The sequence below is a fragment of the Rhodoferax sp. RT5P35 genome, assembly GCF_056521385.1.
The window spans coordinates 1-114,723 of record NZ_JBWMAX010000010.1 but is presented as its reverse complement, the minus strand read 5'-3'; the positions used below and the strand labels follow the sequence as shown (position 1 = coordinate 114,723).

The 114,723-nt window shown below is 63.0% G+C and carries 102 protein-coding genes (1 of these 102 only partly in view); 58 read left to right on the top strand and 44 right to left on the bottom strand.

The window, feature by feature from the left end:
- The 8 genes from AC097L_RS16735 to mnmG form a co-directional block, all read right to left on the bottom strand.
- On the bottom strand, window positions 1–1,136 hold the 5' portion of the coding sequence (locus AC097L_RS16735; RefSeq protein WP_479587665.1) for a COG3014 family protein. Its footprint begins 352 nt before the window's first position; 1,136 of the gene's 1,488 nt are visible here — the first part of the coding sequence; it begins with the start codon at window positions 1,134–1,136; the stop codon falls past the left edge of the window.
- A gap of 174 nt (window positions 1,137–1,310) precedes the next feature.
- Complete coding sequence (locus AC097L_RS16730; protein ID WP_479587664.1) at window positions 1,311–2,027, bottom strand: class I SAM-dependent methyltransferase; 717 nt, start codon at window positions 2,025–2,027, stop codon at window positions 1,311–1,313.
- 4 nt (window positions 2,028–2,031) lie between these two features.
- A complete protein-coding gene (locus AC097L_RS16725; RefSeq protein ID WP_479587663.1) occupies window positions 2,032–2,952 on the bottom strand; it encodes a ParB/RepB/Spo0J family partition protein in 921 nt (306 codons plus the stop codon).
- 13 nt (window positions 2,953–2,965) lie between these two features.
- Complete coding sequence (locus tag AC097L_RS16720) at window positions 2,966–3,499, bottom strand: RBBP9/YdeN family alpha/beta hydrolase (RefSeq protein ID WP_479587662.1); 534 nt, start codon at window positions 3,497–3,499, stop codon at window positions 2,966–2,968.
- Window positions 3,500–3,563: 64 nt separating this feature from the next.
- Window positions 3,564–4,331, bottom strand: coding sequence for a ParA family protein (locus AC097L_RS16715; protein ID WP_479587661.1), 768 nt, complete (start codon window positions 4,329–4,331; stop codon window positions 3,564–3,566).
- Window positions 4,332–4,345: 14 nt separating this feature from the next.
- Window positions 4,346–4,960: a LysE family transporter gene (locus AC097L_RS16710; protein ID WP_479587660.1), complete on the bottom strand. Its 615-nt coding sequence runs from the start codon at window positions 4,958–4,960 to the stop codon at window positions 4,346–4,348.
- Between the two features lie 181 nt (window positions 4,961–5,141).
- A complete protein-coding gene (gene rsmG, locus AC097L_RS16705; RefSeq protein ID WP_479587659.1) occupies window positions 5,142–5,780 on the bottom strand; it encodes a 16S rRNA (guanine(527)-N(7))-methyltransferase RsmG in 639 nt (212 codons plus the stop codon).
- Window positions 5,777–7,762: a tRNA uridine-5-carboxymethylaminomethyl(34) synthesis enzyme MnmG gene (mnmG, locus tag AC097L_RS16700; protein WP_479587658.1), complete on the bottom strand. Its 1,986-nt coding sequence runs from the start codon at window positions 7,760–7,762 to the stop codon at window positions 5,777–5,779. The genes rsmG and mnmG overlap by 4 nt, the downstream gene beginning before the upstream one ends.
- Window positions 7,763–7,923: 161 nt before the next feature.
- Here mnmG and AC097L_RS16695 point away from each other — a divergent pair, with 161 nt between their 5' ends.
- From AC097L_RS16695 to AC097L_RS16670, 6 genes are all read left to right on the top strand, one after another.
- Window positions 7,924–8,262, top strand: coding sequence for a DUF7709 family protein (locus AC097L_RS16695; protein WP_479587657.1), 339 nt, complete (start codon window positions 7,924–7,926; stop codon window positions 8,260–8,262).
- Between the two features lie 51 nt (window positions 8,263–8,313).
- Window positions 8,314–9,066 carry a hypothetical protein gene (locus AC097L_RS16690; RefSeq protein ID WP_479587745.1) on the top strand — a complete coding sequence of 251 codons (753 nt, stop codon included), beginning with the start codon at window positions 8,314–8,316 and terminating at the stop codon, window positions 9,064–9,066.
- Between the two features lie 8 nt (window positions 9,067–9,074).
- Window positions 9,075–9,341: a DUF2164 domain-containing protein gene (locus tag AC097L_RS16685; protein WP_479587656.1), complete on the top strand. Its 267-nt coding sequence runs from the start codon at window positions 9,075–9,077 to the stop codon at window positions 9,339–9,341.
- A 136-nt stretch (window positions 9,342–9,477) separates the two neighbouring features.
- Complete coding sequence (locus AC097L_RS16680) at window positions 9,478–10,410, top strand: DUF808 domain-containing protein (RefSeq protein ID WP_479587655.1); 933 nt, start codon at window positions 9,478–9,480, stop codon at window positions 10,408–10,410.
- A 150-nt stretch (window positions 10,411–10,560) separates the two neighbouring features.
- Window positions 10,561–12,213 (top strand): inorganic phosphate transporter, encoded by a 1,653-nt coding sequence (locus AC097L_RS16675; protein WP_479587654.1) that lies wholly within the window; start codon window positions 10,561–10,563, stop codon window positions 12,211–12,213.
- Between the two features lie 147 nt (window positions 12,214–12,360).
- The gene (locus AC097L_RS16670; RefSeq protein WP_479587653.1) at window positions 12,361–13,362 is read left to right on the top strand and encodes a transporter; all 1,002 of its coding nucleotides are present in this window, start codon (window positions 12,361–12,363) and stop codon (window positions 13,360–13,362) included.
- A gap of 182 nt (window positions 13,363–13,544) precedes the next feature.
- Here the strand turns inward: AC097L_RS16670 and AC097L_RS16665 are convergent, their stop codons facing one another.
- The 3 genes from AC097L_RS16665 to AC097L_RS16655 all read right to left on the bottom strand — a co-directional run bounded on the left by AC097L_RS16665 (window position 13,545) and on the right by AC097L_RS16655 (window position 16,529).
- Entirely contained in the window at window positions 13,545–14,594 is a 1,050-nt protein-coding gene (locus AC097L_RS16665) for an NAD(P)-dependent alcohol dehydrogenase (RefSeq protein ID WP_479587652.1), read from the bottom strand.
- 76 nt (window positions 14,595–14,670) lie between these two features.
- Window positions 14,671–15,729, bottom strand: coding sequence for a Gfo/Idh/MocA family protein (locus AC097L_RS16660; protein WP_479587651.1), 1,059 nt, complete (start codon window positions 15,727–15,729; stop codon window positions 14,671–14,673).
- Entirely contained in the window at window positions 15,726–16,529 is an 804-nt protein-coding gene (locus AC097L_RS16655) for a ThuA domain-containing protein (protein WP_479587650.1), read from the bottom strand. Before AC097L_RS16655 ends, AC097L_RS16660 begins: the two co-directional genes overlap by 4 nt.
- A gap of 98 nt (window positions 16,530–16,627) precedes the next feature.
- On the opposite strand from AC097L_RS16655, the gene AC097L_RS16650 reads away from it, so the two are divergent.
- The 3 genes from AC097L_RS16650 to AC097L_RS16640 all read left to right on the top strand — a co-directional run bounded on the left by AC097L_RS16650 (window position 16,628) and on the right by AC097L_RS16640 (window position 18,597).
- Complete coding sequence (locus AC097L_RS16650; protein WP_479587649.1) at window positions 16,628–17,572, top strand: helix-turn-helix domain-containing protein; 945 nt, start codon at window positions 16,628–16,630, stop codon at window positions 17,570–17,572.
- Window positions 17,569–18,147 (top strand): NADPH-dependent FMN reductase, encoded by a 579-nt coding sequence (locus tag AC097L_RS16645; RefSeq protein WP_479587648.1) that lies wholly within the window; start codon window positions 17,569–17,571, stop codon window positions 18,145–18,147. The genes AC097L_RS16650 and AC097L_RS16645 overlap by 4 nt, the downstream gene beginning before the upstream one ends.
- Before the next feature lie 156 nt (window positions 18,148–18,303).
- Window positions 18,304–18,597, top strand: a complete 294-nt coding sequence (locus tag AC097L_RS16640) for a YkgJ family cysteine cluster protein (protein ID WP_479587647.1) — start codon at window positions 18,304–18,306, stop codon at window positions 18,595–18,597.
- Window positions 18,598–18,662: 65 nt separating this feature from the next.
- Here AC097L_RS16640 and AC097L_RS16635 read toward each other — a convergent pair whose 3' ends face one another.
- Together AC097L_RS16635 and AC097L_RS16630 are read right to left on the bottom strand one after the other, a co-directional pair.
- Window positions 18,663–19,496, bottom strand: a complete 834-nt coding sequence (locus tag AC097L_RS16635) for an SHOCT domain-containing protein (protein ID WP_479587646.1) — start codon at window positions 19,494–19,496, stop codon at window positions 18,663–18,665.
- Window positions 19,497–19,616: 120 nt separating this feature from the next.
- Window positions 19,617–20,882 (bottom strand): carbohydrate porin, encoded by a 1,266-nt coding sequence (locus AC097L_RS16630; RefSeq protein WP_479587645.1) that lies wholly within the window; start codon window positions 20,880–20,882, stop codon window positions 19,617–19,619.
- An 867-nt stretch (window positions 20,883–21,749) separates the two neighbouring features.
- Between AC097L_RS16630 and AC097L_RS16625 the strand changes: the two genes are divergently transcribed.
- From AC097L_RS16625 to AC097L_RS16580, 10 genes are all read left to right on the top strand, one after another.
- The gene (locus AC097L_RS16625) at window positions 21,750–22,394 is read left to right on the top strand and encodes a DsbA family oxidoreductase (RefSeq protein WP_479587644.1); all 645 of its coding nucleotides are present in this window, start codon (window positions 21,750–21,752) and stop codon (window positions 22,392–22,394) included.
- Window positions 22,395–22,610: 216 nt separating this feature from the next.
- On the top strand, window positions 22,611–23,495 hold the full coding sequence (locus tag AC097L_RS16620) for a polysaccharide deacetylase family protein (protein ID WP_479587643.1): 885 nt from the start codon (window positions 22,611–22,613) through the stop codon (window positions 23,493–23,495).
- A gap of 21 nt (window positions 23,496–23,516) precedes the next feature.
- Window positions 23,517–23,822: a hypothetical protein gene (locus AC097L_RS16615; RefSeq protein ID WP_479587642.1), complete on the top strand. Its 306-nt coding sequence runs from the start codon at window positions 23,517–23,519 to the stop codon at window positions 23,820–23,822.
- Window positions 23,819–24,859, top strand: a complete 1,041-nt coding sequence (locus tag AC097L_RS16610; protein ID WP_479587641.1) for a CobW family GTP-binding protein — start codon at window positions 23,819–23,821, stop codon at window positions 24,857–24,859. The genes AC097L_RS16615 and AC097L_RS16610 overlap by 4 nt, the downstream gene beginning before the upstream one ends.
- Before the next feature lie 162 nt (window positions 24,860–25,021).
- Window positions 25,022–26,089, top strand: coding sequence for an ABC transporter ATP-binding protein (locus tag AC097L_RS16605; protein ID WP_479587640.1), 1,068 nt, complete (start codon window positions 25,022–25,024; stop codon window positions 26,087–26,089).
- Window positions 26,090–26,144: 55 nt separating this feature from the next.
- A complete protein-coding gene (locus AC097L_RS16600) occupies window positions 26,145–27,428 on the top strand; it encodes an ABC transporter substrate-binding protein (RefSeq protein ID WP_479587639.1) in 1,284 nt (427 codons plus the stop codon).
- A gap of 242 nt (window positions 27,429–27,670) precedes the next feature.
- The gene (locus AC097L_RS16595; RefSeq protein WP_479587638.1) at window positions 27,671–28,582 is read left to right on the top strand and encodes an ABC transporter permease; all 912 of its coding nucleotides are present in this window, start codon (window positions 27,671–27,673) and stop codon (window positions 28,580–28,582) included.
- Between the two features lies 1 nt (window position 28,583).
- The gene (locus tag AC097L_RS16590; protein WP_479587637.1) at window positions 28,584–29,456 is read left to right on the top strand and encodes an ABC transporter permease; all 873 of its coding nucleotides are present in this window, start codon (window positions 28,584–28,586) and stop codon (window positions 29,454–29,456) included.
- The gene (locus tag AC097L_RS16585) at window positions 29,453–30,169 is read left to right on the top strand and encodes a GntR family transcriptional regulator (RefSeq protein ID WP_479587744.1); all 717 of its coding nucleotides are present in this window, start codon (window positions 29,453–29,455) and stop codon (window positions 30,167–30,169) included. The genes AC097L_RS16590 and AC097L_RS16585 overlap by 4 nt, the downstream gene beginning before the upstream one ends.
- A 170-nt stretch (window positions 30,170–30,339) precedes the next feature.
- Entirely contained in the window at window positions 30,340–31,071 is a 732-nt protein-coding gene (locus AC097L_RS16580; RefSeq protein ID WP_479587636.1) for an aspartate/glutamate racemase family protein, read from the top strand.
- Window positions 31,072–31,136: 65 nt separating this feature from the next.
- On the opposite strand, the gene AC097L_RS16575 is transcribed toward AC097L_RS16580, so the two are convergent.
- On the bottom strand, window positions 31,137–32,096 hold the full coding sequence (locus AC097L_RS16575; RefSeq protein ID WP_479587635.1) for a recombination-associated protein RdgC: 960 nt from the start codon (window positions 32,094–32,096) through the stop codon (window positions 31,137–31,139).
- A 322-nt stretch (window positions 32,097–32,418) separates the two neighbouring features.
- On the opposite strand from AC097L_RS16575, the gene AC097L_RS16570 reads away from it, so the two are divergent.
- Complete coding sequence (locus AC097L_RS16570; protein ID WP_479587634.1) at window positions 32,419–32,901, top strand: Spy/CpxP family protein refolding chaperone; 483 nt, start codon at window positions 32,419–32,421, stop codon at window positions 32,899–32,901.
- A 13-nt stretch (window positions 32,902–32,914) separates the two neighbouring features.
- Here AC097L_RS16570 and AC097L_RS16565 read toward each other — a convergent pair whose 3' ends face one another.
- The 9 genes from AC097L_RS16565 to AC097L_RS16525 all read right to left on the bottom strand — a co-directional run bounded on the left by AC097L_RS16565 (window position 32,915) and on the right by AC097L_RS16525 (window position 45,517).
- A complete protein-coding gene (locus AC097L_RS16565; RefSeq protein ID WP_479587633.1) occupies window positions 32,915–33,280 on the bottom strand; it encodes a glutaredoxin in 366 nt (121 codons plus the stop codon).
- Between the two features lie 378 nt (window positions 33,281–33,658).
- Window positions 33,659–36,337, bottom strand: a complete 2,679-nt coding sequence (locus AC097L_RS16560) for a sensor domain-containing protein (protein ID WP_479587632.1) — start codon at window positions 36,335–36,337, stop codon at window positions 33,659–33,661.
- 73 nt (window positions 36,338–36,410) lie between these two features.
- Entirely contained in the window at window positions 36,411–39,050 is a 2,640-nt protein-coding gene (locus AC097L_RS16555) for a bifunctional diguanylate cyclase/phosphodiesterase (protein ID WP_479587631.1), read from the bottom strand.
- A 168-nt stretch (window positions 39,051–39,218) separates the two neighbouring features.
- Window positions 39,219–40,031, bottom strand: a complete 813-nt coding sequence (locus AC097L_RS16550) for a siderophore-interacting protein (RefSeq protein WP_479587630.1) — start codon at window positions 40,029–40,031, stop codon at window positions 39,219–39,221.
- Window positions 40,032–40,658, bottom strand: a complete 627-nt coding sequence (locus AC097L_RS16545; protein WP_479587629.1) for a PadR family transcriptional regulator — start codon at window positions 40,656–40,658, stop codon at window positions 40,032–40,034.
- Between the two features lie 158 nt (window positions 40,659–40,816).
- The gene (locus AC097L_RS16540; RefSeq protein ID WP_479587628.1) at window positions 40,817–42,193 is read right to left on the bottom strand and encodes an aldehyde dehydrogenase family protein; all 1,377 of its coding nucleotides are present in this window, start codon (window positions 42,191–42,193) and stop codon (window positions 40,817–40,819) included.
- A complete protein-coding gene (locus tag AC097L_RS16535; protein ID WP_479587627.1) occupies window positions 42,190–42,990 on the bottom strand; it encodes a gamma-glutamyl-gamma-aminobutyrate hydrolase family protein in 801 nt (266 codons plus the stop codon). Before AC097L_RS16535 ends, AC097L_RS16540 begins: the two co-directional genes overlap by 4 nt.
- Complete coding sequence (locus AC097L_RS16530) at window positions 42,987–44,120, bottom strand: iron-containing alcohol dehydrogenase (protein WP_479587626.1); 1,134 nt, start codon at window positions 44,118–44,120, stop codon at window positions 42,987–42,989. The genes AC097L_RS16535 and AC097L_RS16530 overlap by 4 nt, the downstream gene beginning before the upstream one ends.
- Window positions 44,121–44,128: 8 nt before the next feature.
- Window positions 44,129–45,517 carry a glutamine synthetase family protein gene (locus AC097L_RS16525; protein ID WP_479587625.1) on the bottom strand — a complete coding sequence of 463 codons (1,389 nt, stop codon included), beginning with the start codon at window positions 45,515–45,517 and terminating at the stop codon, window positions 44,129–44,131.
- Window positions 45,518–45,744: 227 nt separating this feature from the next.
- Here AC097L_RS16525 and AC097L_RS16520 point away from each other — a divergent pair, with 227 nt between their 5' ends.
- The gene (locus AC097L_RS16520) at window positions 45,745–47,214 is read left to right on the top strand and encodes an amino acid permease (RefSeq protein ID WP_479587624.1); all 1,470 of its coding nucleotides are present in this window, start codon (window positions 45,745–45,747) and stop codon (window positions 47,212–47,214) included.
- A 163-nt stretch (window positions 47,215–47,377) separates the two neighbouring features.
- The gene (locus AC097L_RS16515) at window positions 47,378–48,112 is read left to right on the top strand and encodes a phosphonate utilization associated transcriptional regulator (RefSeq protein WP_479587623.1); all 735 of its coding nucleotides are present in this window, start codon (window positions 47,378–47,380) and stop codon (window positions 48,110–48,112) included.
- Here the strand turns inward: AC097L_RS16515 and AC097L_RS16510 are convergent.
- The gene (locus AC097L_RS16510; RefSeq protein WP_479587622.1) at window positions 48,077–49,462 is read right to left on the bottom strand and encodes a tetratricopeptide repeat protein; all 1,386 of its coding nucleotides are present in this window, start codon (window positions 49,460–49,462) and stop codon (window positions 48,077–48,079) included. The genes AC097L_RS16515 and AC097L_RS16510 overlap by 36 nt on opposite strands.
- A 235-nt stretch (window positions 49,463–49,697) precedes the next feature.
- On the opposite strand from AC097L_RS16510, the gene acuI reads away from it, so the two are divergent.
- Complete coding sequence (acuI, locus tag AC097L_RS16505) at window positions 49,698–50,687, top strand: acrylyl-CoA reductase (NADPH) (protein ID WP_479587621.1); 990 nt, start codon at window positions 49,698–49,700, stop codon at window positions 50,685–50,687.
- Window positions 50,688–50,908: 221 nt separating this feature from the next.
- Here acuI and AC097L_RS16500 read toward each other — a convergent pair whose 3' ends face one another.
- From AC097L_RS16500 to AC097L_RS16485, 4 genes are all read right to left on the bottom strand, one after another.
- Window positions 50,909–52,693: an IlvD/Edd family dehydratase gene (locus AC097L_RS16500; RefSeq protein WP_479587620.1), complete on the bottom strand. Its 1,785-nt coding sequence runs from the start codon at window positions 52,691–52,693 to the stop codon at window positions 50,909–50,911.
- A gap of 24 nt (window positions 52,694–52,717) precedes the next feature.
- Window positions 52,718–53,440, bottom strand: coding sequence for an SDR family NAD(P)-dependent oxidoreductase (locus AC097L_RS16495; RefSeq protein WP_479587619.1), 723 nt, complete (start codon window positions 53,438–53,440; stop codon window positions 52,718–52,720).
- 4 nt (window positions 53,441–53,444) lie between these two features.
- The gene (locus tag AC097L_RS16490; RefSeq protein WP_479587618.1) at window positions 53,445–54,602 is read right to left on the bottom strand and encodes a fumarylacetoacetate hydrolase family protein; all 1,158 of its coding nucleotides are present in this window, start codon (window positions 54,600–54,602) and stop codon (window positions 53,445–53,447) included.
- A gap of 158 nt (window positions 54,603–54,760) precedes the next feature.
- A complete protein-coding gene (locus AC097L_RS16485) occupies window positions 54,761–57,154 on the bottom strand; it encodes a glycoside hydrolase family 3 N-terminal domain-containing protein (RefSeq protein ID WP_479587617.1) in 2,394 nt (797 codons plus the stop codon).
- Between the two features lie 105 nt (window positions 57,155–57,259).
- Here AC097L_RS16485 and AC097L_RS16480 point away from each other — a divergent pair, with 105 nt between their 5' ends.
- Window positions 57,260–58,294 (top strand): LacI family DNA-binding transcriptional regulator, encoded by a 1,035-nt coding sequence (locus AC097L_RS16480; RefSeq protein WP_479587616.1) that lies wholly within the window; start codon window positions 57,260–57,262, stop codon window positions 58,292–58,294.
- Window positions 58,295–58,320: 26 nt separating this feature from the next.
- Entirely contained in the window at window positions 58,321–59,277 is a 957-nt protein-coding gene (locus AC097L_RS16475; protein ID WP_479587615.1) for an SRPBCC domain-containing protein, read from the top strand.
- A 24-nt stretch (window positions 59,278–59,301) separates the two neighbouring features.
- Here AC097L_RS16475 and yjjJ read toward each other — a convergent pair whose 3' ends face one another.
- The 3 genes from yjjJ to AC097L_RS16460 form a co-directional block, all read right to left on the bottom strand.
- Window positions 59,302–60,606 (bottom strand): type II toxin-antitoxin system HipA family toxin YjjJ, encoded by a 1,305-nt coding sequence (gene yjjJ, locus AC097L_RS16470; protein ID WP_479587614.1) that lies wholly within the window; start codon window positions 60,604–60,606, stop codon window positions 59,302–59,304.
- A gap of 87 nt (window positions 60,607–60,693) precedes the next feature.
- Entirely contained in the window at window positions 60,694–61,263 is a 570-nt protein-coding gene (locus tag AC097L_RS16465) for a DUF2062 domain-containing protein (RefSeq protein WP_479587613.1), read from the bottom strand.
- Window positions 61,263–62,234, bottom strand: a complete 972-nt coding sequence (locus tag AC097L_RS16460) for a TerC family protein (protein WP_479587612.1) — start codon at window positions 62,232–62,234, stop codon at window positions 61,263–61,265. Before AC097L_RS16460 ends, AC097L_RS16465 begins: the two co-directional genes overlap by 1 nt.
- 355 nt (window positions 62,235–62,589) lie before the next feature.
- Here AC097L_RS16460 and AC097L_RS16455 point away from each other — a divergent pair, with 355 nt between their 5' ends.
- From AC097L_RS16455 to AC097L_RS16435, 5 genes are all read left to right on the top strand, one after another.
- Complete coding sequence (locus tag AC097L_RS16455; protein WP_479587611.1) at window positions 62,590–63,612, top strand: LacI family DNA-binding transcriptional regulator; 1,023 nt, start codon at window positions 62,590–62,592, stop codon at window positions 63,610–63,612.
- A gap of 16 nt (window positions 63,613–63,628) precedes the next feature.
- Window positions 63,629–64,702 carry a Gfo/Idh/MocA family protein gene (locus tag AC097L_RS16450; RefSeq protein WP_479587610.1) on the top strand — a complete coding sequence of 358 codons (1,074 nt, stop codon included), beginning with the start codon at window positions 63,629–63,631 and terminating at the stop codon, window positions 64,700–64,702.
- A 106-nt stretch (window positions 64,703–64,808) separates the two neighbouring features.
- Window positions 64,809–65,564, top strand: a complete 756-nt coding sequence (locus AC097L_RS16445; protein WP_479587609.1) for a sugar phosphate isomerase/epimerase family protein — start codon at window positions 64,809–64,811, stop codon at window positions 65,562–65,564.
- A gap of 6 nt (window positions 65,565–65,570) precedes the next feature.
- Complete coding sequence (locus AC097L_RS16440) at window positions 65,571–66,632, top strand: sugar phosphate isomerase/epimerase family protein (RefSeq protein ID WP_479587608.1); 1,062 nt, start codon at window positions 65,571–65,573, stop codon at window positions 66,630–66,632.
- A 17-nt stretch (window positions 66,633–66,649) separates the two neighbouring features.
- Window positions 66,650–69,103 (top strand): glycoside hydrolase family 3 C-terminal domain-containing protein, encoded by a 2,454-nt coding sequence (locus tag AC097L_RS16435; RefSeq protein ID WP_479587607.1) that lies wholly within the window; start codon window positions 66,650–66,652, stop codon window positions 69,101–69,103.
- Between the two features lie 128 nt (window positions 69,104–69,231).
- Here the strand turns inward: AC097L_RS16435 and rarD are convergent, their stop codons facing one another.
- Both rarD and AC097L_RS16425 read right to left on the bottom strand, forming a co-directional pair.
- Window positions 69,232–70,098 (bottom strand): EamA family transporter RarD, encoded by an 867-nt coding sequence (rarD, locus tag AC097L_RS16430; protein ID WP_479587743.1) that lies wholly within the window; start codon window positions 70,096–70,098, stop codon window positions 69,232–69,234.
- 216 nt (window positions 70,099–70,314) lie between these two features.
- Complete coding sequence (locus tag AC097L_RS16425; protein ID WP_479587606.1) at window positions 70,315–71,343, bottom strand: helix-turn-helix domain-containing protein; 1,029 nt, start codon at window positions 71,341–71,343, stop codon at window positions 70,315–70,317.
- 229 nt (window positions 71,344–71,572) lie between these two features.
- On the opposite strand from AC097L_RS16425, the gene AC097L_RS16420 reads away from it, so the two are divergent.
- Window positions 71,573–72,340, top strand: coding sequence for an SDR family NAD(P)-dependent oxidoreductase (locus AC097L_RS16420; protein ID WP_479587605.1), 768 nt, complete (start codon window positions 71,573–71,575; stop codon window positions 72,338–72,340).
- Window positions 72,341–72,397: 57 nt separating this feature from the next.
- Window positions 72,398–73,930 (top strand): amino acid permease, encoded by a 1,533-nt coding sequence (locus AC097L_RS16415; protein ID WP_479587604.1) that lies wholly within the window; start codon window positions 72,398–72,400, stop codon window positions 73,928–73,930.
- A 93-nt stretch (window positions 73,931–74,023) separates the two neighbouring features.
- Here the strand turns inward: AC097L_RS16415 and AC097L_RS16410 are convergent, their stop codons facing one another.
- The 4 genes from AC097L_RS16410 to tkt form a co-directional block, all read right to left on the bottom strand.
- Entirely contained in the window at window positions 74,024–74,485 is a 462-nt protein-coding gene (locus tag AC097L_RS16410) for a nuclear transport factor 2 family protein (RefSeq protein ID WP_479587603.1), read from the bottom strand.
- Between the two features lie 96 nt (window positions 74,486–74,581).
- Window positions 74,582–75,031: an Rrf2 family transcriptional regulator gene (locus AC097L_RS16405; protein ID WP_479587602.1), complete on the bottom strand. Its 450-nt coding sequence runs from the start codon at window positions 75,029–75,031 to the stop codon at window positions 74,582–74,584.
- A 188-nt stretch (window positions 75,032–75,219) separates the two neighbouring features.
- Window positions 75,220–76,218, bottom strand: coding sequence for a type I glyceraldehyde-3-phosphate dehydrogenase (gap, locus tag AC097L_RS16400; RefSeq protein ID WP_479587601.1), 999 nt, complete (start codon window positions 76,216–76,218; stop codon window positions 75,220–75,222).
- An 81-nt stretch (window positions 76,219–76,299) separates the two neighbouring features.
- Window positions 76,300–78,312 (bottom strand): transketolase, encoded by a 2,013-nt coding sequence (tkt, locus tag AC097L_RS16395; protein ID WP_479587742.1) that lies wholly within the window; start codon window positions 78,310–78,312, stop codon window positions 76,300–76,302.
- 244 nt (window positions 78,313–78,556) lie between these two features.
- Here tkt and AC097L_RS16390 point away from each other — a divergent pair, with 244 nt between their 5' ends.
- From AC097L_RS16390 to AC097L_RS16355, 8 genes are all read left to right on the top strand, one after another.
- Window positions 78,557–78,943, top strand: coding sequence for a tautomerase family protein (locus AC097L_RS16390; protein ID WP_479587600.1), 387 nt, complete (start codon window positions 78,557–78,559; stop codon window positions 78,941–78,943).
- Between the two features lie 97 nt (window positions 78,944–79,040).
- A complete protein-coding gene (murU, locus tag AC097L_RS16385; RefSeq protein ID WP_479587599.1) occupies window positions 79,041–79,751 on the top strand; it encodes an N-acetylmuramate alpha-1-phosphate uridylyltransferase MurU in 711 nt (236 codons plus the stop codon).
- Window positions 79,752–79,758: 7 nt separating this feature from the next.
- Window positions 79,759–81,144, top strand: coding sequence for an aminopeptidase P N-terminal domain-containing protein (locus AC097L_RS16380; protein ID WP_479587598.1), 1,386 nt, complete (start codon window positions 79,759–79,761; stop codon window positions 81,142–81,144).
- Window positions 81,145–81,443: 299 nt separating this feature from the next.
- The gene (locus AC097L_RS16375; RefSeq protein ID WP_295952514.1) at window positions 81,444–81,680 is read left to right on the top strand and encodes a hypothetical protein; all 237 of its coding nucleotides are present in this window, start codon (window positions 81,444–81,446) and stop codon (window positions 81,678–81,680) included.
- A 39-nt stretch (window positions 81,681–81,719) separates the two neighbouring features.
- Window positions 81,720–81,971: a translation initiation factor IF-1 gene (gene infA, locus AC097L_RS16370; RefSeq protein ID WP_092757223.1), complete on the top strand. Its 252-nt coding sequence runs from the start codon at window positions 81,720–81,722 to the stop codon at window positions 81,969–81,971.
- A gap of 175 nt (window positions 81,972–82,146) precedes the next feature.
- Window positions 82,147–84,480, top strand: a complete 2,334-nt coding sequence (locus AC097L_RS16365; RefSeq protein ID WP_479587597.1) for an NADP-dependent malic enzyme — start codon at window positions 82,147–82,149, stop codon at window positions 84,478–84,480.
- Window positions 84,481–84,636: 156 nt separating this feature from the next.
- Window positions 84,637–85,041 (top strand): guanyl-specific ribonuclease, encoded by a 405-nt coding sequence (locus tag AC097L_RS16360; RefSeq protein ID WP_479587596.1) that lies wholly within the window; start codon window positions 84,637–84,639, stop codon window positions 85,039–85,041.
- Window positions 85,042–85,099: 58 nt separating this feature from the next.
- The gene (locus AC097L_RS16355; protein WP_479587595.1) at window positions 85,100–85,522 is read left to right on the top strand and encodes a barstar family protein; all 423 of its coding nucleotides are present in this window, start codon (window positions 85,100–85,102) and stop codon (window positions 85,520–85,522) included.
- 226 nt (window positions 85,523–85,748) lie between these two features.
- On the opposite strand, the gene rsmA is transcribed toward AC097L_RS16355, so the two are convergent.
- Genes rsmA through AC097L_RS16340 form a run of 3 tightly spaced genes read right to left on the bottom strand, consistent with a single transcriptional unit; the run spans window position 85,749 to window position 90,368 of the window.
- On the bottom strand, window positions 85,749–86,543 hold the full coding sequence (gene rsmA, locus AC097L_RS16350) for a 16S rRNA (adenine(1518)-N(6)/adenine(1519)-N(6))-dimethyltransferase RsmA (protein WP_479587594.1): 795 nt from the start codon (window positions 86,541–86,543) through the stop codon (window positions 85,749–85,751).
- 7 nt (window positions 86,544–86,550) lie between these two features.
- Complete coding sequence (locus tag AC097L_RS16345) at window positions 86,551–87,936, bottom strand: peptidylprolyl isomerase (RefSeq protein ID WP_479587593.1); 1,386 nt, start codon at window positions 87,934–87,936, stop codon at window positions 86,551–86,553.
- A 35-nt stretch (window positions 87,937–87,971) separates the two neighbouring features.
- A complete protein-coding gene (locus tag AC097L_RS16340; RefSeq protein ID WP_479587592.1) occupies window positions 87,972–90,368 on the bottom strand; it encodes an LPS-assembly protein LptD in 2,397 nt (798 codons plus the stop codon).
- 77 nt (window positions 90,369–90,445) lie between these two features.
- Between AC097L_RS16340 and AC097L_RS16335 the strand changes: the two genes are divergently transcribed.
- From AC097L_RS16335 to AC097L_RS16295, 9 genes are all read left to right on the top strand, one after another.
- On the top strand, window positions 90,446–91,537 hold the full coding sequence (locus AC097L_RS16335; RefSeq protein WP_479587591.1) for an aminoglycoside phosphotransferase family protein: 1,092 nt from the start codon (window positions 90,446–90,448) through the stop codon (window positions 91,535–91,537).
- Window positions 91,538–91,612: 75 nt separating this feature from the next.
- A complete protein-coding gene (locus tag AC097L_RS16330) occupies window positions 91,613–92,314 on the top strand; it encodes a 16S rRNA (uracil(1498)-N(3))-methyltransferase (protein ID WP_479587590.1) in 702 nt (233 codons plus the stop codon).
- Window positions 92,315–92,453: 139 nt separating this feature from the next.
- On the top strand, window positions 92,454–93,773 hold the full coding sequence (locus AC097L_RS16325; protein ID WP_479587589.1) for an efflux RND transporter periplasmic adaptor subunit: 1,320 nt from the start codon (window positions 92,454–92,456) through the stop codon (window positions 93,771–93,773).
- A gap of 3 nt (window positions 93,774–93,776) precedes the next feature.
- On the top strand, window positions 93,777–94,433 hold the full coding sequence (locus AC097L_RS16320) for a hypothetical protein (RefSeq protein ID WP_479587588.1): 657 nt from the start codon (window positions 93,777–93,779) through the stop codon (window positions 94,431–94,433).
- 69 nt (window positions 94,434–94,502) lie between these two features.
- Window positions 94,503–97,337 (top strand): ATP-binding protein, encoded by a 2,835-nt coding sequence (locus AC097L_RS16315; RefSeq protein WP_479587587.1) that lies wholly within the window; start codon window positions 94,503–94,505, stop codon window positions 97,335–97,337.
- 149 nt (window positions 97,338–97,486) lie between these two features.
- Window positions 97,487–98,878, top strand: a complete 1,392-nt coding sequence (locus AC097L_RS16310; RefSeq protein WP_479587586.1) for an ethanolamine ammonia-lyase subunit EutB — start codon at window positions 97,487–97,489, stop codon at window positions 98,876–98,878.
- A 10-nt stretch (window positions 98,879–98,888) separates the two neighbouring features.
- Entirely contained in the window at window positions 98,889–99,686 is a 798-nt protein-coding gene (gene eutC, locus AC097L_RS16305; protein WP_479587585.1) for an ethanolamine ammonia-lyase subunit EutC, read from the top strand.
- Between the two features lie 253 nt (window positions 99,687–99,939).
- Window positions 99,940–100,575, top strand: coding sequence for a glutathione S-transferase family protein (locus tag AC097L_RS16300; RefSeq protein ID WP_479587584.1), 636 nt, complete (start codon window positions 99,940–99,942; stop codon window positions 100,573–100,575).
- Window positions 100,576–100,881: 306 nt separating this feature from the next.
- Window positions 100,882–103,707, top strand: coding sequence for a bifunctional diguanylate cyclase/phosphodiesterase (locus AC097L_RS16295; RefSeq protein WP_479587741.1), 2,826 nt, complete (start codon window positions 100,882–100,884; stop codon window positions 103,705–103,707).
- Window positions 103,708–103,723: 16 nt separating this feature from the next.
- Here AC097L_RS16295 and AC097L_RS16290 read toward each other — a convergent pair whose 3' ends face one another.
- From AC097L_RS16290 to AC097L_RS16275, 4 genes are all read right to left on the bottom strand, one after another.
- Window positions 103,724–104,812, bottom strand: a complete 1,089-nt coding sequence (locus AC097L_RS16290; protein WP_479587583.1) for a magnesium transporter CorA family protein — start codon at window positions 104,810–104,812, stop codon at window positions 103,724–103,726.
- Window positions 104,813–105,019: 207 nt separating this feature from the next.
- Window positions 105,020–106,021, bottom strand: coding sequence for a porphobilinogen synthase (hemB, locus tag AC097L_RS16285; RefSeq protein WP_479587582.1), 1,002 nt, complete (start codon window positions 106,019–106,021; stop codon window positions 105,020–105,022).
- A gap of 220 nt (window positions 106,022–106,241) precedes the next feature.
- Complete coding sequence (locus tag AC097L_RS16280) at window positions 106,242–106,673, bottom strand: TA system VapC family ribonuclease toxin (RefSeq protein ID WP_479587581.1); 432 nt, start codon at window positions 106,671–106,673, stop codon at window positions 106,242–106,244.
- Complete coding sequence (locus AC097L_RS16275) at window positions 106,670–106,900, bottom strand: CopG family transcriptional regulator (protein ID WP_479587580.1); 231 nt, start codon at window positions 106,898–106,900, stop codon at window positions 106,670–106,672. Before AC097L_RS16275 ends, AC097L_RS16280 begins: the two co-directional genes overlap by 4 nt.
- Before the next feature lie 106 nt (window positions 106,901–107,006).
- Between AC097L_RS16275 and AC097L_RS16270 the strand changes: the two genes are divergently transcribed.
- From AC097L_RS16270 to AC097L_RS16230, 9 genes are all read left to right on the top strand, one after another.
- Window positions 107,007–107,435 (top strand): CopD family protein, encoded by a 429-nt coding sequence (locus AC097L_RS16270; RefSeq protein ID WP_479587579.1) that lies wholly within the window; start codon window positions 107,007–107,009, stop codon window positions 107,433–107,435.
- Between the two features lie 14 nt (window positions 107,436–107,449).
- Window positions 107,450–108,544, top strand: coding sequence for a VanZ family protein (locus tag AC097L_RS16265; protein WP_479587578.1), 1,095 nt, complete (start codon window positions 107,450–107,452; stop codon window positions 108,542–108,544).
- 78 nt (window positions 108,545–108,622) lie between these two features.
- Window positions 108,623–108,982, top strand: coding sequence for a (2Fe-2S) ferredoxin domain-containing protein (locus AC097L_RS16260; RefSeq protein ID WP_479587577.1), 360 nt, complete (start codon window positions 108,623–108,625; stop codon window positions 108,980–108,982).
- A 185-nt stretch (window positions 108,983–109,167) separates the two neighbouring features.
- Entirely contained in the window at window positions 109,168–109,794 is a 627-nt protein-coding gene (locus AC097L_RS16255; RefSeq protein ID WP_479587576.1) for an alpha/beta hydrolase, read from the top strand.
- 105 nt (window positions 109,795–109,899) lie between these two features.
- On the top strand, window positions 109,900–111,057 hold the full coding sequence (locus AC097L_RS16250) for a D-alanyl-D-alanine carboxypeptidase family protein (protein ID WP_479587575.1): 1,158 nt from the start codon (window positions 109,900–109,902) through the stop codon (window positions 111,055–111,057).
- A 162-nt stretch (window positions 111,058–111,219) separates the two neighbouring features.
- The gene (gene rpsL, locus AC097L_RS16245; protein ID WP_011466063.1) at window positions 111,220–111,597 is read left to right on the top strand and encodes a 30S ribosomal protein S12; all 378 of its coding nucleotides are present in this window, start codon (window positions 111,220–111,222) and stop codon (window positions 111,595–111,597) included.
- A 150-nt stretch (window positions 111,598–111,747) separates the two neighbouring features.
- Window positions 111,748–112,221, top strand: coding sequence for a 30S ribosomal protein S7 (gene rpsG / locus AC097L_RS16240; RefSeq protein WP_076196149.1), 474 nt, complete (start codon window positions 111,748–111,750; stop codon window positions 112,219–112,221).
- Window positions 112,222–112,310: 89 nt separating this feature from the next.
- Window positions 112,311–114,413 (top strand): elongation factor G, encoded by a 2,103-nt coding sequence (gene fusA / locus AC097L_RS16235; RefSeq protein ID WP_479587574.1) that lies wholly within the window; start codon window positions 112,311–112,313, stop codon window positions 114,411–114,413.
- Window positions 114,414–114,570: 157 nt separating this feature from the next.
- The coding region (locus AC097L_RS16230; RefSeq protein WP_479587740.1) for a GTP-binding protein at window positions 114,571–114,723 on the top strand (153 nt) is incomplete at its 3' end.

Below are 114,723 nucleotides of genomic sequence, written 5' to 3'. Positions count from 1 at the left end.
ACCGCACCAAAAATGCCGCCCACCTTTTGCAACTGGTCTTGCGCCACGCCTTTGACGACGGCACGGGTCACCCCGCGAAACACCATGCCCGGCATTTCGTCCTTCAGCGCACGCCGGGCCATCACATTCACGTCCACCACTTTTTCCAGCGGGAAGGCGGTGCCCCCCACGGTCATGGTGCCCAGCAAGGGCTCGTTGGACGGCGCAATCACCGGGTAAGAAATGCTGACGGTACGGATTGAGCCTCCGACCGGCACCGGAATGGTGAACGCCGTGGGCTTGCGCGCCGGGGCATTGCCAGCTTCGACGATAAACAGCACGTCGGTCATTTTTTGGCGGCGGCGCTGGGTGAAACCGGTGCGGTTGTCCAGTCCGCGCAGGCCCTCTTCCAGCACGGCGGTGTTGGGTTTGAGCTCGATGGCCTTGCGGTAGCCAGGCGCGGCCAGGCCGGATTCGTTCATGGCTTCGTACAAAAAGCCCGCCAGGTAATGGCTGAGGGCGTTTTGGTAACCGTTTTTCAGGGCCAGCACTTCGGGGTCGTTCAGGGTTTCGACGGGGTAGCCATTGAGCTCTTTGCCCTGGCTGCTAATCCCTTTGGACTTGGCTTCGTCCTCCGCGGCCACGGTTTCTTTGGCACGGAACTCGGCAATCACGGCTTCGCGCTCGTGGGTGCGTTTGATGTCCACCCGGGCATTTTCGAAGTCACCTGCGGCCACCCGGTTCAGTGCCAGCCGGGTGGTCAGCCAGACCTTTTCATAGTCCTGGCCTTCGTACACCTTGAGCCGCTCGCTGATCAGCGCGGCACCCGCCGTGCCCAACAGTTTTTGGGGGTTGGTTTTGGCCGATTCTTCCCAGTTTTTGACCTGGATGTCGGCCAGTAAAAAAGCGTTGGTGCTGTCTTCGTACTGGCGGTTCATGCGCAGCAGCTCGCCGCGCTCCAGGTTGTAGAGCAGCGCGGTTTTTTCTTCTTCGGATTTTGCAGTGGACTCCAGCTGGGCAATCGCCGCAGGCAGTCCACCAGAGCGGGATGCGGTAGCCATTTCGCCCATTTTTTTGTCATGGCTTTGCATATTGGCGCAGCCAGTGAGCGTTAAGGCCAACGCCAGCGCCGTTGATCCACGGGAGAGGGTGAACATGGTGTTTCCTTGAGAACGGGGCACAGCCGCTGGCTGGCGAAAGAAAAAGAAACCCGGAAGGGTCAAAGTAAAGAATTCGTATGCAAACGATTCTTTTTGTAAAGAAATCGCCCACGATTCTAGCCACCCCACCCCCCTGTCGCATCCCCCTTTTAGAGGGCAAAAACCAAGGCGTTATGGCACCCGGTACAACCACACCGCCCGTCCGTCCGGGGCCTGCAGCCGCCCGGTGGGCACCACCCCCGCCACGTCAAACTCCAAACTCACCAACCAGCTTCCAGGCTGCATTTGCGCCTGGGCCTTGGCCAGGGCGCGGGCCATGCTTTCCGGTCGCTGGAACAAATACACCAACGCATAAGGAGCCCAGTTGGCGCGCCAGATGTCGCCTTGCCGCACGCGGGCCCAGGGGCAGCGCAAGGCACACACGGCGCGCAGCGGCCAGCTCCACTCCAGGCCGTGCAGGCGGGCCTGCGGGTAGGCCAGTCGCAATGCCTGCAGGCCGTGGCCCAGTCCGCACCCGGCATCCAGTACCAGCGCACCTTCGGGCAAAGGAATCGGCGCCGCCAGGCCCTGCAAGGCGCGGGTAGGCGTGGGAAACAGCGGGGCATCGCGCCAGGCATTCAGCGGGTAGACCAGCAGCAGCAAGGCTAGTGGCAGCAACCAGGTCCAGGCGGGTAGGGCCACCGTGCCGGACAGCGCCAACGACAGCGGAAACCCCGCCGCAATCAGCCCGCGCCGCCACCAGGTGTTGCCCAACAGACTGCAGGCCGCCCCGGCAGCGGTGGCCAGCAGCAAAGCGGCGATGCCGGGCAGGCCCAGTTGCAGCAGCGTGGTGAACAGCGCCCAGGCACCGCCCCAGGCGAGCAATGCGGGCAGGGGCCAGCGCAACACCGGTTCAGTGCGCCGCGCTGCGCGTGAGTTTCTCGACCAGGCCGTTGAGCTCGTCCAGCGAGCCAAACTGCAGCACCACTTCGCCCATTTCCTCGAACTTGCCGTGGCGTTTGACGCGCTTTTTGATGCGGATGTCCACCTCGGCCATCAGCAGGTCCGACAGCTCTTCTTCCACCCGTTTCAGGTCGCGCGACTTCTCTTTGGCGGCCTTGGGCGAAGGGGTGAGCGAGAACTCGGCACTGAGCTTTTTGACCAGGCCCTCAGCCTCGCGCACCGACATTTTCTTGGCGGCGATCTGGCTGCCCGCGCTGATCTGCGTGGCCCGGTCCAGGGCCAACAGGGCGCGGGCGTGGCCCATGTCCAGGTCGCCCGCCATCAGCATGGTCTGCACCGGGTCGGCCAGGTTCAGCAAGCGCAGCAGGTTGCTGGCGGCACTGCGCGAACGGCCCACCGCCTGCGCGGCCTGCTCGTGCGTCAGGCCAAATTCTTTCACCAGGCGCTGCAAACCTTGGGCTTCTTCCAGCGGGTTCAGGTCTTCGCGCTGGATGTTTTCGATCAGGGCCATGGCGGCGGCAGATTCGTCCGGCACGTCGCGTACCAGCACCGGCACGCGGTCCAGCCCGGCGATGCGGGCAGCGCGGAAACGGCGCTCCCCGGCGATGATCTCGTACTTGCCTGCGTTATCGCCGCGGCTAAGTTGGCGCACCAAAATCGGCTGCATGATGCCCTGGGCCTTGATGCTCTCGGCCAGCTCGTACAGCGCGCCCTCGTCCATCCGGGTGCGCGGCTGGTACTGGCCGGGCACCAGGTCGCCCAGCAGCAAGACCGTGGGCAAGCCGGTTTCCAGCGGTGTGGGATCGACGACCTTGGGGCCGAGCAGGGCATCCAGGCCCATGCCCAGGCCTTTGCGTTTGGGGGTTGCCATAGTCTTGTGCTTTCTAAATGTTTACGAGCAATAGCGCCCTGCCATGTGGCCAGTCGCCCAGGCCGGAATCGGCACTGATATGGTCGCGCGGGCCGATGTTGTGTAGCGCCGCACCCCAGTGGCGGGCCAGCTTTTGGGCGGCTTCCAGGCTGCAGTACGGGTCATCGGTAGAGGCCACCAGCGTGGATGCAAACGGCAGCTGGCCCAGCACCGGCACAGCCCAACGGTGGAGCTGTGGCGGATAGTCCGACTGCGCCGTATCGGGCGGTGCCACCAACAGCGCCCCCTGCACCTTGGCCGTGCTGCGGGACACCGCCGCCCACGCGGCCACCAAATGGCAGCCCAGGCTATGCGCGGCCAGCCACACGGGGCCATCCTGTTCCTGCACCACGTCTTCCAGGCGGGTGATCCAGTCGCCGCGCAGCGGCGTTAACCAGTCGTGTTGCTCTACCCGCAGGTCGCCAAACTGGGCTTCCCACAAGGTTTGCCAATGGCCGGGGCCGGAGTTGTACCAGCCTGGAAGGAGCAGAACGCGAGGGTGTGTCATTGCTATTGAATTAAGAGCTGCTTACGCTGATGGGATCAGCACGGACGGCCTATTTTTTATAAATTCAGGTTTTAATGCGATCGACCATTTCCTGTGCGAATTCGATGTAGGCCACGCTGCCCTTGGCTGCGGGGTCAAACACCACGCCGGGCAGGCCGTAGCTGGGCGCTTCGGCCAGGCGCACATTGCGCGGGATCACGGTGTTGAACACCTTGTCGGCAAAGTGGGCCTTGAGCTGGTCGCTCACCTGCTGCTGCAGGGTAATGCGCGGGTCGAACATCACGCGCAGCAGGCCGATGATCTGCAGGTCTTTGTTCAGGTTGGCGTGCACCTGCTTGATGGTGTTGACCAGGTCCGTCAGGCCTTCCAGCGCAAAGTACTCGCACTGCATGGGCACGATCACACCATTGGCGGCGCACAGGCCGTTCAGCGTCAGCATCGATAAGGACGGCGGGCAGTCGATCAGCACAAAGTCATATTCGGCAGACACCGCAGCGATGGCGGCCTGCAGGCGTTTTTCGCGGCGCTCCATGGTCACCAGCTCCACCTCGGCCCCGCTGAGTTCGCGGCTGGAGCCGAGCACGTCATAGCCGCATTTTTCGGCCTGCACGCGGGCTTCGGCAATGCTACTGGATTCAAGCAGCACGTCGTACACCGTGAGTTCCAGCGTGCGCTTGTCCACGCCCGAGCCCATGGTGGCGTTGCCCTGCGGGTCCAGGTCGATCATCAGCACGCGCTGCCCCACCTTGGCCAGACCGGCGGCCAGGTTCACGGTGGTGGTGGTTTTGCCGACCCCACCCTTTTGGTTGGCAACACAAAAAACTTTAGCCATGCGGCACTTTCAAATTATTTAGACAGCGCCAGCTTCACGCCAAAGCCAATGAGGAATACGCCCGCCAGCTTGTTCAGCACGCGGGACACGACCGGGTTCGCACGCATGCGCTCGGCCAGAAAATGGGTCAACAGCGTGGCGACCAGACCGTAGACAAAGGTCAGCGCGGCAATGGTCAACGCCATCACCGCAAAAGTCAGCAGGCCCTGGTGGTGGGCCGGGTCCACAAACAGCGGGAAGAACGCCATGTAGAACACGATGGCCTTGGGGTTCAGCAGGGTGATGACCAGGGCCTGGCGCAGAAAGTGGGACGGCTTGATGTTCAAAATGGGCGCATCGCCCGCCTTGGCCAGCAGCATCTTGCCACCCAGGTAGGCCAGGTAGGCCGCGCCCAGCCACTGCACCGCCGCAAACGCCGCGGGGTAGCTGGCTAGCAATGCTGCCACTCCGGCCACTGCCGTCCACATCAGCACCTGGTCACCCAGGATCACGCCCAACGTGGCGGCTAGGCCGCCACGGATGCCACCTTTGCTGGTGGAGGTGATCAGCGCCAAATTACCCGGGCCGGGAATCATCAGAAAAACGATGATGGCCACGACGAACGCGCCGTAATTTGCAATGCCGAACATGGAGAACTCCTCGCGTGTGAGGAGGGGAGTTTACGCGACAGGGTTTTAACGTCCATCATCCATATCTCGGCCAGAACGCACGCCTTCCAGAAACACCGCAGAACTGGCTTTGCCAGGCTGCTGGTGTTGCCCCCTGCAAGGGGGTTGGCGAAAACACGAAGTGTGTAGCCTGGGGGTGTGCCTAGTTACGCATCCAGATAATGCAACGCTCTGCGTCCAGGCCCGGCACCATCAGTTGTTCCACGTGAAACACCTCTACCGAAGCGGGCAGCGCAGCGATTTCTGCGTCCGGGTGCTTGGCCTTCATGGCTAGCCACACGCCCTGCCCGGCCAGCGCGCCGACCGACCAGGTGGTGAAGTCGACCAGCGAAGCAAACGCCCGGGCGCTGACCACGTCAAACTTTTCGGTCAGGCTTTCCACCCGCGCATGCACGCCGCGCAGATTGGGCAGCTTCAGTTCCAGCGCGGCCTGCTGCACAAATGCGGCCTTCTTGCCGACAGTATCGACACAGCGCACCTGCAACTGCGGGCAGCAGATGGCGAACACCACGCCGGGCAGGCCTGCGCCGGAGCCTACATCCAGCAGCTTGGCATCCGCACGCCCAGCCAAATGGCGCAGCAGCGGCGGCACGGCGGCCAGGCTGTCGATCAGGTGGTGGGTCAGCGCTTCGGCCGGGTCACGCAGGGAGGTCAGGTTGTAAACCTTGTTCCACTTCAGGATCAGGTCCAGGTAACGCAGCAGGGTCTGGTGCTGTGCGTCCGACAAAGCCAGGCCAAGCTGCGCGGTGCTGCGGGTCAGTATCTCCAGGCGATCGCTCATGCAACCGCCTCCTCCACCGTCGGCCGGTCCTTCCAGCCCAGTTTCTTCAAATGCACCAGCAACAGTGAGATGGCCGCGGGGGTTACGCCGGACATGCGCGAGGCCAGGCCCAGGGTTTCGGGCCGGTGTTTGCTCAAGGTATGGCGCACCTCGTAGCTCAGGGCGCTGACCTGTAGGTAGTCCAGGTCGGCGGGGATCTTCAGGTGTTCATAGTGGGCGGCGCGGTCGATCTCGGACTTTTGGCGCTCGATGTAGCCAGAGTACTTGGCGTTGATGTCCACCTGCTCCAGCACCGCGGCCACAAAGTCGGCCTCGGCTGTTTCACGTGGAACACCGGGGGCGAACTCGGGCACGGCAAACTTGGCCCCGGCCAGCGACATGAGGCCGTCGTAGTGCACGTCCGGGCGGCGCAGCAATTCGGCCAGGCTGTATTCGTGTTCGATGGCTTTGCCCAGCACGCGCTCGGCTTCGGCCACCGCCAGGTTCTTGGGGCTGATCCACAGGCTGCGCAGGCGCTCTGTTTCACGTGAAACAGCTTCACGCTTGCGGTTGAACGACTCCCAGCGGGCGTCGTCCACCAGGCCCATGTTGCGGCCCATTTCGGTGAGGCGCATGTCGGCGTTGTCTTCGCGCAGTTGCAGGCGGAACTCGGCGCGGCTGGTGAACATGCGGTAGGGCTCGGTCACGCCCTTGGTGATCAGGTCGTCTACCAGCACGCCCAGATAAGCCTGGTCGCGGCCTGGCAGCCAGGACGATTCGCCCCGGCACTGCAGTGCGGCGTTGATCCCGGCGAACAGGCCCTGGGCAGCGGCTTCTTCGTAGCCAGTGGTGCCGTTGATCTGCCCGGCGAAAAACAGGCCGCTAATCTGGCGGGTTTCAAAGCTGCTCTTGAGGCTGCGCGGGTCGAAGTAGTCATATTCGATGGCGTAGCCGGGGCGCAGGATGTGGGCGTTTTCCATGCCCCTCATGGAGCGCACCAGGTCGTACTGCACGTCAAACGGCAGGCTGGTGGAGATGCCGTTGGGGTAGATCTCGTGGGTGTTCAGACCCTCGGGCTCCAGAAAAATCTGGTGGCTGTCTTTGTCCGCAAAGCGGTTTACCTTGTCTTCCACGCTGGGACAGTAGCGCGGTCCCACGCCCTCGATCTTGCCGGTGAACATGGGGCTACGGTCAAAGCCCGCGCGGATGATCTCGTGCGTGCGCGCATTGGTGTGGGTGATCCAGCACGGCATCTGCTGCGGGTGCATCGCCCGGTTGCCCATGAAGCTGAACACCGGAATCTGCGCGCCCATGCCGCCGGGCATGCCGTCGCCGGGCTGCTCTTCGAGTTGGCTGTAGTCGATGCTGCGGCCATCGATGCGCGGCGGCGTGCCAGTTTTCAGGCGGGCCTGGGGCAGCTTGAGTTCTTTAAGCCGGGCGCTCAGCGATACGGCCGGTGGGTCGCCCGCGCGGCCTGCGGCGTAGTTGTTCAGGCCGACGTGGATCTTGCCGTCCAAAAACGTGCCCGCCGTCAGCACCACGGTGCGGCTGCGGAACTGCACGCCCACCTGCGTCACCGCGCCCACCACCCGGTCGCCAGTCCCGTCCGATTCCACCATCAAATCGTCCACCGCCTGCTGGAACAGCCACAGGTTGGGCTGGTTCTCCAGCATGCGGCGGATGGCGGCCTTGTACAGCACCCGGTCGGCCTGGGCCCGCGTGGCGCGCACGGCCGGGCCTTTGCTGGAATTGAGGATGCGGAACTGGATGCCGCCCTCGTCGGTGGCCAAGGCCATGGCCCCGCCCAGCGCATCCACCTCTTTGACCAAATGCCCCTTGCCGATGCCGCCGATGGACGGGTTGCAGCTCATCTGGCCCAGCGTCTCGATGTTGTGCGTCAGCAGCAGGGTCTTAAGGCCCATGCGCGCAGCGGCCAGCGCGGCCTCGGTGCCGGCATGGCCACCGCCAACCACGATCACATCAAATTCTTGGGGGTACAACATACGCTCTTCCTCTGTCAGTGCCAGCCCCAGCACTGGCAGACCGCGCCAAAATAGCGGGTCCACGGGCAGGTGGGGAATCCAGCATTTTAATAAACCCCCTGGTTTCCTGCGGCAACACCGGCTCTTATCATTGGCGTACCGCCATCGCTGAAAGGAAACCCATGCCCTCCTCTACCGAAGCCATCATCCTGGCCCGCGTCAACCAGAAGATTCTGGCGGCTGGCGAAACCCTGCACCGCGTCACTTTGCACGACGGCAGCCAGGTACAGACCGGCACCGTCGCCGCCATGCTGCACAACGTGGCGCTGTACAACGCGGCCAGCGCAGACGCACGCGGCGAGATCGCAAGCGAGCTGGAACAGGCCATTCCCACCCTGGCCCAGATTGGCCTGTTTACCTTGTTCAGCCCCGAAGAATGGTGCAGCGGCAGCAACCCGGGGCGGCAGTTTGTGGGGTTGAAGGCTAAGGCCTATTTGGCGGCACAGTCGAAACCCCGCTAAACCCGGCCTTCCCCATGGGGTGGCCTCTCCCTTCTTTTGAAACACCACCCCGTGCTGGCTTTAAAGCTCTTCCTCGTCCCTTCGTTTTTGCTCTTGGTGTCACTGGCAGGCAAACGTTGGGGGCCGTCGGTCGCCGGGTGGTTGGCGGGTCTGCCGGTAGTCGCGGGCCCCATTCTGTTTTTTCTGGCCACAGACCATGGTGCGTTGTTCGCGGCCCATGCGGCAGTGGCATCGCTGTCGGCGGTGTTTGCTTCGGTCGCTTTCAGCCTGGCCTACGCCCACGCGGCGCAACGCCTGCCCTGGTGGATATGCGCGGTTGTGGGTCTGCTGGCCTGGGGCGTGGCTGCGCTATGTCTGTCGGTTCGCCCGCTGGAACCCACCATGGCGCTGGTGCTTGCGCTGCTCACTCTGGCTGCGGCACCCCGTTACTTTCCACGCCACCTCGGGAAAGTGAGTACCCGTTCCATCGGTTCGGTTGAACTGGGTGGACGCATGCTGGCGGGGGCATTGCTGACGCTGGTGGTCACCCTCAGTGCAGGCTACGTGGGTTCTCAGTGGAGCGGCTTGCTGGCCGTTTTTCCTATCCTGGGCCTGGTACTGGCCGTCTTCTCGCACCGTAGCCAGGGCCCGGCATTTGCCGCGGCCCTGCTCCGGGCGATGGTCACGGGCTTGTACGCCTTTGTGGCGTTTTGCTTTACCCTGGCCATCGCCTTGCCGCAAGCGGCACCACTGTGGCCATTCGCCATGGCCACCCTGGCCGCCATCGCCGTCCAGATCGCGTCCAAACGGCTACTCAAACACTGAAAAACCCCATGCCCATCACCATCCACCCCGACACCCGCCAGCAGGCCATCGCCTCCATCGAGCGCTACTTTTTGACCCACATGGACGAGAAAATTGGCAACGTGGCGGCCGGGGGGTTGCTGGGCTTTTTCCTCGAAGAAATCGGCCCGCTGGTCTACAACCAGGCGGTGGCCGATGTGCAAGCCCAGCTACAGGCGCGGGTGATGGAGGTGGACATTGAAGTGCACGAGGACGCGTTTACCTACTGGCACAAGGCCGACAAACAGCGCAAATAGCCAATACTCCTATTTTGATAGCTGCTTGCGTAGGCAGAATATGCACTAGAAGCCTATTTTGCATATGGTTTTAAGCCCAGCGACAATCAGCGCATAGCGTCCGCACGGTGCGGCGCACCTGCTTGGAAAACTCCCCATGGCCTCTAGCCTGCTTGCGCTGATCGACGATATTGCCTCCATCCTGGACGATGTGACCCTGCTGACCAAGGTGGCTGCCAAAAAAACCACGGGCGTGCTGGGCGACGACCTGGCGCTGAACGCACAGCAGGTCAGCGGCGTGCGGGCCGAGCGCGAGCTGCCGGTGGTGTGGGCCGTGTGCAAGGGCTCGTTTCGCAACAAGCTGATCCTGGTGCCCGCCGCGCTGGCTATCAGCGCCGTGGCCCCCTGGGCGGTAACCCCGCTGCTGATGGTGGGTGGCGCCTACCTGTGTTTTGAAGGCTTCGAGAAGCTGGCCCACCCTTTCATGCACAGCGCCGATGCCGTGGCCGCGGAGCACAGCGCGCGGGTGGCCGCAGTGGCCAACCCGGCGGTGGACCTGGTGGCGCTGGAGCAGGACAAGATCAAAGGCGCGGTGCGCACCGACTTCATTCTGTCGGCCGAGATCATCGCCATCACCCTGGGCACGGTGCAGGGCAGCGGCTTCAGCACCCAGCTCACCGTACTTTCGACCATTGCGGTGGTGATGACGGTGGGCGTATACGGCCTGGTGGCGGGCATCGTCAAGCTCGACGATGGCGGTCTGTACCTTACGCAGCAAGCCAGCGCTTGGCAGCGTGGCCTGGGCCGTGGCATTCTGGCATTTGCGCCCTGGATGATGAAGACGCTGTCGGTGGTGGGCACGGCCGCCATGTTTTTGGTGGGCGGCGGCATTTTGACGCACGGCTGGACCGCCCTGCACCATGGCATTGAGTCCGTCACCCAGTGGGCTGCGGCGCTGCCCGGCGTGGGCCGCCTGTTGCAAACCGTGGCCCCGACGCTGCTGGACGGCATTGCCGGGGTGGTGGCCGGTGCGGTGGTGCTGACCGGGGTGACGCTGGTGCAGCGCTTGCGGGGTCAAAAAGCGCACTGATTTTGCTATTTAATTTGTAGCTATCAGCGCATGCAGAACATGCGCTAGCGGTCTATTTTTTATAAATTCTTCCCTGGCGCAGACTGTCACACAGCTGTCATTTAGCGGTAAGACACTTGGTGATTTATCCACCCCAGGAGACTTTGCCACATGGCCACTGCGACCACGCCTTTCCGACCGCAGCCCGCTGCGGAGCAGCCCTCCTCCCCCACCTCCACCCCGTCTTCGCGGCCCAAGCTGGACCAGAAAACCGGGCCCATCACGGTCATCGTGTTTGTGGCTTTGCTGGCCATCGGCCTGCTGTTCAGCAGCTACAGCCTGGTCAGCGATGTGCAGGAAGCCGGGGCCTACGCCACCAACTGGGTGCCCTACCTGCTGCTGGGCGTGGCGCTTCTGATTGCGCTGGGGTTTGAGTTTGTGAACGGCTTCCACGACACCGCCAACGCCGTGGCCACGGTCATCTACACCCATTCGATGCCGCCGAACGTGGCAGTGATCTGGTCGGGCTTTTTCAACTTTTTGGGTGTGTTGGTGTCCAGTGGCGCGGTGGCGTTTGGCATCATCTCGCTGCTGCCGGTAGAGCTGATCCTGCACGTGGGCTCGGGCGCAGGCTTTGCCATGGTGTTTGCGCTGCTGATTGCGGCCATCATCTGGAACCTGGGGACCTGGCTGCTGGGCCTGCCTTCTTCTTCGTCACACACCCTCATCGGCTCCATCCTCGGCGTGGGCATTGCCAACGCGCTGATGCACGGCCGGGACGGCACCAGCGGCGTGGACTGGGCCCAGGCCACCAAGATTGGCTATTCGCTGCTGCTGTCGCCCCTGGTGGGCTTTGGTGCCGCTGCCCTGCTGCTGCTGGCCCTGCGCGCCTTTGTGAAAAACAAGGCCTTGTACGAAGAACCCAAGGGCAACAAGCCGCCGCCCCTGTGGATCCGCGCCCTGCTGGTGCTGACCTGCACCGGCGTGTCGTTTGCCCACGGCTCCAACGATGGCCAAAAAGGCATGGGCCTGATCATGCTGATCCTGGTGGGCACCGTGCCCATGGCCTACGCCCTGAACCGCGCCATGCCGGTGGACCAGGTGGTGCAGTTCAGCGCCTTGGCGCAGGTCACGCAGCAGTCCTTGCGTAATTCTGGCAACACCAGCAGCATCGCGGCACCGAATGATCCACGTGAAACATTGACCACCTACCTGCGTACCAAAGAGCTGACACCCACCGTGGTACCCGCGCTGACCGTGCTGGTGGACGACATCGGCACCCAGGTGAAACAGTACGGCTCACTGGCCAAGGTGCCCGCCACGTCAGTCACCAATATGCGCAACGACATGTACCTCACGTCTGAAGCCATCCGCATCCTCGACAAGAACCCCGATGCCCCGCTGGATGCCGACAGCAAGGCCAACCTGAAGGCCTTCAAGGGCAAGATCGACGATGCCACCAAGTTCATTCCGCTGTGGGTCAAGGTGGCCGTAGCGATTGCACTGGGCCTGGGCACCATGGTGGGCTGGAAGCGCATCGTGGTCACTGTGGGCGAGAAGATCGGCAAAACCCATCTGACCTACGCCCAGGGCGCGTCCGCCGAGCTGGTGGCCATGGTCACCATTGGCGCGGCCGACATGTACGGCCTGCCGGTATCGACCACGCACGTGCTGTCGTCCGGTGTGGCGGGCACCATGGCGGCCAACAAATCCGGCCTGCAGATGTCCACCATCCGCAACCTGCTGATGGCCTGGGTGCTGACGTTGCCGGTGTCGATCCTGCTCTCAGGCTCGCTGTACTGGCTGTTCTCGCACATTTTCTAATGGTCACTTTTATCAATCCATTTTTCGGGCGAATTGCGTTGTTGCGCGGTGCTCGGAATCCTCATGCACTGAAGTGCATTCCGGTGTCCTGCGCTCCGAGCGCCTAGCACTTCATCCCGAAAATCTGAATTTTTAGAAGCGACCAAAGTGCAAATCACCTACGGTGCAGACAAAACCGGCCTGCTCTGCGGCTACCGGTTTGAAAATGGTGCGCCCGGCGTGCCAGTGGACCTGGCCGAAGCGGCAGCCTGGCTGCTCAGCGATGCGCCCAAGGGCCCGGCGGATTTCGTGTGGCTGCACTTCAACCTGAGCGACGCGGCGGCCGAGGCCTGCATCCGCAAGCACCTGGATGCCGTGCCCGAGTTCTTCGAGGCGCTGCACGCCGGCTCGCGCTCCACCCGCATCGAGGACGCGCACGACACGCTGATCGCGGTGGTTAACGACGTGGCGTTTGAATTCGCCTTCGACCCGGCCGAGATCGCCAGCCTGTGGCTCAATGTGGGCCCGCACATGGCCCTCAGCGCCCGCTCGCACCCGCTGCGCTCCATCGACCGCATGCGCGATGCCGTCAAGCACGGCAAGCCGCTGGCCTCGTCAGTAGCATTTTTGAACCAGTTGCTGATGGAGCAAGGCGACGTGCTGGTGCGCATCGTGCGCGAAACCACGGTGCAGGTGGATGCCATTGAAGACAAATTTCTGGTCGGCCGCCTGCACAACCGCCGCGCCGACCTGGGCAAGCTGCGTCGCTTGCTGGTGCGCCTGCAGCGCCTGCTGGCGCCCGAGCCGGGGGCGTTGTTTCGGCTGCTGCGCCTGCCGCCGCCGTGGATCAGCGAGCACGACCTGGAAGCGCTGCGCCAGGCCACCGAAGAGTTCTCGCTGACTATCCGCGACATGTCGGAGCTGAAAGAACGCATCAAGCTGCTGCAGGAAGAAATTGCCGCCCAGGTGAGTGAGCAGACCAACCAGAGCGTCTTCACCCTGACCGTGGTCACCGTGCTGGCCCTGCCGATCAACATCGTGGCCGGGCTGCTGGGCATGAATGTCGGCGGCATCCCCCTGGCAGACCACCAGCACGGCTTCTTCGTGGTGGTGGCGGTCATCGTGGTATTTACCGCGCTGGCCGGGCTGTACGTTTACAGAAGAAAGTAGTCCGTACTATATTTTTGATAGCTGTCAGCACAGGTTTTATAAGGGCTGGCAGCCCAAAAAGGTATGAACCAACCAAAAGCACAGCTTCCAGAGATGCCGTGGAACCGGCTTTGCCGGGCCACTGGCATCGCCCCCTGCAAGGGGGTTGGCGAAAAGCGCTTGCGCTGTAGCCTGGGGGTACGCTACAGACTTGCCATGTCGATCACGAAGCGGTACTTCACATCGCTTTTCAGCATGCGGGTGTAGGCGGTTTCGATCTGGTCCATGGGGATGGTTTCGATGTCCGATACGATGCCGTGCTGGGCGCAGAAGTCCAGCATCTCCTGGGTCTCTGCAATGCCGCCAATCAGCGAACCCGCCAGGCGGCGGCGCTTGAAGATCAGGCCAAACACATTGGGAGACGGATGCGGGGTTTCTGGCGCACCGACCAGGGTCATGGTGCCGTCCAGCTTGAGCAGGCCCAGGAAGGCATCCAGATTGTGCGCAGCGGCCACGGTGTTGAGGATGAAGTCAAAGCTGTTGGCGTGGGCGGCCATCTCGTCGGCGTTCTTGGACACCACAACTTCCTTGGCACCCAGGCGCAGCGCGTCTGCCCGCTTGCTCTCGGAGGTGGTGAACAACACCACATGCGCGCCCATGGCGGCAGCGATCTTCACGCCCATGTGGCCAAGTCCGCCCAGACCAACAATGCCGACCTTCTGGCCGGGGCCGACTTTCCACTGGCGCAACGGCGAATAGGTGGTGATGCCCGCGCACAGCAGCGGGGCTACGGCGGCCAGGTCGTCCAGTCCGTGGGAGATGCGCAGCACGAAGGATTCGCGTACCACCATGTGGTTGGAATAGCCGCCATAGGTGTTGGTGCCGTTGGGGAACACCGGGCCGTTGTAGGTGCCGGTAAAGCCGTTGTCGCAGTACTGCTCCAGGCCTTCGGCACAGGGTGCGCAGTGCTGGCAGCTATCGACCATGCAGCCGATGCCGACCAGGTCGCCCACCTTGAATTTGCTGACCAGATCGCCCACTGCCGTGACGCGGCCCACGATTTCATGGCCGGGTACGCTGGGGTACACGGTGTTCTGCCACTCATTGCGGGCCGTGTGCAGGTCGGAATGGCAAACCCCGCAGTACAAAACGTCCAGCGCCACGTCCTGCGCGCCAGGCGCGCGGCGTTCAAAGCTGAAGGGGGCCAGGGGGGAGGTTGGGGAGGTAGCGGCGTAGCCGTGGGCGGTGGTCATGGAAGGTGCTCCTGTGGGGAATGTGGCGAGTTAGGGGCGGATGTTAAGCCGATCCCATGACCAACGTGTAACAAGGCTATTGGGCAGCGCCAGGGTGGATCTGCACCGGCTTGCCCGTGCGCGCACTCTCGTACAGCGCGTCCAGAATCTGCATCACCACCAGGCCCTCGTCGCCACCCGCCGGGTGCGGCGTGCCGGTGAGGATGGCTTCGGCGTAGTCAAACATAGCGGATTTGGCCTGTACCGTGGGGGGGCACAAATGCATGTCTACCGGCGCGCCGTTGACTTCGGTGAACACCTGCGCGTCGAAGGTGTAGCCGCCGCCCAGGTTCTTTTGCAACAGCCCGGCCTTGGTGCCCAGCAGCCGGGTTTCCATGAGCTCGGCTTCCTGGATGTTGGCAGCCCAGGAGGCCTCCAGCGCCAGCGTAGCGCCGTTGTCGAAGCGGATGAACCCAGCAGCCAGGTCTTCCACATCAAAGGTCTTGCCGGCCTTCTGGGCCAGGTCGCTGGCGATGGGGTTGTAGGTGCTGCCCATCACCCAGGTGGGTTGCGGGTAGCCCATCAGCCACAGAGCCAGGTCCAAGCGGTGCACACCCAGGTCGATAAGCGGGCCGCCCCCCGCCAGCGCCTTGGTGCCAAACCAGCCGCCAAAACCGGGCATGCCGCGGCGGCGGTGCCAGACGCTGCGGCCAAAGTAGAAGTCGCCAAACAGGCCTGCATCGACCTGGGCTTTCAAGGCCCGCGATGCGGCGCTGAAGCGGTACGAGAAGTTGATCATCAGCCGCTTGCCCGCATCCTTGGCGGCTTCCAGCATCTGGCGGCCTTCTTGCGCGTTCATGGCCATGGGCTTTTCGCACAGCACGTGGCAGCCTGCGGCCAGCGCGGCCAGGGTCAGTTCCACGTGAAACTTATTCGGCGTGCAAACGCTGACCACGTCCAGCCGCTCGGTCGCCAGCATTTCTTCGGCAGAGGCGTAGCGGCCTGCCACGCTGAACTCATCGCCCACCTGGGTCAGCCGCGCCGCATCGGGGTCGGCCAGGGCCACTACTTCCACGTTCGGGTGCTCTTGCCAGCCTTTGATGTGGGCGCGGCCCATGCCCAGGCCGATCACGCCCACGCGCAGCTTGGTGCTCATGCCAGGTCCTTGTTGCTTTGGACGATGCCTACATTGGTGAAACCAAGCTTGGGGCTGATGGTTTCCAGCGGCGCAGCGTTCGGGCATACGTCCACGATATTGACGCGCGGTGTGGCCCATTGCACGGCATTGGCGATCACGCGCTGCACATTTTTGTCGTGGTAGGTGGGGTAGGCCTCGTGGCCAGGGCGGAAGTAGAAGATGCGGCCGTGGCCACGCTCCCAGCAGCAGCCAGAGCGGAACACCTCGCCACCCTCGAACCACGAGATGAACACCGTGCTGTCGGGCTGCGGAATGTCAAAACGCTCGCCGTACATCTCTTCGTTGGGCAGTTCGAAATACTCGCCCAGACCGGCCGCGATGGGGTGCGAGGGCTCCACCACCCACAGGCGCTCTTTCTCATGCGCCTCGCGCCATTTCAGTGAGCAGTTGGTGCCCATCATACGGCGGAAGATTTTGCTGAAATGGCCGGAATGCAGCACGATCAAACCCATGCCTTCCAGCACGCGCTTTTGCACCCGGTCGACCACCGCGTCGTCCACCAGGTTGTGCACCTTGTGGCCCCACCAAATCAAGACATCGCAGGCGGCCAAGCGGGCCTCGCTCAGGCCGTGCTCGGCCTCGTCCAGCGTGGCAGTGCTGATGTCCAGCGGCAGGGCACCGGGGTTCAGACCGGGGGTGGCGGCCAGGGCGTTGGCAATGGTGGTGTGCAGACCTTCGGGGTAGATGGCGCCCACAGCGGCATTTTCGCGTTCGTGGCGGAATTCGTTCCAAACAATAACAGAAATACGGGTTTTCACTAGGGTGCTCCTGGCGTGGGGTAGTAATAGGCTGTGCGGCCTAAACTCTAAGCCCGCCCAACCTCTTGCACCCGTCCAATTGCTGTCAATAATCCGCAATGAATAGCAAAAATCCTGGATCGGCTGAATCCACCTTCTGCAGCGCCCCACAGGCTCCATCCGCCAGCCAGGACGCAGTGGTCATGCGCCAGCACCTGGGCGATTTTTTAAAGCGTGCCATGGCAGGCAGCCTGGTTGTGCATCTGCCCGGCGGCGCCCCGGTAGAGCGCGGCGAGGGACACTTCCACGTCGGCCCCGAATTGTTCCTACAAACCGGCGGCTGGACCGACTTTCGCCTGCCGCATGGCACGCTGACCCTGGGCCCCGGCGAGGCGCTGCTGATGCCGCCGCAGTTGCTGCATGCCGAGCAGGTGCGCGCCGCGCCCGCACAGCCATTTGCCAACCTGGTGGTCTACGCCGAGGCCCACGCCCTCACCTGCCATATTGCCCATGAGATCCACACTGGCAAGCCCGGCATCCGCCACCTGGAAATGCGCCAGCACCCGCAGGCCCGCCACATCCACGACTGGCTGGCCGATGCGGCCCGGCTGGGCCAAAGCGTGCAACCCGAATGGGCCACGCTGCAAATCCGCGCCCTGGTGGCCGCCGCCACCGCCGGGGTGCTGCGCGCGCTGGCCGATGTCGACCCGCACACCGCCCCCGAATCCGCCTGGGTCACCAAGGTGCGGGTGCTGGTGCAAAACCAGCTGGGCGATGCCGACCTGAGCGTGCGCGGCCTGGCCCAACAGTGCGGCTGCACCGCAGACTATTTGTCGCACCTGTTCCGCCAACAGACGCAGGAAGCCCTGGTGGCCTACATCAACCGCATGCGCATGGCCCGTGCCGCCCGCCTGTTGGCCGAGAGCGCGCTGGCGGTGAAAGAGGTGGCCTGGGCCTGCGGCTACGCCCATCCCAGTTACTTCATCCACAGCTTTCGGGCGCAGTATGGGCAAACGCCCAAGGGCTACCGGCAAGGGCGGGCTGTGGTGAAATCTGCGCCATGAAAACACTCATCTTCGCGGGCAGCACCCGCAAACAGTCGGTCAATCGCCAACTGGCCCAGGCCACCGCACGCATCGCCACCGCGGCCGGTGCCGAGGTCACGCACATCGAGCTTGCCGACTTCAACATCCCCATGTACAACGCCGACCTGGAGGCCGAGGGCACGCCCGCCGACGTGCTGCGCCTGAAGGAAATCATGTTCGCACACCCGGCCTGGATCATCTGCGCGCCTGAGTACAACGGCAGCTACCCCGCGCTGCTGAAAAACACCATCGACTGGGCCTCCAGCCCCATCAAGGCTGACCCGGTATGGAAAGACGGTTTCCGCTCCTTCACGGGCAAGGTGGTAGGCCTGTTGAGTGCGTCGCCGGGTGGGCTGGGCGGTTTGCGCTCGCTAACCCACCTGTCGCCGCTGATGGCCAATCTGCAATGCTGGGTGGCCCCCAAGCAGTTCGCGCTGGCCCGGGCTTTTGACGCGTTTGCTGAAGACGGTAGTTTGAAACAAGAAGCGCACCGCGCCAGTGTGCAAGCCGTCATCGACCAAGTGCTGTGGGCAGCCCGTAAATTTGAAGCCTAATCAGGCTCTAGCGCACATATTAACTTCACTGGTAGCTACGTAATTAATAGCAAACTCAAGTGAATGAATAGAACACTCCCATCCAAAGAACCCAGGGAACCGGCTTTGCCGGGCTCTAGGGTTCACCCCCTGCAAGGGGATTGGCGGCCACACGCAGTGGACAAGCCTGGGCGTGAGTGCCGTCTCGGCTGCGGTGCCTGCTGCATTGCCCCCAGCATCAGTTCCCCCATCCCCGGCATGCCGGTGGTGAATGGCATCAGCAAACCCGCTGGGGTGCGTTGCGTGCAACTGGACGCAGCCAACCTGTGCCGCATTTTTGGCCTGCCAGAACGGCCAGCGGTGTGCGGCCAGCTGCAGCCCGCGCAAGACATGTGCGGCAGTAACAACCTGCACGCCATGCACTACCTGACGCAGCTGGAAATCGCTACCCAGCCCAGTTCCATTTCATGAGAACTTTAGGCCTCTAGCGCATGTTCCACCTGCACTAGCAGCTATATAAAAAATAGCAATCAGGTTCACATGTCTTTCAGTATTTCCTGGCGCTTTTGCTGGTATTCCGGGTCGGTAATCAGGTCTTTTTCGCGCAGGCTTTTCAGTTTCTGCAGACGCAATTCTTGTGCATCAAAGAAAGCCGCGTTGCGCTCAACGGGTGCCGGGGCCGCAGCAGCGGCAGGCGCGGCAGCTTTCACCAAGGTGGGGGCCATGGCAGATGCCATGCCAGCGGTGAGCGGGAACGTTAGCCAGTCTGCACGCTGGCTGGTCGCCAGCACGCTTTGCAGCTGCGTAGACCCTGCGCCGTTGCGCGAACCGTAGCGGAAAGTCGGCGTCACGCCGGTACCGCGCCAGTGGTCATAAAAATTGAAACGTGCGTCGCGCACCACCAGTTGCAAACCCTCGGCATTGACAAAAATGCGGGCAGTGACCGCCGTAGGGGGTTCGATCGAGTTACGGACGCGGCGCTCGCTGCTGACCAGCAACACGTCCTGGCCCGGCGTGGCGCTGGCCAGGGCCTGCGACAGGGGTTCGGCCAGTTGCTCGGCCTCGGAGCCCGTCACCAGCTCTACAGGACCCCTGGCACCCGGAATGCGGACCGACTCCAGCAATTGCTGCAGGGTTCTGCTGTCCATCACTGCCGGATGCCGGTTGTCGGGGGCACCGGGTTCGCGTGCCACCAGCTGGATGCTGGAGAAGTCGTGGATGTTCCAGACAGTCCGCTGGTCTGGCGGACTGGCATCACCGGCCTTACTACCGCCAAACAGCCCATCGAACAGACCCGCATGGGCACCGGGCGCAGCCACCAGGCTGGCGGCGCAGACCGCCGTAGCCATCCATTGCTTGGCTTTTCTCATAGATTCCATTTCACTCGGGACTTACACACGTCCCAGCACACACACAAAGCCCAGGTGCACACCGTTGATTCCAACAGCATGCACCTGGGCCCGACTCAGCTTCTCGCGAAAACTAAGGGCTTACCACCAGGCTTCCACTTGCACGCCAACGGTAGTGGCCTTGGTACGGCCAAAGAGCGCACCGCCGGTGGGTGCCGCCGCGGCAGCAGCATCGTTCCAGTTGGCACGGGTGGCGTAGATGCGGAACTCAGGACGCGTCCAGAAGTCGGTATTGGGCGAGAAGGCCACGGCAAACGTACCCTTGGTCAGGTTCTGTTTGTCTTGTCCGTCAATCTTGCGCTGGGTCAGACCCAGTTCACCCAAGAGCTTGACGTTCTTGGCCACACCGTAGGACACCCGTCCACCCAGGGAGACATCTTTGGTGGTTACGCCGTTATCGGGCTTGATGGTTTGGTAACTCACCAAAGCCTGGCCACCGAAGACACCGCTTTGCCAGTTAATGGATTCAATGATGCGGCTTTGTTTGGCACCCAGGGCAGGCACACCGGCAGTGTCCAGGTTGTAGAACTTGCCATCGATATCCGCATGGCCAGTCGATCCTTGCAAGAAGAAGGAATTGGTCAGACCCGGAACAATGAAGTCGGCTTGGTTATGCAACAGGCCCAATGCACCACCGTTGGAGCCCTGGGCAAACGTACCGTTGACCACGCCACCGGTCAGGGTCAGCTTGCCACCGGGGTTGACCGGCAGATCGCGCCACTGAAAGTTGGCACGGCGGGCATTGTTGGTGGTGGTGTTTTTGTTGTCAGAGTTGCCATCGCTGTACACCGCGAGGTTCAGCTTGCCAAAACCCACATCAATACCGTCGGCGCCCGCACCGTAGTTGTCACCATCCTGCATCAGCCATTGGTCAATGATGTGGATGTCCTGCACACGGTGGAAACGCTGACCCGCCCAAAAGCTGACGTTCGGCGCAAAGCTCAGGCCGGTGATGTCGGAGTAGATCTGCGGCGTACCGGTGGTGCCGTTGTAGTAGTTGGGCATCCAATGGACACCCCACTTCACGCCACCGCCCAGATCCCAGTTTTTGCCGATCAAGACTTCAAAGTAGTTGTCGCCTTCATTGCCCAGCCGGTAGTGGCTCAAGCTGCCACCCAGTTGGTACTGGCCTTTGGCCTGGCCATTGCCGGATGAATAAAAACCGCTGCGCAGGTAGCCGGTGAATTCCAGACCGGTGGCGTCCGTGACCTTCTTGACCACCTGGGTGATCTGCTTTTCCAGTGTGGGGTCCACGGGCACATCGTTGGCCGCCTGGGCAAACGCATGGCCACCTGCCGCCAACAACGACGCGGCAGCGACGGTGGCACGTAATGTAAAGAACTTCATCTTTGTTATCTCCGTTGGTCTTTTAAGGTAATGACTTTGAACACCCGGATGGGTGTGGCTAAAGTTGACCGGGACAAATCCCGGTCACGAAATCTTGGAAATCCTGGCTTGGCGGTATCCATCCCACCGTTTTTGACCTTTGCGGCACACAAACAGGCGCAGCTTTCCCCCGCTTTTTCGTAAAAAAGTCTTTCAGAATGAATCTGTAAAACTTCTGTAAATTTCTTTGTAGAATTTGTAAATTAGTTACATAAATTTTATAAAAAATACATTTTTTACATTTTCATCAAAACCTGGCTTGAGTGTGCAGCCACAGAAATCCCTGCCACTTTCACTCACAAGACTCGCTTTGTATGCGGCTTGTAGAACGCTTTAGGACAAAACAACTGTAGTAACTAAGTTACTTAGTTGAACTAAGTATTTGTACCAATTTGTTGTTTTTTTGGTAAAAATTTACAAAAACAACATGGCAAAGACGAAATAAAGGCCGTGCAAAAGCCTGTGTTGGCAAGAACACGGAGGCATGCGAAATGGAATGGATGCCGCGGCTTTCTTGCTGCCGCAAGAAAGGGGCTTAAAACTGCGCTGGCCAAACCACAAATCCGTTAAATCCTGACGGACTTTGTGTTTGACTATTCTTCTAATGGTTCTATTAATACATAGTAGTAGTAGTAAGCACACGGCTCTTTTGTGGGTAAGCCTGTTTTATCCTTTCTAATCAACAGCTTATCCCGTGTTGCCAGGTGTGCGTGACCCTGCTTTTCTGGTGTCACGCCAAAATGAACAACTTTCAAATTATCGTGTTGCCTGTGGATAACTGCCTGGTTATGCCAGCTCTATCCACAGCTTTTCAAGACAAGGAAAAATATGGCTACCCCACTCAAAATTGATTTCGTCTCCGATGTGTCCTGCCCTTGGTGTGTGGTGGGTTTGAAGTCGCTGGAGCAGGCACTGGCGCGTGTGGGCGACAGCATTACGGCCGAATTGCACTTTCAGCCGTTTGAACTCAACCCCCAGATGGCCCCTGAAGGCGAAGACACCACCGAGCACCTGGCGCGCAAATACGGCTCCACCCCGGCCCAGGCGGCCGCGACCAAAGAAAACATCCGCGCCCGCGGGGCCGAGTTGGGCTTTACGTTCAACTTGGGCCAGCGCAACCGTATTTACAACACCTTCGATGCGCACCGCCTGCTGCACTGGGCCGAGCTGGAGGGCTGCCAGCACGCTTTGAAGCAGGCGTTATTCGATGCCTACTTCACCCTGGGCCAAAACCCCAGCGACCATGCCTTGCTGGTGCAGGTGGCCGAACAAGTGGGGCTGGACCCGGTGCGGGCACAGGCAATTTTGGAATCAGATGCATTTGCCGATGCCGTGCGGGAGCGCGAGCAGTTCTACACCAGTCAAGGGATCCACTCGGTGCCCGCCATCATCATCAACGACCGGCACTTGATCTCCGGCGGCCAGCCGCCTGAAGTGTTTGAGCAGGCATTGCGGCAAATCGCGGCAGCTTGACCCGCACATTTGCACCAAACCTGAGCCGAATCCACTTGCTGGCCAACTTTGTGCACATTACAGGTGCATTTTTGTACGCAATGTAGCAAGGCCTAGCGTCTAGCCTGGCACAGGCTATGCCTAGGAGCCTGGACGGCAGCATTCTTTGCCGGCCCGTTTTTCGTCCGGCCCCACCCAGGGGCCGTTGTTTAGAGCAAACGCAAGGAGATAGGCGCAATGGCAAAAGACATTTTGTGTGGTTTTGGCGTGGATGTAGACGCGGTAGCGGGCTGGCTAGGTTCTTACGGCGGTGAGGATTCACCCGATGACATTTCGCGCGGGCTGTTTGCGGGCGAAGTGGGGTCACCCCGGCTGCTGAAGCTGTTTGAGCGCATGGGCATCAAGACCACCTGGTTCATTCCAGGCCATTCGATCGAGACTTTTCCGGCGCAAATGCAGGCGGTGGCCGATGCCGGGCACGAGATCGGTATCCACGGCTATTCCCACGAAAACCCGATTGCCATGACCCCCGCGCAAGAAGAAGCCGTGTTGGACAAATGCATAGACCTGGTGGAAAAACTGTCTGGCCGCCGCCCCACGGGCTATGTGGCGCCCTGGTGGGAGTTTTCCAAAGTGACCAACGAATTGCTGGTCAAGAAAGGCATCAAATACGACCACTCGCTGATGCACAACGACTTCCACCCCTACTATGTGCGGGTGGGTGACAGTTGGACCCCGATTGACTACGGCAAAAAGCCGCATGAATGGATGGTGCCGCTGCAGCGTGGGCTCGAGACCGACCTGATCGAGATCCCGGCCAACTGGTATCTGGACGATTTGCCGCCCATGATGTTCATCAAAAAATCGCCCAACAGCCATGGCTTTGTGAACCCGCGCGACATCGAGCAAATGTGGCGCGACCAGTTTGACTGGGTTTACCGCGAATGCGACTACGCCGTGTTCCCCATCACCATCCACCCCGATGTGGCGGGCCGGCCGCAGGTGCTGCTGATGCTGGAGCGGCTGTTTGCGTACATCCAATCGCATCCTGGCGTGCGTTTTGTCACCATGGACACCATGGCCGACGACTTTGCGGCGCGCTTCCCCCGCAGCAAAGCCTGATGCAGGCCAGGTAGCTGCCACATGTGCGGCATCTGCGGGTCTTTGGGCGGTGAAGAGCATTGGAGCAGCGGCACGGGCCGCATCCATACCGCTTCTGCACCCACCCGGCGCGCCGAACGGGCGCAGCGCATCCGGGTGATCAACCAGGTGCTGCGCCCTACCCGGGTGACCGTCAGCGACTGGCAAGGGCGCTTCTTTCTGGTGCTGGGCCCCACAGGCAAGCAGCAGGTGGTGGACAGCCTGCCGCACATTTGGCAAGCCGTGAAGGACATGACCGGGCGCGGCATCGACCCCTTGGTTTTGCCGGTGCCTGGTGCTACCGGGTGACAAATCCCATCCCGGTCAACATCCTCACCGGCTTTCTAGGCTCGGGCAAAACCAGCCTGCTCAACCGTTTGCTGCGCGACCCCTTGTTCAGCCAGTGTGCGGTGCTGATCAATGAGTTCGGCGCCATTGGCATCGACCACCATCTGGTGGACCGCATTGACGGCGACATGGTGCTGCTGGCATCCGGCTGCATTTGCTGCACCATCCGGGGCGACCTGGCCAGCGCACTTCGCGGCTTGTATGAACGGCGTGAAAGCGGCCTGGTGCCGCCGTTCATGCGCGTGGTGATCGAAACCACGGGCCTGGCCGACCCGGTACCGGTGGTAGCTACCATCCTGTACGACCGAGTTTTGCAGCACCACTTTCGCATGGGCAACGTGCTCACCACCGTGGATGCGCTCAACGGCCGCCGTAACCTGGCGCAGTACCCGGAATGCCTTAAACAAGCTGCCGTGGCTGACAGGCTGGTACTGACCAAACTGGACCTGGCCGCCCCGGAAATGGTGGACGCACTGGTACAGCAGCTGCACGCCGTCAACCCCACCGCAGACACCGTCAGAGCCGACAGCGTGGACCTGGGCGCTGCACAGTTGCTGGGAGACGATGTGTTTGACACTGCCAGCCAGAGCCAGGAAGTCTGCCGCTGGTTGCAGTTTGCACACCAGCGCCAGTATTTGGCCGTAGGAAGTGCAGGGCGCACGGCGTCTCAAGACCCGTCCGAACCCGTTATGCACCGCGGCATCCAGTCGTTTGTGCTGAGCCTGCCCGAGGCCATTAACTGGACGGTCTTTGGCGTCTGGCTATCGCTGTTGCTCCATGCCCACGGCGACAAAGTCCTGCGGGTTAAAGGCCTGCTGAATGTGGCAGGTGCGGACACTCCGGTGGTCTTGCACGGGGTGCAGCAAATGGTGTATCCGCCCACCCATTTGGACCGTTGGCCTGACGACGACCGGCAATCGCGCCTGGTTTTTATCGTTCACGGGCTGGAGCCCTCGGCCATCGAGGCATCGCTGTTGGCGTATCTGGCGCAGTTTTAAACAACACGGTGTTGCACGGGGTCGAAACCGGTCTGTCCCGGGCCGCCACGCACCAAAATAAACCGGCTTTTGCAGCCGTCTTGCAGCGCATGCGCCATTTTGTATACGGAAATGGAGCAAATTGCCCACAAAGCTGGCACGGCCTATGCATATGGCAGCGGCATGTCCGCAAACACCCCCACCCCCGCCCCTTCGGCCATCGAAATCATCGCGCTGACCAAGCGCTATGGGTCGTCCAAGCCGGCAGTAGACACCATCAACCTGCGTATCGCCAGCGGTAGCTACTGCTGTTTGCTGGGGCCTTCGGGTTGCGGCAAAAGCACCACGCTGCGCATGGTGGCCGGACACGAGTCGGTCAGCAGCGGCGACATCCTGCTGGAAAACCGCAATATCACCGACCTGCCCGCCGCCGCGCGTGGTACAGCCATGATGTTCCAGAGTTTTGCGCTGTTTCCGCACCTGAGCGCGCTGGACAACGTGGCCTTCAGCCTGAAGATGAAGGGCATGGACAAGGCCGAGCGCCATGCCAAGGCCAAAGACCTGCTGGAGCGCGTGGCCATGGGCCACCTGGCCGACCGCACGCCCAGCGAACTGTCGGGTGGCCAGCAACAGCGCGTGGCCCTGGCCCGGGCGCTGATCACCCAGCCCAAGGTACTGCTGCTGGACGAACCCCTGTCGGCCCTCGACCCGTTCTTGCGCATCCAGATGCGTGCCGAGCTGCGCCGCTGGCAAAAGGAGTTGGGCCTGACCTTCATCCACGTCACCCACTCGCAAGAAGAAGCCATGGCCCTGGCCGACACCATGGTGGTGATGAACCACGGGCTGATCGAGCAAGTGGGTAGCCCGCACGAGATTTACAACCGCCCGGCCAGCGAATTTGTGGCGCGCTTCATGGGCGGCCACAACGTGCTGGACACGCCGCGCGGCAAGATCGGTGTGCGCACGGACCACATGCAAATCATTCCCGCCGAAGCCTCCCTGCCCGATGGCCCCGACAACATCCGCGCCGTGGTCAGCGATGTGGAGTACCAGGGCACCTATGTGCTGCTGGGCCTGCAAAAACCCGGCGTGGCGCAAACCGCCAGCTCCACCGCCGAGTTTTCGGTGATGGTGTCCGAAGCCCAGTTTGCTGCCCGTCCCTACCGTGTCGCCGAGCCCGTGCAACTGGCCTGGGCTGCCGAAGCTGCCCACCCGTTGGGCGAGCGTATTCCTGTTCTCACCGCTGCCTGACGGTTTCAGGCGCTCCCTTTTTCCTTTTCAACCGCTGTCCTTAGGAGTTTTGACCATGTCCGACGTACTTCCAGAAACGACCCATGCCTTGGCTGCCACGATGCAGCGCCGCTCGCTGCTCAAAGGCACGGCCGGCATTTTGGCCACCGGCATCTTCCCCGCCGTGCACTCTGCCGAACCCCTGGTTTTGCGCTACCTGGGCACCGCGGTGAACCAGGACAAAGCGATTGCCGAAAAATTCAAGGCCGATACCGGCATCACCATCCAGTACGTGGCCGTGACCACCGACGACGTCACCAAACGCGCCGTCACCGCGCCCAACAGCTTCGATTTGATCGACACCGAATACTTCTCGCTCAAGAAGATCGTGCCCACCGGCAACCTCAAGGGTATTGACGTCAAGCGCATCAAGAACGCCGACAAGATCACCACCCTGTTCACCACCGGCATGGTTAATGGCAAGGAAGTGGGCGACCAGGGCACGGCTCCCAAAAAGGTCATCTTCCTGGAGGGCGAAAAGTCCAAAGTGTTCTCCAAGACCCCCACCCAGTTCATGTCGCTGATCCCCACCGTGTACAACGCCGACACGCTGGGCATCCGCCCCGACCTGATCAAGCGCCCCATCACCTCCTGGGCCGAGCTGCTGAACCCCGAATTCAAGGGCAAGGCCGCGATCTTGAACATTCCAAGCATCGGCATCATGGACGCGGCGATGGTGGTCGAAGCCATGGGTATCTACAAATATCCCGACAAAGGCAACATGACCAAGAAGGAAATTGACCTGACCATCAAGACCCTGATCGAAGCCAAAAAGCAAGGCCAATTCCGCGCGCTGTGGAAGGATTTCAACGAGTCCGTCAATCTGATGTCGTCCGGCGAAGTGGTGATCCAGTCGATGTGGAGCCCCGCCGTCACCGCCGTGCGCACCAAAGGCATCGCCTGCACCTTCCAGCCTTTGAAGGAAGGGTACCGCGCCTGGGCTGCCGGTTTCGGCCTGCCCGCCACCCTGAAGGGCAAGACCCTGGACGGCGCCTACGAGTTCATCAACTGGTTCCTCGACGGCTGGGCCGGTGCCTACCTGAACCGCCAGGGCTACTACAGCGCCGTGCTGGACACCGCCAAGTCCAAGATGGAAGCCTACGAGTGGGCCTACTGGATGGAAGGCAAGCCTGCCACCCAGGACATCAAGAGCCCGAACGGCGATGTATTGGCCAAGACTGGCTCGGTCCGCGACGGCGGCAGCTATGAGACCCGCATGGGCGGCATCGCCTGCTGGAACGCGCTGATGGACGAGAACAACTACATGGTGCAAAAGTGGAACGAATTTGTCGCAGCCTGAAGGCTGTAGACAAATTCGACTCCCAGGCTGCGCTGCGCTTCGCCCACCCCCTGTAAGGGGGCACAACCAGCGGCCCGGCAAAGCCGGTTCCGCGGTTGTTCGCGAAGGGGCATCGCTGCGCTTGCCTTAGGAAAACCGGGGGGTTTATTCGCCCCGGTACGATTTATAAGAAATCGGCCTCTAGCGCAGGTTCCACGTGCGCTAGTAGCTACGATTTTGATAGTTAACGCGGACCACCATCCATGAGCACACCTAGCGCCCCATCACCGAAACCGACCCCTGCGCCGGGCCGCAGCCTGTCCGCCTGGTGGCAGGCCACGCCCTTGACGGCGGTGTTTGCGGTGTTCTTTTTGGTGCCGCTGGCGCTGATCATCATGGTCAGCTTTTGGGACTTCAACGAATATGAGTTGCTGCCCGGCTTTACCTTCAAAAACTACATCTCGATTTTTGACGGCTGTGGCAATACCAGTGAGATGTGCGTCACCTTGAAGACGTATTTATCCACCTTCAAATTTTGCTTCATGGTCTGGCTGATCACCCTGGTGCTGGGCTTTGCCGTGTCGTACTTTCTGGCCTTCCACATCCAGTCCTCGGGCACGCAGACGCTGCTGTTTGTGCTGTGCACCATTCCGTTCTGGACCAGCAACGTGATCCGCATGATCTCCTGGGTGCCGCTGCTGGGGCGCAATGGCTTGGTGAACCAGGGGCTGGTGGGGGCCGGGCTGATCGACCAGCCGGTCGAGTGGCTGCTGTTCTCTGACTTTTCGGTCACGCTGGCCTTTGTGCACCTCTACACCATGTTCATGATCGTGCCCATTTTCAACAGCATGATGCGCATCGACCGCAGCCTGCTGGAGGCTGCCAACGACAGCGGCGCTACCGGCTGGCAAACCCTGTGGAACGTGATCGTGCCGTTGTGCCGTACCGGCATCATCATTGGCTCCATCTTCGTCATCACCATCGTGATGGGCGACTTCGTCACCGTGGGCGTGATGGGCGGCCAACAAATCGCGTCAATTGGCAAGATCATCCAGGTACAAACTTCGTACCTGCAATTCCCCCTGGCCGCCGCCAACGCGGTGATCCTGCTGGCCATCGTGCTGATGATCATCTGGGCGTTGACCCGGCTGGTCGATATCCGTAAGGAGCTATGACATGAAGCGTGCACCTGGTTTTGTCCCTTTGGCGTTTGTTTTCGCGTTCTTTGTGCTGTTCATGTACGGCCCGATGTTCGTCATTTTCATCCTCAGCTTCCAGGGCCCCGAAGGCGGGTTGACCTTTCCGCTGCAAGGCTTGTCGCTGCACTGGTTCCACAAACTGGCCGAGGGCCTGGGCGTGGTGGACATTGGTGCGGCCCTGCGCCGCTCTCTGGGCCTGGGACTGGCGGTGATGGCCTGCACGGTGGTGTTCTCGGTGCTGGCCGGCTTGGCTTTCCGCAAAAAGCTGGCCGGGGGCAATACCCTGTTTTTCATCGTGATTGCCAGCCTGATCATGCCGTCCATCATCGTGTCGCTGGGCATCGGGCTGGAGTTCCGCCTGCTCGATGGCGGCATCAAGCATGCGCTGGAATATTTGGGCATGCAGGACACGCTGGACAACTACGGCACCGCCCTGGGTCTGTTCACCTCGGCGCTGGGCGCACACCTCACCTGGACCCTGCCCTTTGGCCTGCTGATCATGTTTGCCATCTTCAACCGCTTCAACCCGGCCTACGAGGAAGCCGCCCGCGACCTGGGTGCCACGCCGTGGCAGAGCTTCAAGCACGTGGTGCTGCCGCTGATTGCGCCCTCGGTGGTGGGCATTGGCATGTTCGGCTTCACCCTAAGCTGGGACGAAATTGCCCGCACCTCGCAGGCGATTGGCGATGTCAACACCCTGCCGCTGGAGCTGCAAGGCCTGACCACCACCGTCACCACGCCGTCGATCTACGCCATCGGCACCGTGACCACCGTGGTGTCGTTCATCGTGATGGGCATTACCTTGCTACTGGTAAAGTTCTTGGGACACAAACAAAAAGGCCGTTCATAGTGTCCACAGCCCCCGTTCCCGCGCTCAGCGACAGTGAGATTTACGAGCGCATCGTCTCCGCCATCCTGGACCACCGGCTCCATCCTGGCACCAAGCTGGTGGAAGACAAATTGGGCATTGCCTTTGGCGTGTCGCGCACCCGCATCCGGCCGGTGCTGGTGCGGCTGGCCAACGAGCAGATCGTGACCCTCACCCCCAACCGCGGGGCCTGCGTGGCACAGCCCACCGAGCAGGAAGCCCGCGAAGTCTTTGAAGCCCGCCGCCTGGTCGAGCCGCCGCTGCTGGAACGCTTCATGGCCATTGCCACCGCGGCCGACATCGCCGTGCTGGCCCATTTCATCGCCGAAGAAGAGGCCGCCCGCGCCAAGGGCGACATGCGCCATGCCATTCGCATGTCGGGCGATTTCCACCTGACGATTGCCGAGCGCGCCGGACAGCAGACGCTGGGTCGCATCCTGCGCGAACTGGTGTCGCGCACCTCGCTGATTTTGATGACCTGGGGCCCGGTCAGCGCAAGCGACCCGAACAGCTGGGCCGGTGGCTGTGGCTGCCGCGAACACCGCTCGGTGCTGGATGCCATCCGCCTGCGCGACGTGGAAGCCGCCACCCGCCTGATGCGCGAACACCTGGCGCACCTGGAGGCGCAAGTGCACTTTGGTGCGGTAGCCACCACCTCCCCCGACCTGATCGCGTTGTTTGGAAAGGCCGCTTGAAATGTTGCATACCCCCAGGCTTGCCAACTGTGTGTGGCAGCGCCAACCCCCTTGCAGGGGGCCATACCAGCAGCCCGGCGAAGCCGGTTCTGCAGTATGTTGCGCACAAACCGCCATGTCTATTTGCACCGTGCAACACTTAACATCCTTTGATTTTTAACCGTTGATTTATGCGCCACCTGCTGGTCATCAATCCCAATACCAGCGACAGCGTGACGGCGCTGCTGCGTACCCACATCTTGCAGGCCAGCGGCCCGGATGTGGCGGTGCACATGGCTACGGCACGTTTTGGTGCCCGCTACATCTCCAGCGAAGCCAGCTACGCCATCGCCGCACACGCTACGCTGGATGCCTGGGCGGCGTGGCTGGCAGACGGCGGCCCTGCGCCCGACGCGGTGCTGATCGGCTGCTTTGGCGACCCCGGTTTGCTGGCGCTGCGTGAATGCAGCGCCGCACCCATTACCGGCCTGGCCGAAGCGGCATTTTTCGAGGCCGCACAGCATGGCCGCTTCGCCGTGGTCACCGGCGGTGTGGCCTGGAAGCCCATGCTGCAGCGCCTGGCGCACAGCCTGGGCTATGGCGACAAATTGGTCCATATCCACACGGTGGAAGCCACCGGTGCCGAGCTGGCAGCCGACCCGGTTGCGGCCCGCGCCCTGCTGGCCACCGCCTGCCGCGAGGTGGCCGAGCAGCACAGTGTGCAAGCTGTCATCCTGGGCGGTGCAGGCCTGGCGGGTATGGCCGCGCAGATCCAAAGCGAAGTCCGCGTACCGGTGATCGACAGCGTGCTCGCCGGTGCCCGCCAGACGCAGATGTGGGGTGATGGCGTACCCGCCAACGCCGAGCTGCCAGGCGCGTGGGTCGGCCTATCGCCTGCGCTGACAGCGCTATCGGGACGGTAAACCGGTTTGCTATTTTTTATATAGCTACTAGCGTAGGTAGTACATGCGTTAGAGCCCTATTTTTCTTAAAAAGGCGATTCGGCTAGGTTTACCGGCTGCAAGGGTGCAGCATCGGGTTTGGTACCGGCCTCACCCAGAGCCATCTCACCGCCCAGGGCTATCAGCAGGTCGGGGATCATCTGGCGCATTTCACCGGTGGCGATGGCCGCGTCGGCATCGAAGCCGTCTTCTTTTTCCGTCGAAGTGCCGTCGAACACACCGTCCAGAAAGGTCACTTTTTTGACCTGCAGGCTCTCCGTCAGCACAAAGGACACCCGGCCCTCCCAGGTCATGGCCAGCTTGGTGGGCAGCTTGCCGTCGGCCACGTGCTGGCGCACTTCGTCGATGTCCAGCGCGTGGCGGGCGTATTTGACGACCGACTTGGATTCGTCTGCCGCCTTGAGTTCGCACTCGCGGTCGATGCTGAAACCGGCGGGTGGCTCCTGCGTAGTCAGCCAATTGGCCATGGCTGTGGCGGGCGAAAGGCTGGTGTTGATCTGCAGCACGGCAAAGCCGTCAATCGCCTTGACCAGGGCGGTGATCACCTCGTCGGCACGGCCCTGGCTACCGGCATCCACCACCAGCACCAGGGCGGCCGGGTCGATCCACACCAGCACGGCACCACGCTTGGTGAAGGCCATGGGCAGCAGCGACAGCTTCACGTCTTCGCTTATCTCTTTGCGCTCTTTTTTGCCCGGCTTGCGGCCGGTGGTGGCCTCGATCTGGGCCAGACGCTCTTCAGATTTGCGTTTGATCACCGAGCTGGGCACGGCTTTGCTTTCGAACATCAGCTTCAAAATCAGCTGGCCGCCGATTGATTCCAACAACGGGCCGTTGGCCGCTCCACGCGGCTCGGTCCAGCCGACCGACATTTCCTGGCTCGCGCCACATTCCACAAAACGGTCTTTGTCCAGCGCATTTTCAATCGCCAAAAGGTCAGCGGCCCAGCCAGGGCCAATGCGGTACACCATCACATTTTTAAACACGGGAATTCTTTCTGCGTTGATTCACAAGAGCCCGTGATTGTCGCCGTTACAGGGGTGAGGTTCTTTTCATGCCTGAAGCCAACGGGCAGAACGCACGTCTTCCAGACACACCGCAGAACTGGCTTTGCCAGGCTGCTGGTGTTGCCCCCTGCAAGGGGGTTGGCGCTGCTACACGCAGTGGGCAAGCCTGGGGGTGTTCATCTTTACAAAGGCCTATTGCGGAGCAATGGCGACTTTACAAAGCCACTCCACACTCATCTTCAACCTGTCGCCAATCCCGGCAGCAGGCGAATATTCCAACTGTTTACCCAGGAGTTCGCACATGCCATCCCCCCGTACATCCTTCAAAGGTCTCGTTTTAGCCGGTCTGTTGGCCTCCATGGGCGGCATGGCTTTTGCCGCCGCCACCGAACCCCCTCCTCCACCGCCTGCCGGCATGGCCCAGCACGACCCGGCCAAGATGCAGGAGCACATGCTTAAGCGCCAGGCAGCGTTGAAGGCGCAGCTGAAAATCACCGCCGCCCAAGAGGGCGCATGGACCACCTTCACCACCAGCATGCAGCCGCCCGCCAAAGGCCCACGGCCCGACAAAGCGGACTTCGAGAAGCTGACCACGCCCGAACGCATCGACAAAATGCGCGCCATGCGGGCCGAGCGCGATGCCGCAATGGACAAGCGCGCCGATGCCACCAAGGCCTTCTACGCGGTACTCAGCCCAGAGCAGCAAAAAGTGTTTGACGCGCACGCCATGCCCCATATGCGCGGCGGCTCTGGCGAGCATGAAGACCCTGCCCGCAAGGGCTGATACACAGGAAAAGCTATCGCAACATTTCGGCTAGCCCTCCGGTCTGGATCAACTTTTCCAGATCGGTGAAGCCGCCCACTAGCGTGCCCCGCACGAACACCATGGGCAAGGTGGGCCAGCCGGTCCACATCTTTAGGGCACCACGCTCACGCCACATGCTCAGGTAGCTGCCGTACTCCAGGTAATGGTGCGGCACCTGCGCCGCATCCAGCGCCTTGCGGGCCTTGCGCGGAAACGGGTTGGTACGCATGCCTACCACCACTACCGCATGGGCGGCCACGGCTGCCTGTACCTCTTGCACGATGCTGCGTTGCGATGTCGTGACCTTGTCACGGATGGCAGGATGGATATGGGCTTCTTCCAGGATCGAACGGGGCATCAGGCCACCTCCAAATAAAAATCGCAGCATAGCGCAGCCCGGGATGCGTGCAGCCTGCAAAGCCTGTGGATAGTTTTGGCATAAGCCACCAGTTATCCACAGCATGAGGCAGATTTCGAAAGTTGTTCATTTGGGCGGTACACCCCAGAAGCGCAGTCACGCACACCCGTCAAAACAGGCTAAGTACTTGGCCTGTAAGGCTTAAAAGTACTTATCCACAGTGAGGGAGCACCCTTACTACTACTACTATGGAGTAATAGAAGTATTAGAAGAAGAGATAACAAAACCGGCGCCTAAGGACACACCTCGGTTTCGCCCGTGATTTACTATTAAAAGAGAAGCGCCTCACGCAAAGGGAATCTACGCTAACCCCGTTTTTTATATAAATTTGCCAATGTGCACCGCAGCGGGCTTGCCGGGGAGCACCATCGCATATGACAGCTTGTCTGCGGGCAAGGGCCGCCCAAACAGATAACCCTGGTAGGCCAGGCAACCGTGCCGGACCAAGAAATTGCGCTGCTCAGCGGTTTCCACGCCTTCGGCAATCACATTCAGGCCCAGGCTTTGGCCTAGGCCGATGATGGTGCGCACGATGGCCGCATCGTTGGGGTCGGTCATCACGTCGCGAACAAACGACTGGTCGATCTTCAGCAGATCCAGTGGCAGGCGTTTCAGGTAAGCCAGCGACGAATAACCGGTGCCGAAGTCGTCCAGTGAAAAGCCTACGCCCTGGGCCTGCAAGGCTTCCATCTTGGCGATGACCTGCTCGATATCGTCAACCAGCAGGCTTTCAGTCAGCTCCAGCTTGAGCTGTTGAGGGTTGGCACCTGTGCCGTGCAGGATTTCCAGCACCTGCTGCACAAATCCAGGGTGTTTGAACTGGCGGGAGCTGACATTCACCGCCATGGTCAGGTTATGGGTGCTGTGGTGGCCTTGCCAGCTGGCAAGCAGGGTGCAGGCTTGCCGCAGCACCTGGCGGCCCAGCTCCAGAATCAGGCCGGTTTCTTCGGCTAGTGGAATGAATGCGGCGGGAGATACCAGGCCGCGCACAGGGTGCTGCCAGCGCGCCAGGGCCTCCACACCGGTCAGCTGGCCCTGGGCATTGTGCTGGGTCTGGTAGTGCAGAAACAGCGCTCCCTGTGCCAGGGCCAGACGCAAATCGGCTTCCAGCGCGGCTTTGTCTGTCACGGCCGCCTGTAGTTGCGGGTCAAAAAAACGCAGGGTGTTGCGCCCTGCGGCTTTGGCCTGGTACATGGCGATGTCGGCCTGCTTCAGCAGTTCACCCACGGTATTCGGGCTGCTGCTGAAAGGCGCGATGCCGATGCTGGAGGTGCTCAGGTGTTCGTGCTGGTCCAACTGGTAGGGTTCGCCCAGGGTGGACAGGATTTTTTCGCCCACCCGTTTGGCTTGTTCGGCTGCCGCGATCGGGTCGTGCCCCAGCTCTTCGAGCATGACCACAAATTCGTCGCCGCCCAGGCGGGCCACGGTGTCCATGCTGCGCACACAGTGGCCCAGGCGCAGGGCCACTTGCTGCAGCAGCAGGTCGCCTTTGTCGTGGCCCAAGGTGTCGTTCAGGGTTTTGAAGTTGTCCAGGTCGATGAACAGCAGTGCCCCACCCTGGCCGTGGCGGGCGCTGGTGGCCAGCGCGTGGCCCAGGCGGTCCAGCAGCAGCTGGCGGTTGGGAAGCAGGGTCAGTGTGTCGTAAAAAGCCAGTTTTTCGATTTCACGTTCGGTGGCCTTGCGCTGGGTGATGTCGCTGCTGATGGACAGAATGGAATGGGGTTGGTTGTCGGCATCGGTGATCAGAGTCCAACGGACTTCGGCTTCGATACGTTGGTCGTCCTTGCGGTGGATGGCCAGCTCGCCCCGCCATTCACCTTTTTCCATGACGGTACGGTGCGCTTCGGCCACGGCGGTTGGGTCTCGGTACACCTCGTGTAGAAAAGCGACCCCCACTGCCTCTAGGGCGGTCCATCCGTACAGCTGTTCTGCCCGTTTATTCAGGTACAGCACGCGCTGGTCCATACCGCGGACGACGATGGCATCCTGGGCTTGGTCGAGCACGGTGGCTTGCTGCCGGATACGGGCATCCGACAGGCGCTTGTTTTCCTGGGCGCGCAAATGCTGGATGCCAAATGCAATGTCTCCCGCCAATTGCTGCAGCAGGGGGATTTCTTCGGAGGCGATGTCCACCGTGGTGTTGGCATACAGGTAGAACAGGCCCAGCGTGCGTTCTGCGCCGTTCTCTGCACCGTTGTCGGTGCTGCGCAGGGGCAAGCTGGCCACCCCGCGCAAACCGTCCACCCAGGGCTCTTTCAGCCAGTTCTGGAAGATGGCTTCACGCCGAATATCGGGCACCACTACCATCTCCCCCGAGCGGATCGCCCGGCCTGCCGGGCCCTGCCCGTAGGGAGAGTTCGAACACCAGGACATGGGCCAGACGGTGAAATGCTCGGCAATGCTGCCCGCGTGGGCCGCAATCAAAATGGTTTTGTCGGCATCGTCCTGCGCAAACCCGACCCAGGCCATGCGGTAGCCGCCGATGTCCACCGCGATTCGACATATCTCATGCAAGAGGGTGGATTCCGAGCTGGCCCGCACCAGGGCTTCGTTGCAAGCGGTCACCATGGAATGCGCACGGCTCAGGCGGGCCAGGTCTTTTTCGGTGCGCAGATGCTGGGTCACGTCGTGCGCCAGCACCAGGCGGGCCGCTTGGCCGTTGAATTGCAGGCGGTCGGTGGATATCTCTACATCAATGGCACTGCCGTCTTTTTTGACGTGGCTTCGAGGCAGTGCATGCAGGGGATCCTCGGGCGGCAGGGCTTCTCCCTGTATTGCATCCAGGCCCATACTGAGAAATTCGGCCCGTGAATATCCGTAGCGGGCGATGGCGGCCTGGTTGACCGCCAGGATGGCATGGCCCTGCGGGTCGGTGACCCATATTGGCAAAGGGTTGCTGTTGAAGAGCGCGCGGTACTGCTGTTCAGATGCCTGTAACTGGGCGTGGATGGAAGCCTGGGTGTCTGCGGGAAGCGCGTTCCGGGGTATCTCTGCCATATGCTTTTTCTACTTCTAAAGGGGAGTAGGCGTGGCGGCTTACACCGTGGTGCCACGCAGTAACACCATGTTCTCACGGAATGCTTGGTGTACCCATGGATTGCGCCAACTGGCCCGCAGGTAAAGGCCGGGCAAAGAAATAGCCCTGGAAAGCCTGGCAGCCGTGCTGGGCCAGAAAGTCGCGCTGCTCGGCGGTTTCCACGCCTTCGGCAATCACGTTCAACCCCAGGCTTTGGCCCAGGCCGATGATGGTGCGGGCAATCACCGCATCGTTGGGGTCGGTCATCACGTCGCGCACAAACGACTGGTCGATCTTGAGCTGGTCCAGCGGCAGGCGCTTCAGGTAGGACAGCGATGAATAGCCGGTGCCAAAGTCGTCCAGTGAAAAGCCCACGCCCTGGGTCTGCAAGGCCTCCATCTTGGCGATGACCTGCTCGATATCGTCCACCAGCAGACTTTCGGTCAGCTCCAGTTTGAGCTTCTGTGGGTTGGCGCCGGTGGCGGTGATGGTATCCATCACCTGCTGCACGAAATCGGTGTGTTTGAATTGGCGCGAGCTGACGTTGACGGCCATGGTCAGATGCTGGGTATCGGGCCGTTGGCCCCAGCAGGCCAGCAGCGTGCAAGCCTGGACCAGCACCTGGCGGCCCAGCTCCAAAATCAGACCGGTTTCTTCGGCCAGTGGAATAAAGGCGGCAGGCGACACCCAGCCACGTTGCGGGTGCCGCCAGCGCACCAAGGCCTCGACACCCGTCATGCCGCCCTGGGCATTGTGCTGAGACTGGTAGTGCAGAAAGAACTCGCCTTGCGCTACAGCCTGGCGCAAATCGGCCTTCAGGGCCGCGCGGGCGGTCACCTCGGCCTGCAGCTGGGGGTCAAAAAAGCCCAGCGTGTTGCGCCCTGCCCCTTTGGCTTGGTACATGGCGATATCGGCCTGCTTGAGCAGCTCGCCCACCGTGTTGGGCTGGTGGCTGAACGGTGCAATGCCGATGCTGGAGGTGCTTTGGTACTCGTGTCCGGCCAGATCGTACGGGGCGCTCAGCGCGGCCAGTATTTTCTCGCCAATATGCTTGGCTTTGATCCCGGCGGCGCGCGGGTCGGGGTCCAGGTCTTCCAGCATCACCACAAACTCGTCGCCGCCCAGGCGGGCCACGGTGTCGGCGGTGCGCACGCAGGCCACCAGGCGCAGGGCGACCTGTTGCAGCAACAGGTCGCCTTTGTCGTGGCCCAGGGTGTCGTTCAGGGTTTTGAAATTATCCAAGTCGATGAACAGCAGCGCCCCACCCTGGCCGTTGCGGGCGCTGGTGGCCAGCGCGTGGCCCAGGCGGTCCAGCAGCAGCTGGCGGTTGGGCAGGTGGGTCAAGGGGTCGTAGAAAGCCAGCTTCTGCACTTCGCGTTCGGTGGCTTTGCGCTGGGTGATGTCGGTGTTGACGGCCATGATGGAGTGCGGCTGGTCGTGCGCGTCGCGCACCAGCGTCCAGCGGGCCTCGATCACCATCTGGCTGCCATCTTTGCGGTTTTGGGCAATCTCGCCATGCCATTCGCCTTGCTCCATCACGGCCAGGGATGCGGCTGAAAAGGCCGCCGTGCTTTGGCTGTAGATGTGCTGCACCATAGGCATGCCCTGTACTTCGGAGGAGGTCCAGCCGTACAGGCGTTCAGCGCTTTTATTCCAGAACAAAATCCGGTGGTCGATGCTGCGCACCACGATGGCATCCTGCGCCTTGTCTAGCAGCGAGGCTTGGTGGTGGATCTGCGCATCGGCTACGCGCTGGGTTTCCTGTGCACGCAGGTGGTCGATGCCAAAAGCAATGTCGCTGGCCAGTTGCTGTAGCAAAGGCAGTTCGTCGGCTCCTGCGTCCAGCAAGACGGTGGCCGTGAGGTAGAACACACCGTAGGTGCCTTGGGCGTTGCGAAGCGGCAAGCAGGCGATGCTGAGCTGTTCCGTGGGGGGGTACTTGGCGAGCCAGAGCTTGAAACTGGGTTCGGCGCGGATGTCGGGCACGAGCACGACGTCACCGCTGCGTATGCACCGCGCGGAAGGTCCTTGCCCGTAGGGCGAATCGACCGACCACGAGAACGGCCATGTTTTCATGTCTGGATCAATTTCGCCCGCATCGGCGGCCAGCACGATGGATTGGGCGGCATCGTTCTGGGCAAAGCCTACCCAGGCGTTTTTGTAGTTTCCAATCTCCACCGTGATGCGGCAGATGGCGTGTAGCAGCGCCGATTCACTACTTGCCCGCACGAGCGCTTCGTTGCAAGCGCTCAGCATGCGTTGGGCCCGGCCCATACGTGCGAACAAGGCGCGGTACTGCTGCTCGGATGCTTGCAATTGCAGCAGCACCTGGACCTGGCCTGCCAGGCTGGTCAGCGCGGTTTGCTGGGCGGTACTCAACGTGCGTGGCTGCCGGTCCATCACCCACAGCACGGCGACGCAGCCTTGGTCTGGGGTCCAGATGGGCGTGGCAACGCACAGGCAAATGGTGTCGCTGTGGAATGGCAAAATTTGCGGTTCGGGCGAGGGGGATAACTGCCCGGCCAGCAGTTCCAGCTGCCCCAGTAGCAATCCGGTCGGACCGGTGTGGGCCGCCAGGGTGTGCACGCCCTGGTGGATGCACGTCAGGCTGGCGCTGGGCACGGCACAGAGTTGGGCCGCCAGTTGGGTCAGCTGCTGGAATTGCGTGGCGGCCAGGGTCTCGGTGGTGTGCATCAGTGTCACGCCATGCCAAAGAGCCAGGCGCAGCCTATGCTGGTATCGACAGTTGCTGAAAGACCCAGGAGTGCAGTCATGGTGGCATGGGGAGTTGTTAGCAAATGTAGCTGCAATCCTCACAGCGCACCTCTTGACCGTCAACTCCAGAGAGCTTTACGCAACTTTCTAGTCTTCTATCTTGTCGTGCGTGGCCGCGCTGCCTTGGCGCCAGTAGCCTGCGGCCTTGGTCCATTGAGGTTGTACGCCGCGTTCTTCCACCAGATGGACCCGCAAGGCTTTGGCGGTGTGGGTTTCGCAAGCGACCCAGGCGTGCATGTCGCCAGGCGGCAGAGCCAGGGTTTTTAAACGCTCCAACAGCAACGGCTGTTGGCCATGTGGCTGGCCCCGGCGGTGGACCCACACCACGGTGGTGTGGGCGGCGCTGGTCAGGTTTTGCTCATCGGCTGGACTGTCCACCTCGATCAGCACCAGCGCCGGGGCTTTGGCGGGTAGTTCGGCCAAGCGCCGGGTGATGGCTGGAATGGCGGTGTCGTCCCCCACCAGCAGGTGGCCATCAAAGTCGGTTGGCAAGATGAAGGAGCCGCGCGGGCCGCCCACACCCAGCGTCTGTCCCACCTGCGCCTGTGCCGCCCAGGTGGTGGCCGGGCCAGCGTCGTGCAGTGCGAAGTCGATGACCAGTGTCAGCGCTTGCGGGTCGAAATGCCGGGGGGTGTAGTCGCGCATGGTGGGCCGCGGACCGTCTTGGGCTGCGCCCGAGCCGGGCGGACCGCTGGGCAGTACCAGCGCACCCGTGGCTGGGTCGGGAAAAAATACCTTTACGTGGTCGTCAAAGCCGGGGCTACTGAAACCCGCTAGATCGGGCCCGCCCAATGTGATGCGGACCATATGGGGTGTGAGTTGCTCGGTGCGGACGACACTGAGCTGGCGAAACTTCAGTTCATGGCGGACGCGGGTGGCGGTGCGGTTGGGGGTGTTCATTCAGATTCTTTCCATTTGTTGGGCCGCGTTGTCCAAAATCTGGGCAAAAGCATGGGCTTGTTCGTCGGTCAACGGGGCTCCACCCAGGCGCATGCGGGCTGCCAGCTTGAAGTTTTCCAGTGCGCGCACCACCTGCGGCGGGCGACCGGGGTGGGGTGCGTCGGCGTTGGCCATGCGGGACAGCAAGGCATTGGCTTCGGTGCGGTTTTCGGCCAGAAAGGCTTGGCCTGCGTCGGTGATGCTGTAGAGCTTGCGGCCGCCACCGCTCTCGGCCATGGTGGTGTAGCCCAGCTCTTCCAGCAGGGTCAGCGTGGGGTAGATCACGCCAGGGCTGGGGCTGTAGCTGCCGCCCAGACGGTCGCCGATTTCCTTGATCAGCTCGTAACCGTGGCGGGGCTTGTCGGCGATCAGTTGCAGCAGCACCAGGCGCAGGCCGCCATGGCCAAACACCCGGCCCGGCCCGCCGCCGTGGCGACCACCGCGTCCGACGTGCTCACCGCCGGGATGCGGATGTTCGCCACGCACGTGGTGGCCATGGTGGTGACCGTGCGGGTGGTGGTGGTTCGCGTGCCCATGGCGGGGGCCGCCGTGTTCAGGGTGTTCGGTGCGTTCTTCAAAATGGGGCATAGGTTCTTTCGATGCGGTTTAGATAATTTTAAGATATATCTAAATCACATCGAAAGATACAGATGAAGGTAATACCCCTGTAATGAAAACGGGATATTTGCTACTTTATTTGTAGCAAATAGCGCAATCAATATATAGGCTAGAGGCCTATTTGATGCTTAAACTTGCCGCAGATGCCAGGCTTTGGGCCGGGTAAACGTCTGGATGCCATAGGTCGAAAGCGTCAGGCCCACGCCCGAATCGCCGTGGCCGCTCCAGGGTAGGCGGGGGCTGACGCGGTCGCAGCAGTTCCAGTAGACGCTACCGGCGTTTACCTGGGCCAGCACGGCGCGGGCGCGGGCCTCGTCGGGGGTGAATACACCCGCCGTCAGGCCGTAGCGCGTGTCGTTCATCAGAGCTACGGCCTCGGCATCGCTGGCTACTTTTTGGATGCCAATGACGGGGCCGAAGCTTTCCTCGCGCATCAAATCCATGCTGTGGTTGACGTTGACCAGCACGGTGGGGGCGAAGCTGTTGCCCGCCAGGCGCGTGCCGCCGGTGAGCAGCTTGGCACCCTTGGCCACGGCATCGGCCACCTGTGCGTCCAGCACGTCAAGCTGGGCGGCGCGGGTGATGGCGCCGATGTAGGTGTCGTCTGCCATCGGGTCGCCCACCTTGAAGCCGCGCACCGTGTCCACAAACGCGGCCACAAAGGCATCAAACACTTTTTCGTGCACGTAGATGCGCTCCACCGCGCAGCAGCTTTGGCCGGTGTTGTACATCGCGCCGTCGGCCAGGGAGGCGGCGGCGGTGGCGGGGTTCGCGTCGTCGCAGACGTAGGTCGGGTCCTTGCCGCCCAACTCGAGCTGCAGCTTGACCATGCGCGGGCCCAGTGCGGTGGCGATCTTGGCCCCGGTGGCGTAGGAGCCGGTGAAGAACAGGCCGTCGATGGGCTGCGCCTGCAGGGCCGCACCGACATCGCCACCGCCCACGCACAGGGCCAGCACGTCGGCTGGCACACCCGCAGCGTGCAGCAGCCGGGCGATGGCCATGCCGGTCAGCGTGGCGAATTCAGACGGCTTGTAGAGCACCGCATTGCCGGTCAGCAGCGCAGGCAGGATGACGTTGCAGCCGACGAACCAGGGGTAGTTCCAGGCCGAGATATTGGCCACCACGCCCAGCGGGATGTGCTGGATCTGCTCGGTCATACCACCCTCATGGAACACGGTTTGGGTGGCGGTGCTGGTCTCGGCCTCAGCCAGGAAGAAGTCGATGCGGCCCAGCAGGCCATTGAGCTCATTGCGTGACATGGCAATGGGCTTGCCGGTCTCGGCCGTCATGGTGGCGGCCAGGGTCTCCAACCCGGCCACCACAGCGCTGCGGAAACGGGCCACGCAAGCCAGGCGCTGCGGCATCGGCGTGGCCGCCCAGGCGGGTTGGGCGGCGCGGGCGGCCTGGTATTTGGCGGCGACGCTGGCGGCATCGTCGGCGGGCACCTCGGTAATCTGGGTGCCGGTGGCGGGGTTGTGGATAGTCAATGTCGTTGGGGTGGTCATGCGGTGTCCTTGGCGGCCTGGGCTGTTCTTGCAGCTTCCAGAAAGTCGGTGAGCAAAGGGGTGTCGTCCAGCGTGCCCAGGCCGGGCTGGTGGAATTCGGGGTGCCATTGCACGGCGGCAACAAAACCCGGGCCGGTGCTGCGGATGGCTTCGACCATGCCGTCTTCGGGGCTGCGGGCTTCGACCACAAAACCGGGGGCCAGGTCTTTGATGCCTTGGTGGTGAATGCTATTAATTTTGTAGCTATTAGCGTAAGGAATGAGTGCGCTAAGCCGTGTTTCAGGCATTATTTCTAGGTCGTGGAAGTGGTGGTCGTAGGCATCGGCATCGCGGTGCAATACGGCCTCGGGGCGCTGCGTGGCAATGTCCTGGTACAGCGTGCCGCCAAACGCCACGTTGATCAGCTGCAGGCCCCGGCATACGCCAAACACCGGCTTGCCTGCGGCTACGAAGGCGCGCACCAGGGCCTGCTCGTAGCCGTCGCGGATGCGGTCGCCGCTCCAGCGCTCCTGCAGCGGGGTCTCGCCGTAGCTGCCGGGCCACACGTCGGCCCCGCCGTGCAGTACCAGACCGTCCAGCCAGTGGGCGTAGTCGTCAAAGCCAATCTCGCCGCGCGCAGTGTCGCCCACCGGCGACGGCACCATCACCGGCAGTGCGCCGCCGGACATGATCCAGTGCGCCATAGACTGCTCTACGTACTGCAACGTCTTTTTGGCAAATGCAGCACGCGCCAGGTCGGGGTGCAAAAAGCAAGCGCTGATGCCGATCTTCAAACGGTCCTTTGGCTGAAAAGTCACATCGCCTCCCGAAACAGCGCCTCGAAATCCGCTGCCGTGCAGGGGCGCGGATTGGTCTGGTGGCACATGTCGGCGGTGGCGATTTCCACCAAGCGCGGCAGGTGCTCGGGTTTCACGCCAAAGTCGGCCAGCCGGGTGGTGATGCCTACGTCTGCCTTGAGTTGGCGCAGCCAGGCGACAAAGGCCGGGCCGCCGCCAAGCACTTTGCACACATGGGCCAGCTCGTCGAACTTGTGCGGCACAGCGGCGTAGTTCCAGGCCATCACGGTGTCGATCATCAGCGCGTTGGCCAGTCCGTGGTGCAGGTCGCACACGGCACCCAGGGCGTGGGCACAGGAATGCACCGCGCCCAGGTCTTTCTGGAACGCAATCGCGCCCATCATCGAGGCCATCATCATGTCGCCGCGGGCCTGCAGGTTGCCGGGCTCACGCACTGCCGTGCGCAGGGCGGCAGCGGCGATGCGTGTGCCTTCCAGCGCAATGCCGTCGCACAGTGGGTGGTAGGCGGGCGACAGGTAGCTCTCAATGTTGTGGGTGAGCGCGTCCATGCCGGTGGCGGCCGTCACGTGGGCGGGTAAGGCCAGAGTGAGCTCGGGGTCGGCAAACACGGTCTTGGCCAAAATGTGGGCACTGAACACCACGCGTTTGAGGTGGGTGTCGTTCTCGCTTACCACGCTGGAGCGGCCCACTTCCGAGCCGGTGCCCGAGGTGGTGGGCAGGGCCACAAAGTAGGGCAGTGGCTGGGTGATGGGGCGCACCTGCGGGTGGTCCCACACGTATTCCAGGATGTCGCCGGGGTGCGTGGCCGGAATGCCCACCACCTTGGCCACGTCCAGCGCCGCGCCGCCGCCAAAGCCGATCACGCAGTCGGCTTGGTGGGCTTTGAACGCCGTCGCGCCATCCATCACTTGGCGGCAGGTCGGGTTGCCGAACACGCCGCTGAACACGGCCACGTCCAGCTCCTGCAGGTGGGTCAAAAATTCGGCCATCACCGGCAGCGCGGCCAGCGCCTTGTCCGTAACGATGAGCGGGCGTTGCAGGCCCAGGTCAATGAGATGCTGGGCCACGAGTTTGCGGGCACCGGGGCCGAATTTGATCGGCGTGGGGAAGGCGAAGGAGGAGATGGTCATGGTGTGTTTCAGATGATTTCAAAATAACGTTTCATTTCCCAGTCGGTCACCGCATCCAGCCACTGACGCCACTCCCATTCGCGGGTGGCGGCGAAGTGGTCCACGAATGCGTCGCCCAACCAGTCGCGGGCGATGCTGGACTGCTGGAAGTTGCGGGTGGTTTCGATCAGCGTGCGGGGGGCGCGGGCGATGTGCTCCGCGCCGCCGTTGGTGCCGGTGATAGGTGGCGTGGTGAGCTTGAGGCCCTTCTCCACGCCGTCCAGCCCGGCGGCGATCACCGCGGCCATGGCCAGGTAGGGGTTCACATCGGCCCCGGGGCAGCGGGTTTCCAACCGGGTAGCTTTGGGGCTGCCTGCAATCACGCGGAAGCTGGCGGTACGGTTGTCGATGCCCCAGGTGGGTTTGACCGGCGCCCAGAAGCCATCGACCAGGCGCTTGTAGCTGTTGATGGTGGGCCAGATCATCGGGCCGAATTCCATCAGGCAGGCCACCTGCCCGGCCAGGTAGCTCTCGAACAGCGGGCTCATTTTGCGCGGGCTGGCCGCATCGAAAAACAGGTTGTTTTTACCCTCATCACCTAATTTCATGAGGCTTTGGTGGATGTGCCCGCTGCAGCCCGGCATATTCTGGTGCGGCTTGGCCATGAAGCTGGGCATGATGCCGAAGCGGGCACCGATTTCCTTGGCCCCGGTTTTGAACAGAATCGCCCGGTCGGCCTGTGCCAGCGCTTCGCTGAAACCAATCGCCACCTCGAACACGCCAGGCCCGGTTTCGGTGTGCAGGCCTTCGATGGGCACGCCAAAGGCCAGCATCTCGTCCATCAGCGCGTTGAAGAAGGGCCGGTTCTGGTTCATGCGCAAGAGCGAATAGCCAAACATGCCGGGCGTGAGCGGCGTGGCCCCCACACCTTTTTTGTCGGCCCAGGTTTGCGGCGTTTCCAGGAAGTTGAACCACTCGAACTCCATGCCCGTCATCACCTGGAAACCCATTTTCTCGGCGCGCTTGAGCACTTTTTTCAGGGTTTGGCGCGGGCACAGCGGGTGCGGCGACCCATCGGCCAGCACAAATTCGCCCAGAAAAAATGGCACCTTGTCGTCCCAGGGCACGTTGCGGGCGGTGTCCAGGTCGAGCCGGGCCAGCGCGTCGGGGAAGCCATGCTGCCAGCCGGTGACGGTGGTGTTGTCGTAGCAGGTGTCTGCCATGTCCCAGCCTAGCACCACGTCGCAAAAGCCGAAGCCACCCGCTGGGTAGGCCTCAGCTGCGCCCATGAACTTGTCGATGTGCAGGTACTTGCCGCGCAGCACGCCGTCAATGTCGGCCACCGCGACCTTGACCTTGGCAGCACCGGCGGTTTGCAGCGCGGCCAGGGCCGGGTGCAGGGGGAAAGTTGTAGCCATCTTGTCTCTCGCTGTATTTTTAGTCCTTGTATTCAAGCGCGTCGCCCGGTGCTTGTCAATTGCAATTCTGTAGATTGTTAACAATCTGCATTTTTATCTTGCCTTGGTGGCCTATCGCGGTTACACCGCCAGGGCAGCTTCCATCGTCTCGCGCTCTGGCGCTCTCAAGATCAGGCATGGGATGTGCGTGTGTTCATTTTCCATTCATCTTTTTTGAGAGGTACCCGATGCCACTATCGCCCCAACAGGTTGCCGACGATGCCAGCGTGCTGCAAAGCATGGGCTACAAGCAAGAGCTGTCGCGCACGATGAATCCGTTTTCCAACTTCGCGATTTCCTTTTCCATCATTTGTATTTTGTCGGGTGGCATTAACTCGCTGTCGCAAGGCATTTCGGGGGTGGGCGGCGCGGCCATTGGCATCGGCTGGCTGGTGGGCAGCGCCATCAGCCTGGTGTTTGCGCTGGGCATGGCGCAGATAGGCTCTGCCTTTCCCACTGCGGGCGGCCTGTACCACTGGAGCTCGATTCTGGGCGGGCGCGGCTGGGGCTGGCTGACCGCCTGGCTGAACCTGCTGGGCCTGGTCACGGTGCTGGGGGCCATCAACGTCGGCACGTTTTATTTCTTTATGGGTGCGTTTGGCACCAGCTTGGGGTGGGAACCCAACTTTGCCACCCAGGCCGCATTCGTGGTGGGCATCACCGCTGTGCAAGCCCTGGCCAACCACGTGGGTATCAAGCTGACAGCGTTTCTGACCGACATCAGCGGCTACCTGATCTTCGCCACCGCCATCGCCCTGACCGTGGCCTTGCTGGCCTATGCGCCCAGTTGGGATGTGTCGCGCCTGTTCAGCTTTAAGAATTACAGCGGCCCCACGGGTGGCGATGTCTGGCCCGCCACGCAAAGCATGTGGCTGCTGTTCGGCCTGGGCCTGTTGCTGCCGATCTACACCATCACCGGCTTTGATGCATCGGCCCACACCGCCGAAGAAACCGTGGGAGCGTCCAGCGCCGTGCCCAAAGGCATCGTGACTTCGGTGCTGTATTCGTCGCTGTTTGGTTACCTGATGCTGTGCGCGTTTGTGATTGCCATCCCCGACATGGACAAGGCCGCGGCCTCGGGCGGCAACGTGTTTTTTGGCACCATGGACGCGGTGCTGCCGGTGGGCCTGAAAAATGTTTTGTACTGGGCCATCACTGCCTCGCAATTCTTGTGCGGCCTGGCCACGGTGACTTCGGCCTCGCGCATGATCTTTGCGTTTGCCCGTGACGGCGGTCTGCCCGCTTCCAACGCGTTGAAGACCGTTCACGCCACGCTCAAATCCCCTGTGGCCGCCATCTGGACGGCCTGCACCATCGCCGTGCTGTTCACCCTGTACACCCCCGCCTACACCACCATCGTGTCGGTCACGGTGATCTTCATCTTTATCTCTTACGGCCTGCCGATCGCTCTGGGTGGCCTGGCCTACGGCAAGACCTGGACCAAGATGGGCCCGTGGAACATGGGGCCGGTGTTCCGCCTGGTGGCTTTGCTGGTGAGCTTGAGTGCCGTACTCATCCTGTTCCTGGGCGTGCAGCCACCCAACGACGCGGCCTTGCAGATCACGCTGGCCTTTCTGGTGCTGACGGCGGTGGTCTGGTTCGGCTTTGAACGCCGCCGTTTCAAGGGCCCTCCGGTCGCGTCGATGACCGCAAAGTAACTGGGCACACCCCCAGGCTACAGTGCTGCGCATCTTTCGCCAACCCCCTTGCAGGGGGCAACACCAGCAGCCTGGCAAAGCCAGTTCTGCGGTGTTTCTGGAAGGGATGCGTTCTCGCTGTTGCACGGGTTGTCAGTAACATAAAGTAGATTAAATTCAGGGTATGTCTGCCGTGCCCCATCCCACCCATTCCGCTATCGCCCTGCTCCAGACCAGCTCCCTCACCAGCGTGGTGCAGCAGGAGCTGGAGAGGGCGATTTTGGTGGGCGAATACGCCCCTGGCACCAAGCTGATCGAGGCCGCACTGGCCCTGAAACTGGGCGTATCCCGCGGTCCGGTGCGCGAAGCCTTTCGCATGCTCGAAGAAGGCGGCCTGCTGCGCGTGGAGAAGAACCGGGGCGTGTTTGTGCGCGACATCCCCACCGCAGAAGCCATCGAGATTTTTGATCTGCGCGCCACGTTGGACGAGCTGGTGGGCCGCCAGCTGGCGGTGCACATCACAGCGGTGCAGCTCAAGGAAATCAAGGCCCTGGTGGCCGATATGGAGCGCCAGGTGAAGGCCCAGGATGCCTACACCTACCATCTGCTGAACCTGAAGTTCCACGACCGCCTGGTCGAGCTGGCGGGCAACCGCAAGCTCACCGAGATCTACCGCAAGCTGATCAAGGAACTGTCGCTGTTTCGCCGCCTGAACCTGGCCGACAGCTGGCTCATGCCCATCACCGCCAACGAGCACCGTCCTATCGTCGCTGCCATCGCTTCGGGCGACCCGGATGCAGCGGGCCGTGCCATGTTCGAGCACGCCATGGACAGCAAAAACCGCACCATTGCGAACGAGCTGGAGCGCGCCACCAGCGTGTCACTACCGGTCAAAACCCCGCGCCGCAAACGCCTGTAATTCTGCGGCCACGTCCGCCACCACCGGCCCCCAGCCACCGCCCGCCGGTTGGCGAAACAAGCGCGTGACCTCGGGATACCAGGGTGAATCGGTACGATCGGTCAACCAGCGCCAGTCGGGCAGGTAGTCGGGCAGCAGAACCCAGCAGGGCTTGCCTAAAGCGCCCGCCAGATGCGCCACGGCGGTGTCCACGCTGATGAGCAAATCCAGTTGCGCCACGATGGCTGCGGTGTCGGCAAAGTCCTGGATCTGCGCGCCCAGCGATGTGGCCACCCAGGGCGCACATTCATCCTCCCCCGCGCCTTTTTGCAGGCCGATGAAGGCCACGCCCGCCACCGCCGCCAGGGGGGCCAGCGTGGCCAGATGGGGCAGCGAGCGTTCGACATCGTTTTCAAAACGCGGATTGCCCTTCCACACCAGGCCCACCCGGAGCCCGGTGGTCGGCATGTGCGGTGCCCACGCAGCCATCAGCGAGGGTTCTGCATGCAGGTAGGGCAGGGTGGCGGGCACCGTGTCCAATCGCGTCTGGCACAGCGCTGGCAGGCTCAGCAATGGCGTCCAGCACTCGAAGGAATCGGGGGGCGGCAGGTCTTCGTCAAAGCCCACCAATGCATCCACACCGGGCAGCGTGGCCAGCAGGCGCTTGAGCGGCGGGTGGCACAGCAGGGTCACGCGCCCGGCCCCACGCGCCTTCAGTTCTGCGCAGTAGCGGCCAAACTGCAGCATATCGCCATGCCCGGCCTCAAAACCCACCAGCACCGACCGGCCCGCCAGCGGCTCGCCCTGCCAGCGAGGGCAGGCCAAACGCCGCGCCAGGGCGGCGTACCAGTCGCGCGATTCAAACTGCGCCCAGCCTCCTTCGTCACCCTCCCAGCGGCCCTGTCGCAGCAGCAGATAGGCCAGGTTGAAGCGGGCCTTGGCGTGGCCTGGCGCAAGAAAGATGGCCTCGCGGCAGGCTTCTTCGGATTCCAGCTCCAGGCCCATGCGGGCATAGACCGCGCCCAGGTTGCACCAGGCATCGGGGTCGTCGCGTCGCAGTCGCAGCGCCTGGGCACAGGCGATTTCGGCTTCATTGAGCTGGCGCAACAGCAGCAGCACCCCGGCCAGGTTCACCCAGGTTTGCGGCAGCGTGGGGTTGTGGGCGATGGCGGTGCGGTAGCTGTCTGCGGCTTCGGCCAGTGCGCCGCGCGCTTCCAGCGCCAGCCCCAGGTTGGCATGCGCCTCGGCCAGGGTCGGTGCCAGTACCAGCGCTGCCCGCAGGCAGGTTTCGGCACCCAAGGCATCGCCTGCGGTGAGCCGCTGGGTGCCGTCGAAAAAGAGCGCTTCGGCATCGGGTAAGGGATTTGCCATCGGGGTATTCTCGAGCGTAACTGCGCACTCCCAGGCTTCAGTGCTGCGCATCTTTCGCCAACCCCCTTGCAGGGGGCAACACCAGCAGCCTGGCAAAGCCAGTTCTGCGGTGTTTCTGGAAGGTGTGCGTTCTGGCTGAATGCTGGGTGTAGTCCTAAAAAGATAGCTGCTGGCGCAGGTGGAATCTGCGCTAGAGGCCGATTTGGCTTAAAAATAACCATCAGGAGACAACCCTATGTTCACAGGCATTCTGGTCACCAAGGACGATAGCGGCTACCGCGCTGCGCTGCAGGACATTGACGACAGCCACCTTGGCGACGGCGATGTCACCGTGCGGGTCGAGTGGTCCACCCTCAACTACAAAGACGGCCTGGCCCTCACTGGCGCGTCACCCGTGGTGCGGCGCTTCCCGCTGGTGCCGGGCATCGACTTTGCGGGCACGGTCACGCACAGCGCGCACTCGGCCTGGAAGCCCGGCGATAAAGTGATTTTGAACGGCTGGGGCGTGGGCGAAACCCACAGCGGCGGCCTGGCCCAGCAGGCCCGCGTGCCCGGCGACTGGCTGGTGGCCTTGCCCCCGGCATTCAGCACCCGCCAGGCCATGGCTATCGGCACGGCGGGATACACCGCCATGCTGTGCGTGCTGGCCCTGGAAAAACACGGCATCCGCCCGGCAGACGGCGAGATTTTGGTCACCGGGGCCAATGGCGGCGTGGGCAGCGTGGCCATCGCCCTGCTGGCCCAACTGGGCTACACCGTGGTGGCCAGTACCGGCCGCCTGGCCGAGGCCGATTACCTGCACGCACTGGGTGCCACACGCATCATCGACCGGGCCGAGCTCAGCGCGCCCGGCAAGCCGCTGGGTAAGGAGCGCTGGACCGGTGTGGTCGATACCGTGGGCAGCCACACTCTCGCCAACGCCTGCGCCACCACCCGCCGCGCCGGGGCCGTGGCGGCCTGCGGGCTGGCGGGCGGCATGGATTTCCCGGCCAGCGTGGCCCCGTTCATCCTGCGCGGCATCAGCCTGTACGGCATCGACAGCGTGATGTGCCCCCTGCCCCTGCGCCAGCAAGCCTGGCAGCGCCTGGCGCAAGACCTGGACATTGCCAAACTGGAGGCCATGACCCGCGAGATCGGCCTGGATGCCGCCGTGGCCACAGGGGCCGAGCTGCTCCAGGGCAGTGTGCGCGGGCGGGTGGTGGTGGACGTGCAGCGAACGCTATAAAAAACAGAGCTGCTAGCGCAGGCGAAATATACGCTAGCAGCATATTTGACTCTTAGGAATCCAACGTCCAGCCAGAACGCGCGCTTTCCAGGGATGCCGCAGAACTGGCTTTGCCAGGCTGCTGGCATCGCCCCCTGCATGTCTTATCTGTTTTTCAAACAGATAAGAGGGGGGTTGGCGAAAGATGCGAAGCACTGCAGCCTGGGGGTGTGCCACAAGCCCTAGTGGTTGTGGCGTGGGGTGGTCGTGGCGATACCGCGGTACTGCAATGCAAACTCCAATACACCGCCGCCGTCCAGCTGGCCGGTTTTCTCGCGGTACAGCTGCTGCCACGGGGTGGCGCTGGCAGGAATAGGCGGCGGCGGCAGCAGCTTGCGGCGGGCAATCTCGGCAGCGTCGACCAGCGCGTTGCACTGGCCCCGGCGCAAATCCACCCGCACCATGTCGCCGTCCTGTAGCCAGGCCAGGCCGCCGCCTGCGGCGCTTTCGGGGGCGGCGTTGAGGATGGACGGGCTGTCGGCCGTGCCCGACTGGCGGCCATCGCCCAGGGTCGGCAGGCTGGTAATGCCGCGTTTCAGCAGGTGGTCGGGCGGCTGCATGTTGACGACCTCGGCCGAGCCCGGCCAGCCCAGCGGCCCGGCCCCCCGGATGACCAGGATGGAATGCTCGTCGATGCCCAGCGCCGGGTCGTTGATGCGGGCGTGGTAGTCGTCCGAACCGTCAAACACCACGGCGCGGCATTCGAACACGTCTTCTGCGCCCGGCGTGCTGAGGTAGCGCTGGCGGAAGTCGTCCGAGATGACGCTGGTTTTCATGATCGCAAAGTCAAACAGGTTGCCCGACAGCACCAGGAACCCGGCCTGCGCGCGCAACGGCTCGGCATAGGCGTGGATGACCTCGCGGTCGGGGCTGGCGCGGCCTTGCAGGTTGTCGGCCATGCTGCGGCCGGTGACGGTAGGCCGCTCGGCGTGCAGGCGGCCGGCCTGCAGCAGCTCCCACATGATGGCGGGCACGCCGCCCGCGCGGTGGAAGCGTTCGCCCAGAAACTGGCCTGCGGGCTGCACGTTGGCCAGCAGCGGCACGTCGTAGCCCTGGCTCCAGTCGTCGGCGGTCAGCGTTACCCCGGCGTGGCGGGCCATGGCCATCAGATGCGGCTGGGCGTTGGTGGAGCCGCCAATGGCGGCGGTGACGGTGATCGCGTCCAGAAATGCCTCGCGGGTCAGGATGTGGCTGGGCCGCACGTCGGCATAAGCCAGCTCGACGATGCGCCTACCGGTGGCGTAGGCGATCTGGCCGCGTTCGCGGTAGGCGGCGGGAATGGCTGCGCAGCCGGTGAGCGACAGGCCCAGTGCCTCGGCAATGGCGTTCATGGTGGATGCCGTGCCCATGGTGTTGCAGTGGCCTACGGACGGGGCCGAGGCGCAGGCGGCCTCCAAAAATTCTTCTTCGGTGATTTCGCCCGCGGCCAGGCGGCGGCGGCTTTGCCAGATCACCGTGCCCGAGCCGACCAAAGCGCCGTTGTGCCAGCCGTCCAGCATCGGCCCGCCCGAGAACACCATGGCCGGGATATCCACCGTGGAGGCGGCCATGATGCCCGCCGGGGTGGTTTTGTCGCAGCCGGTGGTCAGCACCACCGCGTCGATCGGGTAGCCGTGCAGGATTTCGACCAGCCCCAGGTAGGCCAGGTTGCGGTCCAGCGCGGCGGTAGGGCGGCGGCAGTTCTCGAAGATGGGGTGCATCGGGAACTCCATCGGGATGCCGCCCGCGTCGCGGATGCCATCGCGGATGCGGCTGGCCAGCTGGATGTGGACCCGGTTGCAGGGGCTCAGGTCCGAGCCGGTCTGGGCGATGCCGATGATGGGGCGGCCCGAGCGCAATTCGGCCGGGGTGATGCCGTAGTTCATGAAGCGCTCCAGGTACAGCGCGGCCAGGTCGATGTGGCCGGGCGCGTCAAACCAGTCCTGGGAGCGGAAGCGGCGGGTGGTAGCGGGTGGGGTGGTGGTCATGGTGGGCTTTGCTTCGGTTCGGGTTCAGCGCCAGCCGGCATCGACCCAGTAGTTGTGGCCGGTGCACATGCGGGCATCGGCGGAGGCCAGAAACAAGGCCATGGCGGCGATGTCAGCGGGCTGGATGCGTTCTTTCAGGCACTGGGCGGCAATGATGGCGGCCTCGCCCTCGGGCGTGTACCACTGGGCCTGGCGCGGGGTTTCGACGTTGCCGGGCAGGATGCAGTTGACCCGGATGTGGTGGCTGCCCAGCTCGCGGGCCAGCGCCCGGGTCATGCCTTCGATGCCCGCCTTGGCCGTTTCGTACAGCACCAGGTTCTCTAGCCCCAGGTGCCAGGCGATAGAGCCAAAGTTGATGATGGCGCCGCCGCCGCGGGCCTGCATGCCGCCCACCACCGCCTGGGAGCAAAACAGCAGGTGGCGCAGGTTGACCCCGATGCGGTCGTCAAAGTAGGCGGGGGTCACCTGCGCCAGCGTGTGGCGGTCGTCGTTGCCTGCGTTGTTGACCAGCACGTCCAGTGGGCCGATGGCCGCAAAGGTACGGGCGATGGCCTCGGTGTCTTGCAGGTCGCACAGGTGGAATTGGGCCGATTCGGGGGCCACGGCAGGTGCCATGCGGTCCAGAAAATGCACCTCGCAGCCCTGGCGTACAAAGGCCGTGACCAGTGCCGCGCCAATGCCGCTGGCACCACCGGTAATGGCGACGCGCTGTCCCGCCAGGCTGGGGTAGAGGGTGTGGTTGTGCATGGTGTCAGCGCAACAGATTGCGGCGGGCCAGGTTCAGCATCAGCGCGGTGATGCCGTCCGTCCAGGGCGGTGCCTCTTCGCAGGTGCGGACCCGGTTGACCAAGGTGCCTAGCCGTTCGCTGGCCACCCGCACTACGTCGCCGACCTGGTGGGTAAAGCCCTGGCCCACCGCCCCCCGGTCCTGGATGGGCGCGAACATGGTGCCCAAAAACAGCGCAAAGCCGTCGGGGTACTGGTGGCTCTTGCCCACCACCTGGCGTACCAGCTCCAGCGGGTCGCGGCTGATGAGCGACATCGAGCTGCCCCCGGTGAGGCGAAAGCCGTCGTCCCCGGTGATCTCCAGCTGCACCTCGGCGCGGCGTACATCGTCGATGCCAAAGCCGCCATCAAACAGGCGGATGAACGGGCCCAGCGCGCACGAGGCGTTGTTGTCTTTGGCCTTGCCCAGCAGCAAGGCGCTGCGGCCTTCGATATCGCGCAGGTTAACATCGTTGCCCAGCGTGGCCCCGAGCACGCGGCCCGTGGCGTCGGCCACCAGCACGACTTCGGGTTCGGGGTTGTTCCAGGCGCTGTCCGAGCGCACGCCCACGTAGTCGCCCCAACCCACCGACGACAGCACCGGTGCCTTGGTGAAAATCTCGGCATCCGGCCCAATCGCCACCTCCAGGTACTGCGACCACAGGCCGTCGGCAATCAGCACCTCTTTCAGGTGCGCCGCGGTCGCCGAGCCGGGCTGCACGGCGCGGATGTCGCCGCCGATGCGCGCACTCAGCGAAGCCCGCAGGGCCTGCGCGGCTTGGGCATCGCCCCGGGCCCGTTCCTCGATCACCCGCTCTACGGCAGACACCGCAAAGGTCACCCCGCTGGCCTTGACCACCTGCAGATCCACCGGCGCCAGCAGGCGGATGCCCGTGGCTTCGCCTTGCCCGTCTTTCCCGGTTTCCCAGGTGGGTTGCAGTGCCAGGTCGGCAATATCCCCCAGGTCCACTCCGGCAGAGATGTCGCAGGGCCACAGGGCCAGCAGCTGCGATACGGTGGCTGCAATGGCCGACACGTCGATCACGCGGCCGGCTTGCAGCACCACCGGGGTAGGGCCCGCAGGCAACTGCAGGCGCCCCACGAACAGCCCGGTACGAAAATCTAGGGGTAGATGGTCTTGCATGGTGAGGTTTCTGGGTAAAAAGTGGATAAGAGGGGTGGATGTGACGAAGTCTAGTGCGGTATCGCGCGGCTACAGGCTGTTGTTTGCATCCAGGGGTTTACTACTGTTTTGATAGCGTATGGCGTAGGTAATTATTGCGCTAGAGGCCGATTTGGCACTTAAATTTCCAAGTGGACGCTGCAGCTGCTTTCCATGCGCCAGTCGCGGCCCAGCATGCGGGGGGCATCGCCCAGCACCTGCACCGCGGTGGTCAGCGGGGTGTCGGCACTAGACGGGCCGACCATCACGTCGAACCAACCCGGCTCCACGCAGCGCTGACCGTTCGGATGGGTGAAGCACAGCATGTCCACCGGCACGCTAAAAGATAGCCGCGCCACCTGCCCTGCCGCCAATTCCACGCGCTGGAAGGCCTTGAGCTCTTTTACCGGCCGCACCACCGAGGCCAGCCGGTCGCGCACATACAGCTGCACTACTGCCACGCCGGGGCGGCTACCGGTGTTGGCCACCTCGCACTGCACGCGGACATCACCGTCGGCAAGGTCCACCAAGTCGCTCTCCAGCACCAGATTGCGGTAGGCAAACTGGCTGTAGCCCAGGCCGTGGCCAAACGGGTAGCGGCTGCCGAAATGCAAGGCGATGGGCGTGCCGCCGCTCTTGAGCGAATGGTTGTAAAAATACGGCATGGCCCCGGCACTGGTGGGTACCGACACGGTCATGCGCCCCGACGGCTCCTGCAGCCCGGCCAGCACTTCGGCCAGTGCCGTGCCGCCCTCTTGCCCGCCCGCAAAGGCCATCAGGTAGGCGGCCACGCGGCTTTCCAGCCCGCCCAGGTGGTAGGGCCGCCCGGCCATCAGCACCACCACCGTGGGGGTACCGGTGGCCACGATGCGCTCCAGCAATTGCTGCTGCACGCCGGGCAGGTCCAGCGAATCGGTGTCCGAGCCTTCGCCCACGGTGCCGGTCTGGAACAAGCCCGCCAGGTCGCCCACGCAGACGATGGCCACGTCCGCCGTCTGGGCGCAGGCTACGGCCTCGGCCATGCCATCGGTGCCTTGCGATACGGGCGACACCCGCGCCACTCCGGCAGGGGCCACATCGCCGGGGAACACCGGCGCGCCGCTGCGCCGCTCTTCCAAAATCGCACAACCCTGTGCGTAGTGCACATTAGCCGCGCCAAACACCGCCTGCAGCCCTTGCAGCGGGGTGACGATGTGGTCGGTGCCCTCGGTCTTGTCTTGCAGGATCAGGTGGGCCGGAAAGCTGTAGCCGCTGAGCAGGGCCATGGGGTCGGCGGCGGTGGGGCCAATCAGCGCGATCTGCGGCTGTTTCGATGGTTGTAGCGGCAGGATGCCGTTGTTCTCCAGCAGCACGATGGACTGGCGGGCCACGTCCAGCGCGGCCTGGCGGGCAGCGGGTTGGCGCAGTGGCACAAAAGGGTGGTCGGCAAAGTCGCGCTCGAACAGGCCCAGGCGGAACTTCTCGGTCAGCACCCGGGCGACGATTTCATCCACCTTGGCCATGCTGAGCAGGCCGCGCTCAATGGCGGTGGCCAGGCGTTGGGCGCAGTCGTCGCCGGGCAGCTCCATGTCCAGCCCGGCGTTGAAGGCCAGCGCTGCCGCTTCGGCTGCGTCGCCGGCTACGCCGTGGTGCTGGTACAGCAGGCTCACGCCTACGTAATCGGCCACCACCAGGCCGTCAAAGCCCCACTGCGTGCGCAGCACCTCGGTGAGCAAGTGGGTGGATACGTGCACCGGCTCGCCGTCGATGTCGTGGTACGCGGGCATCACCGAGCCCGCGTTAGCCTGTTTGACGGCCATCTCGAACGGCAGCAAAAACGTGTCGTTCAGCGCCCGCCAACCCAGGTTGACGGGTGCGTGGTTGCGTGCCCCCTCGCTGGCCGAGTGGCCGACAAAATGCTTCAGCGTGGCCAGCACATCGCGCTGCGGCCCCTGCAGGCCGCGCACGTAGCGGGTGGCCAGCACGCCGACCAGGTACGGGTCTTCGCCCAGGGTTTCTTCGGTACGGCCCCAGCGCACATCGCGCGACACGTCCAGCACCGGGGCCAGGCCTTGGTGGCAGCCCACGGCGCGGCATTCCAGGCCGATCTGCGTGCCCACCTGCTCGACCAGCGCCGGGTTCCAGGTGGCGCTCATCGCCAGGGCGGACGGGAACAGTGTGCCGTCGCGGGTCATCAGGCCCACCAGGCATTCTTCGTGCGCAATGGCCGGAATGCCGAGCCGGGTCTCGAAGCGCAGGGTGCGCTGCAGCCAGTTCAGCGCCCGCAGGCCGCTGGCCGCATCCACGCCGTGGGTGCCCAGCGGGCGGGTGATCTGGCCCAGGCCGTGGGCCAGGCGGCGGCGCACTTCGGCGGGGTCGCTGCGGCCAATGAAGGCCTCGCCGGGCCGCACCTGGTGTTCGCCGTCTTCGGACAGCACCAGCCAGAAGGCGTGCATCTGGGCGGTTTTTTCGGCCAGGGTCATGCGCGCCAGCAGGTCGGCGACCCGCTGGGGGATGGGATGCCGGGCATCTTGGTAGGGCAAAAGTGCAGACATGGGTTGCTACGTTAGCGCTAACGTTATGAAAGCGAATCAGGCGAAACCCTTAGCTACCGTGGTGGACAATCGCTCTTACCGTTAGCCATACCGTTGCCCGACCCCATGCCCAAAACCACACCGACCTTGGCCGAAATTGCCACCGCCGCAGGGGTTTCCGCCATGACGGCATCCCGTGCGATGAACCACCAGCCCGGTGTCTCGCGCAGCACCCGCGACGCCATCCTCAAGCTGGCCAACGACATGGGGTATGTGGCCAACCGCAGCGCGCAGAAGCTGTCAGGCGGGCGCAGCCGGGTGATTGGCTTGCTGGCCGCCGAACTCGACAGTGCCTTCACCAGCGCGCTGGTGTCGGGCGCGGTGCGTGCTGTGGTGGCGGCGGGCAACGAGGTGCTGATCTATTCGCTGGTGGACCGGGCCCAGCGGCCCAACCTCAACGTGCTGCAGTTGCTGCAACAGTTCACCGACGGTGTGATCGCCATCCTGCCCTACCAGTTCGGTTTTGTGGAATCGCTGAGTGCGGCCCAGGTGCCGGTGGTCACCATCGACCAACACACGGCGCACGCCGCTTTTCCATCTATCGCCTCCGACAGCTACGGCGGCGCGCGCAGCGCCATGCAGCACCTGGCCGAGCTGGGCCACCGGCGGATTGCCTTCATTACGGGCGACGAGCGCATGAATTCGGCCCGCGACCGGCACCGCGCCTATGACGACGCGGTCGGCATCCTCGGGCTGGAGCGCGACCCGGCACTGGTCCTGCCGGGCGACTATTCGCTGCACGGTGGCCGCGCAGCCGCGCAGCAGCTGTTGGCGCTGCCCGAGCGCCCCACCGCCCTGTTTGCCGCCAACGACCTCAGCGCCTTTGGCGCCATGTCGGTGCTGCAAACCGCCGGGCTGCGGGTGCCGCAAGATATCTCGGTGGTGGGCTTTGACGACCTGGAAGCCGCCTCGCTGGTCCACCCCGGCCTGACCACCGTGCGCCAACCCATCACCGAGATGGGCCGCGCCGCCGCCAATACCTTGCTGGCGCTGATTGCCGGGTTGGACGTGGCGACGCAGCAGGTGAGTCTGCCCACCGAGCTGGTGGTGCGGTCGTCCACCGCTGCCTGTAAGCGCACAGCCAAAACGCGACCAAAATAAGCGACCCCTCATCCCAGGAGACCTCTATGCCCATTCCCGAAATCGCCATCACCCGCACCGTCCACGCGCCGCGCCAGCGGGTCTGGGAGATGTTCACCCGGGCTGAGCACATCCAGCTTTGGTGGGGGCCGAACGGCTTCACCAACACCATCCGCGAAATGGATGTGCGCGTCGGCGGCCTGTGGCGCTATGTGATGCATGGGCCCGCAGGTACGGACGGCAGTCCGGGCACCGACTACACCAACTGGATTCGCTATGCCGAATTGGAGGCGCCCTCGCGCATGGCCTACGCCCACGGTGGCGACGACCCTGAGCACGCTGAATTCCACGCCGAGGTGACGCTGCAAGACCTGGGCAACAGCACCACCCAGGTCACGTTGCGCCTGCTGCTGGCCAGCGCCGAGCAGCGCGCCCGGTTGGTGGAGTTTGGCGCGGTGCAGGGCGGCGAGCAAACCCTGGAGCGGATGGATGCCTACGTATCGGCCACGCCCGACGCGCAGTGCTTTGCCATCAGCCACAGTTTCGACGCGCCCCTGGCCGCCGTCTGGCAGGCCTGGAGCGAGCCCGAACGCTTTGTGCAATGGTGGGGCCCCGGCGGTTGCAGCCTGGAACTCAAGACCATGGACTTTCGCCCCGGCGGTGTGTTGCACTACGCTATGGTCTGGGCGGGCATGCCCGCCATGTGGGGCAAGTTTGTCTACGGCCAGATCGTGCCGCAGCAGAGCATCGAATTTATCAATGGCTTCTCGAACGAAGCCGGTGACACCACCCGCGCCCCCTTCTTCGATGACTGGCCGCTGCAGGTGGCCAACACCGTGAGCTTCACCGAGCACCATGGCCAGACCACTCTCACGCTCAGCGGCGGCCCCATCTGCGCCACACCCGCCGAGCGCAGCCGGTTCGCCGGGCACTTTGAGTCCATGGCGCAGGGCTTTGGTGGCACGTTTGCACAGCTGGAGGCGTATTTGCTACGAAAAGAGTAGCTGCTAGTGCAGGTGAAGTGTGCACTAGAGGCTTATTTGTTTCAAATTCTCCGCCGCAATCCCCCGGAACCCGTCCGAGATGCGTGCATCGCCCGCCGCCGCTTGCCAGAACACTTTAGCCAAAGCTTTGGCCCGGTCCCACTCCGGCAACGTGGCCGTGGTCGGCTGTAACCGCCCCGCCGCAAAATCCCGCGCCACCAGCTCGCCGCCCACCGGGGCGTAGAGCATGGGCAGCATGTCGTAGGTGGGCGACAGGGTCCAGTCGTCGTCGTCCAGCAGCAGCGAGATATTGCCGTAGTGCCGGTCGGTGTTGGCGATGAGTATGCCGAAGGCTTCCAGAAAGCACAGGTGCTGCGCGTCGGCGGGGGTCAGCAGGCCGCGGGCTTGCATGCGCTCGGCGGTGAAGGCCCAGTTGTCCATCGCGCCGACGTATTCCGCGTCGTAGACCATCAGCGAGACCATTCCGATGCGGCCCTGCGCCGTGCGGTCGAAGCGCTCGGCTTCCAGAAACACGCGGCCGGCGCCCGTGAAAATCTGCGTCTTGGCGGCAGGCACACCGGCCTGGGCCAGCGTTTGCAGCGCCAGGTGCTCGCAGACCAGCAGGTCGCGGGTGCGCTGGTCGGTGGGGGCGTCCCCTGCGGGCGAGAACTTAACGATCACGTGGTGGCCCGCCGTGACCGTACAGAACTTGGGCTGCTCGCCGCCTGCGGACGAGCCCGACAGCGTGCCCTGCATCGCCCGCTCGGCCAGGGCTGCGTAATCGGCAGGCGAGTCGGCTTTGGACGCCCGCTCGGGCAGGGTGTGCAAGCGCTGGAACGCGGCCTCGCCCACCACCAGGTTGCCGGGCAGGTCGTCGCCGCACAGGGCCAGGGCGCGCAGCACGTCGTCGTCGCTCCAAAAGCGCGGGTCGGGCAGCAGTTGCAGTTCGGGGTGGGCATGGGCAAAGCTGCGGCCCATAAAGCCTTGGGGGCGCATGTCGTCCAGAAACCAGGGCAGGCCGTCGAAGCGTTTGCTCAGGCCGTCGGCCTCGTCCACCCACACGGCACCACTGGCCAGGGGCGTAAGGCGCGCAAACGGGCTGGGCTGGCCGTGGGCATCGATACGCACCACCGGGATACTGCTGCCTACGCCCTGAACCGTGCGCGGCAGTACGTAGCGCTGCGAACGCGCCGCGCCCACCTTGTGCACTTGGCCGGATTGCAGCAACGGGGCCAGCGCCCGCGACACCGTGGGCTGGCTTACGCCCAGGGTGGCTTGCAGCTCTGCCGCCGACACCACGCCGCCGCGCTGGCGCAGCGCTTGCAGGATTGAGGGGGTGAGAGAAGCCATGCAAATACCGATGGTTGAATAGATAAATTATTAAATAATATCAATATATCCAATAACTTAACTTATTTCATGAATAGATACTTTTAACTAAACCTGTCTCCGCCGACGGACCCGCCATGCCAGCCGCCAGGCGCGTTTGACCACCGGGCTCAGCCACAGGGCTTGCATGGCCGCGTAGGCGATGGCGGCAAAGCCAGCGCCCATCAGGGGCAGGCCGACCAGCAAGGGCCAGCCCATGGCCTGCGCCCAGTCCATCCAGCCCTGCATCCAGTCGGCGGCACCGGTTCCCATGGTGGGCAGGGGCGGCAGGGCGTACGTACCGGGCAGTACCCACTGCCCGAGTTGGAAGGCCAGCAGGTACAGCGGCACGATGGTCAGCGGATTGGTGTAGCAGGTGGTCAGTGCCCCGGCAATCGCGTTGCCGCGCAGCCAGGCGCACAGCACGAAGGTGGACGGCACCTGCAGCGGCCCGGGGATCAATCCGCAAAACATGCCAATCGCCACACCCAGGGCCAGCGGGCGGCGGTTGAAGTCGAACACGTCGTGCCGGTCCAGCCAGGGCCGGGCCCGTTCCAGCATCGGGCCGTGCAGATGGGCCAGCACCTTGGGCTCCAGGCCGCGCAGCCAGTGGCGTACTTTTTGTGAATAACTGACCATCAGTGCGTGGGCGGACCCGACGGACCCGATTTACGCGAAGTGATGAGCGAGGCCACGATGGAGGCTGCAATCAGCGCCGCCGTCACCAGCAGAGCGTAGCCAATCGGGATCTTCACCACGTCGATCAGCAGCATCTTGCTACCGATGAAGACCAGCACCAGCGCCAAGCCGTAGGCCAGCAGGTGGAAGCGGTCCGCCAGGTCGGCCAGCAGAAAGTACAGCGCGCGCAGGCCCAGAATGGCAAAGATATTCGCGGTCAGCACGATGAAGGGGTCGCTGGTGATGGCGAAGATGGCCGGGATGCTGTCCACCGCAAAAATCACGTCGGTGGTGCCGATCAACACCAGCACCACGAACATGGGCGTGTAGTGCTTCACGCCTTTGACCAGCGTGGTCAGGTTTTCGCCGTCGAAATCGGGGGCGATCTTCATGCGGCCACGCAGAAAACGCAGCACCGGGTTCTGGCCGATATCCGGCTCCTTACCAGCCGCCAGCCACATCTTGGCGCCGGTAAACACCAGGAACGCGCCAAACACATACAGCAGCCAGTGGAAAGTAGCCAGCAGCCAGGCACCGGCCAGGATCAGCACGGCGCGCAACACGATGGCGCCGATGATGCCGGTGATCAGCGCGCGCTTCTGGTACTGGGGCGGTACGCCAAAGTAGCTGAAGATCATCAGGAACACAAAGATGTTGTCTACCGACAGGCTTTTCTCCACCAGGTAGCCGGTGATGAACTGCATGGACACGGTATTGGCCACCGTGCGGTTCTGGCTGTAGTTCAGGTAGGTCCACAGCAGGGCCACGAACGCAAAGGCCAGCGAGAACCACAGCACGCTCCAGCCTGCGGCCTCTTTCATGGTGACCTGGTGCGCACCCTGGCGCTCCATCACCCACAGGTCGATGCCGATGGCCACCACCACAAAGATGGCAAAGCCCACCCACATCCACCAGGTTCCGATTGTTTCCATGCTCTGGTTCTCCGCTGCGTTGAAGCAAAAATATTGACTGTGCAACAACCTGCATGGCTTGGGGTGCTCTGCACCTGATTCCATGAAAGTCATACCGCGAGTGTGTTGCCAAGCGATGGCGCGCTGGCGAACAGCGTAATTCTAAAGAACCTATCCATTCGTAAAAACCATGCTTAATGCATAGGGATACTTCGTAATTTATGCAGATAAGAGCTTTCAAATTAAAAGCTTATGCGCATAGCGATGCTTTTGCATACCGGCCTAGGGTTTCCCGCAGTGCACGGCCCTAGGCATCAGGTGGTAAATTTCGCATCTATTGTGGAACCGGTTCCACACAATCAAGGATGCAAGACGGATGGCGACGATCAAAGATGTTGCGAAGCTGGCGGGCGTGGGCGTGGGCACCGCGTCGCGGGCCATGTCGGGCAAGGGCGCGGTGTCGGCCGATGCGGTGGCCAAGGTGCAGGCGGCGGTGCTGGCGCTCGACTTTCGGCCGTCCAATGTGGCGCGGGCGCTGTCGCTCAAAACCCTGGGCATGGTGGGCGTGTACGTACCCGAATTCGGCGGCTCGTTCATCTCGCGCATCCTCAATGCCATCGACACCGAGCTGCGCGCCGTGGGCCGCCACATGGTGGTTGCCAGCGGCTGCGGCCAGGGCGATGCACGCCAGCAGGCACTGGAGGGTGTGGAGTTTTTGGTGCAGCGCGAATGCGACGGCATTCTGGTGTTCAGCAACCACCTGCTGGAGGCCGATTTGCAGGCGCTGCAGGCGCGTTTTCCGCGCGTGGTGCTGCTCAACCGCCAGAGCCCGGCGCTGGGCGCGCGCGCGTTTTATGCCGACCACGAACTCGGCGGGCGGCTGGCGGCACGGGCGCTGCTGTCGCAAGGCCACCGCGCCATTGCCACCATCCAGGGCGCGCTGGACGCACCTGATAACGCGCAGCGCATGCAGGGCTTTTATGCGGCGCTGGCGCAGCACGACATCACCGTTCCATCCGCCCACCGCATGGACGGCGGCTTCACCTTTGCCAGCGGCCACGTCGCCGCCACCCGCCTGCTCAAGCGCAAGGACCGCAGCTTCACCGCCGTGTTTTGCGCCAACGACGTGATGGCCATGGCCGCAATTTCGCGCTTCACCCAGGCCGGGCTGAAGGTACCGCAGGATGTGTCGGTGATCGGCTACGACGACACCGATGTGGCCACCTACACCGCCCCGCCGCTGACCACCGTGCACATGCCCATCGCCGAGCTGGGCGCGCAAAGCTGCCGCCATGTGCTCAACCTCTGCTACGGATTGGCGCTGGCTGTGCAGCGCGACTTTGCCCCCCTGGTGGTGTGGCGCGAATCGGTGGGCCCCGGCCCATACTTTTCAAACTAAAAAGGAGACGCGTTCCATGGCTATCGCCCTCGGCATCATCGGTGCCGGCAACATCTTTCCGGCCTACCTGCGCACCCTCAAGCGCAGCCGCCTGTTCCGCATCGTCGGCGTGGCAGACGCGGTGCCCGCGGCAGCGCAAAAGCGCGCCGAAGAATTCGGCCTGCCCGCCATGACGGTGGAGCAGCTCCTGGCCAGCGATGCCAGCATCGTGTTGAACCTCACACCGCCCCAGGCCCACCACGCCACCGGCCTGCAGGTGCTAAATGCAGGTAAGCACTTCTTCACCGAAAAGCCGCTGTCCGCCACGTTTGCGCAAGGCAAAGAACTGGTGGCCCTGGCCAAGCGCAAAAAGCTGCGCATCGGCTGCGCGCCCGACACCTTTTTGGGGGCCGGTGCGCAAACCGTGCGGGCCCTGGTGGACGCGGGCACGGTGGGGGCCATCCGTTTCGGTACGGCGCAGTTCATGGGCCACGGGCCGGACCACTGGCACCCCAACCCGGCCTTCTTCTACCAGCCCGGCGCGGGCCCGATGTTCGACATGGGCGTGTACTACCTGACGCACCTGGTCAACCACCTCGGCCCCATCGCCAGCGTGCGCGGCACGGCCCGCACGGCGCACACCACGCGCACCGTGCCGCTGGGCGAGCACAAGGGCCAGAAGATCGCAGTGGATACGCCCACCCACATCGTCAGCCAGTTGAGTTTTGCCAGCGGTGCCGAGGTGGTGCTGACCTGCAGCTTCGACGTGTGGAAGCACAGCCATGCGCCCATCGAGCTGTATGGCGAAGACGGCAGCATCCTGGGCCACGACCCGAACCAGTTCGGCGGCACGGTGAAGTTCGCCCGCCAGCTCGACGACTGGACGCGCAGCCCAGACAAGCGCCCCTACACCACCAATGCACGCGGCATCGGCCTGATCGACATGGCCCAGGCGATCGCCGCCGACCGCCCGCACCGCTGCAGCGAAGCCCTGGCCCTGCACGTGCTGGAAGTGATGGAGCGCGCCCTGGACGCCGCCCGCACCGGCAAGCCCCAGCGCATGACCACCACTTGCGAGCGCCCCGCGCCGCTGGACCACAAACTTTTTTAACCCGAAGGAAGCACGATGCTAACTATCCGAACTTTCGCCAAAGTCAGAACGCACACCGTCCAGAAACACTGCAGAACTGCAGCCTGGGGGTGAGGGGCAAATCGCTATGAAAATCTCGGTACAAATGCATTCCCTGCGCGAAGCGGGTGACCTCGATGTGCAACTGGCCCTGGCGCGCAGTTGCGGCTTCACCTGGGTGGAAACCGTGGCCACCCACGGCCTCGCGCCGCAGGCTTTTGCCGACAAGGCGGCCGCGCACGGGCTGCAGGTATCGTCCATGCACGCCGCGCTGGCGCTGCTGGAGACCGACATCGCCACCGTCATCGAAGCCTGCCGCCTCACGGGTTGCCCGCTGGTGGTGATGCCCTGGCTGCCCATGGGCGAGCGCTCGCCCACCGCCGCGGGCTTTGTGGCCCTGGGCCAGCGGCTGGCCGCGCTGGGCGATGCGCTGCGTGCGCATGGCGTGCAACTGGCCTACCACAACCACGATTTCGAGTTCTTGTCATATGAGGGCCGCACCGCGCTGGAATGGATCTTCTCGGCGGCTACGCCTGCGCAACTGGGTTGGGAGGCCGACCTGGGCTGGGTCCGCCGCGCCGGGGCCGACCCGCAGGTGTGGCTGGACAAGTTGGCCGACCGCCTGGTCGCCGTACATGCCAAAGACGTCGCCCCGCCGCGCATGGCGCTAGAAGAGGACGGCTGGACCACGCTGGGCCAGGGCATCGTGCCTTGGGCGGCGCTGCTGGCGCAACTCAAAACCCGTACTAACCTGGTGGTGTTCGAGCACGACCACCCGGTCGATTTTGCGGGCACGCTGCGCAACAGCCATGCATTCTTAACCCAATATCTCTCCAACACCTAGACTGATATGGCACACAACAGCATCCAAGGCCCTGCTATCTTTTTGGCCCAGTTTGCGGGCGACGCGGCCCCTTTCAACAGCCTGCCCAATATCGCCCGTTGGGCCGCTGGGCTGGGCTACAAGGGCGTGCAAATCCCCAGCTGGGACGCGCGTTTGTTTAACCTGGCCCGCGCCGCCGAGAGCCAAACCTACTGCGACGAAGTCAGCGGCCAGCTGGCCGAGCACGGCCTGGTCATCACCGAGCTGTCCACCCACCTGCAAGGCCAACTGGTGGCCGTGCACCCGGCCTACGACTTGCCGATGGACGGCTTCGCCCCCGAGGCGGTGCGCGGCAAACCGGCCGAGCGCACGGCCTGGGCCATCGCGCAACTCAAGCTGGCGGCCCAGGCCTCGCAGCGGTTGGGCTTGAAGTCGCACGCCACCTTCAGCGGTGCGCTGGCCTGGCCCTATCTCTACCCTTGGCCGCAGCGCCCGGCGGGCCTGGTGGAGGCCGCGTTTGACGAACTGGCCAAGCGCTGGCTACCCATCCTGGATGCGTTCGATGCGGCGGGCGTGGACGTGTGCTACGAGGTGCACCCCGGCGAAGACCTGTGCGACGGGGCCAGCTACGAGATGTTTCTGGACCGCGTGCACCAGCACCCGCGCGCCTGCCTGCTGTATGACCCCAGCCACTTTGTGCTGCAGCAACTCGACTACCTGGCCTACATCGACCTGTATCACGACCGCATCAAAGCCTTCCACGTGAAGGATGCCGAGTTCCGCCCGAATGGCCGCACAGGGGTGTACGGCGGCTTCCAGAAATGGCAAGACCGCGCCGGGCGCTTCCGCTCGCTGGGCGACGGCCAAGTCGACTTTCGCGCCATCTTCAGCAAGCTCACCCAGTACGGCTACCGCGGCTGGGCGGTGCTGGAGTGGGAATGCTGCATCAAGCACCCTGAGCAAGGCGCAGCCGAGGGCGCGCCCTTCATTACCGACCACCTGATCCGCGTGGCAGAACGCGCCTTCGATGACTTCGCTGCCAGCGGTACCGACGCAGCAGCCAACCGCCGCATGCTGGGCCTGGAATAAAAGAAAGAGACTGCACCATGACACCGAATATCGAATCCCTGCTCGACCAGATGACGCTGGAGGAGCAGGTCGGCCTGCTCGCCGGGGCCGACTTTTGGACCACCGTGCCTGTGCCGCGCCTGGGCGTGCCCGCCATCAAGGTGACCGACGGCCCCAACGGCGCACGTGGTGGAGTCTTCAAAGACGGCCCCACGACGGCCTGCTTTCCCGTCGGCATCGCCCTGGCCTCCACCTGGAACCCGGCGCTGATCGAACAGACCGGTGCTGCCCTGGGCACCGAGGCCAAACTCAAAGGTGCCAGCGTGCTGCTGGCCCCCACGGTCAACCTGCACCGCACGGTACTCAATGGCCGCAATTTCGAATGCCATTCCGAAGACCCCTGGCTCAGCTCCGAGCTGGCTGTGGCCTATGTGCGCGGCGTGCAAAGCACCGGCGTAGCCGCCACCATCAAGCACTTCGTGGGCAACGACAGCGAATACCAGCGCATGGGCATGAGCTCCGACATCCCGGAGCGGGCACTGCGCGAGCTGTACCTGCTGCCGTTTGAGCGGGCTGTCAAAGAGGCACATGTGATGGCCGTGATGACCGGCTACAACCGCCTGGACGGGATCTACGCCGCCGACCACCAGCGCCTGCTGCAGCAGGTGCTGCGCGATGAGTGGGGCTTTACCGGCTTGGTCATGTCCGACTGGATGGGCCTGCACAGCACGGTAGAAGGCGTGCTGGCCGGGTGCGACCTGGAAATGCCCGGCCCGGCGGTGGAGCGCGGTGCCAAGCTGGCGCAGGCCGTGCAAGACGGCCTGCTGCCCGCCGAGGCCGTGCGCGCCTGCGCCCGCCGCGTGCTGCAACTCATTGAGCGCGTGGGTGCGTTTGCCAACCCCGGTATTCCTGCTGAACGTGCTGACGACCTGCCTGCCCACCGCGCGCTGATCCGCCGCCTGGGCTCCGAAGGTGCGGTGCTGCTGAAGAACGATGGCCTGCTGCCCTTGGCTCCACAAGCGGGGCAGACCGTGGCGCTGATCGGCATTGCCGCCGTCACGCCCCAGGCCATGGGCGGCGGCAGCGCCACCGTCAATGCGCACTACCGCATTGCCCCGCTGGCGGCCCTGCAGGCGCAGTGCCCCGCCACAACCTTCACCCACCACGCCGGGGCTGACATCCACCGCTATGTGCCGGTGCTGAACACGCCCATGCAGCTGGAGTTTTTCAACAGCCTGGACTTCAGCGGCCCGGTGGTGTGCCGCCAGACCGTGCACAACACCGAGCAGCTGTGGATCGACACCGTGGATGCAGCCGTCACGGCAGATACCTTCTCAGCCCGCGCCACGCTGCGCTTTGTGGCCGCCGAGGCGGGTGAGCACCAGTTCTCGCTGGTCAGCGCGGGCCTGAGCCGGGCGTTTATCAACGGCGATTTGGCGGTGGATGCCTGGAGCGGCTGGAGCCGGGGCGACACCTATTTCACTTTCGGCTGCAACGAGGTGCGCCACAGCCGCACCCTGGCTCCAGGCGAGGTCTGCGAGGTGGAGATTGAGTTCAGCACCGGCACGCCCGAGTCCACCCCCATCCACACCCTGCGTTTCGGAGCCTACCGCGTGCTGGGCGAGGCCGACATCGCCGCTGCCGTGGCAGCTGCCCGACAGTCGGATGTGGCCGTGGTGTTTGCGGGGCTCAACGCCGAGTGGGACAACGAGGGCCTGGACCGCAGCGGCATCACCCTGCCGCACAGCCAGAATGCCCTGATCGCCCGCGTGGTGGCCGCCAACCCGCGCACCGTGGTGGTGTTGCAGACCGGCTCGCCCGTCGCCCTGCCCTGGCTGGCCGAGGTGCCCGCCGTGCTGCAAGCCTGGTACCCCGGCCAGGAGTGCGGCAACGCCATCGCCGACGTGCTGCTGGGTGCCGCAGAACCCGGTGGCCGCCTGCCGCAAACCTGGCCGGTGCAGCTGCAAGACACCGTAGGTTTTGGCAACCCCTTGCACTATCCCGGCGTGGACGGCCATGTGGTCTACGACGAGGGCGTGTTCATCGGCTACCGGCACTACCAGCAGAAAAACATCGCCCCGCTGTTCCCCTTCGGCCATGGCCTGTCGTACACGCAATTCCGCTATGGCGCGCTACGCTTGGCCAGCACCGCGCTACAGCCCGGCGGCGAGCTGCTGGTGGAGATGGACGTGCAGAACACCGGCAGCCGCGCCGGGCAGACCGTGGTGCAGCTTTATGTGGGTGACACCAGCGCCAGCCAGCCGCGCCCGGCGCAGGAGCTGAAAGGCTTTTCTAAGCTGAGTTTGGCCGTAGGCGAGACCGGTACGGCGCGGTTCCGGCTGGGCATGCGCGCGTTTGCTTTCTATGACGTGGCGCGTGCGGCTTGGGTGGCCGAGGCGGGGGGCTACCAGGTACATGTGGGCACCTCGGTGGATGCGCGGATGGCTTCTGCGGAGGTGGTGCTGGGTGGGGACTGGGTACAGGCCGTGTAGCCTGGGACGAGCTAGGTTCCAACGTGGCCCACGATCATTGCTCTGTTTTTCATAGCTATTAACGTAATTAATACTTGGGCTAGAGGCTTTTTCATCCAAAATTTCTTATACAGAACTCCCAGCCAACCCTACTTCCGCCCCCCCAGCCACCCCTCCACGCTGTACACCCCCAGCGCCGCCCAGATCAGCACAAAGCCCGCCAGCCGCGCCATCTGGAAAGGCTCGTGGAATATCCACACGCCCAGGGCGAATTGCAGAGTGGGCGAGATGTATTGCAGGATGCCCAGGGTGGCCAGCGGAATGCGCCGCGCACCGGCGGCGAACAGCAGCAGGGGGATGGCGGTCAGCGGCCCGGCCAGGAGCAGCCAGGCGATGGACTTGGCATCGCCCTGCACCAGTACGCCCTGGCCTTGCCAGCTCCACCAGGCCAGCGCGCCCAAGCCCAGCGGGGCCAGCAGGATGGTCTCGAGCGCCAGGCCTTCGAGTGCGCCCAAGGCCGCCACCTTGCGCAGCAGGCCGTAAAACCCGAAGGTAACGGCCAGCACCAGCGCAATCCAGGGCAGGCGGCCGGTTTGCACGGTCAGCCACAGCACGCCCGCAGCAGCCACGGCTACCGCCAGCCATTGGCCGGGGCGCGGGCGTTCGTGTAAAAACACATAGCCCAGCGCCACGTTGACCAGCGGCAGGATGAAATAGCCCAGGCTGGCATCCACCACGTGCTGGTTTTGCACCGCCCACACATAGGTCAGCCAGTTGCCTGACAGCAGCAGGGCCGACAGCGCAAACGCCCCCAGCACCCGGGGCTGGCGCACCACATCGCGCATCCACCCCCAGTGCCTGCGCACCAGCAGCACACCCAGCACGAACACCAGCGACCACACCGTGCGGTGCACCACCACCTCCAGCGCCGGAATGCCCGCGAGCTGGTGGAAGTACAGAGGAAACAGGCCCCAGGTCGCGTAGGCGAGGGTGGCGTAGACGATGCCGATATGCATATGGTTCACCCCCAGGCTGCAGCGCTACGCGTCTTTTGCCAACTTTTTAAAGGGGCCACACCTGCAGCCTGGCGGAGCCAGTGCTGCGGTGTTTATGGAGAGTCTGCGTTCTTGCCTTGGCGGGGGTATGGGGTGTTTAGGTTTTTTAGATAAAAAATGGCTGTAGCGCATATGTTAACTGCGCTAAATGCTATTAATTAAATAGCAAACAGATTTTTATCCTCGCCAGCCGGTGCTGGGCGGCTGCGACGGCCTGGCCGGTGCCGCCAGGCCACGCCGCAGCCGGAAGGTGTCCGACGGCAGTTCGCCAAACAGTGCGCGGTAGTCGCTGGCGAAATGGCCAAAGTGCCAGAAGCCGAAACGGGTGGCGGCCTCGGTCACTGAATCCGCATCGCCCCATACCCGCAACACCCGGCGCACGCGGTTCAGCCGCTCGGTGCGCAGGTAGGAAGCAGGGTTCACGCCCAGCGCATCCTGGAACGCGTACTGCAGGCAGCGGCGGCTGACGCCCAGCACAGCCACCAGTTCGGCCACCGACAAGGGGCCGTCCCGCGAGGCCTGTTCGATATGCGAGCGGGCGGTTTGCACCAGCCGCCAGTTGCGGTTGGTGCTGGGCGGCGGGGCCGCAGCGCGCAGTGGCTCGGCTTCCAGCAGGTCCAGCAGGCCGTAGACCAGCGACTTCTCGAAGGCTTCGCAGACTGCCGGGTTGTCCAGCATGTCGGGCGCGTGGCCCACGGCATCCAGCATGGCACGCAGCATCTGGCGCAGTGCATCCATGCGTTCGCCGGGCAGGTCCAGCACGGTGGCGCGCGGGCCCAGTGCCTGGGCGATGCGGGCCAGGGCTTCGCGCACCGCCGGGTTGGCAAAGCGCGCCGGATAGAACTCGATATCCACCACCACATGCTGCTCGGGCGAGCGGAACTCGAAGCCGTCAACACCGGAGAAGACATGCAGGCCGTTGAGGTGGCTGCGCTGCCCGCACAGCAGCGAATGGCCTTCCAGCCGCAGCGGCACGCCCACCGCCACGCAGTGGGGCGGCAGTGCACCGCGTTGCAGCACGGCACGGTTTAGCCGCTCGACCACGATATGTACCGCGCCGGTGTCGATCTCGGTGACGCTGCCCGCAAAGGCCCCGGCAGAGAGCTGGCAGTACGACTGGTTCCAGGCGCGCAGCACGGCCGCCTGCTCGTCGCTGTCGCTGCAATGGAAGACGTGGAAGTGGGGAAGGGCGGTGGCGGGCTGCATAGGGGACTCCGATCGCGTCCCGACATCCGGAACGGGGCCGCAACAATTAAGCAAGTCTTTTGCCAATTCGGGATAGTGCCATTGCGGTGGAATTTTTAGACTGGGGCGAACCAGCACTTTCGATTCCATCCGGACTGGCGCAAGCCCCTCTGTGCACCCAGAGGGCTGCACAGGGGCGCTGCGTAGGTCCTATTCATTACTCCTATTCATTCCACACAGGAGCATTTCCATGGCAGGCAGACTCGCAGGCAAGACGGCCATCATCTCTGGCGGTGCCACTGGTGCAGGCGGCGCGGCATCCAAACTCTTCGCCGCCGAGGGCGCGCGGGTGGCGATTTTCGACATCAACGTGGCCGCCGCTGAGGCGGTAGTGGCCGAGATCGTGCAAGCCGGGGGAGAAGCCGCGTTCTTTCAGGCCGATGTGTCTGACCGGGCGCAGATCGAACACGCGCTGGCCGGGGCCAATGCCCGCTTTGGCACTGTCTCTGTGCTGTTCAACCATGCGGGCACCATCATCGTGAAGCCGTTTCTGGACACCACCGACGAGGACTACGACCGGCTGATGGACATCAATGTGAAAAGCATGTTCATGGTGACCCGCGCCGTGCTGCCGCAAATGCTGGCCGCCGGCAAGGGCAGCATTGTCTGCACGGCCTCCATCTCGTCCGTGGCCGCCACGCCTTTGGAGGTGCTGTACTGCATGACCAAGGGCGCCTGCGCCATGCTGGCCCGCGCCGTGGCGGTGGAGTACCGCGACCGCGGCATCCGCTGCAACGCGGTGTGCCCCGGCTTCATCGACACACCGCACGGCCAGCGCGAAATTGCGGCCCTGGCCCAGCATGGGTTCGAGGGCACGGTGGAGGCGCTGGCGGTACAGCAGGGGCGCCTCTGCCAACCCGAAGAAGTGGCCAAGGCGGCCCTATTCCTGGCCAGCGACGACGCCAGCTTCGTCAACGGCGCGCACCTGTTTGTTGACAACTGTTTTACCGCCGCCTAATTTTCACGCCACTTTTCCCACACCACTTTTTCACACCATTCACCGAAAGGTCTGTTTATGAGCGCAATTACTCCCCCCGCCATGGACGCGGATGTCAAACTTCTGCACGAGATGGGCTATGCCCAGGAGCTGTCGCGCCGCATGGGGCGCTTTTCCAACTTCGCCGTGTCGTTTTCGCTGATCTGTATCTTGTCGGGCGGCATTACGTCCTTTCAGATGGGCCTGTCGGCGGCGGGTGGCGCGTCCATCGGGCTGGGCTGGCCGCTGGGGGGGCTGTTCGCCATGATCGTGGCTGCGTCGATGGCGCAAATCGCCTCGGCCTACCCCACCGCGGGCGGCTTGTACCACTGGGGCTCCATCCTGGGCGGCAAGACCTGGGGCTGGCTGACCGCCTGGTTTAACCTGCTGGGCCTGGTTTTTGTGGTGGCAGCTATCAATTTCGGCACCTACGACCCGTTCTTCAAGACCCTGATCGCCCCGCTGTTTGGCGTGGCCCCCGAGTCATTGGGCTGGATGCACCAGACCTTGTTTTTGGCCGTGATCACCGGTCTGCAAGCGCTGTTGAACCACCGCTTTGCCTGGCTCACCAGCCGCATCACCGACCTGTCGGGCTACCTGATCTTTGTGGTTACGGTGGTGCTGGTGGTGTCGCTGATCGCCTATGCGCCCCAGCCGCTGGACTTCAGCCGCCTCTACACCTTCACTAACTTCACCGGCGTGGACGGTGGCGCCTGGCCACAGCAAACGCTGGTGATGGCCTTTTTGTCGGGCCTGCTGCTGACGGCCTACACCATCACCGGTTTTGATGCTTCGGCCCACACTGCCGAAGAAACCCACGATGCCGCCAAGAACGTGCCCAAGGGCATCATCAGCTCGGTGCTGTGGTCGGTATTGTTTGGCTACGTGATGGTGTGCAGCTTTGTGCTGGTGATGCCCGATTTGACCGCAGGCATGAAGATGGGCACCGGCTTTTTTGAAGCTATTCTGGCCCCCATTCCCACCGGCTTGCGGGTCACCATCGAGGTGCTGATGTTCTTTATCAACTTCGTTTGTGGCCTGGCGGCGGTCACGTCTTGCTCACGCATGACGTATGCCTTTGCCCGCGACGGCGGCCTGCCCGGTTCGCACTGGCTCAAGCAGGTGCACCACGTACAGCGCACTCCGGGCGCGGCTATCTGGGTCACCGCCATCCTGGCGATTTCCATCACGCTGTACGGAGACGCGTTCACCGTGCTGAGCGCGGGCAGCGCCGTGTTTTTGTTCATCTCCTATGCCATGCCGATTGCCGCGGGCCTGCTGTCCGAAGGCAAGGGCTGGACCAAAAAAGGCCCCTTCAACCTGGGCGCCTGGTCCAAGCCGTTCGCGGTGCTGGGCGTAGTGGGCGCGCTGGTGCTGGCCTACGTGGGCATGCAGGCACCGAATGAAAAAGTGGCCTACGTCACCGTGGCGCTGCTGGCGGTGCTGCTGGTGATCTGGTTCGTTTTTGGCGTGAACAAGCGCTTCGCCGGCCCACCGATCGGCCAGCGTATCGCCGAGCGCCAGGCGCACATGGGCGAGATCGAGGCCGAATTGGCAGCGCAAAAAAGCTGAGCGGCAGATCTACTATTTGCTATGTAAATAATAGCTGCTAGCGCAATCAGTGCTTGCGCTAGCACCCGGAAAGCCACTCATCCCTGCCGATGTTCAGAACATGGTGTTGCCATGGGGCATCTTGTCGGGCACGGGCTGCATCACATCCCAATGTTCAACGATTTTGCCGTTTTCAAGACGAAAGATGTCTACGATGGCTGTGCCCAGCGCGCCCGGTTCCGGCAGCGATTTCACGTGCAAGACCACCAGATCGCCTTCCACAATGACCCGCTGGATGGTGGCCTTCAGCCCGGGGTTGGCCTTCTTCAGATATCCGCCGATGAAGCCTTTCAATCCTTCGATGCCATCCTGCGCGCGTGGGTTGTGCTGGATGTATTTGGGGCCGATGTAAGACAGCGCGGCATCCACGTCTTTCTGGTTGATGGCCGCCTCGTAAAAAGCCAGTACGGTGGCCTTATTCGACTCCTCCTGCGGTGTCAGTGCATGTGCTGATGCGCACGCCAGCACGGTAAAGATAGCCAATAGGGCCGTGAAAATAGATCGGAATGGAGCCATGGTTTTTCTGCTCAGGGTAAAAAAATAAGAAAGCGCCTGCAATGTCTACTTTGTTACTGAAGTAGTTGCACAGTGGGTTAAAAAAATGGTTGTGGTTTAGCGGGTAGTGCCTCCTTTTCGGGCATTGAGTGCCTCGTACTGCTGTACCGAGTGGAGTACATCGGCGATGGTGGTTTGCGCGAGTTCATCCTCCAGCGCGCGCTCGGCATTTGCCAAATGGGTCACAAGCGCTGCCTGGATGTTGCGGCCTACAGGGCACATGGGATTCGGTGCCTCGTTGGGGGGCCCGAAGAGTGGGCCCGCTTTCACGGCACGGTAGACGTCCAAGAGGGTGATCCTGGAGGCAGCGCGCGCCAGCAAAGCACCGCCGCCCGTTCCCATTTGTGCGCTGGTAAGACCGCTCGCTGCCAATATGCCTAACAGGCGGCGCACCAGGGAGGCATTCGTGTTGATGCTGCCAGCCATGCGTTCAGAGGTGACGGGCTGCCCGCCACTTTTTTCGAGCAGCGTCAAAATGTGTACGGCAACGGCAAATTGGCTGTTCATCATTTTTCCAAGTATGTATTTATTTTAAATACACTTATCTGTGAAATGCAAGGGCATTTGGTTTGGGCCCGGCAATCGAGGCGATGTCACTATGAAGAGGTGATCCAGATCCCTTGCCGCCAAGCGGATGCTGGGGGCAACAAAAAACGCGCCCGAGGGCGCGTTTTTCAGGAGCGGCAAGCCGCAGCTTACTTCGCCATCACCCGGGCCATTTCCAGCACTTTGTTGGAGTAACCCCACTCGTTGTCGTACCAGCTCACCAGCTTGACGAAAGTACCGTCCAGGGCGATGGAGGCGTCTGCATCGTAGATGGAGGTGCGGCTGTCGCCACGGAAGTCGGTGGCTACGACTTTGTCTTCGGTGTAGCCCAGCACGCCCTTCATGGCACCTTCGGACTGCGCTTTCAGCTCGGCGTTGATTTCAGCGATGGTGGCCGAGGTGTTCAGTTCCACGGTCAGGTCGACCACCGACACGTCGCTGGTGGGCACGCGAAAGGCCATGCCGGTGAGCTTTTTGTTCAGCTCAGGAATCACCACGCCCACCGCCTTGGCGGCACCGGTGCTGGAAGGAATGATGTTTTCCAGGATACCGCGGCCGCCGCGCCAGTCTTTGTTCGACGGGCCGTCCACGGTCTTTTGCGTGGCGGTGGCGGCGTGCACCGTGGTCATCAGGCCGCGCTTGATGCCGAACTTGTCGTTGATCACCTTGGCCAGCGGGGCCAGGCAGTTGGTGGTGCACGATGCGTTGGAGATGATGGCCTGGCCGGCGTAGGTTTTGTCGTTCACACCATAGACGAACATGGGGGTGTCGTCCTTGGAAGGGGCTGACAAAATGACCTTTTTCGCGCCTGCGTCGATGTGTTTTTGGGCGGTTTCCTTGGTCAGGAACAAACCGGTGGATTCGACCACGATGTCGGCACCCACGTCGGCCCATTTCAGGTTGGCCGGGTCGCGCTCTTGTGTCAGACGGATCTTTTTGCCGTTGACGACGAGCACGCCGTTGTCCACCGACACATCGCCCTTGAAGCGGCCGTGCACGCTGTCGTACTGCAGCATATACGCCAGGTAGTCGGGCTCCAGCAGGTCGTTGATGCCGACGATTTCCACGTCGTCAAAGTTCTGCACCGCAGCGCGGAACACCATGCGGCCAATGCGGCCGAAACCATTGATACCAATTTTGATGGTCATGTCTCTATCTCCAGTAGTTAAAAGGTGAAACTTGCACGGGTAGCCCCAGGCGGACCCGGGGCTGGGCTGATGACTTCTTTTTTACTTCTTCTTCTTTTTCGGGGCTAGCACTTTTTGCACCGTGGCGGCCACGTTCTCGGGCGTGAAGCCGAAGAGCTTGAACAGCACGGGTGCCGGTGCAGATTCGCCGTAGGTGTCCAGTCCGACCACGGCGGCGCAGCCGTACTTCCACCAGCCGTCGGTTACGCCCATTTCGACCGCGATGCGGGGCAAGCCAACCGGCAGCACTTCGGATTTGTAGGCTTCGGTCTGGCGGTCGAACACGCTGTTACTGGGCATGGAGACCACGCGCACGGCGATCTTTTGCGCCGCCAGCAGGGCCTGGGCGGCCAGGGCGAGTTGCACTTCGGAGCCGGTGGCGATGATGACGGCCTGGGCCTTCTTCTTCAGGCCGACGGCGCTGGGCTCGGACAGCACGTAGGCGCCGCGGCTGATCTCGCCCAGGTCGGTCTTGGCAGCGTAGGCGATGTTTTGGCGGCTCAGCAGCAGGGCGCTGGGCCGGCTCTTGCTTTCCAGGGCCACGGCCCAGGCCACAGCGGTTTCAGCCGTATCGCCCGGACGCCACACGTCCAGGTTTGGAATCAAACGCAGGCTGGCAGCGTGCTCGACCGACTGGTGCGTCGGGCCGTCTTCGCCCAGGCCGATGGAGTCGTGGGTGAACACGTGCACTACGCGGATCTTCATCAGCGCGGCCATGCGGATGGCGTTGCGGCTGTAGTCGCTGAAGGTCAGGAAGGTGCCGCCGTAGGGGATGAAACCGCCGTGCAGGGCCACACCGTTCATGATGGCGGCCATGCCGAATTCGCGCACGCCGTAGTTGATGTGGCGGCCTCCGTTGCCCACGCCGGTAATGGTGTCAAAGCGCAGGTTGGGCGTGCTCTTGGTGTTGGTCAGGTTGGAGCCGGTCAGGTCGGCTGAGCCACCCAGCATTTCGGGCAGGGCGGCGGTGAAGGCTTCGAGCGCCAGTTGCGAGGCTTTGCGCGATGCCACGGTTTCGCCCTTGGTGTGGGCGGCGATGACGGTGTCCACGGCGGTCTGGGCGAAGTTCTTGGGCAGCTCGCCTTTCATGCGGCGCAGCAGCTCTTTAGCTTCGGCGGGGAAGGCGGCCTTGTAGGCGGCGAACTGGGTGTTCCAGGCGGCTTCGCGGGCGGCACCGGCGCTCTTGGCATCCCAGGCGGCAGCAATGTCCTTGGGAATAGTGAATGGGGCGTAAGGCCAGTTCAGGGCTTCGCGGGTCAGCTTGATTTCTTCGGCACCCAGGGGTTCGCCGTGGGCCTTGGAGGTGTTGGCGCGGTTCGGGCTGCCCTTGCCGATATGGGTCTTGCAGATGATGAGGGTGGGCTTTTCTTTTTGGGCCTTGGCGTGGGTGATGGCTTCGGACACGGCAGCCGCATCGTGGCCGTCGATCGGGCCGATCACGTTCCAGCCGTAGGCCACAAAACGCAGGGCGGTGTTGTCGATGAACCAGGGGGCCACCTGGCCGTCAATGGAGATGCCGTTGTCGTCGTACAGGGCCACCAGCTTGTTCAGCTTCCAGGCACCAGCCAGGGCCGCGGCTTCGTGGCTGATGCCTTCCATCAAGCAGCCGTCGCCCATGAAGGCGTAGGTGTGGTGGTCGACGATGGCATGGCCTTCGCGATTGAATTCCTGCGCCAGCAGCTTTTCCGCCAGCGCAAAGCCCACGGCGTTGGTAACGCCCTGGCCGAGGGGGCCGGTGGTGGTTTCCACGCCAGGTGTGTAGCCGTGCTCAGGGTGGCCAGGGGTCTTGCTGTGCAACTGGCGGAAGTTTTTCAACTCGCTCATCGGCAGCTTGTAGCCGGTCAGGTGCAGCAGCGCGTACAGCAGCATCGAGGCGTGGCCGTTGGACAGGATGAAGCGGTCGCGGTTCAGCCAGTTTGGGTTTTTCGGGTTGTGCTGCAGGTGCTGGTCCCACAAAGCCACGGCCATGTCGGCCATGCCCATGGGTGCACCGGGGTGGCCCGAATTGGCGGCTTGCACCGCGTCCATGGCCAGGGCGCGGATGGCGTTGGCCATGGCCGTGGTAGGTTTGCCTGTGGCCGAGGCCGCATCGGAAAGAACGGCTACGTCAGAGGTGGTTGCGTTCAAAGGGGTGTCGGCCATCGGGTTCAGCTCCGGGGAAAGTTCGGGGTGGATGTTCTGGTAAGCCCGTTATTTTACGGGGCTGCCATTGGGCGCTGTGTACCAGCCCGGTAACACGGGGTGCGTGGTATCACGTGGTATCACAATGGATGCCCCACCCCACCTATCCCTAATCCCCATGCCGCTCGCCAAGATTGAAGTCCGCCGCAGCCGACCCGCTGCCGAAATCACCGCGCTGATGGAAGCCGTCTATTTGGCCCTGCGTGAAGCGCTGAAGGTGCCCGAAGACGATCGCCAGATCCGCTACATCGAACACCGCCCCGAGCACTTCATGGTGGCACCCGGCAAGACCGAAAATTACACCCTGGTGGAGGTGCTGATGTTCCCCGGTCGTTCCCTGGCTGCCAAGCGTGCGCTGTACCAAGGCATCACGCAGCGTTTCGGCGCACTCGGCATTGCCCCCGCCGACGTGATGGTGGTGCTGACCGAGCCGCCGATGGAGAGTTGGGGGCTGCGCGGCGTGCCCGCCAGCGAGGTGGACCTGGGTTTCAGTCTGCAGGTTTGAGTAAGATTTAGCCCTCTAGCCCAATGAATTACTACGCATAAAGCTATTTATTTAATAGCAAAACACGTATCTACCCTCCCGTTCGATAATCTGTGTGATGCCCGCACACCCGTTAATAACCCATGCCCTGGTCCTCGCCGCCGGACGCGGTGAACGTATGCGCCCTTTGACCGACCACACGCCCAAACCGCTGCTACCGGTGCACGGCAAACCGCTGATCGTCTGGCACCTGCAAGCCCTGGCGGCAGCCGGGGTAGGCCAGGTGGTCATCAATACCGCCTGGCTGGAAGACAAAATCCCCGCTGCGCTGGGTGACGGTTCCCGCTGGGGCCTGCAGATCACCTATTCCCAAGAAGGCCGCGACCACGGCGGCGCGCTGGAAACCGCGGGCGGCATCAAAAAAGCGCTGCCGCTGCTGGGCGATAGCTTCTGGCTGGTGGCCGGCGATATCTACGCGCCGACTTTTCGCTTTGATGCCAGCGCAGCGAACGATTTTGCCCGTAGCGATACCTTGGCGCACCTGTGGATGGTGCCGAACCCGCCCTACCACCCGCAGGGCGACTTCGGCATTGCGGCCAACGGTTTGGGGCTGGACGGCCCCGGCCCGGACGGCCAGCGCCTCACCTACAGCAGCCTGGCCCTGGTGCGCGCAGAACTATGCCGCAGTCTGCCCCTGGGGCAAAAGGCAGCGCTGGGCCCGCTGCTGTTGGACGGCATCCGCCAGCAACGTATCACCGCATCCCGTTTTGACGGCCCCTGGCACAACGTGGGCAACCCCGAACAACTCGCCAAACTGAACATCCCCTAACCACACCATGTCCACTTCCATCTACGCCCAACGCCGCGCCCAACTCGCCCAAAAAATCGGCCCCGGTGGCATTGCCATCGTACCCACCGCGCCCGAGCAGCAGCGCAACCGCGACAGCGATTTTCTGTTTCGCGCCGACAGCTATTTCTACTACCTGACGGGCTTCACCGAGCCGAATGCCTGGCTGGTGGTGACTGGCGATGGCCTGTCCACGCTGTTTTGCGCGCCCAAGGACCTGGAGCGTGAGATTTGGGACGGTTTTAGGCTTGGACCCGACGCGGCGCCCGCCGTGCTTGCGCTGGATGCTGCATATTCTGTAGCGGACCTGGACGCCCAACTGCCCCGCCTGCTGGAAAACCGCAGCGCCGTCTGGACCCCTTTCGCCACCCACAAAGGGCTGGAGGGCCGCGTCGATGGCTGGCTCAACAAGGTCCGCGCCCGCGTGCGCTTCGGCGCGTTGTGCCCCGACACCCAGCGCGACCTGTGCAGCGTGCTGGACGAAATGCGCATGTTCAAGGACACCTCCGAGCAAGACACCATGCGCCGCGCCGCGCAGATCAGCGCTGGGGCCCACATCCGCGCCATGCAGCTCTCCGCCCGCATGCTGCGCAACGGCGAAGAGGTGTTTGAGTACCACCTGGATGCCGAGTTGCTGCACGAATTCCGCCGCCACGGCTCGCAGTACCCGGCCTACGGCAGCATCGTGGCCGCCGGGGCCAACGCCTGCGTGCTGCACTACCGCGCCGACAAAGCCCCGGTGCGCAATGGCGAGCTGGTGCTGATCGACGCAGGCTGCGAGCTCGATGGTTACGCCAGCGACATCACCCGCACCTTCCCAGCCAACGGCAAATTCACCGGCCCGCAGCGCACCCTGTACGAGCTGGTGCTGGCCAGCCAGGTGGCAGCCATCGCCGCCACCCAACCCGGCGCGCGCTTCACCGACCCGCACGAGGCCACCGTCAAGGTGCTGGCGCAGGGCATGCTGGACGTGGGCCTGCTGGACAAGAACAAGGTCGGCACCGTGGACGACGTGATCGCCAGCCGCGCCTACTTCGCCTACTACATGCACCGCACCGGCCACTGGCTGGGCATGGACGTGCACGACTGCGGCAGCTACGTGGAGCAAGCGGAAATCGGTGCCGATAGCCAGCGCAAAGACCCGCTCAGCGGCGAAACCATCACCAACCGCCCCAGCCGCATCCTGCAGCCGGGCATGGTGCTGACCATCGAGCCCGGCATCTACGTGCGCCCCGGCCCGGACGTGCCCGAAGCCTTCCACAATATCGGCATCCGCATCGAAGACGATGCCATCGTGACCGCCAGCGGCTGCGAGCTGATCAGCCGGGGCGTGCCCGTCGACCCTGATGAAATCGAAGCGCTGATGCGGGCATGAGCAGGTTTTTCGGGCCTGGGCTATAATTTGGGGTTGGCTAGATAAGTTTCGCCATGAAGCTTGTGCGGTGTATCCCAACACACCACACCACTGGCCCTACCAAGTACCCCGAGTTTGCCCGCACCTTTGTCACGCTGTGCGGGCCAGAGATTCAAAGTACTTGGCTGCAGATACCCCTACCGGGTGCTGCACACGACCTGCCTCCTGTGCAATTTCATCGGAAGTGCGTCATAAAAATAACGCAGTGTGACAACACGCATATTGGCCACCCCATAAGTAAGGGAGCCTGGTTTCCCATCATGAACAAAAACAACAATTCCATTGCCGCTGGCAAATATCTCCTGTCTCCGCTCACCCGCGAATGTGCCGATGGCCGCTTTGGTGCCTCGGTTTCTATCCAAAATGGCTCGCATGACCGCGTGATGCGTTTCATCGGTCTGTTCGACGACGCTGCAACCGCGACACAATACGCGGTTGAGCAAGGTTTGCAGTGGGTGCGCGCGCGCCACTCCAACCCTAGCGCCGCACACGCCTAAAAGTTATTTACATACCGTCTACCCTCAAGGAATTTACGAATGGCAAAAGAAGAACTGATCGAAATGAAGGGCCTTGTGTCCGAAGTCTTGCCCGACTCGCGCTTTCGCGTGACGTTGGAAAACGGCCACGTTCTGATCGCCTACACCGCGGGCAAGATGCGCAAGAACCACATCCGCATTCTGGCGGGCGACCATGTGTCGCTGGAACTCTCGCCTTACGACCTGTCCAAGGGCCGCATCACGTTCCGCCACATTGCGGGCCGGGCACCTACGTCTACCCGCTTCGCATAACTTTTATTGACTCGGGTGCAAAGCACTCCGGGCCATGAAAGTTGTTTCGCGTTAACCAGCGCGTAAGCAAAACCCCGTACGGGAATCGCCTCCGGGCGGACCCTACAATCGCAGTCCCTTTGACACAGTGACTGCCCGGCGCATTTCGGTCGGCGGCCATGGCAGGAGACGCCAGATGAGCAACCCCACGGCTAACGCCGAAGAAAAACGCGCCGAACTCCGCCGCGCTGCCCTCGAATACCACGAGTTTCCCACGCCCGGCAAGATCGCCATCGCGGCGACCAAGCAGTTGGTCAACCAGCACGATCTGGCCTTGGCGTACTCGCCTGGTGTGGCCGCGCCGTGCGAGGAAATCGTCAAAGACCCCAACAACGCCTTCAAATACACCAGCCGGGGCAATCTGGTCGCGGTGATCACCAACGGTACCGCCGTATTGGGCCTGGGCGACATCGGCCCGCTGGCCTCCAAGCCGGTGATGGAGGGCAAGGGCGTGCTGTTCAAGAAGTTTGCAGGCATCGACGTGTTCGACCTGGAAATTGACGAAAAGCACGACCTCGACAAGCTGGTGGACATCATCGCCTCGCTGGAGCCCACCTTCGGCGGCATCAACCTGGAAGACATCAAGGCACCCGACTGTTTTTATGTCGAGCGTAAGCTGCGCGAACGCATGAAGATCCCGGTCTTCCACGACGACCAGCACGGCACGGCCATCTGCGTCGGCGCGGCGATCCTGAACGGTCTGAAAGTCGTTGGCAAAGACCCCAAGAGCGTCAAGCTCGTCACCTCCGGCGCGGGCGCAGCGGCGCTGGCTTGTCTGGGTCTGCTGGTCAAGCTGGGCATTCCGCGCGAAAACATTTATGTCACTGACCTGGCCGGCGTGGTCTATGAAGGCCGCACCGAACTGATGGACGAAGATAAGATCGTCTACGCCCAGAACACCAGCGCCCGCACCCTGGGCGAAATCATCGAGGGCGCAGACGTGTTCCTGGGCTTGTCAGCTGGCGGCGTGCTGAAAAAAGACATGGTGTCCAAAATGGCTGCCAACCCGCTGATCATGGCGCTGGCCAACCCGAACCCCGAAATTTCGCCCGAAGACGTGAAGTCTGTGCGCGGCGATGCCATCATCGCTACCGGGCGTACCGACTACCCGAACCAGGTCAACAACGTCCTGTGCTTCCCCTACATTTTTCGCGGTGCATTGGATGCAGGTGCCTCCACCATCACGCTGGAGATGGAAATTGCCGCTGTGCACGCGATTGCCGAGCTGGCCCAGGCCGAGCAAAGCGAGGTGGTAGCGGCCGCCTATGCGGGCGAGCAACTGGCGTTTGGCCCTGAGTACATCATCCCCAAGCCGTTTGATCCGCGTTTGATGATGAAGATCGCTCCGGCCGTAGCCCAGGCTGCCGCGGACAGCGGTGTGGCCTTGCGCCCCATCACTGATATGGATGCCTACCGCACCCGCCTGCAAAACTTCGTTTATGCCTCGGGCACGACGATGAAGCCCATCTACGATGCGGCCAAAAACGCGGTGAAGAAACGCGTCTGCTACGCCGAAGGCGAAGAAGAGCGCGTGCTGCGCGCTATCCAGATCGTGGTCGATGAAGGCTTGGCCCGGCCTACGCTGATCGGTCGCCCGAAGGTAATCGCCGAGCGCATCAAGAAGTTTGGCTTGCGCCTGCGTGAGGAGCTGGACTACGACGTGGTCAACGTCGAGCAAGACCACCGCTACCGCGATTTTTGGCAAACCTACCACCGCATGACCGAGCGCAAAGGGGTCACGGCGCAGATGGCCAAGATCGAAATGCGCCGCCGTTTGACGCTGATTGGCGGCATGTTGCTGCACAAAGGCGAAGTAGACGGCATGATCTGCGGCACCTGGGGCCATACCGCCATCCACCTGCACTACATTGACCAGGTGATTGGCAAGCGCGCGGGTGGCTGCTCCAGCACCCCGCAAGACGTACCCATCTATGCCTGCATGAACGGCCTGATGTTGCCGGGTCGCCAGGTGTTCCTGGTTGACACCCATGTCAACTACGACCCTACGGCCGAAGAACTGACCGAAATCACCGTCATGGCTGCCGAAGAAATGATGCGCTTTGGTATCAAACCCAAGGCGGCGCTGCTTTCGCACAGCAACTACGGCCAAAGCAACCAGCCCAGCGCCGTCAAAATGCGCCGCGTACTGGAGTTGCTGCAAACCGAAGCGCCCTGGTTGGAGGTGGATGGTGAAATGCATGGCGACATCGCGCTCGACGGTGCTGCACGCGCTGCCAGCATGCCCAACAGCCCCTTGGTTGGCGATGCGAATTTGCTGGTGTTCCCCAATATCGATGCCGCCAATATCGCCTACAACCTGCTGAAAATGGCTGCGGGCGGCAATATTGCAATTGGCCCGGTGCTGCTGGGCGCCGCAAAACCTGTACACATTCTGACTGCTAGCACTACAGTACGAAGAATTGTAAACATGACCGCCTTGACGGTTGCCGATGCCAACGTGGTGCGATAACACCAGATTCGCCAGCAAGTGCTCACTTAGTGGGCATGAATGCCCAAGGGGCTGCCCAAATTTTGGGCAGCCCCTTGCTTTTTTGGGGCATATACGGCACACTAGCGCCTTGAAATTACCGGGTTAACCCGAGGTTCACCAAAGGTGCATTTCCCTATGGTTCAAGCGATAAAAAACACAGCCTGCAAGCATGTTTGCACTGTGGCGATTTTGGTTGGATCGGTTCTATGCACCACATTGGGGTTTGCCAAGGCATCCAATCCCGTCGGTGGTCTGGAAACTATCCAGCTCGCCCAGCTTCCCCCTCAAGGCCGTGCCACCTACCAGCTCATACTGCAAGGTGGGCCATTTCCTTTTGACAAGGACGGCGTGGTGTTTGGGAACCGTGAACGAATTTTGCCATCACAACAACGCGGGTATTACCGCGAATACACCGTGAAAACGGCGGGTGCTGGCAACCGAGGGGCCAAACGTATTGTGTGCGGTGGTCCGCCTAGAGCACCAGATGCTTGTTTTTATACCAGTGACCATTACGCGAGTTTTCGCCATATCGTCGAATAGCCGTGAATAGCGTTGCTAATGCTGGTTCCACAGAATTTTTGAAGTCGGGGTACATGAGATGAATGAAAAAAAAGCGGAGATGGATATGCCTCTTCGCAACGTTAGAACCAATATCGTGCAGTCCATACGTGCCTTCCGCGTGCAAGACCTGCAAGACGCGGCTGTAGGCCTGGGCCAGCACTTTCTGTATGCCAATCTGGCAAATGCCCAGAGCAAACAGGACGTGCTGGACATGATTGCGCAGCAGTTCACCTTTCCGACCCATTTCGGCAAGAACTTTGACGCGCTGTACGACTGCATGACAGACCCATTGCATAAATCAGGCCCACAGCCTGGTTTCGTGGTGGTGCTGGAGCAAATCCCGGCGCATGCCAAGTTTGACAAAGAGGCCCGCGAGCAGTTGCTGGACATCTTCCGCGAAGCCGCCGACTATTGGGGAGACCGGAAGATACCGTTCCGATGCTTCTATTCTTTTCTGTAGCCCGTTCTGCACACACCAGCCAAGCAGAACGGGCGAATGAGGCAGGCAGCGATGCCGTCTCAGGCATAGAGTTGACCGAATCCGGCGAGAAAATGCCCACCGACAAATTGGTGGACGTGTCTGCGTTCGCGCTGCGCATGAGCAGCCCTTTCAACGCAGGGTATTGGTTGGCAGCAGCCTAGCCACGATCCGCGCCATCCAAAAGCCCGTCTCTTGGCGGGCTTTTTTACGTCTGGGCGGCTACCGCCAGGGCCAAGGCCACGTACTCGGCCACTGGCACTTCCTCGGCGCGGCGCTGGGTGTCGAAACTGCCCGCGTAGGCTTTCTCGGTCAGCCATTTTCCTAGCGTGTGGCGCATGATCTTGCGGCGCTGGCTGAAGGCCACCTGGACGATTTCACTCAGCAGCAGCACCGGTACGACCGCGGGCTCGGCGTGGGGCACCATGCGCACCACGGCGCTGTCCACGCGCGGGGGCGGGTCAAACGACTCGGGCGGCACAAACAGCACGTTTTCCATCGCGTAGCGCCACTGCAGCATGACGCTGAGGCGGCCATAGGCGGCGGTGGAAGGGCGGGCCACCATACGGTCGATGACTTCTTTTTGCAGCATGAAATGCTGGTCTTGCACTACCGCCACCGCGTCCAGCAAATGGAACAGGATGGGCGTGGAGATGTTGTAGGGCAGGTTGCCCACCACCCGCAGCTTCTTCGGAGCAGTTGCTCCTGAATCAGTAGCTGCTTGTGCAAGTGGAAACTGCATGAAGTCCACTTTTAGTACATCAGATTCCACCACCGTGAGTTGTGGGTGTTGGCGCAGGCGCACAGCCAGATCGCGGTCCAACTCGACCACGGTGAGGTGGCCCAGGCGTTCGACCAGGGGCTGCGTCAGGGCGGCCAAGCCCGGACCGATTTCGACCATATGGTCGCCAGGCTGGGGGTTGATGGCATCGACGATGCTGTCGATGATGCTGCGGTCGGCCAGAAAGTGCTGGCCAAAGCGTTTGCGCGGAATGTGCTTCACTGGGGCTTCACTGCGGTGGTTCGCGGAATTCGACGTAGGCCCGCGAACGCACCTGCTCCAGCCAGCGGCCATAGGCTTCGTCCAGCTTTTTCTCGCGCACGATGCCACGGGCGATTTCGCGCTGTTCTTTCGGTGTCACGGCGGCCTCGCGGCGCTCCAGCAACTGCACCAGGTGCACACCAAAGCGCGACACCAGCGGGTCGGCAATCTGGCCAGGTGCCAGCTTGTCCAGGGTTTCTTCAAATTCGGGCACAAACTGGCCGGGGCTGGACCAGCCCAGGTCGCCGCCCTGGGCCGCGCTGCTGTCGACCGAGCTTTCCTTGGCCAACTGCGCAAAGTCGGCCTGGCCGCTCTGGATGCGGCGCTTGAAGTCGTTCAAGCGCTCGACTGCGGCGGCTTCGCTCAAGCGGGGGCCAGTGCGCAGCAGGATGTGGCGGGCGTGCTGCTGGGTGACGGTGGTGGCCACGCCGCCTTGGCGCTTGTCCGACACTTTCAAAATATGGAAACCGGCACCGGAACGCACTACGGTGCTGATGCCGCCGGTGTCCAGGTTGCCTGTGGCCTCCACAAAGATATCGGGGTAACGGTCGGCCGGGCGCATGCCCATCGCGCCGCCCCGGGCGTGGTCAGGAGCATCCGAAGAGGTGCGGGCCAGGGTGGCGAAATCCGCTCCCGCGACGGCCTGGGCGCGCAGACCATCGGCCTTGGCTTGCAAGGTGGCAACCTGTTCGGGCGTGGCATTTTCCGGTACGGCAACCAGCACCATGGCCAGATTCAGCTCCAAGGCGCTGGGGTCGGTGCTGGCGCGCTGGTCGCGCAGATACTGGTCTACATCCGCGTCGCTGATGCGCTGGCGGGCATCGATTTCGCGGTCGCGCAGGCGGGTCAGGATGAGCTGGTTGCGCAGCTCTTCGCGGAACTGCGAGGGCACAATGCCGTCTTGCACCATCCGGCGGCGCAGCTCAGGCACATCCAGCTGGTTTTGCCGGGCCACATTCAATTCGGCTGCATCCACGGCGGAGTCGTCTATCTTCAAACCGGTCTCTACCGCCAGCTGCAACTGGGCTTTTTCCAGGATCAGACGCTCGAGCACCTGGCGGACCACCAGGGCCTGGTCGGCTTCAACTGCCGGTGTGCCCTGCTGGGCCATTTGCTGCAGGGTCCGGATGACGCGGGCGCGCACTTCGTTGTTGGTGATCGGCTCGGAGTTGACCACGGCAACGATGTAGTCCGCCTGGCGCTGCGTATCGGAAGTACGGGCGGGGACGTTGCCCGCCAAGCCGGAGCCCGCGCCGAGGGATGGGCGCAAGCCCTGGGCGGATGCGGAGAAGGTGGTCAAGGCCGCCAATGCCGCCAAGCCCAGCAGCGTCATGCGAAAAATGCGATTGCTCATGGTACAGATAGAGGGAAAAGAGGGGATCGAATGGGCTAGTCGTACTGGCTGAAACGGCTAGGGGTGGTGGTCTGCTCGCGCAGGTACTGGTAGCGGGGGATGTTTTCTTTCAGGACCGACAAGGGGTTGGTGCCCACACCCAGACGGGTGAAGCCGACAAACTCCAATTGGAACGAGATCTTTTGGTTGGCGGTGGTGGTGGTGCCGGTTTGCGTGCGGTCCAGCACGATGCGGCCCAGCCAGCAGCCCGCATCATATTCAAAGCCCACCACGCCATCGACCAGCTTGCGGTCGTGCATGCTGTAGTTCAGCCGACCTACGCTGTACCAGCGGCCTGCGCCCTGGCCTTGTCCTGCCCCCAGATCCTGGCCTTTGTCGCCCCACAGAGCGCTCAGAGGCCATTGCCAGCCGATGTCGATTTGCTCACTGCCGTCGGTTGCGGTGGCGCTGGAGTTGCGCTGGTAGCGGTAGGCGGCACTGATGACACGGTAGTTGCCAGGGTTCCAGCGCCCGCCGACGCTGGCGCGCTCAGAGCGGCCAGTATCGGGGTTGTACTGCACCGTGGTGTCAAACGTCCAGCGCGGGTCCCAGTTGAGTTGCGCGCCCACCAAGAAGTCGCTCAGGCGGTCGGTGGCGGGCGTGCCGCCGGGCAGGGTGACCCGTTGGTCCTTGAAGCGCAGGCGCTGGGCCACGCCAAACTGGGCCAGTTGGGCACCGGTGGCGGGTTCCAGGAAGCGGGTGGTGACCCCCAGCGTCAGCAGGTTGTTGTCGGCAATACGGTCGTTGCCGCCGAAGGCGTTTTCGGTGAAGACCGTGGCAAAGTTGAAGTCGTTCAGTGCCGAGTCGTAATTGGGCAGCAGGCTCTGGTCGCGGTACGGCGTGTTCACGTAGAACGCGCGCGGCTCCAGAGTTTGCCGCAGTGCCTTGCCCCAGAAGTTGGCATCGCGTTCAAAAACCAGCCCGCTGTCTAGGCTGAAGGTGGGCACGGTGCGGTCGGCCGTGGTAGCACCGTTGGCCAGGGGCTCGTCCAATTCATAGCGGGTGGCGTGCAGTTGCATCTTGGGCGTGATGAACCAGCCGGGGGCCACCCACGGGCGGCTTATCTGGCCCAGGGCAAAGCTGCGCTTGGCGTTGGGCTGCCTGGTCAGGTTGCGGTCGGCCGAAAACTGGGTGTAATCGCCATCCAGCGACGCATCAAAACCACCGGCCAGGTCGTAGCGGGCATAGCGCGCAGTGAGCTGGGGCAGGCGGTCATACGGCGGCACGATGGGCGCGGTCAGGCTTTGCAACGTTTGCCATTTCAGCGTGCGCACGCTGGTGGAGAAGTTGCCCTGGGCCCAGGACAAGGTGGCATCGTTGGCCAGCAGGCGCTGGGTCAGCGAGGTGGTGGCCCGGCCAAAATCGCTCCAGTAGTTGTCGTCACTGACCCGGTTCAGATTCAGATTCAGGCCCACCCCGCCAACGCCCGACAACCCTGTCTGGACCGTACCGGAATGCAGTAGCGCATAGCTCCAGCGGTCGCGCTCGCGCAGCGAGTCGCTGGGCATGTAGTTGGTGCGCAGCGTGCCCTTGTAGTCGGGCTCCAGGTAGCGGAACTCGCCGCCCAGGTCCACGCCGCGCTTGCTCATCACGGTGGGGAAGAAGGTGGCATCCCGGTTGGGTGCAATGTTCCAGTAGTAGGGAACCGTCAGCTCCACACCGTTGATGTTGTCCAGCCCGATAGTGGGTGGCAAATAGCCGGATTTGCGCTTGTCGGAGAGCGGGAAATCCATGGTGGGGAAGGCCAGAATCGGCACATCCTGGAAGCGCAGCACCGCGCCCTCGGCCGTGCCGATTTCTTCTTCGGTGTCGATACTGATGGTGGTGGCGCGCAGCATCCATGCGGGCAGCCAGCTCGGGCCCGGTTCGCGGCGGCAGGTGCTGTAGGTGGCGTTGTGCAGCACCACGCGGCTGTCGTCCACAAAGTCGGCCCGGTCGGCCTGGCCAAAAGCGCCGTTTTTCAGAAACTGGTAGCGCGGCTCGTTGAAGAAGCCCTCAAAGGCATCGACCTTGAGCTCCAGCGCCGGGCCGTCGTAAATATTGCCCGCGCGGTTGATGTGCACATTGCCGCGCGCCTTGACCAAATCGTCCGGCTGGTAGTACTCGACCCGGTCGGCCTGCAGCACCATATCGCCCTTGCGCATCATGGCGTTGCCGTCCATCACGGTGTCCAGGTCCGGGCGGCCTAGGGTGTGGTCGCCGGAGAAGAAGGTCGGCATCTGCTCACGCATGGCCGGCGGAATTTGCTCTTGCAGCAGGGCGCTTGGCTTGAGCACCAGCGGTGTATCGGCTTCTTCGGCGTGCAAAGCCAGCGGCAGCAACGCCATGGCCACAAAGGCTACGGGCGTGAGAGTGAAGCGGCGGCGACGGGTACTGCGCTGGGATTCAGGCATTAATGGGGGCACCAAAGGGGAGCAGGGTCGGGCGGGGGGCTTATTCGAATAAGCCGGATTTGTAGAATGGATTATCCATGAGCCCTACCTCCCCCCCGCCATTGACGGCAACTTCTCCCTCCTCCGCCCCTATCGTCTGGGCCGATGCCCCGCGTGCGGCGGCCTTCCACACCTGGCTCAACGCGGTCGCCGCGCCCCACCATCTGCAGGTGGACAGCCTGCAATTAGCCGCAGCCGATGCCGGTTTTCGCCGCTATTTCCGCCTGGCATCCGACACCGGCAGCTGCATCGTGATGGATGCCCCGCCCGACAAAGAAAACTGCGCAGCCTTCGCCCGCATCTCTGCTCTGATGGCCCAGGCCGGGCTGCGCGTGCCCGAAGTGCTGGCCTGGGACCAGGCCCAAGGCTTCATGCTGCTCACCGATCTGGGCACGCAGACCCTGCTGGAGCTGCTGCAAGGTGATGCGCCTCCACCAGCCCCCACACCCTTGTTCCACCAGGCGGTAGACACGCTGATCACCCTGCAGCTCGCCTCCCAGCCCGGCGTGCTGCCTGCGTATGACGCAGCCACACTGCAGCGCGAGCTGGCCCTGTTCCCCGACTGGTACATCGCCCAGCACCGCGGCATCGCCCTGGATGCCACCCAGCGCGCCACGCTGGACAGCGTGTTTGCCCAAATCGTGGCCAACAATTTAGAAGCCCCCTGCGTTTACGTGCACCGCGATTTCATGCCGCGCAACCTGATGGTGGGCAGCGAAACATTGGGCGTACTCGACTTCCAGGATGCCCTGTACGGCCCCATCACCTACGACATCGCCTGCCTGCTGCGCGACGCGTTCGTTAGTTGGGAAGAAGACTTCGTGTTGGACATCACCATCCGCTACTGGGAGCGCGCCCGCAAGGCCGGGCTGCCGGTGGGCGAGGACTTTGGCGCGTTCTACCGCAGCGTGGAATGGATGGGCCTGCAGCGCCACCTGAAAGTGGCAGGTCTGTTCACCCGCCTGAGCCTGCGCGACGGCAAACCCAAGTACCTGGCCGACACACCCCGTTTCATCACTTACATCCGCGCCACCGCCGGTCGCTACCGCGAGCTGACCCCGCTGCTGCGCCTGATCGACAAGATCGAAGGCACCCAGGCCGCCACGGGATTCGCCTACGGTAGGATGTAATTTTCAAGAAAAATTGGCCTCTAGCGCAGATAACGCCTGCGCTAGCAGCTATACAAGTAATAGCAACCCACTGATATGCCCCGTTTTTACTGTCCTGCCCCTTTGGCCATTGGGGCCACGCTGGACCTGCCCGCCGGGCCTGCCCGCCACGTACAGGTGCTGCGCATGCAGCCCGGCCAGACGATCACCCTGTTCAACGGCCAGGGCGGCGAGTTTGAGGCCACCATAGCCCGCATGGGCCGCAGCGATGTGGCTGTGGCAGTGGGTGCGCACGACCCTGTCGAACGCGAAGCCGCCCGCACCGTGCACCTGGTGCTGGGCATGCCCGCCAATGACCGCATGGACTGGCTGGTGGAAAAAGCCGCCGAGCTGGGCGTGGCCAGCATCCAGCCCCTGGTCTGCGAGCGCAGCGTGCTGCGCCTGAATGGCGAACGGGCTGACAAAAAACGCGCCCACTGGCATGCGGTAGGCGTGGCCGCCTGCGAGCAATCGGGCCGCAACCGTGTGCCCGAGGTGCATGCGGTGCGCAGCTTTGCGGACTGGGTCGTCAGCGCCGAAGCGGGGTTTTTGCTGTCGCTCAGAGCCGGTAGCCAGCCGATGCTGAACGCCATTTCTGCCAGCGGCGCTATCCACTTTTTAAGCGGCCCCGAGGGCGGCCTCAGCCCCTCGGAAGAAGATGCGGCCATCGCCCGCGGCTACCGCCCGGTCACCCTGGCCAACCGCGTGCTGCGGTCCGAAACCGCCCCGCTGGCCGCACTCGCCCAACTCCAGTTCTGAAAATGGAACACTCACCCCCAGGCTGCGCTGCGCTTCGCCAACTCCCTTGCAGGGGGCGATACCAGTGGCCCGGCAAAGCCGGTTCCACGGTATCTCTGGAAATGCACGTTCTGCCTGCAACTGAGGCTGCATAGCAACCATGGATGAATTAACTCCCTCCGACAGCGACACCACGCTGTCGGATTACTTTCGCGACGCTGACTTTTCCAGTGAATCGGTGTTGGCCTGGCGCATCGACCAGCATGGCGGCCTGGTGGACGCGCTGCGTGGCCTGTTCCACGGCCCGGCCGGGCTGGTTCGGCTGCGGCTGTTCGTCTTCATGGGCCTGCTGGGTCAGAGCGAAGCCAATCTGAACCGCGACCAGATCAACGAACTGTTCCACGCCGTGCGCCCCGAAGCCCTGGACACGGTGTTCAAGCGCTTTCGCGACACCGGCCTGCTGCTGTGGGACGAAACCCAGCGCCGCACCAGCCTCACGCCGCTGGCGCAGCAGCTATCCGGCGTGCTGGGCATCTTCCACACCGCGCCGCTGGGGGCCGATGGCGATGGTGACCTGGCCAGCCTGCTCAGCCAGGTGGTGGGTGCCGACCAGCTCGGCACCCTGGATGCCGCCCAGGTGCAGATGCTGCAAGCCCAGCTGGGCCGCCTGCACGCCGAATTTGAAGATGCCATCGCCAGCGGCTCCGAATTCCGCCTGCGCGAAGCCCGCACCCGCTACGACCGGGCGGCCCGCCTGATCGACAAGGCCAGCACCGCCATTGCCACCATCATCGGCAACGCCCACGGCCACGTGGCCATGGAGCGCGCCGCCCGCGCCCTGGGCCAGGCCCAAAGCCGCCTCTTGGCCATGGCCAGCCAGTTCAACCGCGCGCTGCAGCAGGTAGACCGCCAGCGCGTGACGCTGGGTACCACCGGCATCACCAGCACCGACGTGAAACGCTGGCTGCAAACCCTGGCCGCGCCAGAACACCTTTTACAAGACGCGCTGTCCCACCCGGTGGGACTGGTGGCGCTGTCCCCCCATGAATTGCTCGATGTGACCGAAGCCGAATTTGAACGCGGCCGCCCCACGCTGGGCCTGCCCGATGCCCTGCCGCTGTCGCAAGCCGCGCCGCTGGGCGAACTCAGCGCCGTGGCCCTGCCGCAGGCGCTGGCCGATCTGTCGGATCTGCTGGCGGCCTGGCACGTCAGCGAACCCGTGCCCCGCCGCGCCGTCGATGCGCTGCTGGGCGACATACCTGTCGATGCCGAATACGCCCACGTGGCCTACAAAGCCCAGCTCCTGCCGCTGCTGGGCGATGCCCAGGCCTGCCAACTGCCGGGTGCCACTGGCGACCTGGCCCGCCAGCCCTGGCGCGTCGAATGGAGTACCGACTTCCTGACGCTGGACCACCCTACGCTGGCCGGTGTCAGCGCCGGGCAACTACACCCTGTTGAATCCACCGAAAAAAGCGAGTAAGCCATGGACGAAGCCGCCCTGTTAGTCGCCGAACTGCTGGCCCGCCGCAGCCTGCCACGCACCCACGCCCGGGTGCGCCGCGCCCTGGTCAACGCCGAATTGTTCGCCCAGGTCGAACAGCGCCTGGCCGACATTGGCCTGCGCTGGATGGACAACATCTACGCCGACCACGTCAGCTTGGCCCTGCTGCCCGCCGCCCAGACCCAGGTGATGGGCGAGGCCGGGGTCAACGCCAACAACAACCTGGAGCTGCCGCGCGACGGTGTGGCTCTGCTGGTGGTGCTGTGGGCGCTGATCATCCTGCCCAAGCGCGAGCGTCAGACCAGCCGCGCCCCGGTGGCCGAGCCGCAAAACGAAATGTTCGCCAGCAGCAAACCCCTGCCCGCCGTGCGCGACGTGAGCCCGGTGCTGTCGTACAAGGCCCTGCTGGAGGACTACGGCCCGCAGCTCGGCAAAAAAACCCGTCTCGACGGCAACCTCAAGCTGCTGGAGCGCCACGGCTTCATCTTGCGCCGCCAGGACGATATCGCCGAGGGCCCGCTGCTCGACGTACTGCTGGACTACGACATCCTGGCCCCGCGCATCCTCAACGGCGCATTAGCCGAGGTGCTGGCCCGCGAACAAGCCGCAGCATTGGTCGAGGCCGCAAATGCCGCGTAAATTTATAAGAAATAGGCCTCTAGCGCATATTCCGTCTGTGCAAGCAGCTATTATTTTTGAAGTAACCCCATGTTCCATCTGCAAAGCCTAGAGCTGGTCCACTGGGACTACTGCCAACGCGTCAGCCTGCCGCTGGACGCGTCCATCATCACCATTGCCGGGCCCAACGGCTCGGGCAAAACCACGCTGCTGGACGCGCTGCGCACCCTGCTGGGCCTGAAGTGCTCGCAGCCGCGCGACTTCAAAACCTATGCCCGCCACGCCGGGGCCAACATCGCCTGGCTGCGTGCCGTGGTCGACAACAAGGCCCAAACCCGCCAGACCAGCAGCCGCCCCTTCGCCAAGCGCCTGCTCTACAGCGACCAGGTCACGCTGGCCTGCCGCATCGAGCGCAATGGCGGCGACTGGCAGCGCCGCTACCTGGTGCTGGAGGGCGATGTCAGCATCGAGCAGCTCACCGCCATGCCCGACAAAGACCTGGGCCTGATGGGCATCGAGGCCTGGGGCCGGGTGCTGTCGGCCGCCGGTTTGTCTCCGGCAATAGCCAAGGTGCTGTCGCTGGAGCAGGGCCAGACCGACCGCCTGTGTGAATTTAGCCCGCGCGAGCTGCTGCGCCTGGTGTTCGACGTGTTTGGCGACCAGGAAGTGCTGGGCCACTACGACACCGCCCGCGAGCACCAGCAGCAACTGGCCCGCGAAATGGCGCAGGCCAGCCACGAGTTGGACCACAGCAAGGCCCAGCTCGCCGAGCTGCAAAACCGCGTCAGCAACTACCAGACCTGGCAGCACAAGGTGCAGGAGCACGAGCGCCTGGCCACCGAGGTGGTGCCGGTGCTGGAATGGCACGGCCAGCGCCAAAAGCTCACCGAGCGCAGCCGCGACCAGCGCCGCCAGCGCCAGCACAGCCGCCAGGCCGTGGCCGAGCGCGCCCGGCAAAACGCCCAGCTGCTGGAGCTGCTGGAAGCCCGCAGCGCCACCGATGCCGCCGCCACCCGCCTGCTGCAAGAGCGCGATGCCGCCGCCGTCCAGCGCGACAGCACCCGCGACCTGGAACGCCCGCTGGAAGCCCTGGCCCAACGCGCAGCCGAGCTGCTGGCCCTGGTGGACAAGGAAAGCGATGCCGAGGCCCTGACCGCCCACCTGGACGCGCTGCGCAGCACCGAATCCACCCTGCAAAGCAAACACAGCGCCTTACTACAAAAAAGAGAGCTTGCAGCGCAGGCGCAATCTGCGCTAGAGGGTCAAAACACTCCGCCTTTTCCCGACGATGCCCGCCGCCTGCGCCAGCGCCTGCAAGCGCAAAAAATCGGCCACCGTTTCCTGGCCGAGGTGGTGGAAGTGCGCGACGAACACTGGCGCGCCGCCGTGGAAGGCGTGCTGCGCGCATCCCGCTGGGTAGTGCTGCTGGACGATGCCCACGACGTGGACGCAGCCGACACCATCGCCAGTGCCGACCGCTACCGCCACTACATCACCGCGCCCGGCGACACGGCTCCCACGGCGGAAGCTGACACCCTGCTGGCCCACATCCGCTTCGATGCCAAGGTGCCGCGCTGGCTGGTCCAACAGTTGCAGCACCTGCGCTGCGTGGACAGCCCGGCGGCGGGCCGCAAAACGGCGGGTAGCTGGATAACCCCCCAGGCCTACAGCTTCGACGGGCGCGGAGCCCGCTCCCTGTGGGTCGAGCCGCGCGACCACCAGTTTGGCGCGGCGGCCCTCATAGCCCGCCGCGACGCGGTGGAGCGCGACCTGCGCAGCCTGGATGCGGCGCTGGGCCCGCTGGGGCAAGAGCTGCGCGACATCCGCCTGCAGATCAAGGACTGCCAAAAATCCCTGGCGGGCCACAGCGCCGCCCAGGAGCTGGCCGAGCGCAACGACGAGTTCTCCGCCGCCAAGCAGGCTCTGCCCGCCGCCAAACAGGCCCGCATTGCCGCCAGCCTGCACTGGCAAAGCCTGGACACCGCCACCGCCGAGGCCAAAACCCGGCACCAGCAGACCGACACCCAGTACCGCCAGCTCGAACACAGCCTGCGCCAAAAGAACCAGGAAGCCGACCGCCAGGCCGCCGAGCTGCTGGCCACCCGCAAACAGCACACGGCCCACATCGACAGCTCCAACCACCGCCGCCGCCAGATCCCCGCTGCCTGGCGCGCGCCGCACGTGGTGCAGGCCCTGGTGCGCACCTACCAAAACGACACCCAGGCCCGGCTCCGCCTGCAGTCGGTGCATGAAGAACTAGACCTCGACACCTGGGAAAAAGATGCCACGGTGGAAGAGCGTTTTCGCCGCATGGAAGTGCTGGTGCGCGAGCAGGGCTACAGCCTGGGCGACCACCAGGCCAAGAATGCCCAGGCCGGTATCGCCGTGCACAACGCCCGCGAAAGCTACATCGAGGTGCTGCGCAGCACCGTGCGTCGCTACCGCAAGAACATCCAGGAGCTGGGCGAGCTGGCCGGGGTGGCGGTAAACGCCGACCTGCCGGTGCTGGAAAACGACGACACTGTGCTGGCCCAGGCCGGGCTGAAGGTGCATTTCAACTTCGACGGCAAGGGCAGCATCGGCCTGAACGACGGCGAGGCATCCGGCGGCCAGCAGGTCATCAAGTCGCTGATCCTGCTGGTGGCGCTGCTCAAAGACGACGAAACCGCCTCGGGGGGCTTTGTCTTCATCGACGAGCCCTTCGCCCACCTGGACGTGCGCAACATCCAGCTGGTCGGCCACTTCCTGCGCTCCACCCAGGCCCAGTACGTGCTGACCACGCCTATCACCCACAACCTGGAAGTCTTCGAGCCCGCCGAGATCACCCTGATCACCAGCAAAAAACCCAAGAACGCCCGCTGGGCGCCGCCGATTGCGGTGGCCAAGCGGCGGGGTATGGCCAGCCCTCTTGAAGTGAAAATTTAAGCAAAAAAGACCTCTGGCGTATGTTTTATATACGCATGCAGCTATATATTTTGTAGCGTTAGGCGGCATGCGGCTTGGCATCAAAGTTGCACAACCTGCACCGTGCACGCTTTGCGTGCACCAAAGCCGTTCCAACCCACAAGGTCCGCATGCCCCAGTTTGTCCACACGGTCGGTGCCCACACCTACCGCTTCCGCGATCTCCGCGACCTGCTCGCCAAAGCCACGCCCCTGCGCTCGGGCGATGTGCTGGCGGGCGTGGCCGCAGGCAACGCGCAAGAACGGGTAGCCGCGCAAATGGCCCTGGCCGATCTGCCACTGGCCACGTTTTTGAACCTGCCTGTGGTGCCCTACGAGAGCGATGAAGTCACCCGCCTGATCATCGACAGCCATGACGCCGCCGCCTTCGCCCCCCTGCGCCACCTGACCGTGGGCGACTTCCGCAACTGGCTGCTGGGCGACGCGGTGGACAGCGCCACGCTGGCCGTGGTGGCCCCCGGCATCACGCCCGAAATGGCGGCGGCGGTGAGTAAGATCATGCGCAACCAGGATTTGATTCTGGTGGCCAAGAAGTGCCGCGTCACCACCGCCTTTCGCAACACCATCGGGCTGGAGCAGCGCCTGTCCACCCGCCTGCAACCCAACCACCCCACCGACGACACCAGCGGCATCGCCGCCAGCGTGCTCGATGGCCTGCTGTACGGCAGCGGCGACGCGGTGATCGGCATCAACCCCGCCACCGACAACGTGCCCCAGGTCATCAAGATCGTCACCATGCTGGACGCCATCATCCAGCGCTACGAGATTCCCACCCAGAGCTGCGTGCTGACCCACGTGACCAACACCCTGCAGGCCATTGAGCGCGGCGCGCCCGTGGACCTGGTGTTCCAGTCCATCGCGGGCACGGAGGCGGCGAACCGCAGCTTTGGCATCCACCTAGGCCTGCTGGCCGAGGCCCGCAGCGCCGCCCTGTCGCTCAACCGCGGCACGGTGGGCGACAACGTGATGTATTTTGAAACCGGCCAGGGCAGCGCCCTGTCGGCCAACGCCCACCATGGCATGGACCAGCAGACCTGCGAAGCCCGCGCCTATGCCGTGGCCCGCGCATTCAAGCCGCTGCTGGTGAACACCGTGGTCGGCTTCATCGGACCGGAATATTTGTTTGACGGCAAGCAGATCATCCGCGCCGGGCTGGAAGACCACTTCTGCGCCAAGCTGCTGGGCCTGCCCATGGGCTGCGACGTTTGCTACACCAACCACGCCGAGGCCGACCAGAACGACATGGACGTGCTGCTCACCCTGCTGGGCGCGGCGGGCTGCAACTTCGTGATGGGCATTCCTGGCTCGGACGACATCATGCTGAACTACCAGACCACCTCGTTCCACGACGCGCTGTACGTGCGCCGTCTGCTGGGCCTGCGCCCCGCGCCCGAGTTCGAGGCCTGGCTGCACCGCATGCAAATTTTTGAAGGGGACGGTGTGGCCCAACTCGGCGCGGCCCTGCCCGAACCATTTGCCCAAGCCTTGTTGGCGATGGGCTAAGGAGCTTTTTATGAACGTGATTTCCAACCCCTGGCAGGCCCTGCGCAGCCTGACCGCCGCCCGCATCGCGCTGGGCCGCAGCGGTATCAGCCTGCCCACCGCGCCGCAGCTCGACTTCCAGCTCGACCACGCCCGTGCCCGCGATGCCGTGCACCTGCCGCTGGACACCGCCAGCCTGGTGCAGGCCCTGGGCGATGTGCTGCCCGGCCACCCCGATGCCCTGCCACTGGCCAGCGCCGCGCCCGACCGCAGCACCTACCTGCAGCGCCCTGACCTGGGCCGCCGCCTGAACACCGCCTCGCACGACACGCTGGCCGCGCTGTACCAGCCGGTGTGCCCGTACGACCTGGCCCTGGTGGTGGTGGACGGCCTGTCGGCCCTGGCCATCGCCCAGAATGCCGCCCCCTTCATCCACGCCCTGGTGCAGCGCCTGGGCACCGAAGACTGGTCTATCGCCCCCACCACCATCGTTACCCAGGGCCGCGTGGCGGTGGGCGACGAGGTGGGCCAGCTGCTGGGTGCCAAAGCCGTGGTGGTGCTGGTCGGCGAACGCCCGGGCCTGAGCGCGCCCGACAGCATGGGCCTGTACCTCACTTGGGCCCCCCGCGTGGGGCTGACCGATGCTGCCCGCAACTGCATCTCCAACGTGCGCCCCGAAGGCCTGTCGTACTTCGATGCCGCCTACAAACTCCACATGCTGCTGCGCGAATCCCGCAAACGGCAGCTGTCGGGGGTGGACTTGAAGGACGAGACGGTAGAGGTGCTGGAAGCAGGCGCGCCGGTGGGGCGGCGGTTTTTGCTGGCGTGAGGGGCCGCTTGCCCCACTAACCCACAGGTGATTCGCTTCGGTGGCATCCTGCATAGCGCCGCGTCAAGCGTGATCTGTCGGTTTGCACTGGCCCTCAACGCGCATTGCGTCGTTGCGGTCCTTGCCCAGGCTAAAGCCTGGGCTGCGGCCCACGCCTAGCACTGCACGCCGATAGCTTTGCGCAAACTCGACACATCACACTCGACGCGACACTTAGCAAATTCTTGCTCCACTTCACGCAAAGGATCATCCAATGTCCACCATGACGCTCTGGGGTTTTGACGGCTCCACCTATGTGCGCACCGTCAAAATGCTACTGGCCGAAAAGGGCTTTACCGACTACACACAGGTTCCGCTCAACGTGCTGGCGGGCGAACCCAAATCGGCCGAGCACCTGGCCCGCCACCCGTTTGGCAAGGTGCCGGTGCTCGATGTCAACGGCCTGCGCCTGCTGGAGACCGCGGCCATTGCCCGCTACCTGAACGACGTGCTGCCCGGCAAGTCGCTGGTGCCCGCCACATCCGCCGACCGCGCCCGCATGGACATGGTGGTCGGCCTGGTCGACTCCTACGGCTACGGCGCGCTGCTGGGCGGCGTGGCGGCCTACCACCTGTTTCCTGATTTTGTGGGCGGCAAGAACGCGGCGGCGCTGCAAGCCGGTATCGACAATGGCCGCAAGGTGATCGAATTCGCCATGCAAACCAAGGGCAGCGCGCCCTTCATCGCCGGTGAGTTGAGCCTGGCCGATCTGTACCTGGCCCCCATCGTGTTCTACGTAGCGCTGACGCCTGACGCGGCCACGGTCTTCGACATCCCCGGATTTGCCGCGTGGTGGACCCAGGTGCAGGCGCTGAAGAGCTACCAGGACACTGTGCCCAATCTAGGCTGAACCAGCAGTTTTTAAGAAGAATAGGTCTCTAGCCCATATGGTGTATGGGCTGATAGCTATAGATTAAGGAGTAATCTGGAGTGGCGAAGTTTTTCGATTTGTCGCTGGATCGGCAAAAAGTTGGAAAATCCTGCATTTCCGAGTCCCGCTGTACGAAAAATCACCCATCGCGCTTGCAATGCACATTTGTGCGCCGAAGATAGCGAGCTGATTAGCTGGCATGGAGCGCCGATGACTTCCCGTTTTCTCACCCAAGACCCACCACCATCGCACGAAGCCAGCCGTGTGGTGGATCTGGGCGCGTCCATGCATGCCGATGCAGCGGAAACCGCCTTTGCGCAGGACAGTTTGCAGGCCTTGCTGGGGGCGTTTGTGGCCAGCGCGCCGGCCCTGCCCTGGGCGGCTTACCGGGCGGGCGACAAGTTGCATTTGATCGGGCAGGGCGGCCCGGCCAGGGATTGGCCGGTGGCGATTGCCCAAGGGGACCTTCAGGCGTTTTGCCGCGACCAGGGCCTGCACCGCTGGGCCACCGGCCAGGGCGAAAGCGCGCTGGGCTGGGTGCTGGCACCGCAGAACGAAGCCGGTAACGGAGGTGTGGCCGATCTGGCGCGCAAGCTGGGCCTGCGCCTGCAGACCGATGCCCTGGCCCGGGCCCAGGCCACCCAACGGGTGCTCTTCGAAATCACCTATTTAGCCAGTTCCACCCAAGACCGTGGAGCGTTTTTGCAAGGTGTACACCGCCAACTATCGACCCTGATCGACGCCGAAAACTTCTATCTGGCGCAGTACGAGAGCCAGACCGACAAGCTCAGCTGGCCGTATTACGTGGACTACACCGATGAAGAGGTCATGCATGCCGAGACCCATGAGTACATCGACCGGCAGAGTCTGTCGATGACCGGTTATGTCCTGACCACCGGGGAGCCGCTGTTCGTTTACGCCATGGACATCGCCTTGGCGGAAGAGCAAGGGCTGTTCCATTGCAGGGGCCACCGCCCGGAATTCTGGATGGGGGTGCCGCTGAAAAATGCCTCCGACGAAGTGTTCGGCATGCTGGCGATGCAGGTGTACGACGTTTCGCGCATCTACAGTGTCGAGGACCGCGAGCTGTTTTTGGTGGTGGCGCGCCACGTGGCAATGACACTGGACCGGATTCTGCACCGCGTGCACCTCGAAGAAACCGTGGCCCGGCGCACGCTGGAGCTGTCCACCCTGAACGACGCACTGCGACAGGAGGTGGCCGAGCGCGAACGCGCAGAACACCTGCAGCGCGCCTTGTTCCAGATCACCGAATTGGCCAGCCAGCCCGGCGACATGGCTGAGCTGTTCCGCGGCTTGCACGTCATCGTGGGCGAGCTGCTGTTTGCCCGCAATTTTTACATCGCGCTGTTCGACGATGCCACCACCGAGGTGACCTTTCCGTATTACGTGGATGAATTTCTGGACAATGTGCCCAAGTCTCGGCGCGGCGAGCGTGGCGTGACCGAATACGTCATCCGCCAGCGGCGGCCTTGCCTGATCAGCCGACAGGAGGCGCTGCGGCTGGAGGCGCTGGGGGAGATTGCCATTCACCGGGCCGCCAACCCGTCGTATTCTTGGCTCGGTATCCCGCTGTTTGAGGGCGACGTGGTGCGCGGCGTGCTGGCGGTGCAAAGTTATTCGCCCGACATCCACTATTCCTTGCGCGACCAGGAGTTGCTGACCTTTGTCTCGCGGCACATCGACACCGCCTTGTCCCGGCGCAGCGCCGCCGAAGCCATCCACACCGCCAACACCCGGCTGGAGGCGCGGGTGCAAGACCGTACCCGCGCGCTGGACCACGCCAACGCCCAACTGCAGCACGAAAACGGCCATGACTCGCTGACCGGTCTGCCCAACCGCGCGCATCTGCAGCAGCGCCTGCACAGCGCCTGGCAGGCGTTCTGCGACCATGGCCAGGAACTGGTGGTGATGTTCATCGACTTGGACCGCTTCAAGATGGTCAACGACAGCCTGGGCCACCACTCCGGCGACCTGCTGCTGGTCCAGGTGGCCGATCGCCTGCGCAAATGCATGCGCGACAGCGATTTGCTGGCCCGCCTGGGCGGGGATGAATTCGCGGTGCTGGCCTTTGGCGCGCCGCCGGATGTCACCATGGCCATCGCCGAACGGATTTTGCAGGCCTTCGAACTGCCGTTCCACATCGACGGGCACGCCGTGTTTTCGTCGTGCAGTGTCGGCGTGGTCGGTGCCGACAGCCAGTTCCACCAGGAACCCGCCGACCTGCTGCGCTATGCCGATACCGCCATGTACCGGGTGAAAAACGGCGGGCGCGACAGCTACGCGCTGTTCAACCAGGAACTGCGCCGCGAGGTGTCCGACCAGATGGAGCAAGAGAACGCCCTGCGCAATGCGCTCAAGCGTAGCGACGAACTGCTGCCGTATTTCCAGCCCATCATGGATGTGCAAACCGGCAGCATTCGGGCCTTGGAGGCCTTGATCCGCTGGCACCAGCCCGGCGGCAACATCGTCGCACCCGGCCAGTTTCTACCGGCGCTGGAAGGCCTGCGGTTGATCGGCCGTCTGGACCTGTACATGCTGCACAGCTTGGTGGCGATCCTGGCGCAGCCCGAACATGCGCACTGGCCCACGGTGCATGTGAATTGTTCCAGCTACAGCATCACCCGCAGCGAATTCTCCAGTGAGGTGCTGAGCCTGTTGGCCGAGCATGGCGTGGCAGCCTCGCGCATTTGCCTGGAGCTGACCGAAGGTGCCCTGGTGGCCGAGCCCGAACTGGCGCGCCAGGCCATGAAACACCTGGCCGCCAACGGTGTGTCGGTGGTGCTGGACGACTTCGGTGCCGGGTTTTCGTCGCTGAGCTATGTGCACCAGTACCACTTCACCGGCCTGAAGATCGACAAGTCCTTCATCCTCGAGCTGACCACCAGCCCGCGCAGCCGCGCCATCGTGCGGGCCATCGTGCGCATGGCCGAGTCGCTGGACCTGAGCGTGGTGGCCGAAGGGGTGGAAGATGCCGAAACCCTGGCCTTGTTGCGCGACATGGGGGCGGGCCAGGCGCAGGGCTACTACTTCTCCAGGCCGGTGCCCCAGGAGGCGCTGGACCTCAGTCTGCTGGCCGGGAGCGCGGCCTAGCGGCTTGTGGTTTCCATCAGCGGCCTGTGCGTTCCAGATACCGCTTGCGCCAAAACACCAGGCCCAGCAGCGCCGCCATCAGCACCATGCTGCCCATGGCCCACCAGAAGCCGCTTTGCAGGTGCAGCAGCGGAATCACGTCGAAGTTCATGCCGAAGATGCCCGCAATCAGGTTCAGCGGCAGGAAGATGGCGGTCATCACCGTCAGCGTGCGCATGATGTCGTTGGCACGGTTGCCCTGGGCGCTGAAGTGCAGCTGTACCGCGGTTTCGGCGCTCTGCTCCAGGCGGCGCACGTGGTGGACCACCCGTTCGATGTGTTCCAGCACGTCGCGGCTGCGCACCTGCAGCAGTTCGCGGTCGCGCGCCGCGGCGGGGCTGGCGGCATCGGGCCAGGTTTTTACCGCCTCGATCCAGTCTTGGATGGACGCGCGCTGGTCTTCGCACACATCGTCCAGCCGGTGCAGCGTCTGCCGTGCGTCCAGCAGAGCGCTCCAGTTGGTGAAGCGGGCACCCGGCTTGAGCAGCTCGGCCTGCCAGTGGTCCAGCTGGCGCGTGAGTTCGCGGCGCAGGTCCAGGTAGCCGTCCACCATCAGGTTGACGATGCGCAGCATCAGGTCGGCCGGGCTGGTAGGCAGGCGCGCACCCGCCGCCTTGGACTCGGCCGAGGTGGCGCTGAGCAGCTTGTGCGCGTAGCTGTCACGCACCGCGCAGTCGCTGGGGTGCACCGTCAGCAGCACCTGGTCGAACACCGCAAAACCGACCGGGCTGGTGTCGATGCGGCGCAGGATAGGCGGGCCGCTGTGCTTGGTCACCGCACCCTGTGCCGCGTCGGCTTGCCCCGCCGCCAGCCGCCGGAACACCAGCAGGTCGTACTGCGAGGTGTAGTCGTAATGCGACGGCAACTGCTTGTTCAGCAGGTCGGACACGTGCAAATCGACCAGCGTGTGGCCGCACAGCTGCTGCAGCGTGGCCTGGATGTGCTCCAACTGGTTTTCAAACTCTGTGCGCCCGCAGGCTATCCAGACGAAGCCGCCGGGCACGGGGGTGGTGGGCAGGGCGCTGGCTTCCACCACGCTGGTGCCGACAATAGTAAAGATGCGCATGCTGCTTGTAGCTCACCCCCAGGCTGCAGTGCTGCGCATCTTTCGCCAACCCCCTTGCAGGGGGCAACACCAGCAGCCTGGCGGAGCCAGTTCTGCAGTGTTTCTGGTGGGCGTGCGTTCTGCCTGCAACCTGGAGATTTACCTTTGTGTTGATTTATAAGAAATAGGCCACTAGCGCAGGTAAAACCTACGCTAGTGGCTATGGTTTTAGGACTGCAGCAGCCGGGCGGCGTCCAGCGCAAAGTAGGTCAACACGCCATCGGCCCCGGCGCGTTTGAAGGCCATCAGGCTCTCCAGCACTACGCGGTCGTGGTCCAGCCAGCCGTTCAAGGCCGCGGCTTTGAGCATGGCGTATTCGCCGCTGACCTGGTAGGCAAAGGTGGGCACGGCACATTCGTCTTTCACCCGGCGCACGATGTCCAGGTAGGGCATACCAGGCTTGACCATCACCATGTCGGCCCCCTCGGCGATGTCCATGGCCACCTCGCGCAGGGCCTCGTCGCTGTTGGCGGGGTCCATCTGGTAGGTTTTCTTGTCGCTTTTGCCCAGGTTGGCGGCCGAGCCCACCGCGTCGCGGAACGGGCCGTAGAAGGCGCTGGCGTACTTGGCGCTGTAGGCCATGATCTGGGTGTGGATATAGCCATGCGCTTCCAGGGCGGCGCGGATGGCTCCGATGCGCCCGTCCATCATGTCGCTGGGCGCGACGATGTCCACGCCCGCAGCGGCCTGGGCCAGCGCCTGCTGCACCAGGGCTTCAATGGTTTTTTCATTGACGATGTAGCCATTTTCATCGGGCAGGCCGTCCTGGCCGTGGCTGGTGTAGGGGTCGAGCGCCACGTCGGTCATCACACCCAGTTCCGGGTAGTGTTGTTTCAGGGCGCGCACTACGCGGGGGATCAGCCCGTCGGGGTTGAAGGCTTCTTCGCCGCCATAGGTTTTGAGTGCCGGGTCCACCACCGGGAACAGCGCCATCACCGGGATCTGCAGCCGCACGCACTCGGCTGCCATCGGCAGCAGCAGGTCCAGGCTGAGCCGCTCCACGCCGGGCATGGAGGCCACGGCCTCGCGGCGGTTCTCGCCGTCCAGCACAAACACCGGGTAGATCAGGTCGTGGGCTGTGAGCGTGTTTTCGCGCACCAGGTTGCGGCTGAAGGCGGTGCGGCGCAGGCGGCGCGGACGGCCAGCGGGGTAGGGGGCAAAGGTGGTCATGGGGAAAATTGTGCCTCAGAACACCGGTTATCCCGGTAAGCCCTCTTGAATCGCCTCCCTACCTTTGCTAAATTGCTGGTGGGGCGGCTCTGGTCGTCCTCCCGCTTTACCTCCCTGAGCGGGGCCAAATGGTGGCAACACCTGCAGGCTTAACGCCCCGGCCGGATGGTCGGGGCATTTTTTTGGGCGCTGCGTAAATTTTGGGCTGCGTAGATGCTGGCTAAATCAAACACAGTGCCTTGGCCCCGCCTTTCACCGCGTCCACCACCAGCTTGCGGTCCAAAGTGGCAAGTTGCCCGCCGTGGGCGCAGGCCAAGGCCAGCAAGTAGCTGTCGGTGATTTGGCCGGAGCTCAGCAAACGGCTGCTGTCTACACGTTTTGCATCCATCAGGCTGATGTCGTCGGGCCAAAAGCAGTGTCCCGGCAAGGCGCACAGACTGGCGAGGGTGGCCACCACTGCCGCCGGTGTACCGGGTGCGTTGGGGTAGCGGGGGTGGCCGACGATGCGCAGCAGCCCGTTTTGGGTCATGGGGCAACTGGCCCAGGACGTATGCCCGTGCTGGGCAAACCAGCCGTGCGCGGTGTCGTGCGCCACATGGGCTGGGTCAGCCAGTGCGATCAGTACGTTGACGTCCAGAAGATAGCGGCTCATGCCAGTTCGTCCCGCAGCTGGTTGACGATATCCAGGCTGACGGGCGCTGGCTGGGACGTGGTGGGCAGCAGTTGGATGCCGTTGCGCAGTGCCGCGGTAGGCGCTGCACGCTGTAGCCCCTGGCGCACCAGGTCTGAAAGTACGGCACCTATCGTGCTGTGCTGACGCTCGGCCAGGCTTTTGGCCAGCAAAAAAACATCGTCGTCAATCGATAGGGTGGTGCGCATGGGGTGGACTCCGTGGAAGGCTATGCATCAAACATTTTGCATCAAACATCAAACTGCACAAAGCTTCTCGGCGTTAAAGCCAACATGCCCGGCCTACACTCTCACCATGCTCTGGATCAAATCTCTCCACATCGTTTTCATCGCCAGCTGGTTCGCCGGCTTGTTTTACCTGCCGCGTATTTTTGTGAACCTGGCGATGGTGCCGCTCGGTTCCCTGGCCGAGCGGGAGCGGCTGCTGTTGATGGCGGGCAAGCTGTTGCGCTTCACTACCATTCTGGCCGTGCCGGCGCTGGTGTTTGGGGCCTGGCTGTGGCTGGGCTACGGCATCGGGCGCGGCCCGGGCAATGCCTGGATGCACGCCAAGCTGGCCCTGGTGCTGTTGGTGATCGGTTACCACCACGGTTGCGCTGTGCTGCTGCGCAAGATGCGCGCCGGGGCACCGATGCGCAGCCACCAGTGGTACCGCTGGTTCAACGAGGTGCCGGTGCTGCTGCTGCTGGCCATCGTGGTGCTGGTGGTCGTCAAACCCTTTTAACCACGCGGTGCAGGATGCACAAAACCTCGGCCTGGCCGCTCTCTTTGCTGTATGTAGGGCTGGTGCTGTACGCCAGCCTGTACCCGTTTGACGGCTGGCGCGACCAGGGCATTGCGCCCTGGTTTTTTGTCACTGCGCCGCTGCCCAAGTACTGGACCTGGTTCGATGTGGCCATCAACGTCACTGGCTATGTGCCGCTGGGCTTTTTGTTAGCCCTGAGCGCCCTGCGCACAGGCCGTGGCCGGGCACCCATCCTGGCCGCCACGCTGGCTGCGTGCCTGCTGTCGCTGGGCATGGAAACCCTGCAAAGCTACTTGCCCGTACGGGTGCCATCCAACGTCGATTGGGCGCTGAATACCGCCGGTGCCTGGCTGGGCGCGGTCACCGCCGCGCTGCTGGAGCGGCTTGGGGCGATTGACCGCTGGAGCCAGTTCCGCACCCGCTGGTTTGTGGCCGATGCGCGCGGCGAGCTGGTGCTGCTGGCGCTGTGGCCGGTGGCCTTGCTGTTCCCGGCCGCCGTGCCGCTGGGCCTGGGCCAGGTGCTGGAGCGGCTGGAGGCGGCCCTGGCCGATGCGCTGGAAGACACTCCGTTCCTCGACTGGCTGCCGGTGCGCGATGTCGAGCTGCAACCGCTGGTGCCCAGTGCCGAGCTGCTGTGCGTGCTGCTGGGAGTGCTGATTCCTTGCTTGCTGGGCTACTGCGTGGTGCGCAATGCGCGCCAGCGGGTGGTGTTTGCGCCGCTGTTGGTGGCGCTGGGCCTGGGCGTGGCAGCCGTATCTGCCGGGTTAAGTTACGGCCCGAACCACGCGCTGGACTGGCTGAGCCTGCCGGTGCATGTGGGCCTGTGGGCAGGCCTGGTGCTGGCGGGCCTGCTGGTGTGGCTGCCGCGCCGGGTCTGTGCGCCGCTGGTGCTGCTGGCCTTGGCGGTGCACGTCAGCGTGCTGAACCAGGCCCCTACCAGCGCTTACTTTGCGCAAACTTTGTACACCTGGGAGCAGGGCAAATTCATCCGCTTCCAGGGCATTGTGCAGTGGCTGGGCTGGCTGTGGCCGTACGCGGCGATGGTGGTCGTCATCGGTCGCATAGCGCGGCCTGCCTCGGAAAACTAACAGGATTTACGCAAGACCCCCTGTGCGCCCAGAGGGCGATACAGGGGGCGCTGCGTAAGTCCTAACTAAAATACTGCCATGACCGAATCCACCACGCCCGACGCACCCGCACCGTCTTATTACGGTCGCCACATCTTCTTTTGCCTGAACGACCGCACCAACGGCGAAGACAGCTGTGCCCACCACAACGCCCAGGCCGGTTTCGACCGCTGCAAGTCATTGGTGAAAAAGGCCGGCCTGTCCGGCCCCGGCCAGGTGCGCGTCAACAAGGCCGGTTGCCTGGACCGCTGCGTCGCCGGGCCGGTGGCCGTGGTCTACCCCGAGGCCGTCTGGTACAGCTTTGTGGACGAGAGCGATATCGACGAGATCGTCGAGTCGCACCTCAAGAACGGCCAGGTGGTGGAACGCCTGGTCACCCCGGCGCACCTGGGCCGCTAAAACTTGTGGCTCACCCCCAGGCTGCAGTGCTACGCATCTTCCGCCAACCCCCTTGCAGGGGGCAACACCAGCAGCCTGGCAGAGCCAGTTCTGCGGTGTTTCTGGAAGACGCGTAAATTCAAGCTTTTTAGGCCGCTAGCGCATGTTCTATCTGCGCAAGTAGCTATTAATTCGATAGTAAATACGTGAATGCATCCACCCAGCGTTTGACTTTGACCGGTGCCGCAGGCGCGATCGAAGCCGTCATCGACCACCCCGAGGGCACGCCGCGCGGCGTGGCCGTCATTGCCCACCCGCACCCGCTGTTTGGCGGCACCATGGACAACAAGGTGGTGCAGACCATCGCCCGTGCTTTTGTGCAGGCGGGTTGGAGCGCGGTGCGCTTCAATTTCCGAGGCGTGGGCGGCAGCGCGGGCGTGCACGACGAAGGCCGGGGCGAGCTGGACGACCTGCTGGCCGTGGTGGCCCAGGCTGCCCCTGACGACCAGTCCTTGGCGTTGGCCGGTTTCTCGTTTGGTGCCTTTGTGACCAGCCATGCCGTGGCTTCGCTGTGGGCAGCCCGCCCGGTGGAGAAGCTGGTACTGGTGGGCACCGCGACTTCGCGCTGGACCGTGGCCACCCTGCCGCCCGAGGTGCACGAGCGCACTTTGACCGTGCACGGTGAGCTCGACGACACCGTGCCGCTGGCCTCGGTGATGGACTGGGCACGGCCACAGATACTTCCGGTTACCGTGGTGCCCGCGGGCGGCCACTTCTTTCACGGACAATTGCCGTTGTTGAAAAACCTGGTGCTGCGCCACCTGCGGTCCTGAACACCGCCTGAACCCACCCTGAACTTTCCAGCCCGTGTGTCGGTCAGACATGGGTTTTCCCTTTGCTCTGGTGATTGCATCACCCCTACTTTTGAACCCCCTCCCATGAAATATTTTTTACAGGCTGTTGCCGCGCCCGTGCTGGCGTCCATGTCCTTGATGGCTGCCGCCCAGTCGGTGGCGGGCCCGGAAATCGCCGCCAAATCCTACATGGTGCTGGATGTGACGGCCAACCAGGTCTTGCTGGAAAAAGACATCGACATGGCCGTCGAACCGGCATCGCTGACCAAGCTGATGACCGCCTACCTGGTGTTTGACGCGCTGCGTACCAAGAAGATCACCCTGACGCAGACCCTGCCGGTCAGCATCAAGGCCTGGAAAATGCCCGGGTCGCGCATGTTCATCGACCCCAAGATGCAAGTGCCGGTAGAGGACCTGATCAAGGGCATGATCGTCCAGTCGGGCAATGATGCCACCATGGCGCTGGCCGAAGGTGTGGGCGGCACCTCCGAGCGTTTTGTCGAAATGATGAACGCGCAGGCCAAGGTGCTGGGCATGAAAGCCACCGGTTACCGCAACCCCGAGGGCCTGACCGAAGCCGGCCACACCACCACCGCCCGCGACCTCAGCATTCTGGCCACCCGTTTGATGCACGACTTCCCCGAGTACGCGCATTACGACGGCATGAAGAAGTACCACTACCCCGGCACCCCCGTCAGCAACGAAAACAACCGCAACGGCCTGCTGTTCCGCGACCCCACCGTCGATGGCCTGAAAACCGGCCACACCGAAGCGGCAGGCTACTGCCTGATTGCCACTGCCAAGCGCGACTTCCCCAACGTCGGCAGCCGCCGCCTGCTGACCATCGTGCTGGGCACGGCCAGCGACAACGCCCGCCTGAACGAATCGCAAAAGCTGCTGAACTGGGGCTACACCGCCTATGAAGGTGTGAAGCTGTTCGATGCCAACCAGGCCGTCGCCACGCCCAATGTTTGGAAGGGCAAGGAAGCCACCATGAAGCTGGGCCGTCCCGACGCCATCGTGGTGGCTGTGCCGTCGGGCAACGCCGCCAAGGTGAAGACCGAAGTCCAGCGCCCTGATCCGCTGGTGGCCCCCTTCACCAAGGGCCAGGCCGTGGGCTCTCTGAAGGTCACTTTGGGCGAACAAACCCTGCTGACCGTGCCCCTGGTAGCGCTGGACGGTGTGGAGCAAGCCGGTATTTTGGGCCGCGCCTGGGACTCGATCCGTTTGTGGATCAAGTAAAACTGGTAAGTAAGCGCCTGCAAACATTGTCAAACTGCACAGTGTTTGCACGCACGCTGCCAAAAAGCTATACTTGAAGGCTTTTCGGAAACTTCCGAAGGGATTCACGTTTTCTGTTAGTTTTAAACGTTTAGGGACGTTTTCTTTGTCAAGGAGGCTTTAGTGCCAACCATTAACCAGCTAGTACGTCAGGGGCGCGAGGTCGAAACGATCAAGTCCAAGAGCCCTGCGATGCAAAATTCTCCGCAACGCCGTGGCGTTTGCACCCGCGTCTACACCACGACGCCTAAAAAGCCCAATTCCGCTCTGCGTAAGGTTGCCAAAGTGCGCCTGACCAACGGTTTTGAGGTCATTTCCTACATCGGCGGCGAAGGCCACAACCTGCAAGAACATAGCGTAGTGCTGGTGCGCGGCGGCCGGGTCAAGGATTTGCCCGGTGTGCGTTATCACATCGTGCGCGGTTCACTCGATTTGCAAGGCGTGAAAGACCGCAAGCAGTCGCGTTCCAAGTACGGCGCAAAGAAGCCAAAGGCTAAGTAAGTCCTGGTTTCCAGTTAGTAAAAGGTGTTGTCTCCCGCGTGGCGCGGTGATGCAACGTAGTGACCCGTGTTTTGGGTCGAGTAAGTAAAAACCAAAATGGTTTTTGCGGTGTCTGCCAAGACACCAACTGAAGCAATTAAGAGGTGAAAAATGCCACGTCGTCGCGAAGTCCCTAAACGTGAAATCCTGCCGGATCCTAAGTTCGGCAATGTTGAGCTGTCCAAATTCATGAACGTGATCATGGAAGGCGGCAAAAAAGCGGTCGCAGAGCGCATCATTTATGGTGCCCTGGAGTTCATCGAAAAGAAGAACCCCGGCAAAGACCCCGTTGAAGCCTTCACCTTGGCTATCAACAACGTCAAGCCCATGGTGGAAGTGAAATCCCGCCGCGTGGGTGGTGCTAACTACCAGGTTCCGGTCGAAGTGCGCCCCGTGCGTCGCTTGGCCTTGAGCATGCGCTGGTTGAAAGAAGCTGCTCGTAAACGTGGTGAAAAGTCCATGTCCCTGCGTTTGGCTAACGAGTTGATGGAAGCCACCGAAGGCCGTGGCGGTGCCATGAAGAAGCGTGACGAAGTCCACCGTATGGCTGAAGCCAACAAGGCCTTCTCGCACTTCCGTTTCTAAGAAACGTCCTCAACTTAGCTCCTCAAGCTGACAAGCCCGCTCCACCCTTTTGGCGGATGGCGGGCTTGTGGCTTTAACGAAAGAGAAAAATGGCTCGCCATACCCCTATTGAGCGCTATCGCAACATTGGTATCTCCGCGCACATCGACGCGGGCAAGACCACCACCACCGAGCGCGTGCTTTTCTACACTGGTGTGAACCACAAGATTGGTGAAGTGCATGATGGCGCCGCCACCATGGACTGGATGGAGCAAGAGCAAGAGCGTGGCATCACGATCACCTCGGCGGCTACCACCTGCTTCTGGAAAGGCATGGACAAGTCCCTGCCCGAGCACCGCATCAACATTATTGACACCCCCGGCCACGTGGACTTCACGATTGAAGTCGAGCGCTCGATGCGCGTGCTGGACGGTGCTTGCATGGTGTACTGCGCTGTGGGTGGCGTGCAGCCCCAGTCCGAAACCGTGTGGCGCCAAGCCAACAAGTACAAAGTGCCACGTCTGGCCTTTGTGAACAAGATGGACCGTACCGGTGCCAACTTCTTCAAGGTCGTGGACCAGATGAAGCTGCGCCTGAAGGCGAGCCCTGTGCCTATGGTGATCCCTATCGGTGCCGAAGAAAACTTTACCGGCGTGGTCGATCTGATCAAGATGAAAGCCATCATCTGGGACGAAGCTTCGCAAGGCATGAAGTTCGACTACAAGGAAATTCCGGCTGAGCTGCTTGAGTTGGCCAAGGAATGGCGCGAGAAGATGGTCGAAGCGGCCGCCGAAGCCTCCGAAGAGTTCATGAACAAGTACCTCGAAGAAGGTGACTTGACCGAAGACGAAATTAAGCTGGGCATCCGCACGCGTACCATCGCCAGCGAAATCCAGCCCATGTACTGCGGCTCCGCGTTCAAGAACAAAGGCGTGCAGCGCATGCTGGATGCCGTGATTGAATTCATGCCGTCGCCTGTGGACATTCCACCGGTCAAGGGTATTGACGAAGACGAACAGCCTGTCGTGCGCAAAGCCGACGACAACGAAAAGTTCTCGGCTCTGGCATTCAAGTTGATGACCGACCCGTTTGTGGGCCAGTTGACCTTTGTTCGCGTTTATTCCGGTGTGCTGAAAAAAGGCGACACGGTCTACAACCCGATTCGCGGTAAGAAAGAGCGCATCGGTCGTATCGTGCAAATGCACGCCAACAACCGTGAAGAAGTCAGCGAAATTGTCGCTGGTGACATCGCCGCTTGTATCGGTCTGAAAGATGTGACCACGGGCGAAACCCTGTGCGATCCATCGGCCATCGTCATGCTGGAACGCATGGTGTTCCCTGAGCCTGTGATCACCCAGGCCGTGGAACCCAAGACCAAGGTCGACCAAGAAAAAATGGGCATTGCCCTGCAGCGTTTGGCCCAAGAAGATCCTTCGTTCCGCGTCAAGACCGACGAAGAATCAGGCCAGACCCTGATCGCCGGTATGGGCGAGTTGCATCTGGAAATTATTGTGGACCGCATGAAGCGCGAATTTGGCGTGGAAGCCAACGTCGGCAAGCCGCAAGTGTCCTACCGCGAAACTATCCGTAAAACGGTGGAAGATGCCGAAGGCAAGTTTGTGCGCCAGTCCGGCGGCAAGGGCCAGTACGGCCACGTGGTGCTGAAGATCGAACCCAATGAACTCGGCAAGGGTATTGAGTTTGTCGATGCCATCAAGGGCGGTGTGGTTCCACGTGAATACATTCCGGCGGTCGAAAAGGGCATCTACGAAGCCGTCACACAAGGCGTGTTGGCGGGTTACCCGGTGGTCGACGTGAAGGTTACGTTGCACTTCGGTTCTTACCACGATGTGGACTCGAACGAACTCGCGTTCAAGATGGCAGCTATCTTTGGTTTCAAGGAAGGCTGCCGCAAGGCTAGCCCCGTGATTCTGGAGCCGATGATGTCCGTGGAAGTCGAAACGCCTGAAGACTACGCCGGTAACGTGATGGGCGATCTGTCCTCACGCCGCGGTATGGTCCAGGGTATGGAAGACATGGTTGGTGGCGGTAAGGCCATCAAGGCCGAAGTGCCTCTGTCGGAAATGTTTGGTTATTCCACCACGCTGCGTTCCATGTCCCAAGGACGTGCCACGTACACGATGGAATTCAAGCATTACTCGGAAGCACCACGCAACGTGTCCGAAGCCATCATGGCTTCCCGCGCCAAGTAAAAGCACCAAGTAAAAGTTGATGGAACGGGGCTAGCCCCGTTCTGTTCGATCCCCCTGTCTGCGATGGTGTGCCGCCTTGTTCCCGTGCGAGGCGATCCAGCAACACTGTGCAGACGTTAAACCTGACACGGGAATTAGCTCTTTGGAGAATTGAAAAATGGGAAAAGAAAAGTTCACACGCACCAAGCCCCATGTCAATGTGGGCACGATCGGCCACGTTGACCATGGCAAAACCACACTGACCGCCGCCATCACCACCGTGCTGGCAGCCAAGTTCGGTGGCCAGGCCAAGGCCTACGACCAGATCGAC

Coding starts and splice junctions, on each gene's coding strand:
- rarD (WP_479587743.1), bottom strand. CDS start 70,098: ATGCATATCGGCATCGTCTACGCCACCCTCGCCTACGCGACCTGGGGC.
- AC097L_RS16480 (WP_479587616.1), top strand. CDS start 57,260: ATGCCCAAAACCACACCGACCTTGGCCGAAATTGCCACCGCCGCAGGG.
- AC097L_RS16595 (WP_479587638.1), top strand. CDS start 27,671: ATGAGCACACCTAGCGCCCCATCACCGAAACCGACCCCTGCGCCGGGC.
- AC097L_RS16475 (WP_479587615.1), top strand. CDS start 58,321: ATGCCCATTCCCGAAATCGCCATCACCCGCACCGTCCACGCGCCGCGC.
- AC097L_RS16450 (WP_479587610.1), top strand. CDS start 63,629: ATGGCTATCGCCCTCGGCATCATCGGTGCCGGCAACATCTTTCCGGCC.
- AC097L_RS16295 (WP_479587741.1), top strand. CDS start 100,882: ATGCATGCCGATGCAGCGGAAACCGCCTTTGCGCAGGACAGTTTGCAG.
- AC097L_RS16545 (WP_479587629.1), bottom strand. CDS start 40,658: ATGCCCCATTTTGAAGAACGCACCGAACACCCTGAACACGGCGGCCCC.
- mnmG (WP_479587658.1), bottom strand. CDS start 7,762: ATGTTGTACCCCCAAGAATTTGATGTGATCGTGGTTGGCGGTGGCCAT.
- AC097L_RS16355 (WP_479587595.1), top strand. CDS start 85,100: ATGAATGAAAAAAAAGCGGAGATGGATATGCCTCTTCGCAACGTTAGA.
- AC097L_RS16605 (WP_479587640.1), top strand. CDS start 25,022: ATGTCCGCAAACACCCCCACCCCCGCCCCTTCGGCCATCGAAATCATC.
- AC097L_RS16635 (WP_479587646.1), bottom strand. CDS start 19,496: ATGAGAAAAGCCAAGCAATGGATGGCTACGGCGGTCTGCGCCGCCAGC.
- AC097L_RS16365 (WP_479587597.1), top strand. CDS start 82,147: ATGAGCAACCCCACGGCTAACGCCGAAGAAAAACGCGCCGAACTCCGC.
- AC097L_RS16250 (WP_479587575.1), top strand. CDS start 109,900: ATGAAATATTTTTTACAGGCTGTTGCCGCGCCCGTGCTGGCGTCCATG.
- AC097L_RS16695 (WP_479587657.1), top strand. CDS start 7,924: ATGCCCTCCTCTACCGAAGCCATCATCCTGGCCCGCGTCAACCAGAAG.
- AC097L_RS16520 (WP_479587624.1), top strand. CDS start 45,745: ATGCCACTATCGCCCCAACAGGTTGCCGACGATGCCAGCGTGCTGCAA.
- AC097L_RS16565 (WP_479587633.1), bottom strand. CDS start 33,280: ATGCCCCGTTCGATCCTGGAAGAAGCCCATATCCATCCTGCCATCCGT.
- fusA (WP_479587574.1), top strand. CDS start 112,311: ATGGCTCGCCATACCCCTATTGAGCGCTATCGCAACATTGGTATCTCC.
- AC097L_RS16680 (WP_479587655.1), top strand. CDS start 9,478: ATGGCCTCTAGCCTGCTTGCGCTGATCGACGATATTGCCTCCATCCTG.
- AC097L_RS16715 (WP_479587661.1), bottom strand. CDS start 4,331: ATGGCTAAAGTTTTTTGTGTTGCCAACCAAAAGGGTGGGGTCGGCAAA.
- hemB (WP_479587582.1), bottom strand. CDS start 106,021: ATGACCACCTTTGCCCCCTACCCCGCTGGCCGTCCGCGCCGCCTGCGC.
- gap (WP_479587601.1), bottom strand. CDS start 76,218: ATGACCATCAAAATTGGTATCAATGGTTTCGGCCGCATTGGCCGCATG.
- AC097L_RS16260 (WP_479587577.1), top strand. CDS start 108,623: ATGACCGAATCCACCACGCCCGACGCACCCGCACCGTCTTATTACGGT.
- AC097L_RS16620 (WP_479587643.1), top strand. CDS start 22,611: ATGGCAAAAGACATTTTGTGTGGTTTTGGCGTGGATGTAGACGCGGTA.
- AC097L_RS16515 (WP_479587623.1), top strand. CDS start 47,378: ATGTCTGCCGTGCCCCATCCCACCCATTCCGCTATCGCCCTGCTCCAG.
- AC097L_RS16560 (WP_479587632.1), bottom strand. CDS start 36,337: ATGGCAGAGATACCCCGGAACGCGCTTCCCGCAGACACCCAGGCTTCC.
- AC097L_RS16540 (WP_479587628.1), bottom strand. CDS start 42,193: ATGACCACCCCAACGACATTGACTATCCACAACCCCGCCACCGGCACC.
- murU (WP_479587599.1), top strand. CDS start 79,041: ATGCCCGCACACCCGTTAATAACCCATGCCCTGGTCCTCGCCGCCGGA.
- AC097L_RS16495 (WP_479587619.1), bottom strand. CDS start 53,440: ATGCACAACCACACCCTCTACCCCAGCCTGGCGGGACAGCGCGTCGCC.
- AC097L_RS16685 (WP_479587656.1), top strand. CDS start 9,075: ATGCCCATCACCATCCACCCCGACACCCGCCAGCAGGCCATCGCCTCC.
- tkt (WP_479587742.1), bottom strand. CDS start 78,312: ATGGCCAACGCCATCCGCGCCCTGGCCATGGACGCGGTGCAAGCCGCC.
- AC097L_RS16645 (WP_479587648.1), top strand. CDS start 17,569: ATGAAAACACTCATCTTCGCGGGCAGCACCCGCAAACAGTCGGTCAAT.
- AC097L_RS16330 (WP_479587590.1), top strand. CDS start 91,613: ATGCCCCGTTTTTACTGTCCTGCCCCTTTGGCCATTGGGGCCACGCTG.
- AC097L_RS16650 (WP_479587649.1), top strand. CDS start 16,628: ATGAATAGCAAAAATCCTGGATCGGCTGAATCCACCTTCTGCAGCGCC.
- AC097L_RS16665 (WP_479587652.1), bottom strand. CDS start 14,594: ATGACCACCGCCCACGGCTACGCCGCTACCTCCCCAACCTCCCCCCTG.
- AC097L_RS16405 (WP_479587602.1), bottom strand. CDS start 75,031: ATGAACAGCCAATTTGCCGTTGCCGTACACATTTTGACGCTGCTCGAA.
- AC097L_RS16300 (WP_479587584.1), top strand. CDS start 99,940: ATGTCCACCATGACGCTCTGGGGTTTTGACGGCTCCACCTATGTGCGC.
- AC097L_RS16510 (WP_479587622.1), bottom strand. CDS start 49,462: ATGGCAAATCCCTTACCCGATGCCGAAGCGCTCTTTTTCGACGGCACC.
- AC097L_RS16415 (WP_479587604.1), top strand. CDS start 72,398: ATGAGCGCAATTACTCCCCCCGCCATGGACGCGGATGTCAAACTTCTG.
- AC097L_RS16265 (WP_479587578.1), top strand. CDS start 107,450: ATGCACAAAACCTCGGCCTGGCCGCTCTCTTTGCTGTATGTAGGGCTG.
- AC097L_RS16445 (WP_479587609.1), top strand. CDS start 64,809: ATGAAAATCTCGGTACAAATGCATTCCCTGCGCGAAGCGGGTGACCTC.
- AC097L_RS16340 (WP_479587592.1), bottom strand. CDS start 90,368: ATGCCTGAATCCCAGCGCAGTACCCGTCGCCGCCGCTTCACTCTCACG.
- AC097L_RS16290 (WP_479587583.1), bottom strand. CDS start 104,812: ATGCGCATCTTTACTATTGTCGGCACCAGCGTGGTGGAAGCCAGCGCC.
- AC097L_RS16425 (WP_479587606.1), bottom strand. CDS start 71,343: ATGCAGCCCGCCACCGCCCTTCCCCACTTCCACGTCTTCCATTGCAGC.
- rsmG (WP_479587659.1), bottom strand. CDS start 5,780: ATGAGCGATCGCCTGGAGATACTGACCCGCAGCACCGCGCAGCTTGGC.
- AC097L_RS16555 (WP_479587631.1), bottom strand. CDS start 39,050: ATGCACACCACCGAGACCCTGGCCGCCACGCAATTCCAGCAGCTGACC.
- AC097L_RS16600 (WP_479587639.1), top strand. CDS start 26,145: ATGTCCGACGTACTTCCAGAAACGACCCATGCCTTGGCTGCCACGATG.
- AC097L_RS16270 (WP_479587579.1), top strand. CDS start 107,007: ATGCTCTGGATCAAATCTCTCCACATCGTTTTCATCGCCAGCTGGTTC.
- AC097L_RS16590 (WP_479587637.1), top strand. CDS start 28,584: ATGAAGCGTGCACCTGGTTTTGTCCCTTTGGCGTTTGTTTTCGCGTTC.
- AC097L_RS16335 (WP_479587591.1), top strand. CDS start 90,446: ATGAGCCCTACCTCCCCCCCGCCATTGACGGCAACTTCTCCCTCCTCC.
- AC097L_RS16500 (WP_479587620.1), bottom strand. CDS start 52,693: ATGACCACCACCCCACCCGCTACCACCCGCCGCTTCCGCTCCCAGGAC.
- AC097L_RS16530 (WP_479587626.1), bottom strand. CDS start 44,120: ATGACCATCTCCTCCTTCGCCTTCCCCACGCCGATCAAATTCGGCCCC.
- AC097L_RS16310 (WP_479587586.1), top strand. CDS start 97,487: ATGCCCCAGTTTGTCCACACGGTCGGTGCCCACACCTACCGCTTCCGC.
- AC097L_RS16315 (WP_479587587.1), top strand. CDS start 94,503: ATGTTCCATCTGCAAAGCCTAGAGCTGGTCCACTGGGACTACTGCCAA.
- AC097L_RS16525 (WP_479587625.1), bottom strand. CDS start 45,517: ATGGCTACAACTTTCCCCCTGCACCCGGCCCTGGCCGCGCTGCAAACC.
- AC097L_RS16275 (WP_479587580.1), bottom strand. CDS start 106,900: ATGCGCACCACCCTATCGATTGACGACGATGTTTTTTTGCTGGCCAAA.
- AC097L_RS16465 (WP_479587613.1), bottom strand. CDS start 61,263: ATGGTCAGTTATTCACAAAAAGTACGCCACTGGCTGCGCGGCCTGGAG.
- yjjJ (WP_479587614.1), bottom strand. CDS start 60,606: ATGGCTTCTCTCACCCCCTCAATCCTGCAAGCGCTGCGCCAGCGCGGC.
- AC097L_RS16570 (WP_479587634.1), top strand. CDS start 32,419: ATGCCATCCCCCCGTACATCCTTCAAAGGTCTCGTTTTAGCCGGTCTG.
- AC097L_RS16380 (WP_479587598.1), top strand. CDS start 79,759: ATGTCCACTTCCATCTACGCCCAACGCCGCGCCCAACTCGCCCAAAAA.
- AC097L_RS16490 (WP_479587618.1), bottom strand. CDS start 54,602: ATGCAAGACCATCTACCCCTAGATTTTCGTACCGGGCTGTTCGTGGGG.
- infA (WP_092757223.1), top strand. CDS start 81,720: ATGGCAAAAGAAGAACTGATCGAAATGAAGGGCCTTGTGTCCGAAGTC.
- AC097L_RS16660 (WP_479587651.1), bottom strand. CDS start 15,729: ATGAGCACCAAGCTGCGCGTGGGCGTGATCGGCCTGGGCATGGGCCGC.
- acuI (WP_479587621.1), top strand. CDS start 49,698: ATGTTCACAGGCATTCTGGTCACCAAGGACGATAGCGGCTACCGCGCT.
- AC097L_RS16325 (WP_479587589.1), top strand. CDS start 92,454: ATGGATGAATTAACTCCCTCCGACAGCGACACCACGCTGTCGGATTAC.
- AC097L_RS16345 (WP_479587593.1), bottom strand. CDS start 87,936: ATGAGCAATCGCATTTTTCGCATGACGCTGCTGGGCTTGGCGGCATTG.
- AC097L_RS16615 (WP_479587642.1), top strand. CDS start 23,517: ATGTGCGGCATCTGCGGGTCTTTGGGCGGTGAAGAGCATTGGAGCAGC.
- AC097L_RS16460 (WP_479587612.1), bottom strand. CDS start 62,234: ATGGAAACAATCGGAACCTGGTGGATGTGGGTGGGCTTTGCCATCTTT.
- AC097L_RS16375 (WP_295952514.1), top strand. CDS start 81,444: ATGAACAAAAACAACAATTCCATTGCCGCTGGCAAATATCTCCTGTCT.
- AC097L_RS16710 (WP_479587660.1), bottom strand. CDS start 4,960: ATGTTCGGCATTGCAAATTACGGCGCGTTCGTCGTGGCCATCATCGTT.
- AC097L_RS16580 (WP_479587636.1), top strand. CDS start 30,340: ATGCGCCACCTGCTGGTCATCAATCCCAATACCAGCGACAGCGTGACG.
- rpsG (WP_076196149.1), top strand. CDS start 111,748: ATGCCACGTCGTCGCGAAGTCCCTAAACGTGAAATCCTGCCGGATCCT.
- AC097L_RS16725 (WP_479587663.1), bottom strand. CDS start 2,952: ATGGCAACCCCCAAACGCAAAGGCCTGGGCATGGGCCTGGATGCCCTG.
- AC097L_RS16630 (WP_479587645.1), bottom strand. CDS start 20,882: ATGAAGTTCTTTACATTACGTGCCACCGTCGCTGCCGCGTCGTTGTTG.
- AC097L_RS16280 (WP_479587581.1), bottom strand. CDS start 106,673: ATGAGCCGCTATCTTCTGGACGTCAACGTACTGATCGCACTGGCTGAC.
- AC097L_RS16410 (WP_479587603.1), bottom strand. CDS start 74,485: ATGGCTCCATTCCGATCTATTTTCACGGCCCTATTGGCTATCTTTACC.
- AC097L_RS16675 (WP_479587654.1), top strand. CDS start 10,561: ATGGCCACTGCGACCACGCCTTTCCGACCGCAGCCCGCTGCGGAGCAG.
- AC097L_RS16435 (WP_479587607.1), top strand. CDS start 66,650: ATGACACCGAATATCGAATCCCTGCTCGACCAGATGACGCTGGAGGAG.
- AC097L_RS16320 (WP_479587588.1), top strand. CDS start 93,777: ATGGACGAAGCCGCCCTGTTAGTCGCCGAACTGCTGGCCCGCCGCAGC.
- AC097L_RS16440 (WP_479587608.1), top strand. CDS start 65,571: ATGGCACACAACAGCATCCAAGGCCCTGCTATCTTTTTGGCCCAGTTT.
- eutC (WP_479587585.1), top strand. CDS start 98,889: ATGAACGTGATTTCCAACCCCTGGCAGGCCCTGCGCAGCCTGACCGCC.
- AC097L_RS16390 (WP_479587600.1), top strand. CDS start 78,557: ATGCCGCTCGCCAAGATTGAAGTCCGCCGCAGCCGACCCGCTGCCGAA.
- AC097L_RS16360 (WP_479587596.1), top strand. CDS start 84,637: ATGGTTCAAGCGATAAAAAACACAGCCTGCAAGCATGTTTGCACTGTG.
- AC097L_RS16550 (WP_479587630.1), bottom strand. CDS start 40,031: ATGAACACCCCCAACCGCACCGCCACCCGCGTCCGCCATGAACTGAAG.
- AC097L_RS16720 (WP_479587662.1), bottom strand. CDS start 3,499: ATGACACACCCTCGCGTTCTGCTCCTTCCAGGCTGGTACAACTCCGGC.
- AC097L_RS16420 (WP_479587605.1), top strand. CDS start 71,573: ATGGCAGGCAGACTCGCAGGCAAGACGGCCATCATCTCTGGCGGTGCC.
- AC097L_RS16625 (WP_479587644.1), top strand. CDS start 21,750: ATGGCTACCCCACTCAAAATTGATTTCGTCTCCGATGTGTCCTGCCCT.
- AC097L_RS16455 (WP_479587611.1), top strand. CDS start 62,590: ATGGCGACGATCAAAGATGTTGCGAAGCTGGCGGGCGTGGGCGTGGGC.
- AC097L_RS16485 (WP_479587617.1), bottom strand. CDS start 57,154: ATGTCTGCACTTTTGCCCTACCAAGATGCCCGGCATCCCATCCCCCAG.